This window comes from Bradyrhizobium sp. CSA207 (genome assembly GCF_029051685.1).
Taxonomy (GTDB): domain Bacteria; phylum Pseudomonadota; class Alphaproteobacteria; order Rhizobiales; family Xanthobacteraceae; genus Bradyrhizobium.
Genome location: NZ_JAACFT010000035.1, coordinates 1 through 92,882 on the forward strand (window position 1 = coordinate 1; position 92,882 = coordinate 92,882).

Sequence of the window (92,882 nt, forward strand, 5' to 3'; positions counted from 1 at the left end):
GCGACGGGGGTGGGAGCGGTGGCGACTAGGCCCGATCCAGCTTGATTTTGATCCAGCGCAACGCCGTGTTTTAGAGCCATTCTAGGCTGGTCCCGGGCCAGTTTGGAATAGCTTCAAATACCGGTTTTTCCTTTTGCATCCGGCCGGGCCCTTAACTATCGATATTGGCGCATCACCAAAGGGCCTGCTGCTTTCCATGATCGTCTGTTCCTGTAACGTGCTGAGCGATGACGACATCCGCGCCGCCGTCGCCGAGTCCGACGACGCCGTGCGCTATGCCAAGCAGGTTTATGGATGCCTCGGCTGTAGCGCCGAATGCGGTCGCTGCGCACGCACGATCAAGACCATCATCGACGAAGCGCTTGGCCCCTGCGCCCAATCCTGCTGCTCCGGCTGTCCGCACAGCCACCAGGTGGCGGCGAACGACGAGGCGACCGAGCCCGCCGAATTCGCACTCGCGGCCTGCTGAACCCGACCGACGGCCGAGTTTATCCCCGGCTACCGCCCTGGTAGCTGGTTGCCCTCGTTCTTAAACTGCTTTAGAAAGATTCTAAATTCGGTCTCCGGCCGGATTGGACTGCAAGAGCTGGAGTGAACCATGCAGGGCGACGCAAAAGTCATCGAATATCTCAACAAGGCACTGCGTCACGAGCTGACTGCGATCAACCAGTACTGGCTGCACTACCGCTTCCTCGACAATTGGGGCCTGCGGGACATGGCCAAGGTTTGGCGCAAGGAGTCCATCGAGGAGATGGAGCACGCCGACAAGCTTACCGAGCGGATCCTGTTCTTCGACGGCTTCCCGAACATGCAGGTGCTCGATCCCCTGCGCATCGGCCAGAACGTCAAGGAGATCATCGAGTGCGATCTCGCCGCCGAGATGAGCGCGCGGGCGCTCTACCAGGAAGCGGCCACCTATTGCCACAGCGTCAAGGACTACGTCACGCGTGACCTGTTCGAGAAGCTGATGAGCGACGAGGAGCACCACATCGACTTCCTCGAAACCCAACTCGACCTGATCGGCCGCATCGGCCTCGAGCTCTACACCCAGAAGCACGTCGGCGGGCTCGAGGGCGAGGGGCATTAGGCCCCCTAGCTCCGCTCTCTCCATTCGTCGTGGCCGGGCGTGTCCCGGCCATCCACGTGCTGCCCCGCAACGAAGACGTGGATGCCCGGGAGAAGCCCGGGCGGCTATGTGCGGCTCGAAAGCCTGTCTACAGCTGCGTCTTGTAGCGCTCTTCGACTACGTCCTGGCTTTCCGGCTCGCCAAGGCTGGTCTGCTCGTGGATGATTTCAACGATGCTCGGCATCACTGAGCGCTGCACCTTGTCCGGCGACCACAGCTTCGAGCGCATCAGCGCCTTGCCACAGTGGAAATAGACTTCACTGACGGCGACGTTCAACACCGCGCGCGGCGGCTTGCCGAATTCCACCATCGAGGCGAGCAGATCCGGATCGACCGACAGCGTGCCGCGCCCGCCGACGCGCAGCGTCTCGTCGATGCCGGGCACGAAGAACAGCAGATGCACGAAGCCCGAGCCTTCGACGACGTTCCGAAAACTGTCGATCCGGTTGTTGCCGGAACGGTCGGGCATCAGCAGTTGGTTGGGGCCGGCGACGTGGACGAAGCCGATGCTTCCGCCGCGCGGTGAGGCGTCGACGCTGCCGTCGCTGCCGGATGTCGCGAGCACGCAGAACGGCGACATCTCGATGAATCCCTTCGCATGCGCATCGATCGCGGGACGCGCCTTCGCGATCACGCGTGGGCTCGGTCTCGGATAGAGGGTGGCGAGGTCTTCGGGGCAAAGGTCGGTCAACGGGATGTCTCCGCTTCAGCTTCGTAACAAAACTACCGGATCGGGCCATTGCCAGCCAACGAAATTCCGCCTGCCGCCGTCGGCTACACCGCGTCGGCTGGCACGAAACAGCTGATGATGATGGCGCCGCGGTGGTGGACGTACCACACCACGGCCTGGCCGACCGGATTGCCGCGATCGCGGATGATGGCGCGCTCGGGCACCGCCATCCACTGGCCTTCGATCGGTACCCAATAGCTACCGTTGCGCACGTCGTACTCGGTGCGATGGCCGTCGGAGATATCGCAGCAGGGCACGCCGTTCGGCGCCATCACGCTCTTGAACCAGGCGCGGATGTCCGGCGGAACGTTGTCATATTGACCGTTGTCGAACGCGAAGGCGGCGCCCGTCAGCGCCGCCAGCCAAACGCACAGTGCGAATCTGTACATGCGATCCTCGTCATCGCCTGCCGTGCCACTGGCGCGCGATTGTCCCGCGCGTCGATTCGTATCGTTGATGTGATTAAGCCCGAGCTGTCAGCGCATTGCATGCTCAAATAATATGCGGCGCGGATGCGTCGCATATGATGCGTTGCGAGATGAGGACGTGGAGCGCGCCGTCCTACATCGCCCGTTGCGGCGCGGTTTGCAGGAACTGCCGGATCTGCTCGCTGTAGAGGTTTGCATTGCCCGTGGTGCCGAACTGTCCGGAAGGATGTAGGATTTTGGTTCAGCCGATCGTCTTTGAGAGAAACATCGGGAGACAGTTCATGTGCCGCAATATCAAGACGCTGTTCAACTTCGAGCCGGCAGCGACGGAGGAGGAGATCCACGCCAGCGCGCTCCAGTTCGTGCGCAAGCTGTCCGGCTTCAACAGGCCGTCGCAGGCCAACGAGGCGGCCTTCGATCGCGCGGTGATGGAAGTGTCGGAGGCCGCACGCCGGCTCTTGACCTCGCTGCACACCCATGCGCCGGCGCGCGACCGCGAGGTCGAGGCGGAGAAGGCCAAGGAGCGTTCGCGGTTGCGCTTCGGCTAGTCAGCCCCTGACGACCGTTCCGTGATCTGGCTCACGGTAGGGGCCGCTTCAACGCGCGATGATGTTCGCCGGGCTTTTATCAACCCGGAGCAGGACCATGAGCCGCCCCCTTCTTCCCCTCAAAGCAGGTGCCCTCGTCTTCACGCTGCTATGGACCGCGTGGATGATGTGGTGGAGCGGCTCGTTCAGCGGCGCCAACGTCGTGGTCCTGGCTCTGTGCGGCGCGGCGGTCGGCTATCTCTGGTATCGGGCCATGCGCTGGCAGTTCGAGCGGATGGGCATGGTGCCCCGCAAGGACGATTCAACCAAGGCTTCTTGATGAATTCACGTGTCCCGGAGGCGGTGCAGCGCGTTAGCGGTGCGCCGCCAAGCCGGGACCCAGAACTCGCTATTCCTTGTGGCCGTGCTTCTTCTTTTTCTTCTTTTTCTTTTGGTCGTCGCCTTCACCGTCGTCGCCCGCGTCATCGACGGGCCCATCGTCAGCCTCGTGTACGGCAGCTTCGAGCGCCGCGCGCTCGGCGGCTTCCTGCTCGCGCTGATGGCGGCGCTCATCCCAGGCGTCGAAGAGCTGGTCCAGCCAGGGCAACACTTGTTCGATCGACGGCAGTTGGCCGGGCGGACCGGGCTCGCCGCGCGGGCCTTGCGGGCCCGCTGGTCCCTGCGGTCCTGCGGGTCCACGCGCACCGGCCTCGCCTGGCTTGCCCGGCAGGCCAGCCTTGCCCTGCGGTCCCGCCTTGCCCATGGGTCCTGGCTTACCCTGCGGCCCCGGCTTGCCGCGCGCGCCGTCCGGCCCTCGCTTGCCCGGATGGCCCTGCGGCCCCGGCCGTCCCGGCTCGCCTTGCCGCCCGCGCGGACCTTGAGCTCCCTGTCGTCTCTGTTCGTCTGCCACGCCACTGCTCCCTGTGCGGAAGCAGATTCCTTAGCGGCGTTTGACGACAGCGGCAATTCCGTCCGTGCCCGCGCCGGGCTTGATCAACATCAATCGGCTGCATGGGATGCCGTGTCATGGAAATGTGCACGGCCACAGCCTTGCAAGGAGCAATCGATGCGCGCAGCGTGGAAGATGTTTGGCCTGTCCGCTGTCATTCTCGCGGCAGCGCTCGGCCTCGCGCAATTGCTCGTGCCCGACATCGTGCCGGTCGCCTTTTCCGAGGAGCCGCAGCCGTCTTGGGCCGTCATGACGGCCTTCATCCTTCGCGCCATCGAACTGATCGCGGCAGCGGTCGCGGTGATTGCGCTTGCCGTCATCGCCGGCGCATGTGTGCGCCACGAGCTGCGCCATCTGTTACGCAGCTAGTCCTGATAGGCGGGCACGTCGATGCCGGAGGCGGCATACAGCCTGATCTTGTTGCGCAGCGTGCGCACCGACAGTCCAAGCACGCGCGCGGCGCGTGTGCGGTTGCCGTCGCAGCGCGCGAGTGTCTGGAGTACGAGCTCGCGCTCGACCTCGTCGACGGTCGCACCGATCAGGAGCGGAACGATCTGGTTTGGAGCAAGAAATTGCGCGCCCGGCTCGGACGCTGCGACATGAACAGTGGTCATCAACACACCTCCCGATCTACGCCCGCTTCCATCTTTGGAAGCGGATCGAGAACAAACGACCCCCAAGCCGTAGATCTACGGTGGCCGGGTTTGGTTAATGAAAGGTTAACCGCGGGCGATCGCACCAATTGACCTTGGGATTGCCGCGAAGGCGCCGCGATTGGCACAGGATGCCTCGCAGCGACAGGGCGCTCTCGCTCACACTGTCCGATACCCGCCATCCACCATCACGATCGTTCCGGTGACGTAAGCCGACATATCCGAGGCGAGGAAGATCGCGGGGCCCACGATGTCATCAGGCTTGCCGGTGCGCGCCAGCGGGGTGTGGTCGACGAAGGCCTGCACCAGCGCCGGATTGGTGGCGCGCACAACGCCATGACTTTTTCCTCCCGGATTCGTTTCGAAATTTCATGAAAGGCTAACTCGAAATTAAGGGGTCGGAAACGGCGGCCTTGGCATACTGACCTTGATTGCTAAACGTTGCGCGCATGATGGAACGGCTTGAATCCTGGAAACTGGCGCTCGAACGCCTGCGGTCGGCGGAGTGCGGCGACTGGCCCGAGGCTGCCCGGCTCGTGGCCGAGATCGCGCGGATGAGCACGGATGCCACGCTGCGACAGGCCGCGGGACAGGCGCTTCCCGTGCTGCGCCAGGCCATCGACAACGACGATCACAGCATCACGCTCGCAGCCCAGCGCCGCATCGGCGTCGTCCTCGACGTCATTCATGATCTGACCGCGCCGCGCTTCGGCCGCCGCAACATGATGCCGAAGAAGCTTTCCAGCGAGGACCGCGCGCGCAGGATGCTCGGCCTGCCGCTCGCCGTGCAGCTCACCTGCGAGGACATCAACCAGGCCTATCGCCGCGCCGCCAAGGACAGGCATCCCGATCAGGGCGGGAGCGCGCAAGCCTTCATCGAGCTCGCCGCCGCGCGCGACATCCTGATCCATCCCGGCGCCAACAAGGACGCGTGAGGCGCTGGCTCGCTGCGCCTCATCACCCGCTGTGTGCGAGTAAAAATGCAAGCGGGCAAAGGACGCGGCGTCGCGCCCTCGCCGCGGATGTCTCAAAAAAAGAGGGCGGATTGCTCATGCAACGCGCCCTCAATTCGATCTGAGCCTTGGCTGCTCAGAGCGTGCAGCGGCGCTCCGTACGCAGCTTGAGCTGGAGATCAGAAGCCGCCGTGAAGGTCGGCAGCGGCTTGCTGACGACCTTGTAGGTCGAAGTCCCCCACTGGAACGGCTTGTACTTCAGGTCCTCATTCCAGACCTGGCAGATGCCGGTGTTGTCCCAGCGGATCACGTAATAGCCGACTGCCGCCGAGGCTGGCACGGCGAACACGGAGGTGGCGATACCGGCAACGGCACAAAGGGCGAGAACGCGATGCATGCAAAAATCTCCTGATGGGGAAGTGTGATCTGAAAATTCGTGCGGGAAAAGCAGGTCCTTTGCAAGCCGGGGAGCCGCCGTTTCACGGATATGTCAGAGAGAGCCGGGCACTTGGTTTGGCCGAGTGCCCGGCAGGTCACACGCGCCGGACGTGGCTCACTTCGAAAGCGAGGCCACCGCCTCGATCTCGATCAGCATCTTCGGGTCCGGCAGCGCCTGTACCACGCAGGTGGTGCGCGCGGGGTAGGGCGGCGGGCCGAACGCGCCGGCATAGAGCGCGTTCATCGCCGCGACGTCGGCGGCGCGGGTCAGGAGCACGTTGACCTTGACGAGGTCGTGCATCGTGGCGCCGGCTTCATCCAGCACGCGCCTGATGTTGACGGCGACGTTGGCGAACTGCGCCTCGAAGCCATCAGGCAGCGCGCCGTTGGCATCGAAGCCGGGAATGCCGGAGATGAAAAGGAGGTCGCCGACCCGCGCGGCAAAGGACAGCGGCGGCGCCTTGACGTGCGGCGGGGGTGCAAAATGCTGGATCGGCATGGGTCACCTCGGATGGGGGACGGCGGCGTAGTCCGCATCAGCGTAGCGCCATGCGGGATGGTTGCAACCGTCATCGGTAGGCGCGGTGCAGACCCGCTTAAACAAAAAGCGCGAAAACAACCCCATGCACAGTAGGCATCAAGCAGAAATCATTGATCTTTTTCTAATTCGGGAAAAGCAAAACAATCATTTGCTCCGTCGGGCAAAACAGGGGCAGAATGGCATGATGTCGTGCGGCACCAAACTCCGACGTCATGCCCCGGCTCGACCGGGGCATCCAGTACGCCGCGGCTTCTCGGATCAACCACCGCCGTCTCTGGAATACTCGATCGCCCGGTTAAACCGGGCGATGACAGTTGAGTGTGTTGCTACAGACCACGACTCACGCCCGCCCCCATCATGTTGCCGCCGTGATCGATCGGATACATTCGGCTCATCTGATTCGATTCCACCCTTGAAAAACAGCCCCCGGAGACGCCCCATGAAGATCGCTTCTTTCCTGCACGCCGCGCTCCTCGCCATTGCCGCGCTTGCCGGGCTTTCGACGACGGCGCTGGCTGACGGCGGCACCGTGGTGCTGACGATCTACAAGGCGGGCTGGATCATCGGCGGCTCGGGCGGCTCGGGTGTGCTGAACTTCCGCGGCCGCGCCTATTCGCTCTCCACCGGCGGGCTCGACTACGGCCTCGTGTTCGGCGGCTCCAAGACCGTGCTGCGCGGCCGCGTCTCCAACATCAACCGTCCCTCCGATGTCGCCGGCGTCTACGGCGCCGCCGGTGCCGGCCTCGCGCTCGGCCGCGGCGCCCGCGCCATCGTGCTGACCAACCAGAAGGGCGCGGTGCTCGAGCTGACGGGAACGCAGGTCGGCTTGATGGCGAATGCAGATCTGAGCGGACTTGCGATCACGATGCGGTAGGCCGCCTCGAACTTTGGCTCGTAGCCCGCATGAGCGATAGCGATATGCGGGTTCACTGCCGATCCCGGATGTCGCTATCGCTCATCCGGGCTACGCTTCCGTCACGATCTCCTGACTGTACGCCCTCGCCAGACCCTCATGGTGAGGAGGCGCGCAAGCGTCGTCTCCGGACGATGCTTCGCATCGCTCGGAGAACCATGCAGGCCAATCATCTGCAGCCATCCTTCGAGACGCGCTTCGAGACGCGCGCAAGAGCGCGCTCCTCAGGATGAGGTCTGTGGTTGCGACGAGACCGCCGCGTGGATCCTCTCGCAATGCGCGACGAGATTTTTGTGCGCATCGACGAACGCTTTCAGCGGCGTCGGAATCGGCAGGAAATAGATGTTGGCGACAAAGCCGTAGATGCCGGCATCGATGCTGGTCGGCGCATCGCCATGCACGAAGCCTTTTGCGGGCACGATCTCGGCCAGCACCTGCAGATCGGCGAGTCCCCGCGCATAGGCCTGCTCGGGCGTGTAGCGGCCGATGCCCTGGAAATGATAGCGCTGCGCATTGTACGCTTTTGCCGTCTCAAAGCCCGCCGCATCGATCTGCGGATGCTGGGCGATGAACGCATCGCGAAACGCTGGATAATAGCGCTCGTCCTTCCAGCGCGAATACGACATCACCCAGTAGAGATCATCCAGCATGCGCGTGACCAAATGATTGGTGCGGCGCTGCTCCGGTGAAAGCTTGGCATCGATGGTCAGGCGATATTTTGCGATCGCATGCGCGATGATCGTCTCGCTGTCGCCGATGGTCTCACCGTCATCGACGACGTAGGGCAGCTGCCCGCGCGGCGCGGCGGAGGCGTCGAACAGGTGCTCGTGCACGAACGGCACGCCGGCGAGCTTGAGGAAGGCGTAGACCTTGAGGCCATAGCCGTTGTTGTCGGCGACGGCGCACAGTTCCGGATAGGAATAGAGGGTCAGCATGGGGTGCTCCTCTCTTGGCCGAGGCAGGATGCAGGGGTGTGGCGCAGGACGCAATGGTAGCCTCGTAGCCCGCATGGAGCGAAGCGAAATGCGGGTCCACTGCCGGTCCCGGATGTCGCTATCGCTCATCCGGGCTACGCTTCCGTTACGATCCGCCGACTGCACGACGGGTTACGGACCGGAAGATGCCGCGGTAAAAACCGCCAACTGAGCATCGAACGCACGCCTGAATGCCGGCCGCGCTTCGCCGCGGGCGACGTAGGCGGAGACATTAGGATATTCGTCCAGCAGGCCCGATGTGTGCAGCCGGCGCAGCACGGTGACCATCAGGAGGTCGCCGGCGCTGAATGCGCCATCGAGCCAGTCGGCATCGCCGAGGCGGCGGGACAACTCGCCGAGGCGGACGCGGACGCGATCCCTCAGGATGGGCAGGCGCTCCTCGTACCAGGGTTTGTCGCGCTCGAACAGCATGGCCATCGCGAGCTCGACGATCGGCGGCTCCAGCGTGCTCAGCGCGGCAAACATCCACGCGATCGTGCGGCTCCTGGCATTCGCCTCGACCGGCAGCAGCCCGTCATGGCGCTCGGCGATATGGAGCACGATCGCTCCCGACTCGAACAGAGCGAGATCGCCTTCCTCATAGGTCGGAATCTGTCCGAACGGATGCAGCGCCAGGTGCGCGGGCTGTTTCATCGCGCTGAACGAGACGAGGCGGACGTCGTAAGGCTGGCCCACCTCTTCGAGCGCCCAGCGCACCCGCATGTCGCGGGCCAGTCCCCTGCCGCGGTCGGGCGAGCTTTCGAAGGCGGTGATGGTGGGGGGCATCTGGGGTCTCCATTCGTCGTCATTGCGAGCGCAGCGAAGCAATCCAGCTTGTCGCCGCGGAGACAGCCTGGATTGCTTCGTCGCAAGCGCTCCTCGCAATGACGGGGTTGCGGCAGCGCGGCCGCTCACGGATCATTGCGTGATGCCAGCGAGGCGTTCGGTTTAGCACTTTACGTCCAGAGGACGAACGACCGGCGCCGATTCCGACAACCTGTCTGCTTTTCCGGCGCGTAGCCGGTAGGGTGGGTTAGCCGCTCGCGAACGCAGTCGCTCAACACGGAACGGTGCAAGGCGTAACCCACCTCTTCTGCGTCCGCGGCGATAGAAGCGGTGGGTTACGCTACGCTAACCCACCCTGCGCAGCGATCCACGCCGCAAGCTCACGCCACGGCTCCAGCGTCCAGTGCCCGGACGCAGCGCCAGACGGCGAGGGGAGCACGAATATGTCCGGTAAGCTTCCATGGGGCTGTTGCCTTCCCAGCGAAATCACGCTCGACGGCCTGCCATAAAACAAACTCGCCGCCTTCTTGCTCGTGAGCGCAATCGTCCTCGGGCGATACTTTTCGATCTTGGCCCTGAACCCCGCCACGTCGATCGACTCCGTCGCGATCTGATGATCCATCCCGGCGCCCGACTTGGAGAGATCGGTGAAGCCGATCCCGAGCTCGAGCAAACTTGCGAACTCCCCCGGCTGGTAGCGCCGCGCCGTGATCCCGGCCTCATGGATCGCGCGCCAGAAGCGGTTGCCGGGATGGGCGTAGTAGTGCCCGAGTTCGGCCGAGCGCGTGCTGGCGGCGGTGCCGACGAAGACGAGGCGGAGGTCGGGACGGAGTTGGTCGGGGAGGCGGTGGAGGTTGGCTAGAGGCAAAGCGCCGGTCCGTAGAATGGTGTGGACGTAGCCGTCATGGCGGCAGTTGGAGTTGCGAAAGTCAAGTGATGGGTTACGCTACGCCCCTCTTCCGATCTCGCCGCGGAGCGCCGCGCATGCTGGACGATTTCGAATGGCCTAAACCGGATGGAGCGCCCGACGAGGCCATTTTTCGCAACGTCCGCAATCACGGTTGCCATATCGTCGGAATTCCCGATGCCGATCCGTCGTTTGCATTTTCAATCGGCCTGTTTCTAAACTACGGCCACCCCGAGCTTATCATCTTCGGCCAGCGCTCCGAGAACGCGCAGGCCATAATCAACTTTGTCCGCGATCGCGTGGCGGTGGGGCACAAATTCTCCGATGGCGATATCTCCGACGATTTCTTGGAGAACGACTACAAGCTCGGCTTCTGGCAAGTGCCGTTTAAGGCTTACCCCGAATACTTGGGCACGGCGATCTGGTTCTACTCCAAATCCCGGCTCGCATTCCCCTGCCTCCAGGTCATCTGGCAGGACGTCAATCGGCGCTTTCCCTGGGAGGCGGAATGCATACCCGGTGTTAAAGAGGATCAGCCGTTGTTGAAGAGAATGGTTTCTTGACCAAAAAGCCGGGCCGTTTTGCCCGGCTTTTCGTTTCCGATTGATGTCCGAGTCGAGCCCGGGCACGACAAGGATGGCGCCGCTCACAACACCCGATTGCTCTCCTTCACCTTCTCCGCATCCAGATACACGTTGCTGCCCATCTCCTTAAACTTCTCGCTCATCCTGGCCATGCCGTCCTCGGCGACCCCGCTCATCGACATCCCCACCGCCGCCGGATCGTTCAGCGTCGCCGCGTAATCCCGCACGTCCTGCGTGATCTTCATCGAGCAGAATTTTGGGCCGCACATCGAGCAGAAATGGGCGACCTTGTGGGCTTCCTTCGGCAGGGTCTCGTCGTGGAAGTTTTTCGCGGTGTCGGGGTCGAGGCCGAGGTTGAACTGGTCGCTCCAGCGGAAGTCGAAACGGGCGCGGGAGAGCGCGTCGTCGCGCAATTGCGCGGCCGGGTGGCCCTTGGCGAGATCGGAGGCGTGGGCGGCGATCTTGTAGGTGATGACGCCGGTCTTGACGTCGTTGCGGTCGGGCAGGCCGAGATGCTCCTTCGGGGTGACGTAGCAGAGCATGGCGCAGCCGAACCAGCCGATCATGGCCGCTCCAATGCCCGAGGTGATGTGGTCGTAGCCCGGCGCGATGTCGGTGGTCAGGGGCCCGAGGGTGTAGAACGGCGCTTCACCGCATTCCTTGAGCTGTTTGTCCATGTTGATCTTGATCTTGTGCATCGGCACGTGGCCGGGGCCTTCGATCATGACCTGGCAGCCCTTGTCCCACGCGATTTTTGTCAGTTCGCCGAGCGTTTCGAGTTCGGCAAATTGCGCGCGGTCGTTGGCGTCCGCGATCGAGCCCGGGCGCAGGCCGTCGCCGAGCGAGAACGAGACGTCATACTTGCGCATGAGGTCGCAAATCTCGTCGAAGTGGGTGTACAGAAAACTCTCCTTGTGATGCGCCAGGCACCACTTCGCCATGATCGAGCCGCCGCGCGACACGATGCCGGTAACGCGGTTGGCGGTGAGGTGGATGTATTGCAGGCGCACGCCGGCGTGGATGGTGAAATAGTCGACGCCCTGCTCGCACTGCTCGATCAAGGTGTCCTTGTAGAGCTCCCAGGTCAGCTGCACCGGATCGCCGTTGCACTTCTCCAGCGCCTGATAAATGGGCACCGTGCCGATCGGCACCGGCGCGTTGCGCAAAATCCATTCGCGGGTGGTGTGGATGTTGCGGCCCGTGGAGAGGTCCATCACGGTGTCGGCCCCCCAGCGGATCGCCCACACCATCTTCTCGACCTCTTCCTCCACCGACGACGTCACCGCCGAGTTGCCGATGTTGGCGTTGATCTTGGTGAGAAAATTGCGGCCGATGATCATCGGCTCGAGCTCTGAGTGGTTGATGTTGCAGGGGATGATGGCGCGGCCGCGCGCGATCTCAGAGCGCACGAACTCCGGCGTGATGAAGGCGGGCACTTCCGCGCCAAAGCTTTCGCCGTCGGCGAGCGCTGCCTCCGCGCGCTCGAGCTGCTGCTTGCGGCCGAGATTTTCGCGCGCGGCGACGTAGATCATCTCCTTGGTGATGATGCCGGCGCGGGCAAATTCGAGCTGGGTGATCTTGTGGCCGTCGAGGCCGCGCAGCGGCTTGTGATAGGCCGAGAACGCGCGCGCAGCCTTGTCGGTGGAGACGCTGCCATTGTCCTCGGGCTTGATCTGCCGGCCCACATATTCCTCGACGCCGCTGCGTTCCAGCACCCAGGCCTTGCGATTGCGGGCAAGACCCGCGTTGACGTCGATGGTCACGCTCGGGTCGGTGTAGGGGCCGGAGGTGTCATAGACCGGCAGGTTCGGCTCGCCCGCGCCCTCGGAGAGGATAATCTCGCGCAAGGGCACGCGCAGCTCGGGCGCCGCATCAGGGGAAGCGAAGATCTTTCGCGACGACGGCAGCGGGCCGGTGGTGACGGCGGGGACGGTCTTGTCAGGGTTGGAGCGGATGTTCATGGGATCCTCCGGTTTAATTCGTATGTGCGTGCGTCGGGACGACGCTAGTGACCGCTTGCTCCGTCATTGCGAGGAGCTCGCGACAAGATTGCGTAGCAATTTTGCGCGGATGCGACGAAGCAATCCAGACCGTCTCCGTGGAGAGACTCTGGATTGCTTCGCTGCGCTCGCAATGACGTGGGGAGAGAGTGTGGGCATCACGCCGCCTCCTTCGACTGGCCGAGCCATTGGCGCACCCGCGCATCGGGGTCGGCATGTTGGGTGACGTCGCTGACGACGGCGATGGAATCGGCGCCCGCTGCAAAAATCTCCGCGGCGTGCTCGAACTTGATGCCGCCGATTGCAACCAGCGGGATGCCGCCGATACGCTTCTTCCATTCGGTGATTTTTGGCACGCCCTGCGGCTCGAAGCGCATCGATTTGAGCGTGGTGAAGAAGATCGGCCCGAGCGCGACGTAGTCCGGCTTGGCCGCGAGCGCGGCTCCGAGCTCATCGTCGTCATGGGTGGAGATGCCGAGGAGAAGGCCCGCCTCGCGGATGGCTTTGAGGTCCGCGTCGGCGAGGTCTTCCTGGCCCAGATGCAAATACTTCGCGCCGGCGACGATCGCCGCGCGCCAGTAGTCGTTGACGACGAGTTTGGCTTGCGTGCCGTTCGTGATCTCCAGCGCGTCGGTGACGATCTGAAGGGCCTGCGCGTCGTCGAGGTCTTTCGCGCGCAATTGAATCGTGCCGACGCCGAGCCTGGTCAGGCGCTCGACCCACTCAAGGCTGTCGACGACGGGATAGAATCGATCAGGATACGCGTTGCGATCAGGATACGGCATGCCAGAACGGGGTCCCAACGACAGGGGTGGACGGGGAGGCGAAATCGCGGGCGTTCATCAGCCCGGCTTCATAAGCGGTGCGGCCGGCCTCGATGCCGAGGCGGAAGGCATTGGCCATTGCGACGGGATCGGCGGCTTTTGCAATGGCGGTGTTGAGCAGCACGGCGTCATAGCCGAGCTCGAGCGCCTCGGCCGCATGCGACGGCGCACCGATGCCGGCGTCGACCACCAGCGTGATGTCGGGCAGCCGCTCGCGCAGCAGTTTGAGCGCATCGCGGTTGGTGATGCCCTTCGCGCTGCCGATGGGAGCGGCCCATGGCATCACCACCTTGCAGCCGGCATCGACCAGTCGGTTGGCGACCGAGAGATCCTCGGTGCAATAGGGGAACACCTCAAAACCGTCCTTGATCAGGATGGTCGCGGCTTCGACCAGGCCGACCACGTCAGGCTGCAGCGTGTCGTTGTCGGCGATCACTTCGAGCTTGATCCAGCTTGTGCCGAACAATTCGCGCGCGAGCTTTGCGGTCGTCACCGCCTCGCGCACGCTGCGGCAGCCGGCGGTGTTCGGCAGCACGGTGACGTCGAGCTCGCGGATCAGATTCCAGAACGCGTCACCGGTCTTGCCGCCGGCGGATTCGCGCCGCAGCGACACTGTGACGATGTTCGAGCCCGAGGCGCGGATCGCCGCCTGCATGATCGCAGGGGAGGGATACAGCGCGCTGCCGATCAGCAGGCGGGAGGCGAAGGTTTTGCCGTAGAAGGTCACCATGTCGAAGGTGTCTCCTGAAATACAGCTGTCGTCCCGGCGAAGGCCGGGACCCATAACCACAGGACTTCGTTGTGACGGTGCGCGCCGCTCCAAACGCCGCTGTCATCCCCGCGAAGGCGGGGATCCAGTATCCCAGAGGCGGTGCGGCTAGAACCGAGAAGCCGCGGCGTACTGGATCGCCCGGTCAAGCCGGGCGATGACGGCAGAGTGTGGGGCCTTCGCCGGGACGACGTGGGGAGAGAGCGTGCTACCATCCTCACCCTCCCTGCCGCGGCGTGATGATCTCGATCTCGTCGCCGGCCTTGAGGCTCGTCTCGGCCCAGCGGCTTTTCGGCACCACGTCGTAGTTGAGCGCGATCGCGAAATGCGTGCCCTCGTAGTCGAGTTCGGCCAGCAGCGCGTCCACACGCGCCGAACTCACCTCGCGTTGCTCGCCGTTGACGATCAGAAGCATGGGACCATCACCCGCATTGCATCACCTCATTGTCGATCTGGCCGCGCTGGACATATTGCAATGTCAGCTCGGCGAGCGCCGGCGCGATCAGGAAGCCGTGGCGGTAGAGGCCGTTGACGGCGATGCTGTTGCCGCTGATACCGATGCGGGGCAGATTGTCGGGGTAGGCGGGACGAAGACCCGAGCCGAATTCGACGATGCGGGCCTCGCCGAAGGCCGGATGCACGGTATAGGCCGCGCCCAAAAGCTCCAGCGCCGAGCGGACGCTGACGCCGGTGTCCTCGGCTTCGATCGAGGTCGCACCCAGCATGAACAGGCCTTGATCGCGCGGGATCACGTAGAGCGGCCAGCGCGGATGGATCAGCCGCACCGGGCGGGCAAGCTGCACCTCGCTGGTCTCGATCAGGATCATCTCGCCCTTGACGCCGCGCAAGGCAGGCTGCTCGTCGCGCGCACTGATCCCGCGGCAGTCGATCACGATGCCGTCGAGATCGCTGGCTGTGACATCGCTGCCAAACTTGATGGTGCCGCCGGCGGCGCGGATGCGTTCGTGCAGTTTCGGCAGCACACGGCGCGGCTCGACGTGGCCTTCAGTCTCGAAGAACAGGGCGTCGCGGAAGTGGCCTTCCAGCGACGGTTCGAGTTGCGCCAGAGCCGCAGCATCGAGCCGGCGGTGGCCCTCGGTCATGCGGGCAAAGCGCTCAAAATCGTTGCGCTCGCGGGGGTGGGCGACGACGAGGGAACCGTTGAACGGGGTGTCCGGCAATTCGCGCCGCCAGATATGCAGCGAACGCAGGCCGAGGCGGCTGATGATAGGTTCGGAAACTTCCGCCTCGCAATAGGGCGCGAGCATGCCGCCGGCCCAATGGCTGGTGGAATCGGTCATCGCCGCGTCACCGCGCTCGTGCAAGGTCACGGCGTGGCCGGCCTGCGCGAACAGCAGCGCCTGCCACGCGCCTGCGATGCCTGCGCCGATGATGGATACCGGAGAGTCCGGCCGCTTGGTGGTCTGCAACATCCCTGTCCCTTCGCCGGCATGACCCGGATCAGGTTCAAAGGGTCACCGCGGTCCTGGGCCTTCTGACCCATTTAGCGGTATCTCAGCTCCTCCTCGGAGCACCCCTCGGAACGGCTCTAATGTAGGCCAGTGGGCGCTTGTGTCAACGCATACCCACTCGTCATGCCCGGGCCGGTCCCGGGCATCCACGTTCTTGGACGCGGAGACAAAGACGTGGATGGCCGGGGTCATAGGCGAGCGGAAGCGACGCCGTCCTTCGGACGGCTATGCCCGGCCATGACGAGGATTACCGAGCGGGAACCTGCGCCCGGGCGTTACGCAGCCGCTGGGCCAGCTTCCGATGCTGCGGCGCGCCGAACATCGGCTGCGGATTGCCGTTCGGCTCCAGCCAAGCCTGTGCGCTCGTGTCGGCGCTGGCCTGTTGCACCATTTCCTGACGCTGCCGCTTTGCGGCGTAGTAATAGCCGCCTGCATAATAACGAATGGCTCGGGCGTGATCGCCATTGGCTGCGTGATAGGCGCCAGCGAGATATTTTACAGCATAGGTGAGGTTGGTGTTGGGATCGCGCAGGCCTGCGGCATCGCCGGTGTAGCCGAGCCCGCGGGCGGTCGCGAGCTTGATCTGCATCAGCCCGATCGTGCCGCCATGGCCGATCAGGTGCGGCTGGTAGCGGCTCTCGCGCATGATGACGCGATGCACCAGCGCCTCCGGCACGCCATTGGCGCGCGCATGGGCCGCAGCCATCTCGGCATAGTCGGCTTCGCCGGCAAGTACCGCCTGCGGCAACATCAGCCCGGCCGCAACCAGCGCGGCAATGCGTAAAATTTTCATCAGATGCGCCTTGAGAATGTCTTGAGAATATCTTGGGTCCTGAGTGATCTGCGCCCGGCTGCCGTTAGGCCTGCCGAACGCGGCGATGATGTGACCAAACGCCGCCGCTGACGATTTTTGCGGCGCCGAGCCGCCGTTACGACTCAATGCTGCCGTAGGCTTCCCTCGGGTGGAAACCGCAACTCGCGACAGCGAGCTTGTCTATTCGCGCGCAGACGCGAAAGCCACTATCAAAGCACTGCAAATCGGGAGAGGTGCCATGACAAGAACAAACATGGCCAAAACAGACACGGCCAAGGCACATATTGGCGACATCCCCAGGCAGAATCCCTGTGCCCAATGCGGCACGCCGATCCCGCAGCCCGACTGGATCGAGCCGGGCGACGGGCGCATCTCCTATCTCTGGAATTGCCCTGCCTGCGGCTATCGCTTCGAGGCCGTGGCGATCTTTGATTCTGCAGCCGTCGAGCACCCGCCGCTCGCGGCCTGAGGCGCCGGTTACATCGCGATTTCTTTCAGCTCTCCCCGCTTGAGAGAGGTCGGCGCGATGCGCCCGGGGAGGGCTGCGCTCTCACGTACCAGCCATGCGATGAGTTTTGTTGGCGGCGTCGAGGCGGAATGCTCACGTCGGCATCGACGCCACCGCGTTGTGCTGAGAACCGTGCGCTGCAACATGTTCCTGGGTGACCCAGGAACAATCGCCGGCGATTTCCATCTCGCGCATCGCGCGACGAAATTGCCGCACGATACGGAACTGCCAATGATCAAGTCCGTTTTCTCCGCACGAGTTTCTATCGAAGGAGAGGACAAGATGTTGATGAAATCGATCGCGGCCGGCGTCGCCGGGACCGCACTGCTTGCAACCGTTGCGTTTGCGCAATCGCCGACTGCGACCACCGACAAGGCGCCGACCGCATCCACCGTGACGACAACCTCGGCGTCGGGCGAATGGCGTGCATCGAAGATGTCGGGCCTGAAGGTCTACAACGAGTCCAACGAGAACATCGGCTCGGTCAACGATCTCTTGATGGACAAGAGCGGCGCCATCAAGACGGCCGTCATCGGCGTCGGCGGCTTCCTCGGCATGGGCGAGCATCTGGTCGCCGTTCCCTTTGACAAGTTGAAATTCGCCAACGAGGCCATCGCCTACACCGGTACCGGCGCGACCAACCCGCCCGGCCGGCCGGCCGCGCCCACGACGACGACCGGGGCTGCGACCGGCACGGACAAGGCCGCGACGGCCACGTCTGCGTCGAAGTGGTATCCGGACCACGCCGTGTACAACGCGTCCAAGGACGAGCTGAAGAACATGCCCGAGTTCAAGTACTCGGAGTAACGCGGCTCTGAATGCCCAAACGAGGTGCGCCCGGTTTTCACCGGGCGCGCCCTCGTGTCTTTTCCGACCTCGCCCCGCTTGCGGAGTGCTCCGTCATTCTCGGCACCTCGTCGAACTCTTGAAGCGTCGATCGATTCGCGGCGCCGCCGGTCAGGCGCTGCTGCCCTTGAGCCGTTCGTTGCGTCGGCGCAGGCCTTCCATGGTGGCGAGCAGGATGACCGATACCGTCGTCAGAATCACGGCCGCTGCCGTGATGGTCGGGCTGATGTTCTCGCGGATGCCGCTGAACATCTCGCGCGGCAGGGTGCGCTGCTCCGGCCCGGCCATGAACAGCACGATCACCACCTCATCGAAGCTGGTCGCGAAGGCGAACAGCGCACCCGACGCCAGGCCGGGCAGGATCAGCGGCAGGATCACGCGGCGGAACGCGTCGAGCGGCGAGGCGCCGAGTGAGGCGGCGGCGCGCGCCAAATTGGTGTCGAAGCTTTGCAGCGTCGCGCCGACCGTGATCACCACGAAGGGCGTCGCCAGCGCGGTGTGGGCCAGGATCAAGCCAAGGTAACTGCCGGTCAGTCCGATCGGCGCGAAGAAGAAATAGAGACCGACCGCGGTGATGACGCCGGGCACGACGACCGGCGACAGCACGAAAGCCAGCACAAGCGGTTTGAGCCGGCTCTTCCACTGCGCCAGCCCCAGCGCGGCCAGCGTGCCAAGCACCATGGACAGCAGGGTCGAGGCGACGCCTATAATCATGCTGTTCTTCAGCGACGTCATCCAGCGCGGCGAATTGATGAAGTCGTCGTACCAGCGCAAGGAGAGCCCGGGCAGCGGATAGGTCAGGTAGGAACCCGAGCTGAAGGACAGCGGCATGATCGCCAGGATTGGCGCGATCAGGAAGATGAACACCAGCGTGGCGATAACGATGGTCGCGGTCCACGCGATGCGCTGGCTGGGCGTGCGGAGGGAGGAATTATCGCTCAATTCTTCATTCCTCCCGTGACCTGCTGTCCCTGCACCAGCTTTCCGTAGACGAGAGCAAGCAGAAGAGTGAGCAGCAGCAGCACCGCACCCAACGCCGAGGCAAGGCCCCAGTTGGCCGTCTCGGTCGTGTAGAGCGCAATGAAGTAGCTGATCATCTGATCGGCGGCGCCGCCGACGAGTGCCGGCGTGATGTAGTAGCCGAGCGCCAGGATGAAGACGAGCAGGCTTCCCGCGCCGATACCGGGCAAGGTCTGAGGCAGGTAGATCCGCAGGAAGGCGGCGAGCGGCGGCGCACCGAGCGAGGCGGCGGCACGCATGTAGGCAGGCGAGATGGCCTTCATGCTGCTGTACAGCGGCAGGATCATGAACGGCAGGAGGACGTGGGTCATCGCCACGCAGACACCGAAGCGGTTGTAGATCAGGCGCAACGGCTCGTCGATGATGCCAAGCCAGTGCAGGCTGTCGTTCACGACGCCCCTGCTCTGCAACAGCACGATCCAGGCGCAGGTGCGGACCAGAAGCGAAGTCCAGAACGGCAGCAGGACGAAGATCATCAGCAGATTCGACCGGCCCGGCGGCAGCGTCGCCAGGAGGTAAGCAACCGGGAAGCCGAGGATCAGGCAGAGCACCGTGACGCTGAGGCTGATGATGAAGGTGCGGGTGAAGACGTTGCGGTAGATCGCCTGGTCCGGCGCGGCCGCGACGATCGCGCCGTCTGCGTTCCGGGTGAGATCGAGCGCCGCCAGCAGATAAAAGCCCGTCACCGGGCCACTGGCGTCCTTGATCGTCGTCCAGGTGGTGCGTTCGCGCCAGGCCGGGTTGATCTTGCCCAGCGTCTCCTTGGCCGTGCCGGGCTCCGGCGCCGCCTTCAGATTACGTGCCGTGCTGGTCAGGATCGTGCGGAAGCCGTTCAGTGCGTAGTTGAGCCGCTTGGCCGCAATCGCCATGGTGCCGGAGGCGCGCGCCGCCAGGATGTCGCTTGCCAGCGCCGCATAAGCCTTCTCGTCCGGCAGGTCTTTGCCGTCCCAGTCGGCGAGAGCAACGACGGTCTGGGGCAGGACCTGACGCACCTCGCGGTCGTCGACAGAGCGCCACAGCATGCCGGCGATAGGGCCTGCGAAAGTGAAGAGCAGAAACAGCAGAAGCGGCAGCACCAGTGCCAATGCCTTGAGCTGGCGCGCGCGCTCCGCCCGCCTCAATCGGCGCTTGAGCGGCACCTCGATCTGCGCATCGGCGCCGGTCAGGAATGCGGCTGTCATGGGTTGAGCCTCTTTGACCGGAAATCCCTCGCCACTTCAGGAAAGGGGTGGGGCACAGGCGAGGAGGTGTCGATCCTCTGCCTGTGCCGTACGCCGATTCGGCAGCGCGCTATTTCGCTGCCCATTTGTTGAAGCGCTCGGTCAGGCGGTCGATGTTCTCGAGCCAGAAGCCGACATTGATCTCGACCGCGTTCTTGATGTTATCAGGCGCAGTCGGCAAGTCCTTCAGAACGGTCGGCTGGATCAGGGCGGCGGCGTCCTTGTTCGAGGTGCCATAAGCAATATTCTCGGACAGCTTGGACTGGTTCTCCGCCTTGCCGGCGAAGTCCAGGAACTTGTAGGCCGCATCCTTGTTCGGGCTGCCCTTCAGGATGACCCAGCTGTCGAGGGTGAAGAGCGCCCCGTCCCACACCATGCCGAAATTCTTCTTCTCTTTCTTGTTCGCGGTGTCGATGCGGCCATTGTAGACCGAGGTCATCGCCACCTCGCCGGAGGCGAGCAGTTGCGGCGGCTGGGCGCCGGCCTTCCACCAGACGAGGTCGCCCTTGATGGTGTCGAGCTTCTTGAACGCGCGCTCGATGCCCTCGTCGGTCGCCAGCACCTTGTAGACGTCCTTCGGCGCGACGCCGTCGGCGATGAGGGCGATCTCCAGCGTGGTCTTCGGACCCTGGCGCAGGGCGCGCTTGCCCGGAATCTTCTTGGTGTCGAAGAAGTCGGCCCAGCCCGCAGGCGCCTCCTTCAGCTTGTCCTTGTCGTAGCCGAGAACGAAATCGTACACGATGGCGCCGACGCCGCAGGGATTGACCGACGCCGGCATGTAGGCGGCTTCGCCGCCGATCCTGGAATAGTCCAATTTCTCGAACAGGCCTTCCTCGCAGCCGACAGCCAGTTCGTCGCTCTCGACCTGGACGACGTCCCAGGTGGCGGCGCCACCCTGCACCTTGGCGCGCAGCACGCCGATGCCGCCGTCCCAGGACTCGTCGTTCATGGGAATGCCGGCCGCCTTCTTGAACGGCTCAAAATAGACCTTCTTCTGGGCATCCTGATACGCGCCGCCCCAGGATACGACGGTGAGGTCACGCGCCTGTGCGACCGTCGCCAGCGCGGCGCTGGCAGCGAGCGCCGCGGCGAAACCCAGAGCAATCTTGCCAATCTTGCGCTTCAGCATGGTCTTTGTTCCTTCTTCATGTGAGTTGCGTTGAGGTGGATCGATGCCGATCCCTTGCGTGGCAAAAGGCTGCGGGTTGGATCAGACGGGATCGAGGGCCAGGCAGTCCTCGGGCTGGAAGGTGATGAACACGCTTTCGCCATGTCTCAGGCTGCCATGCGCGTCCGGCTGAAGCTTGACAATGAACTCCCCGTTGCCGGCGACATCGAGCACGGCCAGCGCATGGTCGCCGAGATAGATGGTGTTCTGCACCCTGGCCGGCAGGCGGTTCGGTCCGTCGCTGGAGGTGCCGTCCAGGATAATGGAGATCCGCTCCGGCCGCACCGACAGGGAAGTCGATGCGCCCGCGCCTGATACGTTGACCGCCCGTGCGGTAACGGCGCCGCCATCAGGCAGCACGACGCGGCAATATTCCTTCTCGACCGTCTCGACGGTGCCGGTCAGCACATTGTTCTCGCCGATGAAGTGGGCGACGAAGCTGTTCACCGGATGCTCGTAAAGCGCGTCGGGCGTGTCGATCTGCTGCACAATGCCGTCGTTGAACACGGCGATGCGGTCCGACATGGTGAGCGCTTCGCTCTGATCGTGGGTGACGTAGACGACGGTGATGCCCATCGTCTCGTGCAGTTGCTTGATCTCCAGTTGCATCTGCTCCCGCAGGCGCTTGTCCAGGGCTCCCAGGGGTTCGTCCATCAGCACGAGCTGCGGGTTGAAAACCAGTGCGCGGGCCAGCGCCACGCGTTGCTGCTGACCGCCGGACAGCTGCCCGGGCCGCCGATGCGCCAGGGTGTCCATCTTAATCATGCGCAGCGCCGCCCTGACGCGCTCTTGCGCTTCCGCCTTGTTGATTTTGCGAACGGATAGCGGGAAGGCGATATTCTCCGCGATCGTCAGATGCGGAAACAAAGCATAGTTCTGGAACACCATGCCGATGTCGCGCTTATGCGGCGGCATGTTCTTGATCGGCCGGTCAGCGAGGTAGATCTCGCCATGGGTCGGAACCTCGAAGCCGGCCAGCATCATCAGCGTGGTCGTCTTGCCCGAGCCCGACGGGCCGAGCAGGGTGATGAACTCGCCCTTCCTGATGTCGAGATCGAGGTTCTTCACCACGAGGTGCTCGCCATCATAGGTTTTCTGAATGCCGGAAAAGCGCACCAGCGCCGGCGCAGGCGTGACCATGCCGGCTTCCATGTTGTCCTCGCGTTATCAGCTACAGTGCTGTCGGCACCTCTCCGAAGAACAGCTTAGCATCCTCCGACGAGAATGCCAGCGGCGCAAGCGACGCGCGCCCGGTGAGTGAAAGCGCGCTACATCCCCGATAGCTTCGTCACGAACACGTTCAGCGTGCCGCCGGCCTCCGCGACCACGCGCAGCGTCTTTGCGTCGAAGGCGATGTCGGCGAGCGTCAAACTGCTGATATTGGCCTCGACCTTGAGGCCGTCCTCGCTCTTCTGGAAGTCGGCGATCGCGGCCGCGATCTTCTCGCGGGCGTTGGCCGCGATCGGCTTCAGATCGAGCGTCACTTTCTGCACCAGCGCCTGCTGCATCTGCGGCACCACCGCGCGCGCGGCGGCCCCTAGCAGGCCGAAGGCCGCTTCGGATTCCACCGCGAGCTGGATGTCGGCGAGGCGCAGCGTCTGCTGGGTTTGGTCGAGCATCGGCCGGCCCCAGATGTGCACGGTCGCCTCCGCGCCGAGGCCGAGCCAGCTTTTCTTCTCCTTGGCGCGCACCAACAGCGAGATCAGCAGCCGGTCGCCGGACGGGACAACGTTGACGCTCTTCACGGTGACGTCGACCGGGCCGGAGCCGTCCTCGGGGTAGGTGTGGCCGACCATTTGCGCGGCGATCAGCTTGTTGATCTCGGTGAAGGGCACGTCGATCGGCACGCCGATGTTCACGCCGGTGCCGGTCGGCGGCACGATCGAGATCTTGTCGGGGAACGGGCAGTCCGGCTTGGTTGCCGTCGTCGTGACGCGGGTCTCCGCTTCCAGGCCGAGCAGCAGCGTGACGGCCTTCGCGTCGACACGCGGCTGCGCGGCGATCGCCCGCACCGGCTTCATCTCGAGCCAGAGCGGCGGCAGGGAGGCCGAAGATCCCGTGCCTTGCAGCGGGATCGAACGGCAAGCCTTGGCCCATTGCACCTTTGCATTCTCCCGCAGAGAGGGATCGTTGCGGATGCGTTCGGAGGCAGCGTTGAGTTGCTCGCCCACCGTCTTGTCGATCAGCGGCTTCACCTGCGCCGGCACGTTGACCTTGGCGCCGGCGACCGAGAGGTTGGTGTCGCCGAGATTGACCTGGGCGCCAAGATTGGGCTCCAGGTGCCAGTTCGCCGCGAGCTTCGGGCGCGAGGTGACGACCACGTTGCCATTGATCTCGGCGCTGGCATTCAAATTCTTGATGTTGACCGCGCCGATCTGTTTGGCGGCATTGCCGCCGAGCACGTTGCCGAGCGCCTCGCCGAGCGCGCCGGTAGCCTTCGACGACAGCGATCCCGTCACGTTCAGCTTGCCGGTGAGCGGTGTCGACAGCGTCAGCACGTCCTTGTCGCCGACGGCGGACATCGGACCACGCGCGGCCGTCCAGCCGATGTCGGCGTTCTGCAGGATCTGCGAGATCGGATTGTCGGCCTTGCCGGCGAAATTGCGCGGCGCGGCCCTCTCGGCCTGGTCGCGGATCGCCGACAGCGCGATCGACACCGGGGCCACCACGATCGAGCTCTTGGCGACCGGGGGCAGCGGCGGCAGCTGCGCGACCGGCGGCGCGGAATTCGCCGCAGGCGGCGACAGCCAGTCCATCGCCTTCAGGCTGATGAAAAACGACGCCGCGATCACGACAACGGCGATCAGGACAGTCTTCAAGTTCAACGTCAGACGCATCAATCCCCCAGGCCGCCCGGTGGATTCTACAGGGCGGGAGAAGAGGGCGCTAGAGCGCATGGATGGGGTGGAATTGGGGCGAATGGGTTAACGGCTGCGACCTCGCCGTTGCCGCGCGTTGAAACCGTCATCGCGTGGCCCGCCTCGGCCTGCGGACCGCTCTCACATTGCCGCGACTGCCGCCACCGCAGAAGAAGCGATCGCCGCCATCGGACTCCAATCCTGAGACCATGGTTCCGGCGGGCAGCTCGAGCTGCTCCAGCACCTTGCCCGTATCGGGGTCGATCCGTCGCACGTCACTTTCTTCGCCCTCCCAGGTGCCATGCCAGAGTTCACCGTCCACCCAGGTCACGCCGGTCACGAAGCGCTTGCTCTCGATGGTGCGAAGAATCGTCCCCGTTTCCGGATCGACCTGATGAATCTTCCGCTCGCGATATTGACCGACCCAGAGCGAGCCCTCGGCCCAGGCAAGTCCGGAGTCGCCACCACCGCCCGGCGCCGGGATTGTGTCGAGCACCTTTCCGGTCGCGGCATCGATCTTCTGGATGCGATCCTCGGCGATCTGGAACAGGTGCTTGCCATCGTACGCCGTTCCTGCATGCGCGGCGACATCGAGGGAGCGTGCGATCCTGCCGCTTGCCGGATCGACCGCGTTCAACTTGTCGCCGGATGCGAACCAGACATAGGTGCCGTCATAGGTGACGCCATGCACGGCTTCGACGCCTGCAAAAGGCCCGTACTCCTGGATGATTTCGGCGGCTGAACGTTTCATCTGCTCGATCCCTGTGAGGTGATCTACCTTACGTCTTCAGGAGCGGTCCGGGGAGTAACAAGCCTGTCGGGAAACCCGGGACAGGCGGGGTCATCCAGCGGCGCGCCCGCCCGTGTCCGAACGACTGCGCCTTGTTCGATCTGGCCAATTCCTCAAGCGCCCGCTGCACCGTGCGCGGGCTCATGCCAAGCGTGAGTGCGAGCGCCGAGCTCGACCACGGCTCGCCATCGGAGAGGAAGGCAAGGACATCGGCGTGCTTCTCCTCGACCGGCCGCGCCAGCACGATGACGTCGCGCGTCTTCCGCGGCGCCAGCACAAAACCCTGCTTCGTCGCACTGACATCGGCCAGCGGTTTGAGCTGGGTGCGGAGCCGCCCGATCTCGACCCGCAACCGCGCGCGGTGGGATTCATCGACGTGCTTCGCTCGAAACGCACCGGCGATCAGCGTCTCTCGCGGGACATCCGCGGGCCATGCTTGCGACAGAAGACGGGCGAGCGCGAACAGCACCGGCCGCGTTCCGAGCGACACGACCACGCCTCGCCTGCGCACGACATGATGGAAGGTGTCCAGGACGAGCGCTGTCGACGTCGCCAGTCTTTCGACCTCCCCAAGCAACAACGGGTGTTCGCTGCCGCGCGAGATCAGGCGCGCCGCGGGCGTGTCGAGGATGAGGTTCGTGCTGCGGACTTCCGCCGCCAGTGCCGGGATTCCGGCCAGCCGTGCTGCCTTGGCCGCGCGGTCGAGCGCCGCGCGCGCGGCTTCCGTCCTGAGCCGCCTGATCGCAATTCCCGCGACCACCAGCTCGCGGATCACCTGAGACGCAGGCGGAAGCGATGCGGTGCTGACCTCGGCGAGCGTGCCCTCTGCCTCGTCGACGCGTCCGACGAGGAGAAGACGGCGCGCCTCGATGTGGCCCGCATGCGCGGCATTGGCGAGATCGCCATGCTTTTCGAGCGTCGCCCGCGCCGCCGCGAGCGTTTTCACCGGCCAGTTCAAATCGCGCGAGACGAGCGCGATCTCGGCCTCGGCCACCACGCACCTTGCGCGCGCCACCGCCTCTCTCGGACCGAAGGCGCGTGCAGCACTCCGCAGCAGCGTCTTCGCCTTCGCGAGATCGCCGAGCTGTGCCATCGCGATCCCGCGCAGTGCGAGCGAAGGCGCATCGTTGCGCAAGGCGACACGGTTCAATGCGCCGAGCGGATCGCCGGCTTCGAGCGCACGCGCCGCGGCCGTGATCAGCGACTCCATTCAAATCCCGCCACACTTGTTACTCCCACCGCGCAACCGTCCGGTGCCAGAAATAGTCCACGACCGACAATGTGCGGTGAGGGGCGAGCGGTTCCGCGTCTGTCATAGCCGGACGCAGAACGACCGTCCAAGCAAGAGGTTTGGAGAGCCATGATGACATCAGTCGAGAACGCAGGAACTAACGGACAGCCCGCCATGCAAACTCCGCCGGTGGTATCGCCGCAGGACTGGGAGGCAGCCCGTCAGCAACTGCTCGTGAAGGAAAAGGCGCATACGCGAGCCCGCGACGCCCTGGCCGCCGAGCGCCGGCGCATGCCGTGGATGGCGGTGGACAAAACCTATGCGTTCGAGGGGCCCGGCGGCAAGGTCAGTCTGCTCGATCTGTTCCAGGGCCGGCGGCAGCTGATCGTCTACCGGGCCTTTTTCGAGCCGGGCGTGTTCGGCTGGCCCGATCATGCGTGCCGCGGCTGCTCGATGGTGGCCGATCAGGTCGCCCATGTCGCCCATTTGAACGCCCGCGACACCACGCTCGTGTTCGCCTCGCGCGCGCCGCAGGCCGACATCGCGCGGCTGAAGAAGCGGATGGGCTGGACCATGCCGTGGGTCACCATCACGGACAGCTTCGATGCCGATTTCGGCGTCGACGAATGGCACGGAACGAACGTGTTCTACCGCGACGGCGATCGCGTCTTCCGCACCTATTTCGTCAAGAGCCGCGGCGACGAGCAGATGGGCGGCACCTGGAACTACCTCGACATCACGCCGCTCGGCCGGCAGGAGGTCTGGGAGGACTCGCCGAAAGGCTATCCGCAGACGCCGACCTACAAATGGTGGAACTGGCACGACAGCTACGTCGAGGGCGCCGCGCCCGACAAGAAGTGGGTCGAGGTATCGACCGCCGGAGAGAAGGCGCTGCGCGAGGCGGGCGGATGAGCGACACCTGTCCGGTGAGCGCGGCCGCGGGCGCCAGCCGTGATGGCGTCGTGGCCGCGCGCCACCTCGCCAGGTGGCTCGGCCTTGCGGCCACGCCGACCTTCGCGATCATGGCCCTGCTGACGGCCGCGCTCGGCGGCGACGCGGCCGACATGCTCTGCTCCGCCGGCCGCGGCTCTTTGCTGGGCGGGATGGTCCCTATGTATCTCCTGATGAGCGCGTTCCATGCATCGGCGTGGCTGAGGCTGATCTCGGAACGGCGGGGCGCAACGCACCTGTAAGCGCTGGTGCAAATGAACGGCTCCGGCGTCGCCGGGGCCGCGTGCCCGCCTCGTCCTTCGAGACGCCCGCTTTGGCGGCTCCTCAGGATGAGGCTCAACGGGCACCTGGCGGTTGGGGTAGACATTGCGAAGTGGAGGGCTCTCTTCCAAGAATCGGAGCCGCGCACTCTGTCCTCATTCTGAGGAGCCCGCCGGAGGCGGGCGTCTCGAAGGATGATGCGATCCGCGCTTTGCCAATTCATGGAGCTCGGCAAAGTCGCCGCGCATGAAGGCTTCCTTCTTGGCCCGGCTCCATTTCTTGAGCTTACGTTCGCATTCGATCGCATCAGCGATGCGATCGAACCATTGCGAGAAGACCAGCGTCACCGGCCTGCGCGACTTGGTATAGCCGGCGAACGTGCCGGCATTGTGTTGCGCGATCCTGATTTCGAGCTCGGTGCGCGTCGTTCCGATGTAGTAGCTGCCATCGGCGCATCTGAGAATGTAGAGGTACGCACCCTCGGTCATCGTGCCCGCCCCATCCTTCGAGACGCGCGCAAGAGCGCGCTCCTCAGGATGAGGCTAACTGGCATAGGTGCGTTTGTGCAAGCACTGCGTGTGAAGGCGTTTACGGGCTGCTCGGCTCCGCAGCCGCGCGTTCAGCCCTCATCCTGAGGAGCCTGCCGAAGGCAGGCGTCTCGAAGGACGGCCAGAATCACCGGCGCAACGAGAACGGCCTCCGCATTGCGGGGGTCTCGCGTCTCAGTGCTGTCGCAATTCCTACGGCTGCTCCGAGACCGATTGCAGATAAGCAACCACCTTGCCTGCCTCCTCGGATGAGAGGCCGCCATACGGCTGCATCTTGTTGCCCGACACGACCTCGTCCGGCTTGACGATGAACCTCGTGAGCTTGTCCTGGTCCCAGACCAAGTCCGCATCCTTCATGGCGGGAGAATAGTTGTAGTTCGGCAGCGAGCCTGCCTTGCGTCCGACGATCTTGCTGAGGTTGGGACCCAGCCGATTGTCGCCTTCCTTCACGGAGTGGCAGGTGCGGCAGGAATTGTTGAAGGCTTGTCGGGCCGCGTCGTCGCTCGCCGGCTGCTGCGCGAGAGAAGAGGGCGCAGCGATGAGCCAAAACATTGCTGCGGCGCTCGCAATCAAGCGCGGCCATTGGCTTTGCGACGTTTGCCGGACCGACTGCATCTGCGCCTCCGTGATGATGCGCTCGTGCGTCTCAAAGCGCGGGCGCCCGGAGAGCACCATGCAAACGAAAACAGCCCCGGAGGGTTCCGGGGCCGTTTGCGTCACAATGTCCTGTCGCTTAGCGCGTTAAGCTGCCGAGATCCGCCCGGCGCTCCGTCATCGGCAACACGATCACCTTGGTGCCGACGTTGACGCGGGAGTAGAGGTCGGAGACGTCTTCATTGGTCAGGCGGATACAGCCGGAGGAGACGTGCTTGCCGATGGTGTCGGGAGCGTTGGTGCCGTGGATACGGTAGATGGTACCGCCGAGATACATGGCGCGGGCCCCTAACGGGTTGCCGGGGCCGCCGGCCATGTGGCGCGGCAGATAGGGCTGGCGGGCGATCATCTCCGGCGGCGGGGTCCAGTCCGGCCACTCGGCCTTCCTGGTCACCGATTGGGTGCCGGACCAGGTGAAGCCGTCACGGCCGACGCCGATGCCGTAGCGAACGGCCTGGCCGCCTCCCAGCACGTAATAAAGATACGTGTTCGGCGTATCGATGATGATGGTGCCCGGCGCCTCGCGCGTCGCATAGGCGACGATCTGGCGGCGGAAGCGGGCCGGCATCTCGACCGCGTCCTGATCCTCGGACGGTGCGGCCTGGTAAGGCGTCGCCTGATAGGGCTGGTATGGCTGCGGCGCGGCGATCGGCGGCAGCGGCTGAAAGAAGGGGAAGAGCTGCACGGGCGCGGCCTTGGCCGGGGCGGCGAATGCGATTGCGGTCACAGCCACTGCGCTCAAAGCGACGGCGCGCGAATAATTCTTGAACGTGCCCAGATTGAACATTTGATCGCCCCTGTTTGCTCGGTGTTTTTGCTCACCGCGGCACCGCTTGCGGTGCTCTGTTGGCTAGATCACTAACGGCAAAAGGTTTCGGGACGTTTGCACGGAAAACCGAAAACGGTTTCATGGCGGCAACGATTGTTTCATGACAGTTTCGTGGCCCGGCCAGCCCATTAACGAACAAAACAGCCCGTCGACACTTCTGTGACGTCACACGCCTGAAATATCCGTGGTTGATGGTCGAAAGCCGAGAATCATCAAACTCTCGGGATTTCCCCATGCGGGTATTAATCGCGACTGACGCCTGGCATCCGCAGGTTAACGGTGTGGTGCGCACGCTGACCTCGCTGGCCAATGCCGCCAAGGCGCTGGACGTCGAGATTGAATTCCTGACGCCCGACGGCTTTCCGTCATGGCCGCTGCCGACTTATCCGGGCCTGCGCATCGCGCTGCCCAACGCTAAAGAGATCGCGCGGCGGATCGAGAAGGCTGCGCCGGAAGCCCTGCACATCGCGACCGAAGGGCCGATCGGCTGGGCCGCGCGGGCCTATTGCCGCCGCAATCGCCTCGCCTTCAGCACCTCCTACACCACGCGCTTTCCCGAATATGTTTCGGTACGCACCGGCATTCCTGCCGCCGTCGGCTATGCCGTGCTGCGCCACTTCCACGATGCCGCCGCCATGACCATGGTGGCGACGCCGTCGCTGCGGCAGGAGCTCTCCGAGCGCGGCTTCAAGCGGCTCGGCTTCTGGACCCGCGGCGTCGACACCGAGCTGTTCCATCCCGATGCTCCTGCAAGACTCGATCTGCCGCGGCCGTTCTTCATGACGATGGGGCGCGTAGCGGTGGAGAAGAATCTCGAGGCATTCCTCTCGCTCGATCTGCCCGGCACCAAGGTCGTCATCGGCGACGGCCCGCAGAGGGCGCTGCTCGAAAAGAAATATCCGGCCGCCGTCTTCCTCGGCGAGAAGAAGGGCGCGGACCTCACCGCCCATCTCGCTGCCGCCGACGTGTTCGTGTTTCCGAGCCTGACCGACACCTTCGGCGTGGTGCAGCTCGAGGCACTCGCCTGCGGCACGCCGGTTGCGGCGTTTCCGGTGACAGGACCCAAGGACGTCATTGCCGATCACCCGATCGGCGCGATCGATCACGATTTGCGTACGGCGTGCTTGCGCGCGCTCACGATGTCGCGCGAGACCTGCCGCAACTTCGCGCTGGAGCGTTCCTGGGAGAACAGCGCGCGCCAGTTCGTCGGCAATCTTACGTCACTTCAGCCCAGCCGCATCCTGCGCGCCTCGCCGGTCATGGCGCGGCGGCCGGTGCGCGGTTGATCTTTACTTTGACCCACAGCGAGAACCTCAGAGATGGCTAAGATCATGAACCTTGACGGCACCCAGCAGCTTGACCTCACCCGCGGCACGGTGGAGCAGGCCTATGACCGCTGGGCGCCGGTCTACGACCTCGTATTCGGCGGGGTGTTCGCCAAGGGCCGGCAGGCGGCGATCGCGGCCACCAACAAGATCGGCGGCCGCGTGCTCGAGGTCGGCGTCGGCACCGGCATCTCGCTGCCGATGTACGCGCCCCACCTGCGCATCTTCGGCACCGACATTTCGGAAGCGATGCTGGACAAGGCGCGCCAGCGCGTCACCGAGGGCAAGCTGAAAAACGTCGAGGGCCTCGCGGTGATGGACGCCGAGAAGCTCGAATTTCCCGAAAATTCCTTCGACGTCGTGATGGCGCAATATGTCGTCACTGCGGTGCCAAATCCGGAAAAGGCACTCGACGAATTCGCGCGGGTGCTGCGTCCTGGCGGCGAGCTGATCATCCTCACTCGCGTCAGCGCCGATGCCGGCATGCGCCGCTTCATTGAGCAGAAGCTCCAGCCGGTGGTGCGTCCGCTCGGCTTCCGCACCGCCGAGTTCGCCTGGTCGCGCTATGCGAAGTGGCTCGCCGGCGCCAACGGCATCGAGCTCGCCGAGCGCCGCCTTATTCCGCCGCTCGGTCATTTCTCGCTGGTCCGCTTCCGCAAGCTCGACGTCGCCAAGGCGGCGTGAGCTTGTTGCTCCTCATGGTGAGGAGCGCGCTCTTGCGCGCGTCTCCCGGACGACGCTTCGCATCGCTCGGAGAACCATGAAGGCCCGTCTATCGCCAGTTGGGCCTCGCCCTTCGAGACGCTTGCTTCGCAAGCTCCTCAGGGTGAGGGGACAAAGTAGCCCGTGCGTCATCGCGCCGCTGCACATCGTCACATGACAAAATGATGATGTCACATGGCGTACATCGAATCTCTGTAAATCCCGTACCCGAAAGCATTTTGGGGGAGAGCATGATCAAGAATTATCTCGAGCAGCTGCGGATCCAGCGTTGGGACGACCATCGCTATTATCACCACAGCCGCATCAATCAGAGCCTGCACTTCGTCAGCGCGCTGAGCTTCCTGTTCGCCTATGTCTGGCTGTTCGTCGATCCCATGATCTCGGCGCTGGTCGGCTGGCTGGTCTCGATGACTTCGCGCCAGGCCGGTCACTTCTTCTTCGAGCCGCACGGCTACGACCACATCAACCAGGCGACGCACGAGCACAAGGAAGAGATCAAGGTCGGCTACAACCTTCAGCGCAAGGTGGTGCTGATGTCGATCTGGGCGGCATCGCCGCTGGTGCTGTTCGCCGATCCCTCGCTGTTCGGCCTGTTCAAGCCCTGGGCCGGCGCCGCCGACTTCATGCGGCAGGTCGCCAAGATCTGGCTCGCGGTCGGCATCGGCGGCCTCTTGTTCCGCACCGTGCACCTGTTCTTCATCCGCGACGTCGAGACCGGCCTCGTCTGGATGACCAAGATCCTGACCGATCCCTTCCATGACCTGATGCTCTATCGCAACGCTCCGCTGGCGCTGATGCGGGGCGAACTGATGGATCCCGGCCTGCACCTCAACCCCGAGCACACGCTGGGCTTGCTCGGCGAGCCCACGCTGGAAGAGCAGCACGCCTGAGCGCGCGGCATACATCCAGCACTCCGATGTCTGATGGTTGCGTCATGCCCGGCCTCGTGCCGGGCATCCACGTCTTAGAACTGTCCCGCGGAGACGCGTGGATGGCCGGGACAAGCCCGGCCATGACGGAGTTGGAGAGATCAGCCTCAGCGTCTAAAACGCTTGGCCAGCATCTCTTGCAAAATCTGCCGCTTGATGCGCTTGTTGGTGAGCGCGGCATCGTGCCACCAGAAGCCATCGGCTTTCATCTTCTCCGCGGCGCGGACGAAGCGGTCGGCGACTTCGGCGAAGTCGGCGTCGGTGTAGTTCAAGCTGAAGATCAGCCGCCCAGTGCCGACCCAGCTCAGCGACAGGCCTTCGGCGCGCAAATAATATTGCAGCATCCAGTTGTAGCGGGACGGCTCGGTGTACTTCACCGTCCAGATCGACGACAGATTGGCGACCTGCACCGGCAGGCCGGCACCCTCCAGCATCTGGTTGAGCTTTTGCGCGCGGCCGTTCCAGGTTTCGTCCAGATGGTCATAGACGGCGCGGAAGTTGGGGCTGGCGAGCCGGCTCAAAAACTCGTCCATCGCCGTCATGACGTAGGGGTGCGAGTTGAAGGTGCCGCGGGCGAAGCAGACGTCGGCGGGGCGGTCGTCGCGGAAGCGCCGCATCAGCTGCTTTTTGCCGCAGACCACGCCGACCGGCAGGCCGCCGGCGAGGCTCTTGCCGTAGGTCACCATGTCGGCGCGCACGCCGAAATATTCCTGGGCGCCGCTAGCAGCAAGGCGGAAGCCGACGAAGACCTCGTCGAAGATCAGCACGATGCCGCGCGCGGTGCAGACCTCGCGCAGCTTTTTCAGCCATTCGGTGTAAGCTTGGCGGTCGAAATTGCCGCCGCGGGACGAGTCGACCAGCGCGGAATCGCCGGGTGCGTTGGCGTTCGGATGCAGCGCCTGGAGCGGATTGACCAGCACGCAGGCGATGTCGCGGCGCGTACGCAGCACCTGCAGCGTCTTCTCGGACATTTCGGCGAGGGTGTAGGTTTCGTGCGCGGGAATTGGGTTGCCGACACCGGGCTGCACGTCGCCCCACCAGCCGTGATAGGCGCCGGCGAAACGAACCAGATGCGTGCGCTTGGTGTGGTAGCGCGCCAGCCGCACCGCCTGCATGACGGCTTCGGTGCCGGACATGTGGAAGGAGACTTCGTCGAGGCCCGAGATCTGGCAGAGCCGCGTCACGTTCTCGAGGATGACGGGATGGTAGGGGCCGAGCACGGGGCCGAGCGCATGCGCGCGCTTCTCGGATCCCTCGATGCACTCCTTGTAGAAGTCGTTGCCGAAGATGTTGACGCCGTAGGAGCCGGTGAGGTCGTAGGAGACGTTGCCGTCGACATCCCTAACGGTGACGCCGCTCGAGGACTCCATGAAGGTCGAGGTGCCCAGATTTTCACGGACCAGGCGCGAGAACTGGAACGGCACGCGGTAGGTCTCGGTGAAGTGCAGGTCGGAGATCTTCTCCGCCGCTTCCCTGGTCATCGTGCGGCCCTTGGGGTAGCGCTCGGCGTAGAGGGCGGCGAGGCGGAAGAAGGCATCCTTGCGCTGCATCACCACGTTCGGCGGCGCGCCGTCGCAGCCGAAGTATTCATCACCTTCGAACTCGTAGAACGGGACCAGCCGCGCCACCCGGCGCGACATCTTGGAGTGCCCGGAGAGCGAGCGGTGCTTGGCGCGGGACAGTTCGATCCGCGCCTTGAGCTTCGGGAGGGCGGCGGCAGCGGACGCTGCGGCGGCCACGGACAAAGAGAGAATCGGGAGTGTCGTTTCCATGACAACAAGCGCTAACCTTGCGAGCTGACAGATTCATGACAGTCAAAGCCCTGATCGCCTCTTTCACCCAGCAGGAAGACCTCAACTTCCTGTTGACCAACCGCATCCCCCGCGCCGCGCTGACCCGCTTCATGGGCTGGTTCTCCAAGATCGAGAACCCGCTCGTTCGGGACGGCTCGATCGCGCTGTGGAAGCTGTTCTCCGACCTCGACCTGTCGGAAGCGCGCAAGAGCCACTTCAAGAGCCTGCACGACTGCTTCACCCGGGAGCTGAAGCCGGGCCTGCGGCCCTTTGATTCCGACGCTTCCATTGTCGCCAGCCCCTCGGACGGCATCGTCGGCGCCCACGGCCGGATTGCTGACACCGAGCTGTTCCAGGTGAAGGGCGCGCCCTATTCGCTGCTCGACCTCGTCGGCGATTCCGCCCTTGTCGACCAGCACCGCAACGGCTGCTTTCTTACGCTGCGGCTGACCTCGAGCATGTATCACCGCTTCCACGCGCCCTATGACGCGCATATCGAGCGCGTGACGCTGATCCATGGCGACGTCTGGAACGTCAACCCGATCGCGCTGAAGCGGGTCGAGCGCTTGTTCTGCAAGAACGAGCGCGCGGTGATCCGCACGCATCTGTCGACCGGCGAGGCCGTGACGCTGGTGCCGGTTGCTGCGATCCTGGTCGCGAGCATCCGCCTGCACTTTCTGGACATGGTGCTGAACGCGCAGACCAGGGGGCCGGTCAACTTCCCCTGCGACGTCAACGTGGCCAAGGGCGAGGAGCTCGGCTGGTTCGAGCACGGCTCGACCATCATCATCCTCGCGCCCGGCGATTTTTCGTTCTGCGACGGCATCGCCGAAGGCACGCGCGTCCGGGCGGGCCAGGCGCTGCTGAGAAGAAACTAGTCTTCATTCCGCCGTCTCGGCCGCCTATATCGTCCGCGGGAACGATTTGATACGGCGAGATTTTTCGATGGCGCGGGCGCCGGTTCTGGCGGCGGGTGGTATTGTGTTGCGGCGTGGTGCGCCACCGCTGATCGCGGTCGTACGCCAGCGCAAGCGCAACGAATGGGTCCTGCCCAAGGGCAAGCTCGACGACGGCGAGACGCCGAAGCAAGCCGCGCATCGCGAGGTGCTGGAGGAGACTGGCCACGACGTCGCCATCCACGAATTCCTGGGTACGCTCGTCTACCAGTCCGGCGGGCGCTCCAAGGCCGTGCACTTCTGGCGGATGGAGGCCGACGGCGGTCCGGTCCGCAAGCTCATGAACGACATCAAGGCGGTCGACTGGCTGACGCTGGAGGATGCAATCGCGCGCCTGTCGCGCGAATATGAGCGCGCCTTCCTGGTGCAGATCGGGCCGATCGCGCTGGCGGCCGCGGGGCTAGCGCCGGCCGACGCTGAACTCGCGTCGCCGCTTGCAAGAGAGGACGTCGACGCGGCCATGCAGACGCTGACACCGGCCGAAGCGGCCTCCGTCGACGAACTGCGCCACGGTCTGTTGCAGAAGGTGAAGGCGTGGCTGCGCGGCGAAGCGTGAGCTGTCTTCACTTCGTCCGGCGTTTGACGGTGCACCCTCGCCCCTTGTGGGAGAGGGTGGATTCGATGCGGAGCATCGAAGCCGGGTGAGGGGTTCTCTCCGCGCGCCAAGCTGTCGATGAGTGTTCGCGGATAGAACCCCTCATCCGGCGCTTCGCGCCACCTTCTCCCACAAGGGGAGAAGGAAGAAAATCACCGCCGCTCCTTCTTCTCCTTCGGAGCCGGCTTGCGCTGTGCCGCGGGGCGCTGCGCGCCGGGCAGGCGCTGCTGCATCCCGCCTGGGCGCTGGAAGCCACCTTGGTGTTGGCCGGCCGGTTGTGCGCCGGGCTGCAACCCCGTGCGCGGCGTCTGCGGCGGCGGCGCTATGCCCGGCTGAGGCGGCGTGACCGCTCCTCCCGGAGTCCGACCGCTGCGCGACGGCTGTGTCGGCTGTGCGCCGCCAGGCTGCGGGCCTGGTCCGGTGGGCGGCGCGCCTGCTGGCTGTCCGGCACCTTGCCGCTGACCCTGACCCGCGCGCGGTGTGCCCGGCTGCACGGCGCCGCCTTGTCCTTGCCGTTGCGGCGGCTGCGCCCCCTGGCGGTTCGGCGTGCCCGGTTGCGGTTGACCCGGACGGTCGTTTTGTCCCGGCTGGCCATTCGGTCGCTGCGGCTGTTGGCCGGGCGGTGTCGTCGGCCGCAATTGTTGCTGTTGCGGCGGCTGGAGCGGACGCGGAATGCGGCTGCTTGCGCCGGGATTGGCGCGGCGGAAGTCGCGCTGTTCGGTGACGATCTGGCGGCCCGTGGTCTGGGCCAGATGCACCTGGCTGACGACGCTGCGGTCGCGCGCGATCTGCTGCGGCGCGATCGTGATCGGCACCGCCGCAAAGCGCAGGCCCCCGGCGCCGCCCGCGCCAGGCCGGATCGCAAAGCCGCTCGCGCCTTGCGTCAGCGCGCCGAGACGCGTGCCGCTGGTGCGGTCGTCGACGTCGATGTGCCCGACCCGGCCGTCGGCGTCGGGATAGAGCTTGATGTTGACGTTAGCGGCGCTGTTCGCGGCCGCGCCCACGGGCACGTCGACGACGCCGGTGGTGCCGCGAATGCCGAGCGTCGCCGTTGGCGTGGTGATCTTCATGTCGCCGGACTTCGCCACGGCTGCGGCGACGAACGCGACCGTGCCCTTGCCGATGTCGACGATCGCCGAATTCTGCTTGCCGCCGTCCTCATAGACGTAATTGTCGATGGTGATCTTGGCGCCGGCGGAGAGGTTGAACGTGGTCGCGTCGTTGAAGGTGATGCCGAGCGAGGAGTTCGAGGAGGTCTGCACGATGTCGTTGAGGTAGATGTCGTCGCGGACTCGCACCGGATAGGAATTTTTGTCGCGGATCACGGTCGCGATGCCCGTCACGGTCGCAACGTTGCCGATCGGCTCGACGGTGGCGGGCTGCGCCTCCGCCGCCGGCGTCGGCGAGGCCGCCGGCGCCGGGGAGGGTGCAGGTGCCGGCTGGGCTTGCGTCTGCGCAAGCTCGATTGCATCCGATGCGGATGCCACGCTCGCGCCGGCCAGCGGCAGCGCCAGCAGCGGGAGCGCGAACACGAAGCGGCGCCATGCCACGATAAAAGCCACGAGGATGTCCCGGTGAGAAACGCGAGGCGAGAGTGCGCAGTTTCAACCGGGGCAGGCTGAACGGCGGATGAACATCTGTTGCGTAAGGGCGATGAACGTTCAAACGGCGCTCTCTCTCCTCGTGGTGAGGAGCGCGCCCTTGCGCGCGCCTAGCGGACGATACTTCGTATCGTCGCGAGAACCATGCAGGCCCCGCTCTCGATCCGGGCCTCGCCCTTCGAGACGCGTGCTGCGCACGCTCCTCAGGGTGAGGGGAGGAAGTGCGGTTGTGGCACCAAGAACGTGGATGCCCGGGACGAGCCCGGGCATGACGTACGATCGTATGCGTCGCTATGTGACGCCCCCTGCGTCAGCTCACGCGCTTCCAGATCTGGCCGCCGCAGAACATGCCGCCGAAGGCGCAGCCCTGCACGCGCATCGCATTCGGCCCCTTCATCGCGATGGTCGAGTCGTAGTTGCGGCCGGAGTCGGGATCGTGGATGCGGCCGCTCCACTTCGAGCCCTCGGGCTTCATGTTGATCAGGATGCGCGCGTTGGTTTTCTCGGCGTAGCCGCAGAGATTGGCGCCGCACTGTTCGACGCGGACATTGCCCTTGTTCTCTTCGGTTGCCCACACGCCGAGCGGCGTGGTCGCGGCTGACGTAGGCGCGGCGGCAACCGGAGCAGGTGCGAGCGCGACTGGCTCAGGCGCAACAGCAGGCGCGACAACGGGCGCAGGCTGCGCCGGGGTATCGAAGCCGACGGCAGGGGCGGCGGCAACGGTCGCGGCCGGAACGGAGGGAGCAGCGACAGCGGCGGCCGGTGCCGTCGCCTGGACGGGGGCCTGCGGTACCGGCTGCTGCTGCACCGGAGCCGGCTGCGCGGTCGTGGTCGGAGCCGGCGTGGTGTCGTCATCGTCCTTGGAGCCGCCAAGGCCGTTGAGATTGATGCTGTTCAGCTTGATCGGCTTGTTCGACAGGCCCGGCGCGACGATGGTGACGCAGTCGAGCGAGGCGCAGTTGCGCGGTGTCTCGATGCGAATGTGCTGGCCTTCGATCTGGAACGAGATCGCGTTGCCGGCATGTGCGACGGCGGTCGACGCAAGGAAGAATGCGGTGGTGGCGATGTAGAGCTTGTTCATGACAATCTCCAAAATTGCGTGGGTCCCGATGACCTGAGGTCGGTGAACGACTGAGCGTGGTTTGACCTTACGCTGGGTGGGGCTGGTGTTCTGTGATGAACATCACAACGGGTCCGCCTTGCCGCGGCTGCTCTCTTTGCTTAGCTCAGGCAAGCACTGGACCTGCGTTGATCCGTGGCGCGCGAAGCCGATCACGGCCTCTGGGGAGTGGAATGGCGCAAGGTCGTTGGAAGCGCGTCGTTCAGATCATGCCGAGCACGATGGCGCCGACGAAGGCCATGGCGAGGTACGCGGTGATAACGCTCAGTCTTCCGACGAACGTCATGACGTTGCTCCCTGGGATCGTTCCCCGCTGTCGCGCTGCTTTGCGGGCAACGGTCATGGTTAACAGAAAGGCTCCTCCCAAAAAAGTCAGCCCCGCTGCCGTTCATTCCCGCGGCGACCCCGGCATGGTTAAGGAAGGCTGAAATCAACACGTTGAAGAGTCTTTAAGTAAATTCACCGAACGTGCGCGCATGACGCGCGGAGTTCGTTTGTATCTCGTCGGCTCCATCGTCCTTGTTTCGCTTGCGGGTTGCGGACGCGGCTTCTTCCAGGCCGAACGTGAACCGTGGCGGGCCGAGGCGGAAGCCGCATGCCTGAAGTCGGGCGCGGTGAAGGAGAGCGCGGACATCGTCCGCATCGAGCCGATCTCCGGCCCCGGCATGTGCGGCGCAGAATTCCCGCTGAAAGTCGCCGCCATCGGCGAAGGCTCCTCGAGCTACGGCTTTGCCGACGAGGATTTGCGTCCGCCCGGAAGTATCGGTAACCAGCCGCGCTGGCCGGTGACACAGCCGCGATCCGGCTACCCGCAACGTCAAAACTATCCCGAGAGCGCCGTGCGCCAGCCGTCGGGTTATGACTATGGCGCGTCATCCGGCCCGGTCTCGCTCAGCGCTCCCGGCGTGACGCCGCAGGAGGACGAGATCGACCTGCCACCCGAAGGCACCGATGCCGCGGGTGCGGCGCGCTACATGAATGCGCCGAGCTATCCGGCAAGGCCGCCGGGCCCGGCGCCTTACTCGCAAGCCCCCGCGCAACAACCGCCGCCGCGCCTCGGTCCTGTTCAGGGCAATGCGGTCACCGCCGTCGGCCCGGTCGCCGTGAAACCGGTCGCGACGCTGGCGTGTCCGATCGTGTCCGAACTCGACCGCTGGTTCGCCGACACCGTGCAGCCGTCGGCGATGCGCTGGTTCGGCACCCGCGTCGTCGAGATCAAGCAGATCTCCGCCTATTCCTGCCGCGGCATGAACGGCAATTCGCATGCCCACATCTCAGAGCACGCCTTCGGAAACGCGCTCGATATCGCAGCCTTCGTGCTCGCCGACGGCCGCCGCGTCACCGTGAAGGACGGCTGGCGCGGCATGCCGGAAGAGCAGGGCTTTTTGCGCGACGTGCAGTCCGGGGCGTGCGCGCATTTCACCACCGTGCTGGCGCCGGGCTCCAACGTCTATCACTACGACCACATCCACGTGGACCTGATGCGCCGCGCCAGCCGCCGCCTGATCTGCCAGCCGGCCGCCGTCTCCGGCGATGAGGTTGCCGGACGCGCGCAGCAGCGCAATCCTTACGCGAGTACGCGCGATCCTTATGTCACGGGATCACTCGGCCGCAAGAGCAGCAAGCGTGAGAAGATCAACGAGGAAGACGAGTTCGCGGACGATTAGGCCTGGCGTCGTCGTTCTGCACGAGCGCTGTCCGATCTCGCTCGGCCGCATGAGGCAAGCGAAGCTCGCGGGCAAGATCGGCGAGACACGCCAGTTGATCAGTCGCAATTGCCATCAGGACACCGTGCGATTGCCCGCGCAAAGCTTGCCGAACGAGCCCTCACCGGCTGTCAGCTGTGAATTTGTTCTAGTGTGAGCCGCTTCACATCGCGTCACATCCTTAAGTGATAGTCAACTTCTTGTGCGACCCGAGAGGGGCCGCACATCGAGAGCCGCTCATGCGCGCGCATTCGGTGGATATCCCGCCGCTCGGGACGGTTTTGGTCGGATCCCGGCTCGTCTTCTTGTCCCCGACTTCTGAATGGAGATCTCAGATGGCAGACCTAAGTAAGTTGCCCCAGCCTGCTGCTCCGTGCTTGCCCGCCGGCGTCACGGATCAGCATGGGAAGGATGCCTTTGTCGTGCGCTTCGGGACCGCAACCACTGAGGCGGTGGCCACCGGGAGCGTTTCTCAGAGTGCAAACACAGACCTGGCGAAATTTCCGGATGGTCTCGGTACCTATACCAAGGGACTGAAGCAGGATTCGGCCGGACTTCCTGATCCCGCTACGTTTGATCAATTCCTGAAGGCATGCGGCATCAAGCCTGGTGGTCCTGTCGGCGATTTCGGGCACCCAAACATCGTGCTCGGAGGTCAGGCCAAGCTCAATGGGCCGCGCGGCGCCTTTGCCTTGCAACTCATCGGAAAGGACTCGCGCGGAATCGGCAGTCTAGTCGTTCCGGCGGCACCCGCGCTGGATTCGACCGAATATGCGATCGAACTGGTCGAACTCTACTGGGCTTCGCTCCTGCGGGACGTACCGTTCACCCAGTATGCAACAAATGCAACGGCGCAGGCAGCCGCTCTCGAACTGAGCGATCTGGTCGCTGCCTTTCCAGGCAAGTATGCCGGACCTCTTGACGGAGGGAATGTTACACCCGGGGTTCTCTTCCGCGGCGGCTTCAATGCGCATCCAAAGTACTTCGGAGGAGAGACCGTCGGTCCCTACATATCCCAGCTGTGCCTCTTGCCGACGTCTATCGGGCGCGTGCCGCTCGATCAGAAGATCAAGACATTTGTCGGCGGCAAAGACTTCATGACCAGCACGACGGACTGGAAGAACATCCAGAGCGGCATTTTGCCGTCTCAGGTCCTCTCGTTCGACGATCATCCGCGCTACGTTCGAAACGGACGCGACACGGCGGCGTACACACAGGTCGACGAACTGTATCAAGCCTACTTCATTGCGTATCTTGTGTGCTCGACCTTGGGCATTGGCCCAAACCCCACCAATCCGTACACCACGACATACAAGAAGAACGAAAAGCCGTTTGGCACCTTCGGGGGTCCCGACGTCACCGCGACCTTGGGCGCAGTGGCAAGAGCTGCCCTCAATGCGGTGTGGTATCAGAAGTGGGCCGTCCATCTTCGGCACCGGCCCGAGTCTGGCGGCGGCATCGTTCAACTGCTGAAGGACAATGTGCTGAATTCGACCGATAAGGCCAAGCTGACCAACTTCGATATCGTTCTCAAATCGGCCGCGCTCAATCTAAGCGCTGTTCGGAACGGGAACTATTTACTTTCGCAGGCTTTCCCGGAGGGCTCACCTACTCACCCGGCCTATCCGACCGGTCATGGAACGGTGGCCGGCGCATGCATCACCGTGCTGAAATTCTTCCTCGATGGTGACGCAGGGATTGTCCATCCGGTCGTGCCGTCCCCTGATGGCTCGTATCTTGAGCCCTATGTTGGCCCCGGCACGCTCACCATCAACGGAGAGTTGCACAAACTCGCCCATAACATTTCTTTCGGTCACGGCATTCATGCCGGAATTCACTGGCGAAGCGACACGGACTACTCGCTGTTGCTCGGTGAAGCGATAGCTATATCGTTCCTGGAAGATCAGATGTGGACATACCAGGAGCGGTTTGACGTCACCATCACCAAGATGAATGGTTCGAAGCACCACTTCAAGAACCACTAGAAGGTCGGGCGCGAATGGCATCATCCACCCGAATTCGGGTGGATGATCTTCGCCGCGAGGCGAAGAAATGAGTTCGAAGACGAGTTCAGCCGCGGCCATGACGGCGTTGAGACGGCTGTGCGTGATACTGTGAGCGGCGCCTTTGATGCCGCGCTCACTTCCGGCGATAAGCCGCCAGGAACATCCGCGTTGCGCTGTCAACCACCTCGGCAATGCGTTCCTCCGACGGCGTGGGTGCCGCCTGGAACACGAAGGGCAGGAACAGTGAGGCCTTGGACAATTCCATGAACTGCGAGGCCGCAAGGTCGCAATCGTCGATCTTGAGATCGCCGGCGGCCACATGGGCTTTGAGATATTCGGAGAGCCGATTGATGGTCTTGTCCAGCACGCGCAGATAATAGCGCCGGCCGACGTCGGGCATGCGCTCGGCGATCGCCATCACGGTGCGGATCGCCGATCCGCCGCCGGGCCGGCAGAGCAGATGGATGTAGGCCTGGCCGAAATCTCTCAGCGTGGTCTCGACATCGCGCGCGGGATCGAAATTGAACGCGACCTGACCGTGCTGGAGCGCCTCCTGCTCGAGGATGGCTTCGAACAGCGCGGATTTGTCCGCGAAGTAGACGTAGAGCGTGCCCTTGGAGACCGCGGCCGCGCGGGCGATCTCACCCATGCTGGCGCCGTCAAAGCCGAGATCCATGAACACCTTGCGGGCACCGTCCAGGATCTGGCGGCGTTTGGAGCTGTCTTCTTCGGAGACGGCATGCAAATGTTCGCGGTCGGCTGCAACCATTGGTTTAGGGTCTCGAAAGGTTGTGGGGCGGTGTTTGGCACTTTGAAACGCAAATAAAGGATTCGGGCCAGTACGCTCCTCCCAGGGTTGATAATGTATATTGACCGAACCGTTCGGTCAATGATATTTGGGGTGAGCGAGAGGGAAGCCTGCGGCGGCTGGCCCCGGATCGTGTTTTTTTGTTGGGGAGGCCGTTATGGCCACATCGAGAGATCAGGCTGCGCGCGCCCTTCGCCGGGAAGCGGTGGAGACGACGCCGGAGCAGGCCGGAGCTGAAGCCGGGACTGAAAAAGCCGCCGCGCTCGCCGAACAGTTGCGCTCCCATGTGGCCGAAGACGCCAACCGTCGCACCAGCGAGGTGGCGGAGAAGCCCGTGACCGACAAGCCGGCCCCGACCGCACCTGCCCCCGGTGCGCCTCCAGCTGCGGCAGGCGCGCCCAAATCCGGCAAACGCAAATTCGTCCTGATGGGCGTCGGCCTCCTGCTGGCGCTCGCGGCCGCGAGCTATGCCGGCTACTACACGCTGGTCGGCCGCTTCTACGTCTCCACCGACGACGCCTATGTCCGTGCCAACAACACCATGCTCGGCGCGCGCGTCGCCGGCCACATCTCCTCAATTCTCGCCGGCGACAACACGCTGGTGCGCGCCGGCGATATCATCCTGCGCATCGACGACGGCGACTACAAGATCGCTGTCGATGCCGCCGCGACCCGGATTGCGACCCAGCAGGCCACCATCGATCGCATCGGACGCCAGGTTGCCGCCCTCGACAGCCAGGTTGCACAGGCCAAGGCGCAGCTGGTCTCCGCGGAAGCCGGTCTCAAGCGCGCCGATCTTGACTACGAGCGCCAGCAGGCGCTGAACGCCAAGGGCTTTGCCTCGCGCGCCATTTTCGAGACCTCGGAAGCCGGGCGTGACCAGGGCGCCGCTGCGGTCAAGGCCGCGCAGGCCGCCTACGACGTCGCCGTCAGCAATGTCGACGTCGCCAAGGCGCAGCAGGCCGAAGCGCAGGCGCAGCTCGCCGAGTTCAAGACCACCCTCGCCAAGGCCGAACGTGACCTCAGTTTCACCGCGGTACGCGCGCCGGTCGACGGTACGTTCTCGAACCGCCTCGTCAGCGCCGGCGACTTCGTCGCGGTCGGCCAGCGTCTCGGCAACGTCGTGCCGCTCGACAGCGTCTATATCGACGCCAACTTCAAGGAAACCCAGCTCAAGCGCATCCGACCCGGCCAGCCGGTGACGATCAAGGTCGATGCCTACGGCATGCGCAAATTCGCCGGCGTCGTCGACAGCATCGCAGCGGGCGCGGGCTCGGTGTTCACGCTGCTGCCGCCGGACAACGCTACCGGCAACTTCACCAAGATCGTGCAGCGCGTGCCGGTCCGCATCCGCGTGCCCAAGGCTGTCGCCAAGCAGAACCTGCTCCGTGCCGGCATGTCGGTCTATGCGACCGTCGACACCAACAAGGGCGCGGCGGACGCCGACAGCGAGATCGATCTCGACGATCCCGCCACGATTCACCCGCAGTAGGATTGGCTGCGATGATGCGCAGCTGCGCCATAGCCCCGAGCGACGCTGCGCTCCCTCTCCCGCTTGCGGGAGAGGGCAGGGGAGAGGGTGTCTCCGCTAGGGAGACTCCCCGAGAGGATAGAGCCCTCACCCGCCGCGCTCTTCGAGCGCGTCGACCTCTCCTGCAAGCGGGAGAGGTAAGACGAACCTGCGGCTTGAGTGAGAGCTGACGCCATGGCGAACGCCACGACTGCTTCACCTGCCATGATGGCGGCCCCGGCTTCGGAGCGCATCGCGCCTAAACGGCTGATCGCCTTCATCATCATGGTGTTCGGGATGTTCATGTCGATCCTGGACATCCAGATCGTCTCGGCGTCCTTGAGCGAAATCCAGGCCGGCCTGTCGGCCAGCTCCAGCGAAGTCTCCTGGGTCCAGACCGCCTATCTGATTGCCGAAGTCATCGCGATCCCACTGTCGGGCTTCCTGTCGCGCGCGTTCGGAACGCGGTTGCTGTTCGCGATCTCGGCGGCCGGCTTCACCATTTCGAGCCTGCTCTGCGGCTTTGCCACGACGATCGAGGAGATGATCCTGTGGCGCGCGCTCCAGGGATTTCTCGGCGCCGGCATGATCCCCACGGTGTTCGCCTCCGCCTATACCGTGTTCCCGCGCTCGAAATTCCACATCGTCGGTCCCATCATCGGCCTCGTCGCGACCTTGGCCCCGACCATCGGGCCGACCGTCGGCGGCTACATCACCGATCTGATGACGTGGAACTGGCTGTTCTTCATCAACGTCGTGCCCGGCATCGGCATCACCATCGGCGTGCTGGCGCTGGTCGATTTCGACGAGCCGCATTTCGAATTGCTCGACCGTTTCGACTGGTGGGGCCTGATCTTCATGGCCGGCTTCCTCGGCACGCTGGAATATGTGCTGGAGGAAGGCCCGCAATATGAATGGATGCAGGATCCTTCGGTCGCGATCTGCGCCTGGATCTGCGCCATCTCGGCGATCGCTTTCTTTTGGCGCGTCTTCACGGCGGCCGAGCCGATCGTCAACCTGCGCACCTTCTCCAACCGCAATTTTGCGATCGGTTGCCTGCTCCAGTTCTGCATCGGCATTGGTCTCTACGGCCTGACCTACATCTATCCGCGCTATCTCGCCGAAGTGCGCGGTTACAGCGCGCTGATGATCGGCGAGACCATGTTCGTCTCCGGCATCACCATGTTCCTGGTCGCGCCGCTGGTCGGCCGGCTGATGGCGAAGTACGACATGCGCTACATGATTGCCTTCGGGCTGATCGTGTTCGCACTCGGCTCCTACCAGATGACCTGGATCACGCGCGACTACGATTTCTATGAGCTGCTCATGCCGCAGATCCTGCGCGGCATCGGCATGATGTTCGCGATGGTGCCGACCAACAACATCGCGCTCGGCACGCTGGCGCCGGACCGGGTCAAGAACGCCTCGGGCCTGTTCAACCTGATGCGCAATCTCGGCGGCGCGGTCGGGCTCGCCGTGATCAACACTGTGCTCAACGACCGCACCGACCTCCACATCACGCGTCTCCAGGAGCGCGTGACCTGGGGCAATGCGACCGCGACCGAAACCCTGAACATGTTCATGCAGAAGTTTCAGGGGCTCGGCGACGCCACGCTGATGGCGATGAAGCAGCTCAGCCAGATCGTGCACCGCCAGGCCGTGGTGATGAGCTTTGGCGATGCCTTCTTCATGCTGACGCTGTTCTATCTCGGCCTCAGTCTCACGGTCATGCTGCTGAAAAAGCCGGCTTCGCCGTTCGGCGCCAGCGGCGACGCGCACTAGACGGCCATATACCCAGTGTCATCGCCCGACTTGATCGGGCGATCCAGTATTCCAGAGACAGCAGTAATTGACCTGATGGGCCGCGGCGTACTGGATGCCCCGGACAAGCCGGGGCATGACAGCGAAATCGAATCGGCACCAGCGGCGACGCGCACTAAATTGCAACACTCGCGCGCGATCTCGCGCGAGCCCCGTTGCAAATCGCAAACGATACATCTATAAAGCGCACCTCATTGAATCGAACCGGGGAGGATTTGCATGATTTCGTCGCATTCGCAGATCGCACGCCCGCGCTCGATGATGTTCTGGCTCGGTATGTGCTCGGCCTTCTAGAGGCCCTTTCCGCCAGCTTCGATTGGGCCAAAGTTTCGGCCAAGCGTCCCGATCGCTCCGCTTCCCAGATCCTGACTTCCAAAGTCCAAGTCAAATTTGAGTGACGCCGCCTCGGCCCTCGCGGCCGGCCTGCGTCCATCGATGGAGCCGGCCCGCGCGAGATGCGGCCGGGTGATGTCATGACCGTTCTGTCAAAAAGGCCCGCGGCAATACGCGTGGTGCTGCCGTTCGTGTTCCGGCACTGGCTGAAGCAGCCGGGGCGCACCCTCATCGTGGCCGGCGGCCTGCTGGGGGCGACCATCGCCGACCTGTTCATGCCAGTGTTCTCGGGACATCTGGTCGACGCGCTGACGCGCGGCCCGTCCGATCCGGATGCGCGTCACGCGGCGCTGGTGGCGCTGGGCGGAATCGTGGCGCTGGGCGCAGCCTCCATGGTGCTGCGGCTGACCGGCCTCCAGGCGATCGTGCCGTTCACGCTGAAAATCATGTCCGAGGTCGCCGAAGGCGCTTTCATGCGCGTGCAGCGCTTCTCGACCGACTGGCACGCCAATTCCTTCGCCGGATCCACGGTGCGCAAGGTCACCCGCGGCATGTGGGCGCTCGACCTGTTGAACGACACCATATTGATGGCGCTGGCGCCCTCGCTGCTGGTGCTGATCGGGTCGATGATCCTGCTCGGCGTGCACTGGGCCTCGCTTGGCGCGGTGATCGCGCTTGGCGCGCTGGTATATGTCACGATGACGGTGCTGTTCTCCACGCGCTACATCGCGCCGGCCGCGCGGGTCTCCAACGCCTGGGACACCAAGGTCGGCGGCACGCTGGCTGACGCTCTGACATGCAACGCGGTGGTGAAGTCGTTTGGCGCGGAAGCGCGCGAGGATGCGCGGCTTGGCCGTGTCATCAGCCGCTGGCGCGTCCGCGTGCGGCGGACCTGGCTGCGCTACAACTACACCAATCTGGCGCAGCTTGCGGTGCTGCTGGCCTTACGCGCCTCCGTGATCGGCGGATCGGTGCTGCTGTGGATGTCGGGGCACGCCTCGCCGGGCGACGTCACCTATGTGCTGACCAGCTACTACGTCATCCACGCGTATTTGCGTGACGTCGGCATGCACATCAACAACCTGCAGCGCTCGGTCAACGACATGGAGGAGCTGGTGGCGATCCATGACGAGCCGCGATCGAGGGCGGCGAGATTATGTTCGACGGCGTCACATTCCACTATGGCGGCCATCGCGCGCCGCTGTACGACGGTCTGTCGGCAACGATCCGCGCCGGCGAACGGGTCGGCCTCGTCGGCCGCTCCGGCTCGGGCAAGACCACCTTCGTCAAGCTGGTGCAGCGGCTCTACGACGTCTCGGATGGTCGCATCCTGATCGACGGGCAGGACATCGCGAAGGCGACGCAGCAATCGCTGCGCAGCCAGATCGCGATCGTGCAGCAGGATCCGATCCTGTTTCATCGCTCGCTCGCCGAGAACATCGCGTACGGCCGGCCCGGCGCCAGCCTGGAGGCGATCGAGCAGGCGGCGCGGCTCGCCAATGCGCACGACTTCATCCTGCGCCTGCCGAAGGGTTGCGGCACCCTGGTCGGCGAGCGCGGCGTAAAACTGTCGGGCGGCGAGCGGCAGCGCGTGGCGCTGGCGCGCGCCTTCCTGGCCGATGCGCCGGTGCTGATCCTGGATGAGGCGACCTCGAGCCTGGATTCGGAATCGGAGGCGCTGATCCAGCAGGCGATGGAGCGGCTGATGAAGGGCCGCACCTCGATCGTGATCGCGCACCGGCTATCGACGGTGCGCAGCCTCGATCGCATCCTGGTGTTCGACCGCGGCGAGATCGTCGAGCAGGGCACCCATGCCACGCTCGCGAGCAAGCCAGGGGGCATCTACCGCGGCCTGTTCGAGCGCCAGGTGGTGGAGCTCGGGCACGTCGCAGCAGCGGAATGAGCCGCGCGGCAGCGGGACGAAAGTCCCGCCGTCACGCCGCCAGAGGATGGAATGACATGAAAGACCTGACGAACGGCTCCATCGCGAAGCACATCCTGGGCATGGCGCCACCGATCATGGTCGGCATGATCACGATCATGATCTGCCAGCTGGTCGATCTGTACTTCGTTTCGGGATTGGGCGATGCCGCGGTCGCGGGTGTGGCGGCGGCCGGCAATGCCGGCTTTCTCGTCAACGCGCTGATGCAGGTGCTCGGCGTCGGCACGGTGGCGCTGATCGCGCATGCCGTGGGACGCAAGGATCGGCTGGATGCCAACCCGATCTTCAACCAGGCGATCGTGCTGTCGGTGCTGTTCGGCCTTTTCACCCTGGCCGCAGGCGCCGCGCTGTCGCGCCTCTACATGCGTTCGATTGCCGCGGATCAAGCCACGATCGAGGCGGGGACCACGTATCTGTTGTGGTTCATGCCGGCGCTCGCGCTGCAATTCGCCACCCAGGTGATGGGATCGGCGCTGCGCGCCACCGGCATCGTGCGTCCCGCCATGCTGGTGCAGGCGCTTGCGGTCGTCATCAACATCACGCTGGCGCCGGTGCTGATCCTGGGCTGGGGCACAGGCTATGCGCTCGGCGTCGCCGGAGCGGGACTGGCGAGCTCGATCGCGGTCGCGATCGGCGTCGTGATGCTGCTGGCGTATTTCCGCAAGGTCGAGCGCTATGTCGCCTTCGATCCGGCGCAGTGGCGTCCGCAAGCGCGCCATCTGAAGCGCATCCTCAATGTCGGTCTGCCTGCCGGCGGCGAGTTCGCGATGATGTTCATCTTCATGGCGGTGGTCTATTTCGTGCTGCGCGATTTCGGCGCGGCGGCGCAGGCGGGTTTCGGGATCGGACAGCGCGTTCTCGGACTGATACAGATGCCGGCGCTTGCGGTTGCGCTCGCCGCCGGGCCGATCGCCGGCCAGAACGTGGGCGCTGGAAACGGCGAGCGCGTGCGGGAAACCTTCGTCAAGGCGGCGCTGATCACCAGTGTGGTGATGATCGGCTTCATGTGCCTTGCGCAGTTGAAGCCGGAGCTCTTGCTCGCCGGATTTTCGAACGACCGGGAGACCATGGCGATCGCCTTCCTGTTCCTGCGGATCATCTCGCTCAACATGGTCGCGCAGGGCCTGATCTTCACCTGCTCGAGCATGTTCCAGGGCCTCGGCAACACCAAGCCGGTGCTGTGGAGCTCGGCAACGCGCGTGTTCACCTATTCGCTGCCGGCGATCTGGCTGTCGACGCGCCCGGGCTTCCGGATGGAGCACGTCTGGTACCTGTCGATCGCAGCGACCACGCTGCAGGCCGCCCTGAGCCTGTGGTTGCTACGCCGCGAATTTGGCAAGCGCCTGGTGGTGCTCCGGCAGGAGGCTCCGGAGCAGGCCGTGCCTGAGCCCGTCGCGCCTCCCGTGCGGGCGCCTGCGTAGCGACAGCTTGTCGTCTTAGTGCGCACCAAAACTGTTCCAGACAAGGCCGACGCCCGACAGGAACAACAGGCCGAGCACGACATCACCAAAATGCTTGTCGCTCAGCCCGCGATAGATGCGCGCGCCGGCCCATGCGCCGACCAGCGTGCCCGGAAACGCGACCAGCGCGAGCCAGACCACCTTGAGCGCGACGAGGCCCGAGGCCGTCTGCAACACCAGGGCAGTGGCGAGCACCGTGAAATTGAAGAGCTGGAAGATGCCGCGCCGCTCGTGCTTGTTCCAGCCGCGGATGTTGGCCCAGAGGATCGGCAGCGGCCCCGACAATCCGGCGAGCCCGCCCAGGATGCCGCCGGCAAAGCCGATCGCGCCGTCGGCGATGCGGCCGCCGAACGTGATGGCGAGCGGTCGCTTGTTCAGATAAAGCGCAGTCGAAAAGATCAAGATCAGCACGCCGACGCTCAGCTTGAACACTTTTGGATCGGCGGACGCCACCATCATGATCCCGAGCGGCACGCCGGCGAGGCCGCCGATCAGGAACGGCCACACCAGCGAGAGGTCAAAGCTGTTCCACATCGACGGCAGTGTCGAGGTCTGCGCGATCACCGAGCAGATCAGCACCAGGGGCACCGCGAGCGAGGGCGGCAGCACGTAGAGCCAGATGCCGAGCGCCATCAGCGCCGTGCCGAACCCGGCCAGCCCGGAGACGAAGCCGCCGGCCAGCGCGCCGAACAGCAGCAACGCGTAGTTGGACGCCTCCACCGGTGAATCCCTGTCGCTTCCCGCGATCCCGAAGCGGTGATCGCCGCTTGGCGCATAGCACAGATGCGACCGCAGTGGTCAATCTCAAAACCGCACGCAAGCATGATGTCCCGGGGGCGGGTGTTCGGATCGTGCCCTAGACGATCTGCCTGCTGTCGACCGGTTTGTGCAGCGCGCTGACGAGGATGCGTAGCGCCTCCGCCAATTCCGCTCTGTTCCGCGCCGCGCCGAGCGAGACGCGCGCCGCAAGAGGCGTCGTCGCATCGACCGCGAAGGCATCGGCGGCCACGACTGCGAGCCCATTGCGCAACAGATGTGCCGCGACGTCGGGGCGACCTTCAGGCAGCCGCAGCCACAGATGATGCGCAGCCGGCTTGGCCAGGAACTGAAAACCCTTCAGCGCGCGTTGCGCCAGTTGCTGGCGGCCGACGGCTTCGTTGCGGATCGCGGCAATGATGCGGTCCGCGATGCCGTTTTCGAGCCAATGCGTCACCAGCGCGACCATCAGCGGCGCCGGCATCTGCACGGTGGCCTGCAAATAGCTCCGCATCTCCTGCTGCGCGGTGCTGTCGGGCGTCACCAGATAGGCGACGCGCAGCGCCGGCGCGATGCATTTTGACAGCGTCGTCGCCAGATACGTCCGCTCCGGAATAAGGTTGGCGATCGGCGATGCCGAGCGATCGAGCAGGCCATAGGCGTCGTCCTCGATCAGCGTGGTGCCGGCATCGCGGATGATCCTTGCGATAGCGCTGCGCCGCTCGGGGAGAAGCGTCGCGGTGGTCGGATTGTGCAGCGTCGGGATGAGGTAGACGGCCCTTGGCTTATGCGCACGGCAAGCCTTTGCCAGCGCGTCGGGCAGAATACCGCCATCATCCATCGTGACCCCGACGAGCTTGACGCCGAGCCGCGCCGCGGCCGCCTTGATGCCGGGGAAGGTGAGGGCCTCCGTCAGCACCACGTCCCCCGGCCGCGCGAGGCAGGCGAGCAGGTTGAACAGGATCGTCTGCGCGCCCGGATAGACCACGAGCCGGTCGGCATGCGCATCCGGAACGCGTGTGCGCATCCACCTTGCCGCGACCTCACGATCATGCGCGCTGCCGCCGGGCGGCTGGTAGTTGAGGTGCGCGGTCAATCCCGATTGCGCGCGGATGGCCTCGAGCCCCGCGATGATGCGCTCGTCGAGCTGCGCTTCGAGCGGATGCGGCGGCACGTTCATCGAGAGGTCGATCGCGACGGGATGCGGCAGGTCGACCGCGCGGCGCGCGCTGGTCTCCGACACGAACGAACCCTGCCCGACCCGGGCCTCCAGGATCCCGCGACGTCGCGCCTCGGTGTAAGCGCGCGTCACCGTGGTCAGGTCGATGCCGAGCGCTTTTGCCAGCGCGCGCTGCGTCGGCAATTGCTGGCCGCGCACCAGCCGGCCGGCTGCGATATCGGCCTCCATGGCATCGACGATGCGCTGGTAGCGCGGCCCGCTCAGCTCCGAGATTGTAGGGATCCATTCCATGCAAATACGGCTCATATCCTTTGAATGTATGGATACAAGATACTATTGTATGGATCGTTGAAAAGGAAGAGGTGGGTCATGGCGACCGGTTCAGTCTCTCTGGCAAAGGCGATGTGGCGCGGTTTTAGCGGCAAATGTCCGAACTGCGGGGAAGGGCACATGTTCGGCCGCTTCCTGAAGGTCGCCGATAGCTGCGATCATTGCGGCGAGGAGCTGTCTCATCAGCGCGCCGACGACTTTCCGGCCTATCTCGTGATGGTCGTGGTCGGGCATCTCGTGGTGCCCGCGATCCTCGCGGTCGAGACCGCCTATGCGCCGCCGGTCTCGCTGCAACTGGCAGTGTGGCTGCCGGTGACCCTGTTTGCCTCGCTTGCGTTGCTGCAGCCGACCAAGGGCGCCATCGTCGGACTGCAATGGCAGCTCGGCATGCACGGGTTCGAGGCGAGCAAACTGCGGCGGGAGGCCGGTCAGCTCGTCCTTGCGAAGGCGGCGCGGCACCAACTGACGCCGTCATTCCGGGGCGTGCAAAGCGCGAACCCGGAATCCATTCGTCCACCGACTCTGCGGCCCGATGGATTCTCTGATGCGCATTGCGCATCATAGTTCGTGCTGCGCACGCCCCGGAATGACGGAGAAGAAAAAAATGGTGAGGGGCCCGATGCGCTAGCATCGAACCCCTCGTTGCAAGATATCAGCCGGCCTGTAAGCCGGGTTCTGTAGGGCACCGCCTGCTTGCGCCGGCGATACGTGACGGCCATTCCTCTGGGGCAATGTTTGCACATTGCCTCGAGCAACCTACCCGGACGGCGGGCCTGACATCGCCCCGCGGCGTTATCGCTTGCGCGAACAGCCCGCTTAAGCCGTCCCTATTCGGTTTTGCTCCCGGTGGGGTTTGCCATGCCGGCTCCGTTGCCGGAGCCGCGGTGCGCTCTTACCGCACCTTTTCACCCTTACCCTGCGAAGCCGAAGGCGAAGCAGGGCGGTTCGTTCTCTGTGGCACTTTCCCTGAGGTCACCCTCGCCGGACGTTATCCGGCACCGCATGTCAAGGGAGCCCGGACTTTCCTCCCCGGCGGCCTTTCGGCACTTGCAGGGGCGGCCGTCCGGCCGACTGACGGCTTACGCATGGGCATTTGTGACGGTTCCGTCAAGCGGAGATCGCCGCGCACGCGGCCTGAAAATATTTTATCCTGAAGGTGTCGTTTGACGTGTGGCCCGTTCGACTGGATGTCGGCAACCCAGCCGAACAACAGGAGTAAGCGATGCAGTATCTGCTGCTGATCTATCGGAACGAAGCGGAATTGAGCAAGATGACCCCGGAGGACCGCCAGAAGATGTCGGCGGAGTACGGCACCTATACACAGTCCATTGTCCAGAGTGGCCATTTCAAGGCCGGGGACGGACTGCAGCCGACGACCACCGCGACCACCGTGCGCGTGCGCGAGGGCAAGACTCTCACGACCGACGGCCCGTTCGCGGAAACGCGTGAGCAACTCGGCGGCTATTATCTGGTCGAAGCCAAGGATCTCGACGCAGCGATCGCGCTGGCCGCGCGGATTCCCGGGGCCCGGGACGGATCCATCGAGGTCAGGCCGGTCATGATCTACAAGTGATCTCTCCGGCCGACATCGATCGAATTTTTCGCGACGAGGCGGGGCGGGCGCTGGCCACGCTGATCCGCCTCGTCGGCGATTTCGATCTCGCCGAGGATGCGCTCCAGGATGCCTTTGCGGTCGCGGTGGAGCGTTGGTCTACGTGCGAGGTGCCCGACAATCCGCGCGCCTGGCTGGTCAATATCGGCCGCAACAAGGCGATCGACCGCATCCGCCGCCGGGCTGTTTTTCGCGCCAAGCAGCAGGCGCTGGTGCATGAGCTCGAGCTCAATGCGCACGCTCCCGACGAGCCGCCGGCAATGCTCGACGACGACATGCTGCGGCTGATCTTCACCTGCTGCCATCCCGCATTTGCGCCCGAGGTCCAGGTCGCGCTGACGTTGCGCACCGTCTGCGGCCTCTCCACCGCGCAGGTCGCCCGCGCCTTTCTCGTCAGCGAAGAGGCGATGTCGCAGCGGCTCGTCCGCGCCAAGCAGAAGATCAGGCTCGCCGGAATACCCTACGAGGTGCCGGAGCGCGACGCGCTGGCGCCGCGGCTCGACGGTGTGCTCGCCGTGATCTATCTGGTTTTTACTGAAGGATATGTGGCGACCTCAGGGGCAGACCTGATGCGGCCCGATCTCGCCATCGAAGCCATTCGGCTCGGACGCTTGCTCGATCGGCTGATGCCCGATCGCGCCGGGATCAAAGGCCTGCTCGCGCTGATGCTGCTGCATGACGCGCGGCGCGCCGGGCGCGAGACCGCGGCCGGCGACATCGTGCTGCTGGAAGAACAGGACCGCACATTGTGGGATCGCGCGCAGATCGAGGAAGGATTGCTGCTGGTGGACGACGCGCTGCGAACGCCCGGCCGGCCGCAGCCTTATGCGGTGCAGGCCGCGATCGCCGCGCTCCACGCCCGCGCGCCGAGCTACGCGCAAACCGACTGGCCGCAGATCGCCGGGCTTTATGAGGTGTTGCTGCGGATCAACCCATCTGCGGTGATCGAGCTCAACCACGCAGCAGCGGTGTCGATGGTCGACGGGCCGGGACGCGCGCTCGATCTCGTCGACGCAATCGCCGCGCGCGGCGCGCTCGAGGGCTATGAGATGTTGCCCGCGGTGCGGGCCGATTTGCTGCGGCGGCTGGGGCGGAAGGACGAGGCGCGTGCTGCGTATCGCGCGGCGACAGAGGCGACGCAGTTGGAGCCGCTGCGGCGATTGTACGCGCGGCGGATGAACGAACTTGGCTAGCCGCCAAAACCTCCGTCATTGCGAGCGCAGCGAAGCAATCCAGTCAGCCTCGGCTGAGACAGTCTGGATTGCTTCGTCGCAAGAGCTCCTCGCAATGACGAGCATGTGGTTAGCATCGTCACTTCGCCGCCACTGCCGTTCCTTCCGGCGGCAGGCTCGCCAGCAGCGCCTGCAATGTCGACAGCGTCGAATGATCCGCGACGCCATCGAGGCGCGCCGGGCGGAAATGGCGCTGGAAGGCGGTGACGACCTCCATCGTCGCAGCGTCGTATTTGCCGGTCAGCGGCACGCCGTAGCCATATCTGGCAAGCGCCTGCTGCAGGCTCAGCACCTCGTCGCTGATGGTGCCGAGCATCAGGCTCTCGCCGCGCACGACAGGTGCGGGCGTGACCCAATGGCCGACTCCGGAATTGGCCAGCGAATGCCACGGAAATTTTTCGCCGGGGTCCTTTTTGCGCGCCGGCGCGACGTCGGAATGGCCGAGCACCCGGTGCGCCGGCACCTTGCGGCGGAGCATGATGCCGCGGCACAGCGCGATCACGGCTGCGATCTGGCGCAGCGGAAATTCCGGATAGCCCCAGTCATGGCCGCGATTGACGATCTCGATGCCGATCGAGCAGGAGTTGATGTCGTCCTCGCCGGCCCAGGACGACATGCCGGCGTGCCAGGCGCGCTTGGCCTCCTGCACACATTGCACGATGCGACCGTCCTCGAGCACGACATAGTGCGCCGAGACCTCGGTGCCGGCGGAGCAGAGCCGCGCCAATGCGCCCTCGACGTCGGGCATGCCGGTATAGTGCAGCACGATCATGTCGGGCTGCCGTCCCTTGTTGCGGTCGCCGTGGTTCGGCGAGGGGATGATGTCCGACACGATTGAGGAATCCGGGTCGAACGTCCGCATGATCGCCGCAGTCTTGGGAACCGGGAGAACGCGTTGACGCTTCGAGTCGGGTCCAGGTGGCGCGGGCGAACCGGGCGGCATAGGCAGCTCAAATCGGACGAGGGGAACCATGGGCCGTTAAAGCCCTCACTTTACTATTCCTTTACCCTCCCGCCGGCGCAATCGCGCGGGGCGGTTAACGGATGCATTTTGCGCCTTGTGTGTGGATGAAGCATCACCGGCTCGCGACCTTTTCCACTTGTAAGGAAACGATCAACGCTTTCTTAACGCTAAGGGCCGTTACTGAGAGGTGAAGAGCCGACCCGCGTCCGGAGGCGGCCAAAGCGTTTTTTGGCTCGAAATTCCATGGCTGCCCGACAAATTCCACTGGGAACACCGGGTTTGCTGCCCGGGACGACCGGGTTCGGCAGCCATGTTGGACAGGGGTTGGGTCGTGGAACCGCCGCGACGCGGAATAATTCGAGGCGTAATGGGCTTGCTCGCCCCCAATTTGATATGGACGTTCGTTCGGACGTCCACTTGGGCGCTCGGCAGGCGTGCCGCATGAGCTCGGTTCCGCATATCCCCGTCCTTGGCCGCGAGGCCATCGACCATCTCGCACCGCGCGAGGGCGGCATCTATGTCGATGCCACTTTTGGCGGCGGCGGCTACAGCCGCGCCATCCTCGACGTGCCGGGAACCCGTCTGATCGCGATTGATCGCGACCGCACCGCGATCGCTGATGGTGCCGAGCTGGTCGAGCGCTCCGCTGGCCGGCTGACGCTGGTCGAGGACCGCTTTTCGAACCTTGATGAGGTCTGCGCGGCGCAAGGTGTCGACGTCGTCGACGGCGTCGTGATGGACGTCGGCGTCTCCTCGATGCAGCTCGACCAGGCTGGTCGCGGGTTCTCGTTCCGCCTCGATGGTCCGCTCGACATGCGGATGGGGCAGTCGGGGCCGACCGCGGCCGACGTTGTCGCGCGCGCCTCGGAAGCCGATCTCGCCGACATCATCTATCTCTTCGGCGAGGAGCGGCATTCGCGCCGCGTCGCCCGCGCCATCGTGGCGGACCGACAAGAGACGCCGTTCACGACCACGCGCGCGCTCGCCGATCTCGTCGCCAGGGTGGTTCGTTCAAAGCCCGGGGACATCCACCCCGCGACGCGGACGTTCCAGGCCCTGCGCATCTTCGTCAACGAAGAACTCGAGGAGCTCCAGACCGCGCTGGCGGCAGCCGAACGCGTGCTGCGGCCCGGCGGCCGGCTCGTGGTGGTCTCGTTCCACTCGCTGGAAGACCGCATCGTCAAGAATTTTCTCACCTCACGTTCCAGGACCGGCGGCGGCTCGCGTCATCTGCCGGAAATGGGGCAGACAGCACCGAGTTTCCAGCTTCTGACGCGGCGGCCGGTGATCGCAGGCGAAGAGGAAGTTGCGCACAATCCGCGGGCCCGTTCCGCCAAGCTTCGTGCCGCCGAGCGTACGGCTGCGCCCGCGCATGACGACGGCGAGCCGTCGTCATGGCCAAGACTCTCCAACGTGATGAGGGGTGGCTAGCGCATGCGCATCATCCACCTCCTCGTCATCGGCGCGCTGATCTTCGCGGCCGCCTATGTCTACCGGATCAAGATGGATTCCACGGCCCGCACCGAGAGGGTGCTGCGGTTGCATGCGGAGATCCGCGAGCAGCGCGACGCCATCGCGGCGCTGCGGTCCGAATGGGCCAAGCTCGATGCGCCGCTGCGCCTGCAAGGCCTCGCCGAGCGGCATCTGCCGCTGAAGCCGATCAATGCGACGCAATATGACTCATTGAAGAACCTGCCGGAGCGTCCGCCGCGGATGTTCAGGCCAGGCGAGCCCGATCCGATCGGGTCCATGATCAACACCATCGAAGCCGCGAGCGATCCGGATACGGTGACGGGTTCGGTGCCTCAGCCCGAGGACAAGCAATGAGTGCTGCAACTCCGGCCAAGCCTGTTGAGAAATCAAATGAGCCCTGGCGGCAGCGGCTGATCCGCAGCCTGCTCTACGGGCGCAATGTCGACCGTGCCGCGAAGGCGCGCGCGCGCGTCGGGCTGGCGATCCTCGCCTTCGCCGGGGTCTACGCGCTGATCGGCGGCCGCCTCGTGATGTTTGCGATCGGCGCCGACGCCCACGGCGCGCGGCGCGCCGCGGCGCAGGAGGTGGTCGCGACCGCGCGGCCCGACATCGTCGATCGCAACGGCGCGATCCTCGCAACCGACGTCAAGGCGTCGAGCCTGTTCGGCGAGCCGCGCCGCATCATCGACAAGGACGAAGCCATCGAGCTGCTGACCGCGACCGTGCCCGACCTCGACGAGGCCGAGGTGCGCGAGCGCCTGAAGACGCGCAAGGGCTTTGTCTGGCTCAAGCGCGAGATCACGCCGAAGCAGCAGCAGGACATCCACAAGCTCGGCATTCCCGGCATCGGCTTCCTGCGCGAAAACAAGCGCGTCTATCCGACCGGCAACGAGGTCGCCCACCTCATCGGTCTGGTCAACATTGACAACCAGGGCATCGCCGGCATGGAGAAGTGGCTCGACAATCAAGGGCTCGCCGATCTGCATCGCGCCGGCTTTGCCACCGACCGGCTGCAAAAGCCGATCGAACTCTCGGTGGACCTGCGCGTCGAGCATGCGCTGCGCGACGAGCTCTTGAAGGCCAAGGAGAAGTACCACACCAAGGCCGCCTCCGGCATCGTCTCCAACGTCAAGACCGGCGAGATCGTTGCGATGGTCTCGCTGCCTGACTTCGATCCCAACAGTCCGAAGGAAGCGCACGACCCCGATCGCATCAATCGCCTGACCACCGGCGTCTACGAGATGGGCTCGACCTTCAAGGCGTTCACGCTGGCGATGGCGCTCGATTCCGGAAAGATCAATCTGAACTCGTCGTGGGATGCGCGCGGAAACCTGCACTACGGCAAATTCACCATCCACGACAGCCACTCGCTCGGACGCTTCATCAACACCAAGGAAGTGTTCACCTACTCGTCCAACATCGGTGCTGCGCGGATCGCGCTTAGCCAGGGCGTCGAGGCGCACAAGGCCTTCCTCGCCAAGATGGGCCAATTGACGCGGCTGCGCACCGAACTCCCCGAGAGCGCGGCTCCGCTGGTACCGCGCCGCTGGAGTGAGCTGAACACGGTTACCGTCGCGTTCGGTCAGGGCCTGTCCGTGGCGCCCCTCCAGGCAGTGATGGGCATCAACGCCCTGGTGAACGGCGGCTATCTCATTCCTCCGACTTTCATGAAGCGCAGCGAAGCGGAAGCGGCGGCGCTGGCCAAACGCGTGATCAAGCAGGAGACCAGCGACAAGATGCGGTTCCTGATGCGGCTCAATGCCGAGATCGGTACCGCCAAGACCGCCGACATCAAGGGCTATTACGTCGGCGGCAAGACCGGCACGTCCGAGAAGGTCATCAACGGCCGTTATGCCAAGAAGCGGGTGCTCAACTCCTTTACCGCGATCATGCCCTGCGACGATCCGAAGTATCAGATCCTCGTGATGCTGGACGAGCCGCAGTCGCTGCCGGAGACCCACGGCTTCATCACCTCGGGCTGGAACGCGGTGCCCACGGGCGGCAAGGTGATCGAGCGGATCGCACCGCTTTTGGGCGTCGAGCCGCGCTTCGACCTGCCGCCGTCCGAGCGCCTTATTCTTGCAGCATCCAGAGCAACCCAGTAATCAACGGGTAGCCCGTCGCCGGTGCTGAGTCGGTATTTTACAACGATTCGGCTTTCCCGCGCGGCATCGACTGGAAGACCATGAAACTGCGCGATCTCCTTGGCCAAGATCTGCTTGGCAATGATGCCGCGATCGAGCCCGCTGCTGCCGCGCTCGATGTGACCGGGCTTGCGCTCGACAGTCGCGCGGTCAGGCAGGGCGACGCTTTCTTCGCACTCGCGGGCAGCAAGACCGACGGCGCGCGCTTCATCGATGCGGCCGTTGCTGCAGGTGCGATCGCCATTGTCGGCGACCATCCGCCGGCGGGCTGCAAGGTGCCGTTCGTCAGCGTCGCCAATCCGCGCCGCGCGCTGGCGCTGGCCGCTGCGAAATTCTTTCCCAAGCAGCCCGCGACCATTGCCGCGGTGACCGGCACCAGCGGCAAGACGTCAGTCGCCGCGTTCACGCGGCAGATCTGGGAGCGGCTCGGGCATGTCTCCGCCAGCATCGGCACCATCGGCCTGGTTTCGCCGAAGCGTACGGTCTATGGCTCGTTGACGACGCCAGATCCGATCGCCCTGCACCGGCAGCTGGATGAGATCGCGCGCGACGGCGTCACGCATCTCGCGTTCGAGGCGTCTTCGCACGGGCTCGATCAGTATCGTCTCGACGGCGTGCGCGTCTCCGCTGGCGGCTTCACCAATCTCTCGCGCGATCATATGGATTACCATCCGACCGTCGCGCATTACCTGGCCGCAAAACTCAGGCTGTTCCGCGAACTGGTTCCACCGGGCGGCGCCGCGGTGATTTCCGCCGATCATGACTGCTCGGCTGAAGTTGTCGAGGCGGCGAAAACGCGCGGCCTGCGCGTGATGGCGGTCGGCCGCAATGGCGATGGAGCAGGCGAGGGCATTCGTCTCGTCGATGCCGCGGTCGAGGGTTTCTCGCAAGTGCTTGCGCTCGAACATCGCGGCGAGCGGTATTCGATCCGGCTGCCGCTGGTCGGCGAATTCCAGATCGAGAACGCGCTGGTGTCGGCCGGCCTTGCGATCGGCACCGGCAGCGATGCGGCGAATGTGTTTGCGAGCCTCGAACATCTCGAAGGCGCCAAGGGCCGGCTGGAGCGCGTCGGCGAGCGCAACGGCGCGCCGATCTTTGTCGATTACGCCCACAAGCCCGATGCGCTGGTGAAGGCGCTGCAGGCGCTGCGCCCTTACGCCAGGCGAAGGCTGATCGTCGTGTTCGGCGCTGGCGGCGATCGCGATGCCGGCAAGCGGCCGATCATGGGCGCGATCGCGGCGGAGAACGCCGACGGTGTCATCATCACCGATGACAATCCGCGCAGCGAGCAGCCGGAAGCCATTCGCGCCGCAATCCTTGCCACCGCAAAGGGCGCGCGCGAAATCGGCGACCGCGCTGCGGCGATCCGCACCGCGATCGATGAACTGCAAGAAGGCGATGCGCTGCTCGTCGCCGGCAAGGGCCACGAGACCGGGCAGATCGTCGGCGGCCAGGTGCTGCCCTTCAGTGATCACGAGGCGGTCGCCGCCGCATTAGCGTCGAGGGTTGCATGAGTAGGCCACTATGGACGATTGCCGAAGTGGCGCGTGCGCTGGGTGTTGCCGGAACATTCCCGGACACGAGCATCGACCTCGTCACCCAGGACAGCCGGCTGGTGAAGCCGGGCAGCCTGTTCGTCGCGCTCAGCGGGACGCCGAGCGGCGGCTTCGTCTCGGCCTTCGCCAGTGCGCGTGACGGATGGGAGTTCGCGGACAAGGCCGAAGCCTCCGGCGCGGCCGCGATGATCGTGCCGCACGAGATCGCCGGCATCCGCATCCCGCAACTCATCGTGAAGGACACGCTGATCGACGGCCTCTGGAGCCTCGCACGCGCCGCGCGCGGGCGCTTCAACGGGCCGGTGATCGGCCTGACCGGCAGCGCCGGCAAGACCAGCACCAAGGAATTTCTGGCGGCCTATCCGAACGCCTATGCGAGCCCGTCGAGCTTCAACAATTTTTGGGGCGTGCCGCTGACGCTGTGCAACGCCAGGCCCGATGCGAGCCTCTGGGTCGTCGAGATGGGCATGAACCAGCGAGGCGAGATCGCGCGGCTCAGCGAATTGACGCGGCCGACGGTGGCGCTCGTCGTCAACGTCCAGCCGGTGCATCTGGAAAAGCTCGGCTCGCTCGAAGCGATCCGCCGCGAGAAGGTCTCGATCGCACTCGGCTTGCCCCCGGACGGCGTGCTGGTGCTGCCGGCCGGGATCAAGGCGTCCGAATGGAAGGGCAAGGTCATACGCTTCGGCGAGAATGCCGAGGTGCACGAGATCACGCACGCCCCGCATGGCGAGAGCTGGCAAGTCGTTGCCGGGATCGGCAAGAAGGAGCTCGCATTCAGCCTGACGCCGGGTGCGCCGCACCGCGTTCAGAATGCGCTGGCCGCGCTTGCCGCGATCCGTGCGGCGAATCTCGATCCGGCGACGCTCGCGATCAAGCTCGACCGGGTCGGCATCATGACCGGCCGCGGCGTCGAGCAGGCGGTCGGCGGCGTTACCGTGATCGACGACAGTTTTAACGGCAATCCGGCCAGCGTGGCTGCTGCTCTGCAAAGCCTTCAGGCGCGTCACGTGAGCGATGGCCGCCGCATTGCGGTGCTCGGCGACATGCTGGAATTGGGCGATGACGCACCAAGCTATCACACCGGCCTCGCCAGGCATCTCGCAGGGATCGACGGCGTCTTTTGCGTCGGGCCGCTGATGCGCCAACTCTACGACGTGCTGCCGGCCGGCAAAGCCCTCGGCTGGCACGACGATCCCGCCACGCTGAGGCCGAATGACGTCGCAGGCCTGCTGAAGGCAGGCGACGTCGTGGTTGTCAAGGGCAGCAAGAAGATGTTCTGGGTCAACAAGTTTGTGCCGGCCCTAGTGGCCGCCTTGCAGGCAAAGGCGTAAACTGCTTGGAAGGCGCTGTTCCATATCCCACCCTTTGCGGCGCGAAGCCGTCCGGTTTCTTAGAGGTCGCCCGACCCATGACCAAGACCTGCGAAACCAAGACCAGCGAATGCGCGTGAGGCACGTGAGGCCGGTCAAGGCCAAGCTCGCGTGCAAATGCGCCACAGGACCTTCTGAATGTTTTACTGGCTGATCGAGCTCTCCAACACATTTCCGGGCTTCGGTGCGGTTCGCACCTTCCTCAACGTCTTCCGTTATATCACCTTCCGCACCGGCGGTGCCGTCGTCACCGGCGCGCTGTTCGTGTTCCTGTTCGGGCCCTGGATCATCGATCACTTGCGCATCCGCCAGGGCAAGGGCCAGCCGATCCGGGCTGACGGCCCGCAATCGCATCTCAGCAAGAAGGGCACGCCCACCATGGGCGGTCTGATGATCCTGTCCGGCCTCACGGTCGGCACGGTACTGTGGGCCAATCCGCTCAACCCCTACGTCTGGATCGTGCTCGCGGTGACGCTCGGCTTTGGCTTCGTCGGTTTCTATGACGATTATCTCAAGGTGACCAAGCAGACCACGACCGGGTTCGGCGGCAAGCTTCGCCTGCTGATCGAGGCGGTCATCGCGCTGGCCGCCTGCTATGCGCTGGTGCGGCTGAATCGCGATCCCGCGTCGACTGCACTGACGATTCCTTTTCTCAAGGATACGGTGCTGCATTTCGGCTGGTTCTTCGTCGTCTTTGGCGCCTTCGTCATTGTCGGCGCCGGCAATGCGGTGAACCTCACCGATGGTCTCGACGGCCTCGCCATCGTGCCCGTGATGATCGCGACCGCGAGCTTTGCGATGATCGCCTATCTCGCCGGCAACGCGGTGTTCGCCGACTATCTCCAGATCAAATATGTCGCCGGCACTGGCGAGCTCGCGGTGCTGTGCGGCGCGCTGCTCGGGGCCGGGCTCGGCTTCCTCTGGTTCAACGCTCCGCCGGCCTCGATCTTCATGGGCGATACCGGCTCGCTCGCGCTCGGCGGCATGCTGGGCGCGATTGCGGTCGCGGTGAAGCATGAGATCGTGCTCGCGGTGATTGGTGGTCTGTTCGTGCTGGAGGCGGTCTCCGTCATCGTGCAGGTGGTGTCGTTCAAGTTCACCGGAAAGCGCATCTTCCGCATGGCGCCGATCCACCACCATTTCGAGCAGCTGGGCTGGACCGAGCCGCAGATCGTGATCCGCTTCTGGATCATTTCGGTGATGCTGGCGCTTGCCGGCCTGTCGACGCTGAAGCTGCGGTGATCGATCGATGATCCCGGTCACGTCCTTTGCCGGCAAGACGGTCGCCGTATTCGGGCTCGGCGGCTCGGGGCTCGCCTCCTGCCACGCCCTGAAGGCCGGCGGCGCCGAGGTGATCGCCGGCGACGACAGTGCCGAGAACGTCGCCAAGGCGGCGCAAGCCGGTTTCATCACCGCGGACTTGCGCAACGTCTCCTGGGCGAATTTCGCAGCCCTCGTGCTCGCACCCGGCGTGCCGCTGACGCATCCGGTGCCGCACTGGACTGTGCTGAAGGCGCGCGAGGCGGGCGTCGAAGTGATCGGGGACATCGAGCTGTTCTGCCGCGAGCGGCGGCGGCATGCGCCGGACGCGCCGTTCGTCGCCATCACCGGCACCAACGGCAAGTCGACCACGACGGCGCTGATCGCGCACCTGACCAAGGTGGCCGGCTACGACACCCAGATGGGTGGCAACATCGGCACCGCGATCCTGTCGCTGGAGCCGCCGCGCATGGGCCGCGTCCATGTGATCGAGATGTCGTCCTACCAGATTGATCTCACGCCCTCGCTCGATCCCTCCGTCGGCATTCTGCTCAACGTCAGCGAGGATCACATCGACCGTCACGGCACCATCGCGCGATACGCCGCGGTGAAGGAGCGCCTCGTCGCCGGCGTTCAGGCGAGCGGCACCTCGATCGTCGGCGTCGACGACGGCTTTTGCCGCGACATCGCCGACCGGCTCGACCGCGCCGGCAAGAACGTGGTGCGCATCTCCGTCAAGAATCCGGTGGCCTCCGGCATCTATGTCGAGCACGGCACGATCGTTCGGGCGTCGGGCGGCGCCAAGAGCGACGTCGCCGCGCTCGGCGGCATCGGTTCGCTGCGTGGGCTGCACAATGCACAGAACGCGGCCTGCGCCGCCGCTGCCGCGCTCGCGATGGGCATCAGCCTCGATGTGCTCCAGAACGGCCTGCGCAGCTTTCCCGGCCTGGCGCACCGCATGGAGCAGGTCGGCCGCCGCGGCAACGTGCTGTTCGTCAACGACTCCAAGGGCACCAACGCGGATGCCACCGCGCATGCGCTGTCGTCCTTCGCCGACATCTTCTGGATCGCCGGCGGCAAGCCGAAGGCGGGCGGCATCACTGGCCTGACCAGCTTCTTCCCGCGCATCCGCAAAGCCTATCTGATCGGCGAGGCGGCGCAGGAGTTTTCGGGAACACTGGGCACGCAGGTGTCGCACGAGATCAGCCAGACGCTCGATGTCGCGGTCGCGAATGCCGCGCGCGATGCGGAAGCTTCGGGCCTCACGGACGCGGTCGTGCTGCTCTCGCCCGCCTGCGCCTCCTTCGATCAGTACCGCAATTTCGAGATCCGCGGCGCCAAGTTCCGCGAGCTGGTGCAGGCCTTGCCGGGTGTGAAGCCCGTGGTGTGAGTAGGGCACGTCGGCTCGTCATTCTCCGCTGTCGTCGCCCGGCTTGACCGGGCGATCCAGTACGCCGCGGCTGTGGTTATGAACCTCGCCGCCTCTGGAATACTGGATGCCCCGCCTTCGCGGGGCATGACGGGGATTTGAGATGGGCGCTCGCCTGCATCTTCAAACATTCGCTCTTCCTTAACCTCCCGGTAACCAACCTCGGCGACCAATGGACCGACCTCTGTCCGAAAGCGGCCGCCCATGCTCTCCCGTGAAGAACGCACCCCCTTTTCCGAGTGGTGGTGGACCGTCGACAAGCCGCTGATGGGCGCCATCCTGGCGCTGATGCTGTGCGGCGTCATTCTGTCGCTGGCGGCCAGTCCGCCGGTTGCGACCCGCATCGGGCTCGATCCCTTCCACTTCTTCAGCCGCCACGTGATGTTCCTGGCGCCGTCCTTCATGGTGCTGGTCGGCGTCTCCTTCCTGTCACCGCGGGCGATCCGCCGCTCGGCGCTGATCATCTTCGCGGCCAGCATCATCCTGATCGTGCTGACGCTTGCGATCGGCCCGGAGGTGAAGGGCTCACGGCGCTGGATCACGCTGCTCGGCGTCAACATCCAGGCCTCTGAAATTGCCAAACCTTCGTTTGTCGTCGTCGCGGCCTGGCTCTTTGCGGAATCGACCAGGCGGCCCGAGATGCCGGCGACCTCGATGGCGCTGGTGCTGCTGTTGATGCTGGTCTCGCTGCTCGTGATGGAGCCCGATTTCGGCCAGACCATGCTGATCCTGATGGTGTGGGGCTCGCTGTTCTTCATCGCGGGCATGCGCATGATCTGGGTGTTCGGTCTCGCGGGTGCTGCCGCCGCCGGCCTGTTCAGCGCCTATCTGTTCGTTCCCCACGTCGCCGGCCGCATCAAGCGCTTCATGAATCCGGCTTCCGGCGACACCTTCCAGGTCGATACTGCGATGGAAGCGTTCTACAACGGCGGCTGGTTCGGTCTCGGACCGGGCGAGGGCATCGCCAAGCGCAGCCTGCCGGACAGCCACACTGATTTCGTGTTCGCGGTCGCGGCCGAAGAGTTCGGCATCATCCTGTGCCTCGCCATGCTGACGCTGTTCGCCTTCGTCGTTATCCGCACGCTGTCGCGCGCCTACGCCAATGAGGACATGTTCTCGCGCTTTGCGGCCTCGGGTCTGGCGATCCTGTTCGGCGTCCAAGCCGCGATCAACATGTCGGTCAACCTCCAACTCATCCCCGCCAAGGGCATGACGCTGCCCTTCATCTCCTATGGCGGCTCCTCGATCGTGTCGCTCGCCTATGGCGTCGGCATGATGCTGGCGCTGACCCGGCTGCGTCCGCGCACCGAGGTCGAGGCAAGCGGCCACGCCGAGGCGATGCGCAGCTACGCGTGATTGCGTGTCCCGGACAAGCGCAGCGAAGCGGAGCGCAGAGCCGGGACCCAGAATCTCGCAACATGGGCCCCGGTTCAGCAGCGCACCACGCCGCCAAGAGCGGTGCGCTGCGCTGCGCCCGGCACGAGCACTCCTCGTTTGCGGCTCGCAATGAAAGCTGACAGCCTGTAAAACTCCTCGCCATGGACACGTCTCCCCTGATTCTTCTCGCCGCGGGCGGCACCGGTGGCCATCTGTTTCCGGCCGAGGCGCTCGGCGTCGAATTGATCCGGCGCGGCTTTCGCGTTCGCCTCGTCACCGACGAGCGCGCGCTGCGCTACAGCGGGCTGTTCAGCAAGGACATGATCGACGTCGTTGCAAGCGAGACTGCGCGCGGCCGCAATCCGCTCCAGCTCGCCTATGCCGGCCTCACGCTCGCCGCCGGCACGCTGTCTGCTTTCGGCCTGATCAAGCGTCTCAAACCGGTCGCCGTCGTTGGCTTCGGCGGCTATCCGACGGTGCCGCCGCTGGTCGCGGCGAAGTTCGCCGGCGTGCCCGGCATCATTCACGACGCCAATGCGGTGCTCGGCCGCGCCAACCGCTTCCTCGCAAGCCGCGTCCGCGCCATCGCGACGTCGTTGCCCGGCGTGCTCGACCGCGATCCGGCGCTGGCCGGCAAGACCACGACGGTCGGCACGCCGATGCGGCCAGCGATCCTCGCGGCTGCCGCCGTGAAATATTCTGCGCCCGAAGTGAACAGTCCGCTGCGACTGCTCGTCGTCGGCGGCAGCCAGGGTGCGCGCATCATGGCCGACATCGTGCCCGGTGCGATCGAGCGGCTCGAGCCCGCGCTGTGGAGCCGGCTCGTCCTCACCCAGCAGGTGCGCGACGAGGACATGGCGCGCGTGCGCGCGGTCTACGACAGGCTCAAGATCAAGGCCGAGCTTGCGCCGTTCTTTACAGACTTGCCGGCGCGGCTCGCCTCCAACCATCTGGTGGTGTCGCGCTCCGGCGCCGGCACCGTTGCCGAGCTTGCCGCGATCGGGCGGCCCTCGATCCTGGTGCCGCTGCCCGGCTCGATCGATCAAGACCAGTTCGCCAATGCCGGCGTGCTGGCCAAGGTCGACGGCGCGGTCCGCATCCCGCAGACGGAATTCACCTCCGACCGGCTGGCCGCGGAAATCTCCGGCTTCGCCGCCGAGCCGGCACGCCTTGCCGCGATGGCTGTGGCGGCGAAGGGGGCGGGGCGGCTCGATGCTGCCGAGAGGCTCGCCGATCTCGTGGTCAAAGTTGCGGGAATCTGACGCGAAACCGGCCAAATTTCCTACTTTTGCCGTCATGGCCGGGCTTGTCCCGGCCATCCACGTCTTGCAAGAAGTGGTAAGGATTCGTGGATGCCCGGGACAAGCCCGGGCATGACGACGGAACGACGGGATAGAGCATGAGACTGCCGCGCGAGATTGGACCCATCCACTTCGTCGGGATCGGCGGGATCGGCATGAGCGGCATCGCCGAGGTGCTGGTCAATCTCGGCTATGCCGTGCAGGGCTCGGATGCCTCCGACAATTACAATCTCGATCGGCTGCGCAAGAAGGGCGCAAAGGTCACGGTCGGCCATGCGGCCGAGAACGTCGACGGCGCCGACGTCGTCGTGGTGTCCTCGGCGATCAAGCGCGACAATCCGGAACTGATGGCGGCGCGCGTGCAGCGCATTCCCGTGGTGCGCCGCGCCGAGATGCTGGCCGAGCTGATGCGGCTGAAGAGCTGCGTCGCCATCGCCGGCACCCATGGCAAGACCACGACGACCACCATGGTCGCGACGCTGCTCGATGCCGGCGGCCTCGATCCCACCGTCATCAACGGCGGCATCATCAATGCCTACGGCTCCAATGCGCGCCTCGGTGCCGGCCACTGGATGGTGGTGGAAGCCGACGAGAGCGACGGCACGTTCCTGAAGCTGCCGACCGAAGTGGCGATCGTCACCAATGTCGACCCCGAGCATCTCGATCACTTCAAGACGTTCGAGGCCGTGCAGGACGCGTTCCGCAGCTTCGTCGAGAACCTGCCGTTCTACGGCTTTGCCGTGATGTGCATCGATCATCCCGTGGTGCAGAGCCTCGTCGGCAAGATCGAGGATCGCCGCATCATCACCTATGGCGAGAATCCGCAGGCGGATGCGCGGTTGCTCGATTTGACTTCCGGTGGCGGCGGCTCGAAGTTCAAGGTTGTGATCCGCGACCGCAAGGCCGGCACAACGCATGAGATCGGCGACCTCGCGCTGCCGATGCCCGGCCGGCACAACGCATCGAATGCGACCGCGGCGATTGCGGTCGCACATGCTCTCGGCATCTCCGACGACAAGATCCGCAGCGCCATTGCAAATTTCGGCGGCGTCAAGCGCCGCTTCACCAAGACCGGCGAGTGGAACGGCATCACCGTGATCGACGATTACGGCCATCACCCCGTGGAGATCGCGGCGGTCCTGAAGGCCGCGCGCGACTCCTACAGCGGAAAGGTGATCGCCGTGGTGCAGCCGCACCGCTACACCCGCCTGCAATCGCTGTTCGAGGAATTCTGCACCTGCTTCAACGATGCTGATGCCGTGATCGTCGCCGATGTCTACGCCGCGGGCGAGGCGCCGATCGATGGCATCGACCGCGACCATTTCGTCGCCGGCCTGCGCGCCCATGGGCACCGCGAAGTGATCGCGCTGCCGAATGCCAACGAACTCGCCACGATCGTCCACGGCATCTCCAAGAGCGGCGATCTCGTCGTGTGCCTCGGTGCCGGCAACATCACGCAATGGGCCTACGCGCTGCCCGGCGAATTGAAGGCGCTGGGGTGAGCATGCGCATGAGGGGCACACAAGTTGCGTCAAAGCACAGTGCGCTCCCTCCCCCCTTGTGGGGGAGGCGTAGGCCGCCTTCGGCGGCCGTGCTTTTAAGATACGCCGAAGCGAAGCTTCGGCTATGGGAGGGGGGTGGCCCCGGGCGAGGTCTGAGTTCGTGGCTACCCCCCTCCCTGACCCTCCCCCACAAGGGGGGAGGGAACGGAAGCAGTCTGCTCACCTCACCCGAGGATGCGGCATGAGCTTCCCCGACATCACGCCCGATCTCAAAGCCGCGATGCCTGAGCTCCGCGGCCGGCTGCTCGCCAACCAATCGCTTGCCGAGCTCACCTGGTTTCGCGTCGGCGGGCCGGCGCAGGTGCTGTTCACGCCCGCGGATGAGGACGATCTCGCCTATTTCCTGGCACAGCTGCCGAACGACATTCCGGTCTATGTCGTCGGCGTTGGCTCCAACCTGATCGTGCGCGACGGTGGCATTGCGGGTGTGGTGATCCGGCTCGGGCCGCGCGCGTTCGGCGAGGCCAGCGCGAACGGCGATATCGTCACGGCCGGTGCTGCCGCGCTCGACAAGCGCGTGGCGGAGGTCGCGGCCAGCGCCAATATAGGCGGGCTGGAATTCTACTTCGGCATTCCCGGCACCATCGGCGGCGCGCTGCGCATGAACGCGGGCGCCAATGGCGGCGAGACCAGGGATGTGCTGATCGAGGCGACGGGCGTCGGGCGTGACGGTACAAAGTACCTCTTCCCCAACGCCGACATGAAATTCGTCTACCGCAGCAGCGGGGTCGATCCCTCCATTATCTTCACCTCCGCGCGCTTCCGCGGCGAGATAAGGGATGCGGAAGCGATCCGCGCGCGCATGGCGGAAGTGCAGAGCCATCGCGAGACTGCGCAGCCGATCCGGGAAAAGACCGGCGGCTCGACCTTCAAGAATCCGCCCGGCCACTCCGCCTGGAAGCTGGTCGACGCCGCCGGCTGCCGCGGCCTTCGCGTCGGCGGCGCGCAGGTGTCGGAGATGCACTGCAATTTCCTGATCAACACGGGCGAGGCCACCGCGCACGACATCGAAACGCTGGGCGAGACCGTGCGCGAACGAGTGAAGGCAAATTCCGGAATTGAGCTACGTTGGGAAATCAAACGCATCGGGGTTTCATGATCACCGTCATGCCGGGGCTCGCGAAGCGAGAGCTATGATGCGCAATTGCGCATCATAGTTCGCGACTTTGTCGCGCCCGGGAATGACGAACTGGAGAGATTGCGGACTATGAACATGCGCATCACCATCCTCTTTGGCGGCTCCAACCGGGAGCGTCTGGTTTCGGTCGCTTCAGCCCAGGCACTGCATCAGGCGTTGCCCGAGGCCGATCTCTGGTTCTGGGACGTGCAGGACAAGGTGCACGTCGTCCAGTCCAAGCAGCTGCTCGAACATGCCCGTCCGTTCGAGGACGAGTTCAAGCCCGGCACGCGCGGCATTCCGCTGGAGCAGGCGCTTGACCAGGCCAAGGCCGAGGACCGCGTTCTGGTGCTCGGCCTGCACGGCGGGCGCGCCGAGAACGGGGAATTGCAGGTGACGTGCGAGGCGCGCGGCGTGGCCTTCACTGGATCCGGCTCGGCCTCCTCGCATCTTGCCTTCGACAAGGTCGCGGCCAAGCGGTTTGCCGCGCTCGGCGGCGTGACGCCGCCGCCAAACATTGCGCTCGAGACGATCGACGAGGCCTTTGCCGAATACGGCAGGCTGATCGCGAAGCCGGCGCGGGACGGCTCGAGCTACGGACTGATCTTCGTCAACGCCAAGCAGGACCTCGTCGCCGTCCGCAATGCGGCAAAGCATGAGGAGTACGTCATCGAGCCCTACATTGCCGGCGTCGAGGCAACCTGCGGGGTGCTGGAGCGGCCCGACGGTTCGATCATCGCGCTGCCGCCGATCGAGATCATTCCGGGCGAGGGCAATTTCGACTACGCGGCAAAATATCTTTTGAAATCGACCCAGGAGATCTGCCCGGGCCGCTTTACGGCCGAAGTCACCGCCGCGCTGAAGCAGCAGGCGATGCTGGCGCATCGCGCGATGTCCTGCACTGGCTATTCGCGCTCGGACTTCATCGTCTCGGACAAGGGGCTGGTCTATCTCGAAACCAACACGCTGCCCGGGCTGACGAAGTCTTCGCTCTACCCCAAGTCGCTGAAGGCCGAAGGCATCGCGATCGTCGACTTCCTGCGCGGCCTGATTGAGCTCGCCGAACGGCGGGTGCGGAAATAATTAGGACTGGTTAACGGCGAAACGGGCGAAACCGCCTGGTTTGGCGGCCAAAACCGGTAAAATGCCGGACATTGCGGCATAAATGCCTCACAGCGCGGGGCAAAAAGCTTTCCGCGTTAACGAACTTTACCTTTTGTTTACCAGGAAGGCCGAAGGTTAACGCTGGCGGCGCATATGGCGCTTTGGCTGCCGGCGCGTGAGCTGTTGCGGGTGATCTCGCCTCCAGCGAACGCTTTGAAGGGGAAAGGCTTCTTCTGCTGAAGACCAGCACCCGGTCGGCAAGTCCGAGACGTCCATGTTCGCCAGGACCCGCGTGATGTCGCGGGCAAACTGTTGACGAGCTCGTGCAATGGATGGTGCAGGAAGCCTCACCCGGTCGCTTTTCAGATCGCTGAGGCCCCAAGCTGACCTGAAGGCGGCCGCTGTCGGAGCGGTCGTGCTTCTGCGCGAGTGGGTGGACCAGAAACGCAACGAGAGGCGTGCTGCCGCGAGCGACAAGGTCAGGACCAAGGCCAGAGCCATACCCATCATCGAGCGCGAGCCGCCGCCGCGCATGGTGGCGCTGGTTGAGCGCTATCTGCCGCGCCGGGTCGGGATCAGCATGACCGTGCTGCTGCTGATCGGAAGCTGCGGCTTCGGCATCGTCAAGGGCGGCCATCTCCAGGATTTCGTCACCGCCGTCGGCGACGCCCGCAATGCGCTGGCCAATTCCGCTGGCTTCCGCATCACCTCCGTCGTCATCAACGGCCGCAAGCAACTCAGCCAGGATGAAATCCTTGCGATCGGCGGCGTCAGCGGCCGTTCCTCGCTGCTGTTCCTCGATGCCGACGGCGTCCGTGACAAGCTCAAGGCCAATCCCTGGATCGCGGATGCGACCGTGCTGAAGCTGTATCCGGGCCAGCTCATGATCGAGATCACCGAGCGCAAGGCGTTTGCGCTGTGGCAGCAGGCTGGCCGGCTCTCCGTGATCGCCGATGACGGTGCCGTGCTCGAGCCCTACGTGTCCCGCCGCTTCCTGTCGCTGCCCCTCGTGGTGGGCAAGGGTGCCGATACCCAGGCTCGCGACTTCCTGGCCCTGCTCGCGCGCTATCCGCAGGTGAATTCGGTGACGAAAGCCGCGATCTACGTCGGTGAGCGGCGCTGGAACCTGAGGCTGAAGGACGGTCTCGACATCCGCCTGCCCGAGCAGGACGTCGGCAACGCCCTTGCGACGCTTTCCAGGCTCGATAAGGACGACAAGCTGTTCTCCCGCGACATCCTCGCCGTCGACATGCGCCTGCCCGATCGCCTGGTGGTGCAGCTGTCCGACGACGCCGCCAAAGCGCGCGAGGACCTGTTCAAGGACAAAAAGAAAAAGAAGGCCGGAGACTCCGCATGACCGGCCTCGACCGTACCCAGACCCCGAAGACCCGGCCGATGCCGCACAAGCGCGGCGGCCTCGTCGCCTGCCTCGACATCGGCACCAGCAAGATCGCCTGCATGATCGCGCGGCTGAAGCCCTCGGCGCCGAGCGAAGCCCTGCGCGGCCGTACCCATGCGATCGAACTGATCGGTTACAGCCAGATCCAGTCGCGCGGCATGAAGGCCGGCGCGGTGGTCGATCTCGCCGAATGCGAGCAGGCGGTGCGCCAGGCCGTCGGGCTTGCAGAGAAAATGGCCAAGGTGCGGGTCGAGTCCGTGCTGCTGTCGGTCTCCGGCGGCAGGCTCTCCGGCCAATTGGTTGAAGCTGCCGCCGATATCCGCGGCGGAGCGGTAACGCCCGCCGACGTCAGCCGCGTGACCTCGACCGGCATGCGCCACGCCACCGGCGAGGGCCGCACCGTGCTGCATGCGCTGCCGGTCGGCTATACGCTCGATGGCGCCAAGGGCATCCGCGATCCCCGCGGCATGGTTGCGCATCAGTTCGGCGTCGACATGAATGTCGTCACCTGCGACGCCACGGTGGCGCGGAACCTGATGCTGGCGGTGGAGCGCTGCCACCTCAACGTCGAAGCCATGGCGGCGAGCCCCTACGTGGCCGGCCTGTCGGTGCTGACCGACGACGAAGCCGATCTTGGCGCCGCCGTCGTCGAGATGGGCGCGGGCACCACCACGATCGCGGTCTATGCCGGCGGTCGCTTCGTGCATGCGGCCGGCTTTGCGGTCGGCGGGCAACACATCACGATGGATCTTGCACGCGGACTCTCGGCGACCATTGCCGATGCCGAGCGAATCAAGACGTTATATGGGACCGTCCTCACCGGCGGATCGGACTCGCGTGAGCTGATGTCTGTACCGACGGCCGGTGACGAGCAGGATCTGCCGCAGATCGTCTCCCGCGCCACCATCGCCACCATCGTCAAGCACCGTGCCGAGGAAATCTTCGAAATGGTTCGGGACAGACTGAAGGATTCGCCCTTCGCGGCAGAGCCCAACGGGCGCGTCGTGCTCAGTGGCGGCGCCTCGCAGCTCACCGGCCTCGTCGAACTCGGGACACAGATTCTCGGACGGCCCGTGCGGGTCGGACGTCCGCTCGGTTTTGGCCGGCTGCCCAACGAGGCGAAGAACGCCGCCTTCGCGGTGCCCGCAGGGCTGCTGGTCTACCCGCAATATGTTCACCAAGAACATGTCGAACCGCGGCATACGCGGCAGCAGGTCAAGACAGGGACCGGCGGTTATTTCGGAAAGGTCGGGCGATGGCTACGCGAAGGCTTCTGATGACTCTATTCCGCAATTCCCGACTTTCATCAACTCCCGCGGCCGCCGGCCGGGGCGAACCCACGCGCGCGTGATCGAGAGGCAAACATGACCATCAATATCAATGTTCCTGATATTCACGAACTGAAGCCGCGGATCACCGTGTTCGGCGTCGGCGGCGCCGGCGGCAATGCCGTCAACAACATGATCACGGCCGGCCTCCAGGGCGTCGACTTCGTGGTCGCCAACACCGATGCGCAGGCGCTGACGATGTCGAAGGCGCAGCGCATCGTGCAGATGGGCACGGCGGTCACGCAGGGCCTCGGCGCAGGCTCGCAGCCGAACGTCGGCGCAGCCGCCGCGGAAGAGGTGATCGACGAGCTGCGCGACCATCTCTCCGGCGCAAACATGGTGTTCGTCACCGCCGGCATGGGCGGCGGTACCGGCACCGGTGCCGCTCCCGTCATCGCCAAGACCGCACGCGACATGGGCATTCTCACCGTCGGCGTCGTGACCAAGCCGTTCCACTTCGAAGGTGCCCGCCGCATGCGCACCGCCGAAGCCGGCATCAACGAGCTGCACAAGGTGGTCGACACCCTCCTGATCATTCCGAACCAGAACCTGTTCCGGGTCGCAAACGAGAAGACCACCTTCGCCGACGCGTTCGCGATGGCCGACCAGGTGCTCTACTCCGGCGTTGCCTGCATCACCGACCTGATGGTCAAGGAAGGCCTGATCAACCTCGACTTCGCCGACGTGAGAGCGGTGATGAAGGAAATGGGCAAGGCGATGATGGGCACGGGCGAGGCGTCCGGCGACAAGCGCGCGCTGACCGCCGCCGAAGCCGCGATCGCCAACCCGCTGATCGACGACAGCTCGATGAAGGGCGCCAAGGGCCTGCTGATCTCGATCACCGGCGGCAAGGACCTCACTCTGTTCGAGGTCGACGAAGCCGCGACCCGTATCCGCGAGGAGGTCGACCAGGACGCCAACATCATCGTCGGCGCGACCTTCGACGAAGCGCTCGATGGCCTGATCCGCGTCTCCGTCGTCGCTACCGGCATCGAGCAGGCCGCGATCGCCCGCAACACCCAGGCCACCAGCGCCCCGGTTGCGAACCCGGCGCCCCAGGGCCAGCAGGCTCCGGCTCCGGCCGCGGTGGCCGAGAGCCGTCTTGCCGACCTGACCGCACGGCTGCGCGCCGACAATCAGCGCATGGCCGAGCGTGCCCAGAAGCTGGAAGGCCAGATCCCGACCGCCGCGTCGGGCCCGGGCGCTCCCATGGCTCCGCGCCCCAATGTCGAGCGTGCGGCGCTCGCGGCCATCGCCGCCGCCGTTGCCGAAGTCCCGCAGGCGCCTGCGCCAACGCAGACCTATGGCGACGTCACCGTGCGCCCGATCGCGCAAAAGCCGACCCTGTTCCCGGAGCCCGAGCAGGCGCCGCTCTCGATGCACGAGCCGATGACGCCGGAAAACTTCATCCCGCCGCAGGCCGAGCGGCCGCCCGCGCGCGCGCCGCGGATGCCGCGCCTCGATGAACTGCCGATGCCCGCCCAGGCCGAGATTCGTCAGGCCCGCGGCGAGGTCGAGGACGAGACTCCGCAAAAGACCCGCCTGTCGCTGCTGCAGCGCCTCGCCAATGTCGGCCTCGGCCGTCGCGACGAGGAGAGCGAGCCGCCGATCGCGGCCCGCACCGCTGGTCCGGCGATGGCGGCGTTGCCCGATCGCAAGCCGCAGCGGTCCGTCGCGCAGCAGATCGCTTCCAACGAGCCGGTGTCTGAGTATGCTCGCCGGCCCGCGCCGCAGGGCCTCGACATGCATGGCCGCCCCGCACCTGTTGCGCCCGCGCCACAGGGAGACGACCATCTTGATATCCCGGCGTTCCTGCGGCGCCAGGCGACCTGAGGATTGTTACAATAAGGCAGACGAAAAAAGGTCCCGGCGAGAAGCTTGCCGGGACCTTTCCTTTGGCCCCGCAAATGCCCGGATTGCACGCCCAAGCAACTGATTTTAAATGATTAATTATGCATTGGGTGGTTCAGTAAAGCTGCCGATAGCAGCCCCAAAACTCGGCGCAATTTGGTTAAGCCTTGGCGCGAATACGGCGGGTTTGGGGTAACAATCGGTAAAAAAGCGTGAGTTGGCGCTGTTTGGGGCAGTGACTATGGTTTGCCGTGACTTGGGGATACGGATTCGGACGGGCGGCCATGGCCGGTCAGTCGGGTCTTGTATAAGTCGCAGTGGTCGTAGTGGGGCGGTTCCTGATGAAATTTAGCCGGCAAACAACGCTTCGTGCGCAAGCCTCCGTGGCCGGCGTTGGCGTTCATTCCGGCCTTCCCGTCACTCTCACCCTTGGACCTGCGCCTATCGACGCAGGTTTTATCTTTGTCCGCACCGGCCTTGAGGGAAGTGACCGCGAAGTTCAGGCGACTGCCGAGCAGGTGATCGCGACCGACTTCGCGACCGTCCTCGGTGATCGCGACGGCCCGTTGGTCTCGACCGCCGAGCACGTGCTTGCTGCACTGCGGGGCATGGGTGTCGACAACGCCACCATCGAAATCGACGGTCCGGAAGTGCCGATCATGGACGGCAGCGCCGCGGCCTTCGTTGCGGCGATCGACCAGGCCGGAATCGTCACCCAGCCGGCGCAGCGGCGCTTCATCCAGGTTTTGAAGCCGGTCTCGGTCAAAATCGGTGGCTCCTTCGGCGAGATCCGGCCTAACGCCACCGGGTTCCGCGCCGAGGTCGAGATCGATTTCACCAATCCCGTCATCGGCCAGCAGAGCTTCGCCTTTGACCTCAGTGCGGAGCGCTTCCGCCGCGAAGTCGGCCGTGCCCGGACCTTCGGCCTGATGTGCGATGTCGCCCGGCTCTGGAGCGCGGGCTACGCACTCGGTGCCTCCTTCGACAACACCGTCGTGTTCGACGACGAGCGGCTGCTCAACACCGAAGGCCTGCGCTACGCCGACGAGTGCGTTCGCCACAAGGTTCTGGACGTCATCGGCGACCTCGCGCTGGCCGGTCTGCCGCTGCTTGGTGCCTATCGCTCAGTTCGTGGCGGCCACAAGCTCAACCACGCCGTCCTGACCGCGCTGCTCGCCGACCGTACCGCCTGGCGGGTGGTCGAGGGCGAGGCGGCCCGTCGCACCACGCGTCCCGTCGTCGAGGTCGGCAGCGGCATGGTTGGCGGCCGGATCGCCGCGGCCTACGGGCCGGATGTGTCCTGACCGACCTGCTGTCGCAGGCGTCTGGCTGCGGCTTTCCCCCCGGGAAACTCCTGGTAACGTTGATCGGCTAGGATTGCGGCAAGTTCGCCTTAATCCGGGCGGAATGCCTGCCTATCCGGTTCGTTGAAGATCGTTTTTCGGTTACACCGGCGTGGTCGCATGGCAGGCACGACGGTCACATTTCGCGCCCATGACGGGTTCATGGGCTGGCGGGCACCGCATCACAGGGCGTCAGGTCTTAAATTCATGTCGGCACAGCGTATGACGCGCGGATACCTTTCGGCTTCGCCAAGGGCTTCGATCGTGGCCCGTGGGCTGCTCCGCGCTGCCACTTTCTTCTTGCTCGCATTGCCGCTGGCCGGCTGCGGCACCGGCGCGCTGTGGGACAAGTTCACCGCCAAGGACGACACCTTCGTCGAGGAGCCCGCGGACAAGATCTACAATGAGGGCTTGTACCTCATGAACGAGAAGAAGGACATGAAGGCGGCGAACAAGAAGTTCGAGGAGGTCGACCGCCAGCATCCCTATTCCGACTGGGCCCGCAAATCGCTGCTGATGTCGGCCTATGCGTCCTACCAGGGCGGCGACTATGACGGCTGCATCGGCGCCGCGACACGCTACGTCACGCTGCATCCCGGCAGCCCGGACGCGGCCTATGCGCAATACCTGATCGCCGCCTCGCACTACGACCAGATCCCGGACATCAGCCGCGACCAGACCCGGACCGAGAAGGCGATCGCCTCGCTGGAAGAGGTGGTGCGCAAATATCCCAACTCGGAATATGCGACCTCCGCCAAGGCCAAGATCGAGGGCGCGCGCGACCAGCTCGCCGGCAAGGAAATGAACGTCGGCCGCTACTATATGCAAAAGCGCGACTACACGGCGGCGATCAACCGCTACAAGGCCGTGGTGACGCAGTACCAGACCACCCGCCATGTCGAGGAGGCGCTGTACCGCCTTACCGAGGCCTATATGGCAATCGGCATCGTCGGCGAGGCGCAGACCGCCGCCGCGGTGCTCGGGCACAATTTTCCTGACAGCCGCTGGTACAAGGACGCATATAATCTTGTAAAATCCGGCGGTCTCGAGCCGAGCGAGAATCAGGGGTCATGGATCAGCAAGACCTTCAAGAAAATGGGTCTCGGCTAGGAAATAGGGTTCCATGCTGGCGCGTCTGTCGATCCGTGACATCGTCCTGATCGAACGGCTCGATATCGAATTCGCAACGGGCCTCGCGGTTTTGACCGGCGAGACCGGTGCGGGCAAATCCATCCTGCTCGATGCCTTTGCGTTGGCGCTCGGCGGCCGCGGCGATGCCGGCCTCGTGCGCCATGGCGCGGAGCAGGGGCAGGTTACCGCCGTGTTCGATGTCCCGAACAATCACCCCGCGGCGAAAATCCTCGCCGAGAACGGTCTGGACGATACCGGTGAGATGATTCTCCGCCGGGTGCAGCTCGCCGACGGCCGCACCCGCGCCTTCATCAATGACCAGTCGATCAGCGTGCAGACGCTGAAAGCGGTCGGCGCCGCTTTGGTCGAGATCCATGGCCAGCATGACGAGCGCGCGCTGGTCGATGCCGCCACCCACCGCTGCCTGCTCGATGCCTTCGCCGGCCTCGAAAAGGACGTCACGGCCGTGGAGGCGCTCTGGGATGCGCGCCGCGCCGCCAACGCCGCGCTGGAGGAGCATCGTGCCGGCATGGAGCGCGCCGCGCGCGAGGCCGACTATCTGCGCCACGCCTCCGACGAGCTCAAGCAGCTCGCGCCAAAGGATGGCGAGGAGACCGTGCTCGCCTCGCGCCGCACCACCATGATGCAGGGCGAGAAGATCGCCTCGGACCTGCGCGAGGCGCAGGAAGCCGTCGGTGGCAATCATTCGCCGGTCTCGGCTCTCTCGGCTGCCGTGCGCCGGCTGGAGCGCCGCGGCGTCAATTCACCGGCGCTGGTCGAACCGGCGGTGAAGGCGATCGACATCGCCATCAACGCGCTGGAGGAGGCCGACCAACATCTCCAGGCCGCCCTGGCCGCGACCGATTTCGACCCTGGCGAGCTTGAACGCATCGAGGAGCGGCTGTTCGCTCTGCGTGCCGCCTCGCGCAAATATTCGACGCCGGTCGATGGGCTTGCCGCGCTGGCCGCCAAATATGCCGCCGATGTGGTGCTGATCGATGCCGGCGCCTCGCTATTGAAGAAGCTGGAGCAGGCGGCGGTCGAGGCGGACGCCCGCTATGCCGCTGCCGCCAAGAAACTGTCGATGGCGCGGCAGAAGTCGGCGGACAAGCTTAACAAGGCCGTCAATGCCGAGCTCGCGCCGCTCAAGCTCGAACGCGCAAAATTCATGACCCAGGTCGAAACCGACGAGAGTTCGCCCGGGCCGCAAGGCTTCGACCGCGTCGAGTTCTGGGTGCAGACCAACCCGGGCACCAGGCCGGGACCGCTGATGAAGGTCGCCTCCGGCGGCGAGCTGTCGCGTTTCCTGCTGGCGCTCAAGGTCGTGCTGTCCGATCGCGGCTCGGCGCCGACGCTGGTGTTCGACGAAATCGACACCGGCGTGGGCGGCGCGGTGGCGGATGCCATCGGGGCGCGGCTCGCACGCCTCGCCGGCAAGGTCCAGGTGATGGCCGTGACCCACGCCCCGCAGGTCGCCGCCCGCGCCGACCAGCATCTGCTGATCTCCAAGGACGCCCTCGACAAGGGCAAGCGCGTCGCCACCCGCGTCAACGCCCTGGCCGCCGACCACCGCCGCGAGGAGATCGCGCGGATGCTCGCAGGCGCCGAAATCACGGCCGAGGCGAGGGCGGCGGCGGAGAGGCTGCTCAAGGCGGCGACGGCGTAGCACCGTCATTCCGGGGCGATGCGAAGCATCGAACCCGGAATCTCGAGATTCCGGGTTCGGATCTTCGAGCGCCCTGGAATCACAGCCTCAGTTGCAGATCGACTCGTACAGATCATCCCAGTCGGGATTGTCCCTCTCAATCGACTTAACCTTCCAGGCGCGCTTCCACTTCTTCAACTCCTTCTCGCGCGATATTGCGGAGACTGGATCATCATAGGCCTCGAACCATACCAGCCGCGTAACATTGTATTTGGCGGTGAAGCCCGGAACGGCCTTGATTCGATGCTCGTAGACGCGACGCACAATGTCGTTGGTGATACCGACATAGATTGCTCCATCGCGTTGGCTTGCTAGGATATAGACGTAATACGCCATGAACCCATCCCAACCCGTCATTCCGGGCGCACAAAGTGCGAGCCCGAAATCTCGAGGTTCCGGGTCTGGTCCTTCGGACCATCCCGGAACGACGAGCTAGAACCTTGATCATGATGGCAAGAGCAGCAAAATCCAAGACAAGGCCGCTTCCCGACGTCACCGGCCTCACCAAGGCGCAGGCCAAGGTCGAGCACATGCGGCTCGCCCTCGAACTCGAGGGCCACGACAAGCGCTACTATCAGGACGACGCGCCCTCGGTCACCGATGCCGAATACGACGCGCTGCGGCAGCGCTTCAACGCGATCGAGCAGCGCTTTCCCGAATTCGTCAGCGCAGAGTCGCCATCGCAGAAGGTTGGTGCTGCGCCGTCCGGCCGCTTCAAGAAGGTCCGGCATGCCGTTCCCATGCTGTCGCTCGACAACGCCTTCGCCGAGGAAGACGTGCGCGACTTCGTCGGCCGCATCGTGCGTTTCCTGAAGCTCGCCGATGACAAGGTCGACTTCTCCGCCGAGCCGAAGATCGACGGCCTCTCGATGTCGTTGCGCTACGAGGGCGGCGAGCTCGTCACCGCGGCGACGCGCGGCGACGGCGCGGTGGGCGAGGACGTCACCGCGAACATCCGCACGCTCGAGGACGTTCCGCAGAAGCTGAAGGGCCGCAACGTCCCTGATGTCTGCGAGGTGCGCGGCGAGGTCTACATGACCAAGCATGCCTTCCTCGCGCTCAACGAGCGGCAGAAGGCGGCGGGCGATACCGTGTTCGCCAATCCGCGCAATTCGGCCGCAGGTTCGCTCCGGCAGAAGGATCCGACCATTACCGCGTCGCGCCCGCTTGGCTTCTTCGCCTATGCCTGGGGCGAGATGAGTGCGATGCCGGAGGGCACGCAGAGCGGCATGATTCACTGGTTCGAGCGCTGCGGCTTCAAGACCAATCCGCTGACCAAGTTGTGCCATTCGGTCGAGGAACTGCTCGCCTTCCATCACGCGATCGAGCAGCAGCGCGCCGAACTCGACTATGACATCGACGGCGTCGTCTATAAGGTCGACCGCATCGACTGGCAGGACCGACTCGGCTTCGTCTCGCGCACGCCGCGCTGGGGCATCGCGCACAAATTCCCGGCTGAGCGGGCCATGACGGTGCTGCGCGACATCGAGATCCAGGTCGGCCGCACCGGCTCGTTCACGCCGGTCGGCAAGCTGGAGCCGGTCGGCGTCGGCGGCGTGATCGTGCAGAACGTCACGCTGCACAACGAGGACTACATCAAGGGCATCGGCAACAAGGGCGAGATCTTGCGTGAGGGCCGCGATATCCGGATCGGCGACACTGTCGTGATCCAGCGCGCCGGCGACGTCATCCCGCAGGTCGTCGACGTCGTCATCGACAAGCGGCCGAGCAACGCCAGGGAGTTTCACTTTCCGAAGAAGTGCCCGTGCCCGCTGCACACCGACGTCACGCGCGAGGAGACGGCCGCGGGCGAGGAGGGCTCGCGTGCCCGCTGCACCGGCGAGTTCGCTTGCCCCTATCAGAAGATCGAGCACCTCAAGCTGTTCGTGTCGCGCCGCGCCTTCGACATCGACGGTCTCGGCGAGAAGCAGCTCCAGTATTTCTTCGACGAGGATTTTGTGAAGGAGCCCGCCGACATCTTCACGCTGGAAAAGCGCAACTCAAAGCTCAAGCTGGAAGAGATCGAGGGCTACGGCGAGACCTCGGTGCGCAATCTCTTCGGTGCGATCGAAAGCCGGCGCAGAATCGCGCTGGAACGCTTCATCTATGCGCTCGGGATGCGCCATGTCGGCGAGACCACGGCGCTGGCGCTGGCGCGCGGCTATGGCTCCTGGGATGCTTTCCACGATGCCAGCCTCAAGGTCGCTAGGGGCGACGAGGAGGCGATCGCCGACATGGACGCGCTTGACCAGATCGGCGACACCGTGATCAAGAGCATCGCGGACTATTTTGGCGAGAGCCACAATCGCGGCATCGTCGAGCGGCTGACCAGGGAAGTCGAGATCGTCGACGCCGAGAAGCCGAAGCGCAATTCGGCCGTCGCTGGCAAGACCGTGGTGTTCACGGGCTCGCTGGAGAAGATGACGCGGGACGAAGCCAAGGCCACCGCGGAGCGGCTCGGCGCAAAAGTGTCGGGCTCGGTATCGAAGAAGACCGACCTCGTGGTCGCCGGCCCCGGCGCAGGCTCGAAGCTTGCCGAGGCCAACAAGCACGGCGTCAAGGTGCTGACCGAAGACGAGTGGCTGACGCTGATCGGGGAGTGAGGTTCTCTTCCGTCATTGCGGGCAAAGCGAAGCAATCCAGAATCTTTCCGCGGTGGCAGTCTGGATTGCTTCGCTTCGCTCGCAATGACGAGGCCAGGGCGTCTCAGCGCCCTCACATCATCCCGCTTTCCTCCTCCGCCTGCTCGATCAGCGTCTCGCTCACCATCACCTGGCGGCGGGGCACGACGAAGATCATCATGCAGGCGCAGAGCAGCGAGATCGCGAGGACCGCGGAGGTGAGCGGCAGCGTCGTGGCGGAGTGGCCGCCGAGATAGGCGCCGAATTGCGACATCACCGCGCCAATGCCTTGCTGCAGGAAGCCCATCGCGCCGGAGGCGGTGCCGGCGGCTTCAGGGCGGATGCTGATGGCGCCGGCGGCCGAATTCGCCATCACGAATGCGTTGCCGGCCATCACGACCATCTGCGTGCCGAACAGCCACGCCGGCGCCTCGTTCCAGCCGGCGATGCTCCAGAGCAGGTTCAAGAGACTTCCGCAGAGTTGCAGGCCAAGCCCGAACCAGATCAGTCTTTCCAGCGAGTGACGCGGTGCGAAGCGCACGCAGAGCAGATTGCCGACCAGATACGCAAAGCCGGTCGTCGCGAACCACGCGCCGTATTCGGCGCTGCTGCGGCCCATCTGCGTCACGACGATGTAGGGCCCGCCGCCGGCAAAGGTGAAGATGATCTGCGAAGCCAGCACTTGGCACATCACATAGCCGATGAAGGCGCGGTTTCTGATCAGCATGCCGACGTCGCCGCGAAAGCCGCTGCCGGCCGCGCGGCTTCGGCGCGTCTCGGGCAGCGCCAGCGCGATGCCGGCGGCGACCGCAATCGCGCCGATGGTGATGGCGTAGAAGATCGCGCGCCAGCCGAACGCGGTCTCGATCAGGCCGCCGGTCAGCGGCGAGAGCATCTGCCCGATCATCAGGGCGGCGATGACGAGGCTGATCATGGAGGCAACGCGTTCGCGCTCATAGATGTCGCGGATGATGGCGCGGCTCACCACCATGCCGGCCGCACCGCCCAGCGCCTGGAAGAAGCGGGCCGCGATCAGTTGCGGCAGGTTCTGCGCGAACATGCAGGCGATGCTGGCGGCGACCATCAATGCAAGGCCGGTGAGCAGCACCGGGCGCCGCCCGAACTTGTCCGACAGCGGGCCCATGATCAGCTGCGACAGTGCGATGCCGACCATGTAGAGCGACACCGTCATCTGCGCGATCGAGATGTCGCTGCCGAAAGTCGCCGCCAGCACCGGCAGCGCCGGAACCAGCATATAGAGCGAGATCGGCGCGATCCCGGTCATCATGACCAGCAACAGCAGCACCACGCGCGAGGTCGCGAGGTTCCTGTTCGCTGCCGTTTCCGGCGGCTTGCTGATCATGCCGTGCATGCGTGTCCGTCTCGTAGAAATTCGAATCGGACTGTAGCGTGCTCGCGCAAGACGGATATCGGCGTTTCGGAATGCGGCTATACGGATTCCGGGACGGTTATGATGATCGTGTGTGAAAGGACGGAATTTGCGGGGCGTGTGGTGCGCTCATGCCACATCATCGGTGTCACTACCCGCGAGGCGGGGAATCCAGTACGCCGCGACCTTTCCGCATACGATCACTGTCTCTGGAATACTGGATGCCCCGCCCCAGTGCGCAAGTGCGCACAAGGCGGGGCATGACAGCTGGGCTAGGGGAAGCAGCATTGCTCAAATCGCGTAGTGCTATGCGTCGTGCTCCGGAACGGCGAGCTTAAGCCGTCAGCTCCGCCGTCGCCTGGTCGAGCCAGGCCTTTGTCGCTTCATCCAGCGCCGGCCGTACGTCGGCGTGCACGCGGGCGTGATAGGCATTGAGCCAGTCGAGCTCGTCCCGGCTCAGCATCGCCACGTCGATCAGCCGGCGGTCGATCGGCGCCAGGGTCAGCGTCTCGAATGCGTTCATCGGTTTCTCGGCGCCCTTGATGTCGGCTTCGATCACCAGCTCGAGGTTCTCGATGCGAATGCCGAAGCCGTCGGTCTTGTAGTAGCCGGGCTCGTTGGACAGGATCATGCCGCGCTTCAGCGGCGTGGTGCCGATTTTTGAAATCCGCGCCGGTCCTTCGTGGACGCTGAGATAGCTGCCGACGCCGTGGCCGGTGCCGTGCTCGAAATCGAGGCCGGCAGTCCAGAGATATTGCCGCGCCAGCGTGTCGAGCTGCGCGCCAGTGGCGCCGTCGGGAAACACCGCGCGCGCGATCGCGATATGGCCGCGCAAGACGCGGGTAAAGCGGTCGCGCATCTCGTCCGTAGGCTCGCCGACGGCAATCGTGCGGGTGACGTCAGTGGTGCCGTCTTCATATTGCGCGCCGGAGTCGATCAGCAAGAGGTCGCCGGGTGCGATCCGCCGGTTGCTCTTGCGGGTGACGCGGTAGTGCACGATGGCGCCGTTCGGGCCGGTGCCGGAGATGGTGGGGAACGACACGTCCTTCAGCGCGCCGGTGTCGCGGCGGAACGTCTCCAGCGCCTCGACGGCGTCGATCTCGGTGAGCTTGCCGCTTGGCGCCTCGCGATCGATGAAGGCGAGGAAGCGCGCCAGTGCCACGGCGTCGCGCCGGTGCGCCGTCTTCGTGCCCGCGATCTCGGTCGCGTTCTTGACCGCCTTGAGTAGCGCAATCGGATCGCTGCCGCGCACCGGCTTGCCGCCGCCGCCCGCGATCAATCTGCTGAGCGCGTCGGCCGCGGTGGCATTGTCGAGCGCAATCGCGGCGCCGCTTTTGGCGAGCGCCATCAGCGTCGGCGCCATCGCGTCCGGCTCGCGCACGTCGGCCGATTGCTCGAGATGGTCGCGCGTCAGGTTGGAGAGCTTGCGGTGGTCGATGAACACCGTCGGCCGGCCGTCCTTAGGCACCAGCGCGTAGGATAGGGGCAGCGGCGTGTGTGCGACATCGGCACCGCGGATGTTGAAGGTCCAGGCCACGGCATGGCTGTCGGAGAGCACCAGCGCGTCGGCGCCGAGCCTGACGATTTCGGACTGGATCTGCTTCAGCTTCTCGGCCTCGCCGACGCCGGCATGCTGCATTCCGTGCACGGCGACCGGGGCGAGCGGCGGCTGCGGCCGATCCTGCCAGATCGCATCGACCGGATTGCTGTCGACGGCGACCAGCTCCGCGCCGGCCTTGGCGCAGGAGCTGGCCAAGCGCTCGGCTGCCGCAGAAGTGTGCAGCCACGGATCAAATCCCAGGCGGTCGCCGGACTTCAGATGCGCGGACAACCAGCTCTCCGGGGGTGGATCGATCAGCGACTCCACTGCCCAAGCCTTCGCGTCGACCTGCTTGGCGGCCTGGAGCGTGTAGCGGCCGTCGACAAAAACCGCGGCCTCCTGGGCCAGAACGACGGCCAGTCCTGCCGAGCCGGTAAAACCGGTTAGCCAGGCCAGCCGCTCCTCCGACGGCGGCACATATTCATTCTGCTGCTGATCGGCGCGTGGGATCACGAAGCCGGTCAGCTTGCGGCGGGCGAGCTCTTCGCGGAGTGCCGCAAGCCGCGCCGTCAATGCGACGCCGGCCTCCGGCTCCTCGAATGTCTGGAAGTGTGCTTCGAACATGGTGGGTCACTTTAGGATCATGGGGATGAGTCCGCAATCTGGACGCATTTGCATCGCATCTGGCATGGACTGTGCTTGAAAAAGTTCCGCTTGAGTCGAGTGGAGTAGACGGATGCAGCCTCTGAGCTTCGTCCGGACGACAGGGAAATTCGAGCAAGTGTTTCTACTCAACGGCGAGGGGATACACGATGCCTGCGTTCACGTTTGAGAAGATTTCGCCGCCGGCTCGTCGTACCCCGGCCGCAGCCACACCGAAGAAGCCGCGCGGCCTCATCAGCCAGATGATTGATCGTTTCGCCGAACGCCGCGCCAGGCGCGCGCTGCAGGGTGAACGCGCGGTGCGCCAGGACGAGAAGCCGGCGGAGTAGCACCTCGTCGTCGATGTCGTAGGGTGGTTTAGCCGAAGGCGTAACCCACCAATTTCGTAGCCGCGCAAGATGGTGGGTTACGCTTCGCTAAGCTAACCCACCATACGGCGGCTTATCCGACCTTCCTCAGCAACAGGCTGCTCCACCCCTCGATCCGCAGATGCCGCAGCGGCACCAGGCCGCGCGCGCGGTAGGCGGCGATCACGGCGGGCGCCTGATGCGTCAACAGGCCGGAGAGGATGACGCGCCCGCTAGGCGCTAGGTGCCGCGTCATCGGGCCCGCCAATTGCCGTAACGGATTGGCAAGGATGTTGGCCAGCACCAGGTCGAACGGGCCGCATCTACCGAAATCCGGCGCGGCGAAGCCGGTGGCGCGGATCACCCGGACATGGTTACCAACTTCATTCAGTGTGGCGTTCTCCGCGGCCACCCGCACCGAGGGCGAGTCAATGTCGGAGGCCAGCACCGCGCGATGCAGCGCCTTGGCCGCCGCGATCCCCAGCACGCCGGTGCCGGTGCCCAGATCGAGCAGTTTCCTTGGCTTGGAACTCTTCAGGACATGGTCAAGCAGCAGTAAACAGCCGCGGGTGGTGCCGTGGTGGCCGGTGCCGAAGGCGAGCGCGGCTTCGATCTCGATTGCGAGCTTGTTCGGCGCCACGCGGTCGCGGTCGTGGCTGCCGTGCACGACGAAGCGCCCGGCCGGCACCGGAACCAGATCTTCCAGGCTGGCCTTGACCCAGTCCTTGGCTTCGACCGTATCGAAGACGAGGGCTGCGGCGATCTCGTTTCCGGCTGAATTTGCAACGAGTTCACTCAGCAATGCCTGGTCCGGCGCATCAGCGAAATGCAGCGTGACATCCCATTGTCCGTCCGGCCGCTCGAACGCCGCGACTGCCGCATCGCCCTCGAAAAACACCTCAGTGAGCAAGTCGACAACGCGCCTGGCCGCGGCCTCGTTGCCGATCGAAAAGCTGGCGCGATGGGTGGGCGAGGACTGCATTCTAGGGTTCCGCTGAGTTCAATTTTTGGAACTTTCGTTCCCAATTTTCGCATAACTTGCAACTTACGGATTAACCCGCCTGCAGGTTGTATCAAGTAAATTCACGGGTGTTGGAACCCACCGACGCAGCTTGAAATGGAAACGGAGGCGAGTCTTGAAACGCATGGTTTTGAAGTTCTGGTCCGATGAGTCCGGTGCGACCGCGATCGAATACGGCCTGATCGCAGCGGGTATCGCGCTGGCGATCATCACCGTGGTGAACAGCCTCGGCACCACCATGAACGAAAAGTTCGGTTCGATTAGCACCTCCTTGAAGTAATTTCCGCCTCCTTTTTCCCAGCGCGGCTAATTTCTTCATGGACTGATCCTGACCAACGCTCGCTGGGAAATTGTCTCCCGGCGGGCGAGGTCGTTTTGGGTGCACGAGGCGTCCACAAGCTATCCACCGGCCGCCGCTATGTTGTCCACGGCTTTATCCCGCGGTTTCCGACTGGATTTCCCCTGCTGGTCCCGGTCGGCGTTGTGCAAATGTCCACCGGCTGGACACAGACCTTTCGACCGCCTGTCCACAGTTCATCCACAGCCCTATCCACGGCTACCGAACAGCGCGCGGTGATCCCTCAAGATCGCCTGCGCGGCGTTGTGGCCGGGGGCGCCGGTGACGCCGCCGCCGGGGTGGGCGCCGGAGCCACAGTGGTAGAGGCCTCTCACGGGCCCGCGGTAATCGGCATGGCCCAGCATCGGCCGCGCCGAGAACAGCTGGTTCAGCGTCAGCGCGCCATGAAAAATGTCGCCGCCCAAAAGGCCGAACTGCCGTTCGAGGTCGAGCGGGGAGAGGATCTGGCGGCCGAGCACGCTCGTCGCAAAGCCCGGCGCGTAACTGTCCACCGTCGCGATCATGAGATCGGCGACCTCTTCGCGATGGTTATCCCAGGATCTGCCGTCGGGCAGCTCGGGCGCGACGTGCTGGCAGAACAGGCTCGCGACATGTTTTCCCGCCGGCGCGAGCGTGTCGTCGAGCGTCGAGGGGATCAGCATCTCGACAACAGGCGCGCGGCTCCAGCCCTGCGCGCGCGCATCGAGATAAGCGCGGTCCATGTAGCCGAGGCTCGGCGCCAGGATGATGCCGGAGGTCAGATGATCGCCGTCGCCCGGCAGCGCCGTGAAGGAGGGCAGGCGGTCCAGCGCCACGTTCATGCGGAACGTGCCGGAGCCGTTCTTCCAGTGGCGGATACGGGCAAGGAAGTCCGCGGGCAGGGCGTCCGCTGCGACCAGCCGCGTATAGAGCAGCTTTGGATTGACGTTGGCCGCGACATATTTCGCGCGGATGGCCGTGCCGTTGTCCAGCACCACGCCGACGGCGCGCTCGCTCTCGACGATCACCTCGCGCACGCCCGCATCCGTGTCGATCATCACGCCCCGGTCGCGCGCGGTGCGCGCCATCGCCTGCGTGATCGCGCCCATGCCGCCGATGGCATGGCCCCAGACGCCCTTCTTGCCGTTCACCTCGCCGAAGGCGTGGTGCAGCATCACATAGGCCGAGCCCGCCGCGTAGGGGCTGGCATAATTGCCGACGATGGCGTCGAAGCCGAACAGCGCTTTGACCAGATCGTGCTCGAACCGCTCGTCCAAAATCTCGCCGGCCGAGCGGGTGAAGAGATCGAGCAGGCTGCGGCTTTGCTCCAGCGTCAATCCGCGCAGGATGTTGGCCGTCTTCAACGCGTTGATGCCCTCGCGGATCGCAGCCGTGCCGAAGCTGGCGAGCAGGTTCGGCGGCGCGCGCAGCACGAACTGCCGCAGCACGTCCGCGATGTCTTCCAGCTCGCGCGAAAAGCCGTCGATCGCGGCTGCGTCATGCGTGCTGAGCCGCGCGACTGATTCTTTCGTTCGTCCCTCGCCGGTGAGGAGATAGCTGCCGTCGGGCGCGGGGAGGAAATTCTGCGCGCGCCGCTCGACGATCCGCAGGCCCTGCTCGGCGAGCTTGAGGTCGCCGATCACCTGCGGATTGAGCAGGCTCACGGTGTAGGCCGCGACCGAGTTGCGGAAACCCGGATGAAATTCTTCCGTGACCGCGGCCCCGCCGACCACCTTGCGGCGCTCGACCACGCGCACGCGCAGGCCTGCCATCGCGAGATAGGCCGCGCAGGTGAGGCCGTTATGGCCAGCGCCGATGATGACGACGTCGGTTTCGGTCATGATTTTCCTGGCGTCATTCCGGGGCGCGCTTCAGCGCGAACCCGGAATCTCGAGGTTCCGGGTTCGATGCTCGGGGCCGCGCTTCGCGGTCCCGTCGCATCGCCCCGGAATGACACCTCTATATCAGGCATTCCCCGCTGCAACATCACGACACCATTTATTGCCCGTTCAGGCGCCCTGTGCTCCATTGCGCGCGTCCGGCGCCCGCCGGGGGAGTTATACGACGCGTTTTCTCGCGCGAACCGGTGCCCACTTCGCTGGAAAACGCTTTTGCTGGAGCTTCCATGGATTCGATCGTGCAACCCGCCGCCGCGGAGCAGCCGTCCTCGTCCCGCAACCGGCTGCTGCTGACGGTCTATACGGCCGCGATCTTCGTCAGCGCGCTGCTGCTGTTCTCGGTGCAGCCGTTGTTCACGAAAATGGTGCTGCCGCGGCTCGGTGGCTCGCCCGCAGTGTGGTCGGTGGCGATGGTGTTCTTCCAGTCGCTGCTGCTCGCGGGCTATGCCTATGCGCATCTGCTGATGCAGGTCAAAAACCGCGTTGTTCCCGTCGTGGTACATCTGCTGCTGCTGATATTGGCTTTCGCCACGCTGCCGCTCGGCGTCGCCGGCGCCTATGGCGAGCCGCCGGGTTCGGGCTATGCGTTCTGGCTGCTCGGTCTGTTCGTGGTGTCGATCGGCCTGCCGTTCTTCGCGCTCGCGGCCAACAATCCGCTGCTGCAGGCCTGGTTCGTCCGCACCGGCCATCCCGCCGGACACGATCCCTATTTCCTCTATGCCTCCTCCAACATCGGCAGCTTCCTCGCGCTGCTGTCCTATCCCTTCCTGCTGGAGCCGATGTTCACGCTGCACACGCAGAACCGGTTCTGGACGGCCGGCTACGGTCTCTTGATTCTCCTGATCGCCGCCTGCGGCGTGGTGCTGTTGCGCTCGCCGAAGCTCGCTGTGACCGAGGCGCGAACCGGGGATGCGAATGCGCCGGCGCCGGGTCTCGTGACGCGGCTGCGCTGGATCTTTCTCGCCGCGGTGCCCTCGGGCCTGCTCATCGCCGTGACCGCGCACATCTCGACCGATGTCGCGGCGGCGCCGCTTTTGTGGGTGCTGCCGCTGTCGCTGTATCTGCTCACCTGGGTGGTGGTGTTCCAGTCGCGGCCGCTGTTGCCGCACAAATGGATGTTGATGCTCCAGCCGGTCGCGATCGCGGGCGTCATCGTCCTGCTTGCGTTCGGCGGCGAGCAGAACCTGCTGCTCACGCTCGGCGGCCACCAACTGTGCTTCTTCGTCATCGCCATGGCCTGCCATGGCGAATTGGCGCGGACGCGGCCGGCCGCCAAATATCTCACCGGATTCTATGTCGCGCTGTCATTCGGCGGCATGGTCGGCGGCCTGTTCGCCGGACTTCTCGCGCCCTTTACCTTCTCCTGGATCGCCGAATATCCGATCCTGGTCGCGCTTGCCGCGCTGTGCCGGCCCTCGGCGAACGAGCGTTTTGCTGGTCTCGTCAGATGGTACTGGCTGGTGCTCGCCGCGCTCGCACTGGCCCTGGTTGTGCCGTCATACGCCACGGGCAGTCTCTCGACCTGGTTCGAGGACCATCGCGTCTGGGTTGCCGGCGCCGTCGGCGTGCTTGCCGCGCTTCTGGCGTTCGCGCTCAATGCCGGCCGCTGGAAGATCTTTGCCACCGTCGCGCTCGCGCTGGCGCTGATCCGGATCTATCCGGCGGACGAGGGCCGCGTCATGACCGTGCGCAGCTTCTTCGGCGTGCACAAGATCGTGGTGACGCCCGGCGGATATTTTCATGTGCTGATGCACGGCACCACCATTCATGGCGCCGAGCGCTTCCGCAACAATGACGGCACGGCGGTCACCGGCCGGCCCGAGCCGATCACCTACTATCATAAGGACGGCGGCATCGGTCAGGCCGTCACCGCGATCCGTGAACGTAAGGGCGCGCCGCTGAAAGTCGCTGCGATCGGCGTTGGATCGGGCACGCTCGCCTGCGCCGCCGAGCCCGGGGAGAGCTGGAAATTCTTCGAGATCGATCAGTCCATGGTCGATGCCGCGCGGGACCCGAAGAATTTCCGTTACATCTCGAGTTGCGCACCGGACCTGAAGCCGGTGATCGGCGATGCGCGCCTCACCTTCGCGAAGGAGCCGGACGGCGCCTACGATCTCATCATCGTTGACGCCTATTCGTCGGATGCGATTCCAATTCACTTGGCCACCGAAGAGGCGATGAATATCTACAAGGACAAGCTCGCCCCGCACGGCGCCGTGGTGATGCACGTCTCCAACCGGCATCTCGATCTCGAGCCCGTCGTGGTCGGCATCGCCGATGCCAACGATCTCAAGAGCTGGGTCTACAACGAGGACTCCGGGCGCGACGCCGATTACATCTTCTCCACCGACGTCGTCATCTCTGCACGCGAAGGGGCCGATGTCGGCAAGCTCGCGTCCTCCAAGCAATGGGAGGAGACCGAAGCCGACGACAGGGTGCGGGTCTGGACCGACGACTATTCCAACATTCTCGGCGCGCTGTACCGGCGTCTGAAGGAAGGGGAGTGATGGTTCGTAGCCTGGATGGAGCGAAGAGACTGGGCAAGAATTTCATCTTCATTTGAGCAAACGAGGGTACGATTCGGCATGGCGAATCGCACTTTCAAGACCGGCATCAGCCGGGATCAGCCAAGCTTCCTTCCGCCACGTGTGGACGATTA

General features: G+C 64.8%; 84 protein-coding genes, 1 other RNA gene, 3 pseudogenes and 1 riboswitch. Of the genes and pseudogenes, 48 read left to right on the top strand and 40 right to left on the bottom strand.

Annotated elements, in window-relative coordinates; genetic code table 11:
* Nucleotides 1-196 precede the first annotated feature (196 nt).
* Nucleotides 197-469 (top strand): (2Fe-2S)-binding protein, encoded by a 273-nt coding sequence (locus tag GWG65_RS31530; protein ID WP_275199383.1) that lies wholly within the window; start codon nucleotides 197-199, stop codon nucleotides 467-469.
* Between the two features lie 129 nt (nucleotides 470-598).
* On the top strand, nucleotides 599-1,087 hold the full coding sequence (gene bfr / locus GWG65_RS31535) for a bacterioferritin (protein ID WP_148742700.1): 489 nt from the start codon (nucleotides 599-601) through the stop codon (nucleotides 1,085-1,087).
* A 127-nt stretch (nucleotides 1,088-1,214) separates the two neighbouring features.
* Here the strand turns inward: bfr and GWG65_RS31540 are convergent, their stop codons facing one another.
* Complete coding sequence (locus tag GWG65_RS31540) at nucleotides 1,215-1,817, bottom strand: MSMEG_1061 family FMN-dependent PPOX-type flavoprotein (RefSeq protein ID WP_275199384.1); 603 nt, start codon at nucleotides 1,815-1,817, stop codon at nucleotides 1,215-1,217.
* A gap of 83 nt (nucleotides 1,818-1,900) precedes the next feature.
* Nucleotides 1,901-2,245, bottom strand: coding sequence for a hypothetical protein (locus GWG65_RS31545; protein WP_275199386.1), 345 nt, complete (start codon nucleotides 2,243-2,245; stop codon nucleotides 1,901-1,903).
* A 320-nt stretch (nucleotides 2,246-2,565) separates the two neighbouring features.
* On the opposite strand from GWG65_RS31545, the gene GWG65_RS31550 reads away from it, so the two are divergent.
* Together GWG65_RS31550 and GWG65_RS31555 are read left to right on the top strand one after the other, a co-directional pair.
* Nucleotides 2,566-2,832: a DUF2277 domain-containing protein gene (locus tag GWG65_RS31550; protein ID WP_275199388.1), complete on the top strand. Its 267-nt coding sequence runs from the start codon at nucleotides 2,566-2,568 to the stop codon at nucleotides 2,830-2,832.
* Nucleotides 2,833-2,929: 97 nt separating this feature from the next.
* The gene (locus tag GWG65_RS31555) at nucleotides 2,930-3,151 is read left to right on the top strand and encodes a hypothetical protein (protein ID WP_275199389.1); all 222 of its coding nucleotides are present in this window, start codon (nucleotides 2,930-2,932) and stop codon (nucleotides 3,149-3,151) included.
* Nucleotides 3,152-3,220: 69 nt separating this feature from the next.
* Here GWG65_RS31555 and GWG65_RS31560 read toward each other — a convergent pair whose 3' ends face one another.
* On the bottom strand, nucleotides 3,221-3,721 hold the full coding sequence (locus GWG65_RS31560; protein WP_275199390.1) for a collagen-like protein: 501 nt from the start codon (nucleotides 3,719-3,721) through the stop codon (nucleotides 3,221-3,223).
* A 156-nt stretch (nucleotides 3,722-3,877) separates the two neighbouring features.
* Here GWG65_RS31560 and GWG65_RS31565 point away from each other — a divergent pair, with 156 nt between their 5' ends.
* Nucleotides 3,878-4,129, top strand: a complete 252-nt coding sequence (locus tag GWG65_RS31565; protein ID WP_275199391.1) for a hypothetical protein — start codon at nucleotides 3,878-3,880, stop codon at nucleotides 4,127-4,129.
* On the opposite strand, the gene GWG65_RS31570 is transcribed toward GWG65_RS31565, so the two are convergent.
* Nucleotides 4,126-4,374: a helix-turn-helix domain-containing protein gene (locus tag GWG65_RS31570; RefSeq protein WP_148742694.1), complete on the bottom strand. Its 249-nt coding sequence runs from the start codon at nucleotides 4,372-4,374 to the stop codon at nucleotides 4,126-4,128. The two genes, GWG65_RS31565 and GWG65_RS31570, sit on opposite strands and share 4 nt — an antisense overlap.
* A 198-nt stretch (nucleotides 4,375-4,572) precedes the next feature.
* Nucleotides 4,573-4,743: pseudogene (locus GWG65_RS31575) on the bottom strand (SDR family oxidoreductase); the annotation flags it as partial.
* Between the two features lie 119 nt (nucleotides 4,744-4,862).
* Here GWG65_RS31575 and GWG65_RS31580 point away from each other — a divergent pair.
* Nucleotides 4,863-5,348 carry a J domain-containing protein gene (locus GWG65_RS31580; protein ID WP_275199392.1) on the top strand — a complete coding sequence of 162 codons (486 nt, stop codon included), beginning with the start codon at nucleotides 4,863-4,865 and terminating at the stop codon, nucleotides 5,346-5,348.
* A 154-nt stretch (nucleotides 5,349-5,502) separates the two neighbouring features.
* Here the strand turns inward: GWG65_RS31580 and GWG65_RS31585 are convergent, their stop codons facing one another.
* Together GWG65_RS31585 and GWG65_RS31590 are read right to left on the bottom strand one after the other, a co-directional pair.
* Nucleotides 5,503-5,763, bottom strand: coding sequence for a hypothetical protein (locus tag GWG65_RS31585; protein WP_275199393.1), 261 nt, complete (start codon nucleotides 5,761-5,763; stop codon nucleotides 5,503-5,505).
* Between the two features lie 156 nt (nucleotides 5,764-5,919).
* The gene (locus tag GWG65_RS31590) at nucleotides 5,920-6,303 is read right to left on the bottom strand and encodes a RidA family protein (protein ID WP_275199394.1); all 384 of its coding nucleotides are present in this window, start codon (nucleotides 6,301-6,303) and stop codon (nucleotides 5,920-5,922) included.
* A gap of 481 nt (nucleotides 6,304-6,784) precedes the next feature.
* Between GWG65_RS31590 and GWG65_RS31595 the strand changes: the two genes are divergently transcribed.
* Nucleotides 6,785-7,219 carry a hypothetical protein gene (locus GWG65_RS31595; RefSeq protein ID WP_275199395.1) on the top strand — a complete coding sequence of 145 codons (435 nt, stop codon included), beginning with the start codon at nucleotides 6,785-6,787 and terminating at the stop codon, nucleotides 7,217-7,219.
* A gap of 263 nt (nucleotides 7,220-7,482) precedes the next feature.
* Here the strand turns inward: GWG65_RS31595 and GWG65_RS31600 are convergent, their stop codons facing one another.
* The 3 genes from GWG65_RS31600 to GWG65_RS31610 form a co-directional block, all read right to left on the bottom strand.
* Nucleotides 7,483-8,193 carry a glutathione S-transferase family protein gene (locus GWG65_RS31600; protein ID WP_275199396.1) on the bottom strand — a complete coding sequence of 237 codons (711 nt, stop codon included), beginning with the start codon at nucleotides 8,191-8,193 and terminating at the stop codon, nucleotides 7,483-7,485.
* Nucleotides 8,194-8,364: 171 nt separating this feature from the next.
* Complete coding sequence (locus GWG65_RS31605; protein WP_275199397.1) at nucleotides 8,365-9,018, bottom strand: glutathione S-transferase family protein; 654 nt, start codon at nucleotides 9,016-9,018, stop codon at nucleotides 8,365-8,367.
* Between the two features lie 340 nt (nucleotides 9,019-9,358).
* On the bottom strand, nucleotides 9,359-9,886 hold the full coding sequence (locus GWG65_RS31610; protein ID WP_275199398.1) for a mismatch-specific DNA-glycosylase: 528 nt from the start codon (nucleotides 9,884-9,886) through the stop codon (nucleotides 9,359-9,361).
* 116 nt (nucleotides 9,887-10,002) lie between these two features.
* On the opposite strand from GWG65_RS31610, the gene GWG65_RS31615 reads away from it, so the two are divergent.
* Nucleotides 10,003-10,488: a DUF4262 domain-containing protein gene (locus tag GWG65_RS31615; RefSeq protein ID WP_275199399.1), complete on the top strand. Its 486-nt coding sequence runs from the start codon at nucleotides 10,003-10,005 to the stop codon at nucleotides 10,486-10,488.
* 83 nt (nucleotides 10,489-10,571) lie between these two features.
* Here the strand turns inward: GWG65_RS31615 and thiC are convergent, their stop codons facing one another.
* The 6 genes from thiC to GWG65_RS31645 all read right to left on the bottom strand — a co-directional run bounded on the left by thiC (nucleotide 10,572) and on the right by GWG65_RS31645 (nucleotide 16,367).
* Nucleotides 10,572-12,470 carry a phosphomethylpyrimidine synthase ThiC gene (thiC, locus tag GWG65_RS31620; protein WP_275199400.1) on the bottom strand — a complete coding sequence of 633 codons (1,899 nt, stop codon included), beginning with the start codon at nucleotides 12,468-12,470 and terminating at the stop codon, nucleotides 10,572-10,574.
* A gap of 197 nt (nucleotides 12,471-12,667) precedes the next feature.
* Nucleotides 12,668-13,294, bottom strand: a complete 627-nt coding sequence (locus tag GWG65_RS31625) for a thiamine phosphate synthase (RefSeq protein WP_275199401.1) — start codon at nucleotides 13,292-13,294, stop codon at nucleotides 12,668-12,670.
* Nucleotides 13,281-14,063 carry a thiazole synthase gene (locus GWG65_RS31630; protein ID WP_275199402.1) on the bottom strand — a complete coding sequence of 261 codons (783 nt, stop codon included), beginning with the start codon at nucleotides 14,061-14,063 and terminating at the stop codon, nucleotides 13,281-13,283. The genes GWG65_RS31625 and GWG65_RS31630 overlap by 14 nt, the downstream gene beginning before the upstream one ends.
* A 256-nt stretch (nucleotides 14,064-14,319) precedes the next feature.
* On the bottom strand, nucleotides 14,320-14,517 hold the full coding sequence (gene thiS, locus GWG65_RS31635; RefSeq protein WP_275199403.1) for a sulfur carrier protein ThiS: 198 nt from the start codon (nucleotides 14,515-14,517) through the stop codon (nucleotides 14,320-14,322).
* A 7-nt stretch (nucleotides 14,518-14,524) separates the two neighbouring features.
* Nucleotides 14,525-15,535, bottom strand: coding sequence for an FAD-dependent oxidoreductase (locus GWG65_RS31640; protein WP_275199404.1), 1,011 nt, complete (start codon nucleotides 15,533-15,535; stop codon nucleotides 14,525-14,527).
* A riboswitch (TPP riboswitch) is annotated at nucleotides 15,523-15,651 on the bottom strand. It overlaps the preceding gene by 13 nt.
* 170 nt (nucleotides 15,652-15,821) lie before the next feature.
* Nucleotides 15,822-16,367, bottom strand: a complete 546-nt coding sequence (locus GWG65_RS31645; protein WP_275199405.1) for a lytic transglycosylase domain-containing protein — start codon at nucleotides 16,365-16,367, stop codon at nucleotides 15,822-15,824.
* Between the two features lie 259 nt (nucleotides 16,368-16,626).
* On the opposite strand from GWG65_RS31645, the gene GWG65_RS31650 reads away from it, so the two are divergent.
* Together GWG65_RS31650 and GWG65_RS31655 are read left to right on the top strand one after the other, a co-directional pair.
* Nucleotides 16,627-16,857 (top strand): hypothetical protein, encoded by a 231-nt coding sequence (locus tag GWG65_RS31650; RefSeq protein WP_275199406.1) that lies wholly within the window; start codon nucleotides 16,627-16,629, stop codon nucleotides 16,855-16,857.
* A gap of 321 nt (nucleotides 16,858-17,178) precedes the next feature.
* Complete coding sequence (locus tag GWG65_RS31655) at nucleotides 17,179-17,703, top strand: PRC-barrel domain-containing protein (protein ID WP_275199407.1); 525 nt, start codon at nucleotides 17,179-17,181, stop codon at nucleotides 17,701-17,703.
* A 150-nt stretch (nucleotides 17,704-17,853) separates the two neighbouring features.
* Here the strand turns inward: GWG65_RS31655 and GWG65_RS31660 are convergent, their stop codons facing one another.
* From GWG65_RS31660 to GWG65_RS31690, 7 genes are all read right to left on the bottom strand, one after another.
* Nucleotides 17,854-18,684: an ABC transporter permease gene (locus GWG65_RS31660; protein ID WP_275199408.1), complete on the bottom strand. Its 831-nt coding sequence runs from the start codon at nucleotides 18,682-18,684 to the stop codon at nucleotides 17,854-17,856.
* On the bottom strand, nucleotides 18,681-19,943 hold the full coding sequence (locus tag GWG65_RS31665) for an ABC transporter permease (protein WP_275199409.1): 1,263 nt from the start codon (nucleotides 19,941-19,943) through the stop codon (nucleotides 18,681-18,683). Before GWG65_RS31665 ends, GWG65_RS31660 begins: the two co-directional genes overlap by 4 nt.
* 109 nt (nucleotides 19,944-20,052) lie before the next feature.
* Entirely contained in the window at nucleotides 20,053-21,111 is a 1,059-nt protein-coding gene (locus GWG65_RS31670) for an ABC transporter substrate-binding protein (protein ID WP_275199410.1), read from the bottom strand.
* Nucleotides 21,112-21,192: 81 nt separating this feature from the next.
* A complete protein-coding gene (locus GWG65_RS31675) occupies nucleotides 21,193-22,302 on the bottom strand; it encodes an ABC transporter ATP-binding protein (RefSeq protein WP_275199412.1) in 1,110 nt (369 codons plus the stop codon).
* 116 nt (nucleotides 22,303-22,418) lie between these two features.
* Nucleotides 22,419-23,987, bottom strand: a complete 1,569-nt coding sequence (locus GWG65_RS31680; protein WP_275199413.1) for a DUF4403 family protein — start codon at nucleotides 23,985-23,987, stop codon at nucleotides 22,419-22,421.
* A gap of 127 nt (nucleotides 23,988-24,114) precedes the next feature.
* Nucleotides 24,115-24,759, bottom strand: a complete 645-nt coding sequence (locus GWG65_RS31685; protein WP_275199414.1) for a PQQ-binding-like beta-propeller repeat protein — start codon at nucleotides 24,757-24,759, stop codon at nucleotides 24,115-24,117.
* 28 nt (nucleotides 24,760-24,787) lie between these two features.
* Nucleotides 24,788-26,008, bottom strand: coding sequence for a helix-turn-helix domain-containing protein (locus GWG65_RS31690; protein WP_275199415.1), 1,221 nt, complete (start codon nucleotides 26,006-26,008; stop codon nucleotides 24,788-24,790).
* A 150-nt stretch (nucleotides 26,009-26,158) separates the two neighbouring features.
* On the opposite strand from GWG65_RS31690, the gene GWG65_RS31695 reads away from it, so the two are divergent.
* Together GWG65_RS31695 and GWG65_RS31700 are read left to right on the top strand one after the other, a co-directional pair.
* Nucleotides 26,159-26,941: a DUF899 domain-containing protein gene (locus GWG65_RS31695; protein ID WP_275199416.1), complete on the top strand. Its 783-nt coding sequence runs from the start codon at nucleotides 26,159-26,161 to the stop codon at nucleotides 26,939-26,941.
* The gene (locus tag GWG65_RS31700; RefSeq protein ID WP_275199417.1) at nucleotides 26,938-27,222 is read left to right on the top strand and encodes a hypothetical protein; all 285 of its coding nucleotides are present in this window, start codon (nucleotides 26,938-26,940) and stop codon (nucleotides 27,220-27,222) included. The genes GWG65_RS31695 and GWG65_RS31700 overlap by 4 nt, the downstream gene beginning before the upstream one ends.
* A 174-nt stretch (nucleotides 27,223-27,396) precedes the next feature.
* Here GWG65_RS31700 and GWG65_RS31705 read toward each other — a convergent pair whose 3' ends face one another.
* The 3 genes from GWG65_RS31705 to GWG65_RS31715 all read right to left on the bottom strand — a co-directional run bounded on the left by GWG65_RS31705 (nucleotide 27,397) and on the right by GWG65_RS31715 (nucleotide 29,230).
* Nucleotides 27,397-27,729, bottom strand: coding sequence for a GIY-YIG nuclease family protein (locus GWG65_RS31705; RefSeq protein WP_275199418.1), 333 nt, complete (start codon nucleotides 27,727-27,729; stop codon nucleotides 27,397-27,399).
* A gap of 252 nt (nucleotides 27,730-27,981) precedes the next feature.
* Nucleotides 27,982-28,404 (bottom strand): c-type cytochrome, encoded by a 423-nt coding sequence (locus GWG65_RS31710; RefSeq protein ID WP_275199419.1) that lies wholly within the window; start codon nucleotides 28,402-28,404, stop codon nucleotides 27,982-27,984.
* 118 nt (nucleotides 28,405-28,522) lie between these two features.
* Nucleotides 28,523-29,230 (bottom strand): L,D-transpeptidase, encoded by a 708-nt coding sequence (locus tag GWG65_RS31715; protein WP_275199420.1) that lies wholly within the window; start codon nucleotides 29,228-29,230, stop codon nucleotides 28,523-28,525.
* A gap of 275 nt (nucleotides 29,231-29,505) precedes the next feature.
* On the opposite strand from GWG65_RS31715, the gene GWG65_RS31720 reads away from it, so the two are divergent.
* The 3 genes from GWG65_RS31720 to GWG65_RS31730 all read left to right on the top strand — a co-directional run bounded on the left by GWG65_RS31720 (nucleotide 29,506) and on the right by GWG65_RS31730 (nucleotide 32,210).
* On the top strand, nucleotides 29,506-30,558 hold the full coding sequence (locus GWG65_RS31720; protein ID WP_275199421.1) for a glycosyltransferase family 1 protein: 1,053 nt from the start codon (nucleotides 29,506-29,508) through the stop codon (nucleotides 30,556-30,558).
* A gap of 33 nt (nucleotides 30,559-30,591) precedes the next feature.
* Complete coding sequence (locus tag GWG65_RS31725; RefSeq protein WP_275199422.1) at nucleotides 30,592-31,281, top strand: methyltransferase domain-containing protein; 690 nt, start codon at nucleotides 30,592-30,594, stop codon at nucleotides 31,279-31,281.
* A 269-nt stretch (nucleotides 31,282-31,550) separates the two neighbouring features.
* Complete coding sequence (locus tag GWG65_RS31730) at nucleotides 31,551-32,210, top strand: hypothetical protein (protein WP_247381910.1); 660 nt, start codon at nucleotides 31,551-31,553, stop codon at nucleotides 32,208-32,210.
* A gap of 146 nt (nucleotides 32,211-32,356) precedes the next feature.
* Here the strand turns inward: GWG65_RS31730 and GWG65_RS31735 are convergent, their stop codons facing one another.
* The gene (locus GWG65_RS31735; protein ID WP_275199423.1) at nucleotides 32,357-34,021 is read right to left on the bottom strand and encodes an aminotransferase class III-fold pyridoxal phosphate-dependent enzyme; all 1,665 of its coding nucleotides are present in this window, start codon (nucleotides 34,019-34,021) and stop codon (nucleotides 32,357-32,359) included.
* A gap of 35 nt (nucleotides 34,022-34,056) precedes the next feature.
* Between GWG65_RS31735 and asd the strand changes: the two genes are divergently transcribed.
* Both asd and GWG65_RS31745 read left to right on the top strand, forming a co-directional pair.
* Nucleotides 34,057-34,920, top strand: a complete 864-nt coding sequence (gene asd, locus GWG65_RS31740) for an archaetidylserine decarboxylase (protein WP_275199424.1) — start codon at nucleotides 34,057-34,059, stop codon at nucleotides 34,918-34,920.
* Nucleotides 34,921-34,987: 67 nt separating this feature from the next.
* A complete protein-coding gene (locus tag GWG65_RS31745; RefSeq protein ID WP_275199425.1) occupies nucleotides 34,988-35,554 on the top strand; it encodes an NUDIX hydrolase in 567 nt (188 codons plus the stop codon).
* Between the two features lie 191 nt (nucleotides 35,555-35,745).
* Here the strand turns inward: GWG65_RS31745 and GWG65_RS31750 are convergent, their stop codons facing one another.
* The 3 genes from GWG65_RS31750 to GWG65_RS31760 all read right to left on the bottom strand — a co-directional run bounded on the left by GWG65_RS31750 (nucleotide 35,746) and on the right by GWG65_RS31760 (nucleotide 38,657).
* Nucleotides 35,746-37,146: a FecR domain-containing protein gene (locus tag GWG65_RS31750; RefSeq protein WP_275199473.1), complete on the bottom strand. Its 1,401-nt coding sequence runs from the start codon at nucleotides 37,144-37,146 to the stop codon at nucleotides 35,746-35,748.
* Nucleotides 37,147-37,504: 358 nt separating this feature from the next.
* Nucleotides 37,505-38,275 (bottom strand): DUF2147 domain-containing protein, encoded by a 771-nt coding sequence (locus GWG65_RS31755; RefSeq protein WP_275199427.1) that lies wholly within the window; start codon nucleotides 38,273-38,275, stop codon nucleotides 37,505-37,507.
* A 241-nt stretch (nucleotides 38,276-38,516) separates the two neighbouring features.
* Nucleotides 38,517-38,657 carry a hypothetical protein gene (locus GWG65_RS31760; RefSeq protein ID WP_275199428.1) on the bottom strand — a complete coding sequence of 47 codons (141 nt, stop codon included), beginning with the start codon at nucleotides 38,655-38,657 and terminating at the stop codon, nucleotides 38,517-38,519.
* A gap of 133 nt (nucleotides 38,658-38,790) precedes the next feature.
* Here GWG65_RS31760 and GWG65_RS31765 point away from each other — a divergent pair, with 133 nt between their 5' ends.
* Nucleotides 38,791-39,981, top strand: coding sequence for an extensin family protein (locus GWG65_RS31765; RefSeq protein ID WP_275199429.1), 1,191 nt, complete (start codon nucleotides 38,791-38,793; stop codon nucleotides 39,979-39,981).
* A 374-nt stretch (nucleotides 39,982-40,355) separates the two neighbouring features.
* Nucleotides 40,356-42,005 carry a vanadium-dependent haloperoxidase gene (locus GWG65_RS31770; RefSeq protein WP_275199430.1) on the top strand — a complete coding sequence of 550 codons (1,650 nt, stop codon included), beginning with the start codon at nucleotides 40,356-40,358 and terminating at the stop codon, nucleotides 42,003-42,005.
* Between the two features lie 154 nt (nucleotides 42,006-42,159).
* Here the strand turns inward: GWG65_RS31770 and GWG65_RS31775 are convergent, their stop codons facing one another.
* Entirely contained in the window at nucleotides 42,160-42,795 is a 636-nt protein-coding gene (locus GWG65_RS31775; protein ID WP_275199431.1) for a TetR/AcrR family transcriptional regulator, read from the bottom strand.
* Nucleotides 42,796-42,991: 196 nt separating this feature from the next.
* Here GWG65_RS31775 and GWG65_RS31780 point away from each other — a divergent pair, with 196 nt between their 5' ends.
* The 4 genes and pseudogenes from GWG65_RS31780 (at nucleotide 42,992) to GWG65_RS31795 (ending at nucleotide 49,861) form a co-directional block, all read left to right on the top strand.
* Nucleotides 42,992-44,326, top strand: coding sequence for an HlyD family secretion protein (locus tag GWG65_RS31780; RefSeq protein ID WP_275199432.1), 1,335 nt, complete (start codon nucleotides 42,992-42,994; stop codon nucleotides 44,324-44,326).
* Between the two features lie 213 nt (nucleotides 44,327-44,539).
* Nucleotides 44,540-46,126 (top strand): DHA2 family efflux MFS transporter permease subunit, encoded by a 1,587-nt coding sequence (locus GWG65_RS31785; RefSeq protein ID WP_275199434.1) that lies wholly within the window; start codon nucleotides 44,540-44,542, stop codon nucleotides 46,124-46,126.
* 512 nt (nucleotides 46,127-46,638) lie between these two features.
* Nucleotides 46,639-48,401, top strand: a pseudogene (locus tag GWG65_RS31790) (ABC transporter ATP-binding protein).
* Nucleotides 48,402-48,457: 56 nt separating this feature from the next.
* The gene (locus tag GWG65_RS31795; RefSeq protein ID WP_275199436.1) at nucleotides 48,458-49,861 is read left to right on the top strand and encodes an MATE family efflux transporter; all 1,404 of its coding nucleotides are present in this window, start codon (nucleotides 48,458-48,460) and stop codon (nucleotides 49,859-49,861) included.
* Nucleotides 49,862-49,876: 15 nt separating this feature from the next.
* Here the strand turns inward: GWG65_RS31795 and GWG65_RS31800 are convergent, their stop codons facing one another.
* Nucleotides 49,877-50,620, bottom strand: coding sequence for a sulfite exporter TauE/SafE family protein (locus GWG65_RS31800; protein WP_275199437.1), 744 nt, complete (start codon nucleotides 50,618-50,620; stop codon nucleotides 49,877-49,879).
* 136 nt (nucleotides 50,621-50,756) lie between these two features.
* Nucleotides 50,757-52,127 (bottom strand): PLP-dependent aminotransferase family protein, encoded by a 1,371-nt coding sequence (locus tag GWG65_RS31805; protein WP_275199439.1) that lies wholly within the window; start codon nucleotides 52,125-52,127, stop codon nucleotides 50,757-50,759.
* A 78-nt stretch (nucleotides 52,128-52,205) separates the two neighbouring features.
* Here GWG65_RS31805 and GWG65_RS31810 point away from each other — a divergent pair.
* Nucleotides 52,206-52,598: pseudogene (locus GWG65_RS31810) on the top strand (DUF983 domain-containing protein); the annotation flags it as partial.
* Between the two features lie 216 nt (nucleotides 52,599-52,814).
* Here GWG65_RS31810 and rnpB read toward each other — a convergent pair.
* Nucleotides 52,815-53,241, bottom strand: an RNA gene (gene rnpB, locus GWG65_RS31815) — RNase P RNA component class A.
* 147 nt (nucleotides 53,242-53,388) lie between these two features.
* Between rnpB and GWG65_RS31820 the strand changes: the two genes are divergently transcribed.
* Nucleotides 53,389-53,739 carry a YciI family protein gene (locus GWG65_RS31820; RefSeq protein ID WP_275199443.1) on the top strand — a complete coding sequence of 117 codons (351 nt, stop codon included), beginning with the start codon at nucleotides 53,389-53,391 and terminating at the stop codon, nucleotides 53,737-53,739.
* Entirely contained in the window at nucleotides 53,739-54,971 is a 1,233-nt protein-coding gene (locus GWG65_RS31825; RefSeq protein ID WP_275199474.1) for an RNA polymerase sigma factor, read from the top strand. Before GWG65_RS31820 ends, GWG65_RS31825 begins: the two co-directional genes overlap by 1 nt.
* A gap of 118 nt (nucleotides 54,972-55,089) precedes the next feature.
* Here the strand turns inward: GWG65_RS31825 and GWG65_RS31830 are convergent, their stop codons facing one another.
* A complete protein-coding gene (locus GWG65_RS31830) occupies nucleotides 55,090-55,872 on the bottom strand; it encodes an N-acetylmuramoyl-L-alanine amidase (RefSeq protein WP_275199445.1) in 783 nt (260 codons plus the stop codon).
* A gap of 543 nt (nucleotides 55,873-56,415) precedes the next feature.
* Here GWG65_RS31830 and rsmH point away from each other — a divergent pair.
* From rsmH to recN, 18 genes are all read left to right on the top strand, one after another.
* Nucleotides 56,416-57,405 (top strand): 16S rRNA (cytosine(1402)-N(4))-methyltransferase RsmH, encoded by a 990-nt coding sequence (gene rsmH, locus GWG65_RS31835; protein WP_275199446.1) that lies wholly within the window; start codon nucleotides 56,416-56,418, stop codon nucleotides 57,403-57,405.
* A 3-nt stretch (nucleotides 57,406-57,408) separates the two neighbouring features.
* Nucleotides 57,409-57,801: a hypothetical protein gene (locus GWG65_RS31840; RefSeq protein WP_275199447.1), complete on the top strand. Its 393-nt coding sequence runs from the start codon at nucleotides 57,409-57,411 to the stop codon at nucleotides 57,799-57,801.
* Nucleotides 57,798-59,552, top strand: a complete 1,755-nt coding sequence (locus GWG65_RS31845; RefSeq protein ID WP_275199448.1) for a penicillin-binding protein 2 — start codon at nucleotides 57,798-57,800, stop codon at nucleotides 59,550-59,552. Before GWG65_RS31840 ends, GWG65_RS31845 begins: the two co-directional genes overlap by 4 nt.
* 80 nt (nucleotides 59,553-59,632) lie before the next feature.
* On the top strand, nucleotides 59,633-61,105 hold the full coding sequence (locus GWG65_RS31850; protein WP_275199449.1) for a UDP-N-acetylmuramoyl-L-alanyl-D-glutamate--2,6-diaminopimelate ligase: 1,473 nt from the start codon (nucleotides 59,633-59,635) through the stop codon (nucleotides 61,103-61,105).
* A complete protein-coding gene (murF, locus tag GWG65_RS31855; protein WP_275199451.1) occupies nucleotides 61,102-62,481 on the top strand; it encodes a UDP-N-acetylmuramoyl-tripeptide--D-alanyl-D-alanine ligase in 1,380 nt (459 codons plus the stop codon). The genes GWG65_RS31850 and murF overlap by 4 nt, the downstream gene beginning before the upstream one ends.
* A 177-nt stretch (nucleotides 62,482-62,658) precedes the next feature.
* On the top strand, nucleotides 62,659-63,762 hold the full coding sequence (mraY, locus tag GWG65_RS31860; RefSeq protein ID WP_148742634.1) for a phospho-N-acetylmuramoyl-pentapeptide-transferase: 1,104 nt from the start codon (nucleotides 62,659-62,661) through the stop codon (nucleotides 63,760-63,762).
* Nucleotides 63,763-63,769: 7 nt separating this feature from the next.
* On the top strand, nucleotides 63,770-65,170 hold the full coding sequence (murD, locus tag GWG65_RS31865) for a UDP-N-acetylmuramoyl-L-alanine--D-glutamate ligase (RefSeq protein ID WP_275199452.1): 1,401 nt from the start codon (nucleotides 63,770-63,772) through the stop codon (nucleotides 65,168-65,170).
* Between the two features lie 243 nt (nucleotides 65,171-65,413).
* Entirely contained in the window at nucleotides 65,414-66,565 is a 1,152-nt protein-coding gene (ftsW, locus tag GWG65_RS31870) for a putative lipid II flippase FtsW (protein ID WP_275199453.1), read from the top strand.
* A gap of 182 nt (nucleotides 66,566-66,747) precedes the next feature.
* The gene (murG, locus tag GWG65_RS31875; protein ID WP_275199454.1) at nucleotides 66,748-67,848 is read left to right on the top strand and encodes an undecaprenyldiphospho-muramoylpentapeptide beta-N-acetylglucosaminyltransferase; all 1,101 of its coding nucleotides are present in this window, start codon (nucleotides 66,748-66,750) and stop codon (nucleotides 67,846-67,848) included.
* A gap of 137 nt (nucleotides 67,849-67,985) precedes the next feature.
* Nucleotides 67,986-69,389 carry a UDP-N-acetylmuramate--L-alanine ligase gene (murC, locus tag GWG65_RS31880; RefSeq protein ID WP_275199455.1) on the top strand — a complete coding sequence of 468 codons (1,404 nt, stop codon included), beginning with the start codon at nucleotides 67,986-67,988 and terminating at the stop codon, nucleotides 69,387-69,389.
* Nucleotides 69,390-69,630: 241 nt separating this feature from the next.
* Nucleotides 69,631-70,548, top strand: coding sequence for a UDP-N-acetylmuramate dehydrogenase (gene murB / locus GWG65_RS31885; RefSeq protein ID WP_275199456.1), 918 nt, complete (start codon nucleotides 69,631-69,633; stop codon nucleotides 70,546-70,548).
* A gap of 114 nt (nucleotides 70,549-70,662) precedes the next feature.
* A complete protein-coding gene (locus tag GWG65_RS31890; RefSeq protein WP_275199458.1) occupies nucleotides 70,663-71,649 on the top strand; it encodes a D-alanine--D-alanine ligase in 987 nt (328 codons plus the stop codon).
* 349 nt (nucleotides 71,650-71,998) lie between these two features.
* Entirely contained in the window at nucleotides 71,999-73,027 is a 1,029-nt protein-coding gene (locus tag GWG65_RS31895; protein WP_275199460.1) for a cell division protein FtsQ/DivIB, read from the top strand.
* Complete coding sequence (gene ftsA / locus GWG65_RS31900) at nucleotides 73,024-74,346, top strand: cell division protein FtsA (protein WP_275199461.1); 1,323 nt, start codon at nucleotides 73,024-73,026, stop codon at nucleotides 74,344-74,346. The genes GWG65_RS31895 and ftsA overlap by 4 nt, the downstream gene beginning before the upstream one ends.
* Nucleotides 74,347-74,433: 87 nt before the next feature.
* Nucleotides 74,434-76,230, top strand: coding sequence for a cell division protein FtsZ (ftsZ, locus tag GWG65_RS31905; protein ID WP_275199462.1), 1,797 nt, complete (start codon nucleotides 74,434-74,436; stop codon nucleotides 76,228-76,230).
* A 359-nt stretch (nucleotides 76,231-76,589) separates the two neighbouring features.
* The gene (lpxC, locus tag GWG65_RS31910) at nucleotides 76,590-77,552 is read left to right on the top strand and encodes a UDP-3-O-acyl-N-acetylglucosamine deacetylase (protein WP_275199463.1); all 963 of its coding nucleotides are present in this window, start codon (nucleotides 76,590-76,592) and stop codon (nucleotides 77,550-77,552) included.
* A 246-nt stretch (nucleotides 77,553-77,798) separates the two neighbouring features.
* On the top strand, nucleotides 77,799-78,701 hold the full coding sequence (locus GWG65_RS31915) for an outer membrane protein assembly factor BamD (protein ID WP_275199475.1): 903 nt from the start codon (nucleotides 77,799-77,801) through the stop codon (nucleotides 78,699-78,701).
* Nucleotides 78,702-78,714: 13 nt separating this feature from the next.
* The gene (gene recN, locus GWG65_RS31920) at nucleotides 78,715-80,388 is read left to right on the top strand and encodes a DNA repair protein RecN (RefSeq protein ID WP_275199464.1); all 1,674 of its coding nucleotides are present in this window, start codon (nucleotides 78,715-78,717) and stop codon (nucleotides 80,386-80,388) included.
* Nucleotides 80,389-80,475: 87 nt separating this feature from the next.
* Here the strand turns inward: recN and GWG65_RS31925 are convergent, their stop codons facing one another.
* Nucleotides 80,476-80,763 carry a GIY-YIG nuclease family protein gene (locus tag GWG65_RS31925; RefSeq protein WP_275199465.1) on the bottom strand — a complete coding sequence of 96 codons (288 nt, stop codon included), beginning with the start codon at nucleotides 80,761-80,763 and terminating at the stop codon, nucleotides 80,476-80,478.
* A gap of 113 nt (nucleotides 80,764-80,876) precedes the next feature.
* Here GWG65_RS31925 and ligA point away from each other — a divergent pair, with 113 nt between their 5' ends.
* Entirely contained in the window at nucleotides 80,877-83,030 is a 2,154-nt protein-coding gene (gene ligA, locus GWG65_RS31930; RefSeq protein WP_275199476.1) for an NAD-dependent DNA ligase LigA, read from the top strand.
* A gap of 112 nt (nucleotides 83,031-83,142) precedes the next feature.
* Here the strand turns inward: ligA and GWG65_RS31935 are convergent, their stop codons facing one another.
* Nucleotides 83,143-84,420, bottom strand: coding sequence for a multidrug effflux MFS transporter (locus GWG65_RS31935; RefSeq protein WP_275199466.1), 1,278 nt, complete (start codon nucleotides 84,418-84,420; stop codon nucleotides 83,143-83,145).
* Nucleotides 84,421-84,772: 352 nt separating this feature from the next.
* Complete coding sequence (locus GWG65_RS31940) at nucleotides 84,773-86,602, bottom strand: aminopeptidase P family protein (protein ID WP_275199467.1); 1,830 nt, start codon at nucleotides 86,600-86,602, stop codon at nucleotides 84,773-84,775.
* Between the two features lie 188 nt (nucleotides 86,603-86,790).
* Here GWG65_RS31940 and GWG65_RS31945 point away from each other — a divergent pair, with 188 nt between their 5' ends.
* Nucleotides 86,791-86,970 (top strand): hypothetical protein, encoded by a 180-nt coding sequence (locus GWG65_RS31945; RefSeq protein WP_275199468.1) that lies wholly within the window; start codon nucleotides 86,791-86,793, stop codon nucleotides 86,968-86,970.
* Between the two features lie 112 nt (nucleotides 86,971-87,082).
* Here GWG65_RS31945 and GWG65_RS31950 read toward each other — a convergent pair whose 3' ends face one another.
* Complete coding sequence (locus GWG65_RS31950) at nucleotides 87,083-87,970, bottom strand: 50S ribosomal protein L11 methyltransferase (RefSeq protein WP_275199469.1); 888 nt, start codon at nucleotides 87,968-87,970, stop codon at nucleotides 87,083-87,085.
* A gap of 154 nt (nucleotides 87,971-88,124) precedes the next feature.
* Between GWG65_RS31950 and GWG65_RS31955 the strand changes: the two genes are divergently transcribed.
* Nucleotides 88,125-88,289, top strand: coding sequence for a Flp family type IVb pilin (locus tag GWG65_RS31955; protein WP_275199470.1), 165 nt, complete (start codon nucleotides 88,125-88,127; stop codon nucleotides 88,287-88,289).
* A 266-nt stretch (nucleotides 88,290-88,555) separates the two neighbouring features.
* Here the strand turns inward: GWG65_RS31955 and GWG65_RS31960 are convergent, their stop codons facing one another.
* Nucleotides 88,556-90,166, bottom strand: coding sequence for an NAD(P)/FAD-dependent oxidoreductase (locus tag GWG65_RS31960; RefSeq protein WP_275199471.1), 1,611 nt, complete (start codon nucleotides 90,164-90,166; stop codon nucleotides 88,556-88,558).
* A gap of 284 nt (nucleotides 90,167-90,450) precedes the next feature.
* Here GWG65_RS31960 and GWG65_RS31965 point away from each other — a divergent pair, with 284 nt between their 5' ends.
* Nucleotides 90,451-92,730, top strand: a complete 2,280-nt coding sequence (locus tag GWG65_RS31965; RefSeq protein WP_275199472.1) for a fused MFS/spermidine synthase — start codon at nucleotides 90,451-90,453, stop codon at nucleotides 92,728-92,730.
* The last annotated feature ends 152 nt before the right edge of the window (nucleotides 92,731-92,882 follow it).

Excerpts from the sequence above, each read along its gene's own strand:
- thiS (WP_275199403.1), bottom strand. The coding sequence starts at position 14,517 with ATGCTTCTGATCGTCAACGGCGAGCAACGCGAGGTGAGTTCGGCGCGT.
- GWG65_RS31655 (WP_275199407.1), top strand. The coding sequence starts at position 17,179 with ATGTTGATGAAATCGATCGCGGCCGGCGTCGCCGGGACCGCACTGCTT.
- GWG65_RS31840 (WP_275199447.1), top strand. The coding sequence starts at position 57,409 with ATGCGCATCATCCACCTCCTCGTCATCGGCGCGCTGATCTTCGCGGCC.
- GWG65_RS31700 (WP_275199417.1), top strand. The coding sequence starts at position 26,938 with ATGAGCGACACCTGTCCGGTGAGCGCGGCCGCGGGCGCCAGCCGTGAT.
- GWG65_RS31725 (WP_275199422.1), top strand. The coding sequence starts at position 30,592 with ATGGCTAAGATCATGAACCTTGACGGCACCCAGCAGCTTGACCTCACC.
- GWG65_RS31600 (WP_275199396.1), bottom strand. The coding sequence starts at position 8,193 with ATGCTGACCCTCTATTCCTATCCGGAACTGTGCGCCGTCGCCGACAAC.
- GWG65_RS31645 (WP_275199405.1), bottom strand. The coding sequence starts at position 16,367 with ATGAAAATTTTACGCATTGCCGCGCTGGTTGCGGCCGGGCTGATGTTG.
- GWG65_RS31595 (WP_275199395.1), top strand. The coding sequence starts at position 6,785 with ATGAAGATCGCTTCTTTCCTGCACGCCGCGCTCCTCGCCATTGCCGCG.
- recN (WP_275199464.1), top strand. The coding sequence starts at position 78,715 with ATGCTGGCGCGTCTGTCGATCCGTGACATCGTCCTGATCGAACGGCTC.
- asd (WP_275199424.1), top strand. The coding sequence starts at position 34,057 with ATGACAGTCAAAGCCCTGATCGCCTCTTTCACCCAGCAGGAAGACCTC.
- GWG65_RS31960 (WP_275199471.1), bottom strand. The coding sequence starts at position 90,166 with ATGACCGAAACCGACGTCGTCATCATCGGCGCTGGCCATAACGGCCTC.
- GWG65_RS31950 (WP_275199469.1), bottom strand. The coding sequence starts at position 87,970 with ATGCAGTCCTCGCCCACCCATCGCGCCAGCTTTTCGATCGGCAACGAG.
- GWG65_RS31965 (WP_275199472.1), top strand. The coding sequence starts at position 90,451 with ATGGATTCGATCGTGCAACCCGCCGCCGCGGAGCAGCCGTCCTCGTCC.
- GWG65_RS31945 (WP_275199468.1), top strand. The coding sequence starts at position 86,791 with ATGCCTGCGTTCACGTTTGAGAAGATTTCGCCGCCGGCTCGTCGTACC.
- GWG65_RS31570 (WP_148742694.1), bottom strand. The coding sequence starts at position 4,374 with ATGACCACTGTTCATGTCGCAGCGTCCGAGCCGGGCGCGCAATTTCTT.
- murG (WP_275199454.1), top strand. The coding sequence starts at position 66,748 with ATGGACACGTCTCCCCTGATTCTTCTCGCCGCGGGCGGCACCGGTGGC.
- ftsW (WP_275199453.1), top strand. The coding sequence starts at position 65,414 with ATGCTCTCCCGTGAAGAACGCACCCCCTTTTCCGAGTGGTGGTGGACC.
- GWG65_RS31785 (WP_275199434.1), top strand. The coding sequence starts at position 44,540 with ATGGCGAACGCCACGACTGCTTCACCTGCCATGATGGCGGCCCCGGCT.
- GWG65_RS31760 (WP_275199428.1), bottom strand. The coding sequence starts at position 38,657 with ATGACCGTTGCCCGCAAAGCAGCGCGACAGCGGGGAACGATCCCAGGG.
- GWG65_RS31615 (WP_275199399.1), top strand. The coding sequence starts at position 10,003 with ATGCTGGACGATTTCGAATGGCCTAAACCGGATGGAGCGCCCGACGAG.
- GWG65_RS31795 (WP_275199436.1), top strand. The coding sequence starts at position 48,458 with ATGAAAGACCTGACGAACGGCTCCATCGCGAAGCACATCCTGGGCATG.
- rsmH (WP_275199446.1), top strand. The coding sequence starts at position 56,416 with ATGAGCTCGGTTCCGCATATCCCCGTCCTTGGCCGCGAGGCCATCGAC.
- GWG65_RS31675 (WP_275199412.1), bottom strand. The coding sequence starts at position 22,302 with ATGGAAGCCGGCATGGTCACGCCTGCGCCGGCGCTGGTGCGCTTTTCC.
- GWG65_RS31680 (WP_275199413.1), bottom strand. The coding sequence starts at position 23,987 with ATGCGTCTGACGTTGAACTTGAAGACTGTCCTGATCGCCGTTGTCGTG.
- lpxC (WP_275199463.1), top strand. The coding sequence starts at position 76,590 with ATGAAATTTAGCCGGCAAACAACGCTTCGTGCGCAAGCCTCCGTGGCC.
- GWG65_RS31530 (WP_275199383.1), top strand. The coding sequence starts at position 197 with ATGATCGTCTGTTCCTGTAACGTGCTGAGCGATGACGACATCCGCGCC.
- thiC (WP_275199400.1), bottom strand. The coding sequence starts at position 12,470 with ATGAACATCCGCTCCAACCCTGACAAGACCGTCCCCGCCGTCACCACC.
- GWG65_RS31665 (WP_275199409.1), bottom strand. The coding sequence starts at position 19,943 with ATGACAGCCGCATTCCTGACCGGCGCCGATGCGCAGATCGAGGTGCCG.
- GWG65_RS31940 (WP_275199467.1), bottom strand. The coding sequence starts at position 86,602 with ATGTTCGAAGCACACTTCCAGACATTCGAGGAGCCGGAGGCCGGCGTC.
- GWG65_RS31590 (WP_275199394.1), bottom strand. The coding sequence starts at position 6,303 with ATGCCGATCCAGCATTTTGCACCCCCGCCGCACGTCAAGGCGCCGCCG.
- GWG65_RS31730 (WP_247381910.1), top strand. The coding sequence starts at position 31,551 with ATGATCAAGAATTATCTCGAGCAGCTGCGGATCCAGCGTTGGGACGAC.
- GWG65_RS31770 (WP_275199430.1), top strand. The coding sequence starts at position 40,356 with ATGGCAGACCTAAGTAAGTTGCCCCAGCCTGCTGCTCCGTGCTTGCCC.
- ftsZ (WP_275199462.1), top strand. The coding sequence starts at position 74,434 with ATGACCATCAATATCAATGTTCCTGATATTCACGAACTGAAGCCGCGG.
- murF (WP_275199451.1), top strand. The coding sequence starts at position 61,102 with ATGAGTAGGCCACTATGGACGATTGCCGAAGTGGCGCGTGCGCTGGGT.
- GWG65_RS31765 (WP_275199429.1), top strand. The coding sequence starts at position 38,791 with ATGACGCGCGGAGTTCGTTTGTATCTCGTCGGCTCCATCGTCCTTGTT.
- GWG65_RS31585 (WP_275199393.1), bottom strand. The coding sequence starts at position 5,763 with ATGCATCGCGTTCTCGCCCTTTGTGCCGTTGCCGGTATCGCCACCTCC.
- GWG65_RS31580 (WP_275199392.1), top strand. The coding sequence starts at position 4,863 with ATGATGGAACGGCTTGAATCCTGGAAACTGGCGCTCGAACGCCTGCGG.
- GWG65_RS31545 (WP_275199386.1), bottom strand. The coding sequence starts at position 2,245 with ATGTACAGATTCGCACTGTGCGTTTGGCTGGCGGCGCTGACGGGCGCC.
- GWG65_RS31845 (WP_275199448.1), top strand. The coding sequence starts at position 57,798 with ATGAGTGCTGCAACTCCGGCCAAGCCTGTTGAGAAATCAAATGAGCCC.
- murB (WP_275199456.1), top strand. The coding sequence starts at position 69,631 with ATGAGCTTCCCCGACATCACGCCCGATCTCAAAGCCGCGATGCCTGAG.
- GWG65_RS31755 (WP_275199427.1), bottom strand. The coding sequence starts at position 38,275 with ATGAACAAGCTCTACATCGCCACCACCGCATTCTTCCTTGCGTCGACC.
- mraY (WP_148742634.1), top strand. The coding sequence starts at position 62,659 with ATGTTTTACTGGCTGATCGAGCTCTCCAACACATTTCCGGGCTTCGGT.
- GWG65_RS31895 (WP_275199460.1), top strand. The coding sequence starts at position 71,999 with ATGGATGGTGCAGGAAGCCTCACCCGGTCGCTTTTCAGATCGCTGAGG.
- GWG65_RS31555 (WP_275199389.1), top strand. The coding sequence starts at position 2,930 with ATGAGCCGCCCCCTTCTTCCCCTCAAAGCAGGTGCCCTCGTCTTCACG.
- GWG65_RS31745 (WP_275199425.1), top strand. The coding sequence starts at position 34,988 with ATGGCGCGGGCGCCGGTTCTGGCGGCGGGTGGTATTGTGTTGCGGCGT.
- GWG65_RS31715 (WP_275199420.1), bottom strand. The coding sequence starts at position 29,230 with ATGTTCAATCTGGGCACGTTCAAGAATTATTCGCGCGCCGTCGCTTTG.
- GWG65_RS31705 (WP_275199418.1), bottom strand. The coding sequence starts at position 27,729 with ATGACCGAGGGTGCGTACCTCTACATTCTCAGATGCGCCGATGGCAGC.
- GWG65_RS31915 (WP_275199475.1), top strand. The coding sequence starts at position 77,799 with ATGTCGGCACAGCGTATGACGCGCGGATACCTTTCGGCTTCGCCAAGG.
- GWG65_RS31550 (WP_275199388.1), top strand. The coding sequence starts at position 2,566 with ATGTGCCGCAATATCAAGACGCTGTTCAACTTCGAGCCGGCAGCGACG.
- GWG65_RS31830 (WP_275199445.1), bottom strand. The coding sequence starts at position 55,872 with ATGCGGACGTTCGACCCGGATTCCTCAATCGTGTCGGACATCATCCCC.
- GWG65_RS31605 (WP_275199397.1), bottom strand. The coding sequence starts at position 9,018 with ATGCCCCCCACCATCACCGCCTTCGAAAGCTCGCCCGACCGCGGCAGG.
- murD (WP_275199452.1), top strand. The coding sequence starts at position 63,770 with ATGATCCCGGTCACGTCCTTTGCCGGCAAGACGGTCGCCGTATTCGGG.
- GWG65_RS31565 (WP_275199391.1), top strand. The coding sequence starts at position 3,878 with ATGCGCGCAGCGTGGAAGATGTTTGGCCTGTCCGCTGTCATTCTCGCG.
- GWG65_RS31805 (WP_275199439.1), bottom strand. The coding sequence starts at position 52,127 with ATGGAATGGATCCCTACAATCTCGGAGCTGAGCGGGCCGCGCTACCAG.
- GWG65_RS31625 (WP_275199401.1), bottom strand. The coding sequence starts at position 13,294 with ATGCCGTATCCTGATCGCAACGCGTATCCTGATCGATTCTATCCCGTC.
- GWG65_RS31695 (WP_275199416.1), top strand. The coding sequence starts at position 26,159 with ATGATGACATCAGTCGAGAACGCAGGAACTAACGGACAGCCCGCCATG.
- GWG65_RS31650 (WP_275199406.1), top strand. The coding sequence starts at position 16,627 with ATGACAAGAACAAACATGGCCAAAACAGACACGGCCAAGGCACATATT.
- GWG65_RS31640 (WP_275199404.1), bottom strand. The coding sequence starts at position 15,535 with ATGTTGCAGACCACCAAGCGGCCGGACTCTCCGGTATCCATCATCGGC.
- ftsA (WP_275199461.1), top strand. The coding sequence starts at position 73,024 with ATGACCGGCCTCGACCGTACCCAGACCCCGAAGACCCGGCCGATGCCG.
- GWG65_RS31890 (WP_275199458.1), top strand. The coding sequence starts at position 70,663 with ATGCGCATCACCATCCTCTTTGGCGGCTCCAACCGGGAGCGTCTGGTT.
- GWG65_RS31780 (WP_275199432.1), top strand. The coding sequence starts at position 42,992 with ATGGCCACATCGAGAGATCAGGCTGCGCGCGCCCTTCGCCGGGAAGCG.
- ligA (WP_275199476.1), top strand. The coding sequence starts at position 80,877 with ATGGCAAGAGCAGCAAAATCCAAGACAAGGCCGCTTCCCGACGTCACC.
- GWG65_RS31735 (WP_275199423.1), bottom strand. The coding sequence starts at position 34,021 with ATGGAAACGACACTCCCGATTCTCTCTTTGTCCGTGGCCGCCGCAGCG.
- GWG65_RS31775 (WP_275199431.1), bottom strand. The coding sequence starts at position 42,795 with ATGGTTGCAGCCGACCGCGAACATTTGCATGCCGTCTCCGAAGAAGAC.
- GWG65_RS31925 (WP_275199465.1), bottom strand. The coding sequence starts at position 80,763 with ATGGCGTATTACGTCTATATCCTAGCAAGCCAACGCGATGGAGCAATC.
- murC (WP_275199455.1), top strand. The coding sequence starts at position 67,986 with ATGAGACTGCCGCGCGAGATTGGACCCATCCACTTCGTCGGGATCGGC.
- GWG65_RS31630 (WP_275199402.1), bottom strand. The coding sequence starts at position 14,063 with ATGGTGACCTTCTACGGCAAAACCTTCGCCTCCCGCCTGCTGATCGGC.
- GWG65_RS31710 (WP_275199419.1), bottom strand. The coding sequence starts at position 28,404 with ATGCAGTCGGTCCGGCAAACGTCGCAAAGCCAATGGCCGCGCTTGATT.
- GWG65_RS31670 (WP_275199410.1), bottom strand. The coding sequence starts at position 21,111 with ATGCTGAAGCGCAAGATTGGCAAGATTGCTCTGGGTTTCGCCGCGGCG.
- GWG65_RS31850 (WP_275199449.1), top strand. The coding sequence starts at position 59,633 with ATGAAACTGCGCGATCTCCTTGGCCAAGATCTGCTTGGCAATGATGCC.
- GWG65_RS31685 (WP_275199414.1), bottom strand. The coding sequence starts at position 24,759 with ATGAAACGTTCAGCCGCCGAAATCATCCAGGAGTACGGGCCTTTTGCA.
- GWG65_RS31820 (WP_275199443.1), top strand. The coding sequence starts at position 53,389 with ATGCAGTATCTGCTGCTGATCTATCGGAACGAAGCGGAATTGAGCAAG.
- GWG65_RS31720 (WP_275199421.1), top strand. The coding sequence starts at position 29,506 with ATGCGGGTATTAATCGCGACTGACGCCTGGCATCCGCAGGTTAACGGT.
- bfr (WP_148742700.1), top strand. The coding sequence starts at position 599 with ATGCAGGGCGACGCAAAAGTCATCGAATATCTCAACAAGGCACTGCGT.
- GWG65_RS31690 (WP_275199415.1), bottom strand. The coding sequence starts at position 26,008 with ATGGAGTCGCTGATCACGGCCGCGGCGCGTGCGCTCGAAGCCGGCGAT.
- GWG65_RS31935 (WP_275199466.1), bottom strand. The coding sequence starts at position 84,420 with ATGCACGGCATGATCAGCAAGCCGCCGGAAACGGCAGCGAACAGGAAC.